Here is a 110699-nt window from a genome sequence, read left to right on the forward strand (position 1 = left end):
AACCAGGAGCTCGGCGAGCCTTTCCGCCGCGACGCGATGAAAAAACCCGTCGCCGTCGCCGGAATCTCCGCCGACGACATGAAAGCTCAGGAAGCGTAATCAAAGGACGAGGCCACAGCGCATGACAATGACACCAATTGAACTGTTGCGTCAGAGCGCCCCGGCCTCGCGCCCTGTGATTTCTTTATGCGAAGGCAGTGATCCCCGCGTTGTTGCGGGGGCGCTGGCCGCCCAACAAGCCGGACTGGCCGATGTCATTCTGGTCGGTCCACAAGCCGAGGTCGACGCCGCCCTCAAAAACCAGAACGCCACTCGCTCTGACGGCGTCATGGTTCACGACCCGGCAACCTCGGACCTGACCGAGGAATTTGCTCAAACCTATTTTGAACTGCGCCAACACAAGGGCGTCGATCCGGCCAAGGCCCGAGCCGCCGTTGAAACACCGCCAGTCTATGCCGCCATGCTGGTACGCAGCGGGCGGGCCACTGGAACCGTAGGTGGAGCCGTTCACACAACCGGAGACATTGTACGCGCGGCCATTCAGGTGATCGGCATGGCCCCCGATGCCGGAATGGTATCATCCTTTTTCCTGATGTACCCGCCGGAAGACGCTCAACCCGGAGCGCGGGCGATGCTCTATTCGGACTGCGGCCTGGTCATCGATCCCAGCCCTGACGAGTTGAGCAAAATTGCCGTCGCCTCGGCCAGATCGGCGCGCGCACTGCTGCGGGTTGACCCCAAGATCGCCATGCTCAGCTTTTCGACCAAAGGCAGCGCAAAGCATCCCGATGTCGACAAGGTGATCGAGGCCACTGAAACACTGCGTCAAAGTTCCCCGGATCTCGAGGTCGACGGCGAGCTTCAGTTCGACGCGGCCTTCGTGCCCTCGGTCGGGGATCGCAAATCGCCCGGATCTTCGGTCGCCGGTCAGGCCAACGTGATGATCTTTCCCAATCTCGACGCGGGCAATATCGGCTACAAGATCACGCAACGACTGGGGGGTTACACCGCAATCGGCCCGGTTCTGCAGGGGCTGGCCCGACCCGCCAACGATCTTTCCCGCGGATGCAGCGCCGAAGACGTGACCCAGATGATCGCCGTGACGGCACTGCAAGCTATCAGGGAATAAAACTCAGAACTCGCGTCGTCTTCAGAACGATGTTCTCAAATCGGAAGGAAAGTGAAACAATCCTCCCGACATAACCGACAGGACCCGCCAATGACCCATCAGCAGCCGATCCTTGAAACGTCTCCGAAAGTTTCGGACGAGGTCCGCAAAACCACCTGTTATATGTGCGCCTGCCGCTGCGGCATCAACGTTCACATGAAAGATGGCAAGGTAGCCTATATCGAAGGAAACCGGGACCACCCGGTCAACAAGGGTGTGTTGTGCGCCAAGGGCTCTGCCGGGGTCATGCAGGTCAACGCCCCCTCTCGCCTGCGCAAACCGCTGAAGCGTGTCGGCCCACGCGGCTCGGGTGAATTTCGCGAAATCGAGTGGGACGAGGCGCTCAGCACTGCCGTGGGCTGGCTGAACGAACTGCATGAAACCGCACCGCAGAAGCTGGCTTTCTTCACTGGCCGCGACCAGAGCCAGAGCTTCACCAGTTTCTGGGCCCAGAATTTCGGCACTCCGAACTACGCAGCCCACGGCGGCTTCTGCTCGGTCAATATGGCGGCCGGTGGCATTTACACGATGGGCGGCGCTTTTTGGGAGTTTGGGCAACCCGACTGGGATCACACCAAACTGTTCATGCTGTTCGGCGTCGCCGAGGATCATGACAGCAACCCGATAAAAATGGGGATCGGCAAGATCAAGGCGCGCGGCGCACGGGTGATCGGAGTGAATCCGATCCGGTCGGGCTATAACGCAGTTGCCGATGACTGGGTTGGCATCACACCCGGAACAGACGGGCTGTTCATTTTGTCGCTGATCCACGTCCTGATGAAAGCTGGCAAGATCGATCTGGATTACCTGAGCCGCTATACCAATGCGCCGGTTCTGGTGAACGCAAGCGAGGGTGCGGAAAAGGGCCTGTTCCTGCGCGACGAGGATGGCAAGCCGCTGGTTATTGATCGCAAGACGGGCAAGCCAACCGCATTCGACAAGCCCGGCGTGCGCCCGGACCTGTCGGCGACCTATGACAAGGACGGTGTAACGCACCGTCCCGTTTTCCACTTGATGGCCGAGAAATACCTCAGCAACGAACACGCGCCCGAGGCGGTGGCCGATCGCTGCGGCATTCCCGCCAAACGTATCCGGGCTATTGCCGCCGAAATCGCCAGGGTCGCTTTTGACGAGGCGATCCAACTGAATCAGGAATGGGTTGATTTTCGGGGTGAAAAGCACTCGAAGATGATTGGTCGTCCCGTCAGCTTCCATGCCATGCGGGGCATTTCGGCCCATGCCAACGGATTCCAGACCTGCCGCGCACTGCACGTGCTTCAGATCCTGCTGGGAACAGTCGAGGTGCCGGGCGGTTTCCGCTTCAAGCCACCCTATCCCAAGCCGGTCGAAGCGCACCCGACGCCCCATGGCGACAGGCGTCCGGGACGCCCGCTGAACGGCCCGCATCTGGGCTTTCCACGAGGTCCCGAAGACCTGCTGCTGGATGACTGCGGCACGCCGCAACGCATCGACAAAGCATTCACCTGGGAAAACCCGATGTCCGCGCACGGGTTGATGCATATGGTGATTTCGAACGCGGCTGCCGGTGATCCCTACAAGATCGACACGCTGTTCATGTATATGGCGAACATGTCGTGGAACTCCTCCATGAACACCAAAGGTGTGATGGAGATGCTGACGGCCAAGGCCGAAGACGGCAATTACATCATCCCGCGCATCATCTACTCCGATGCCTATTCTTCGGAAATGGTGGCCTATGCCGACCTGATCCTGCCCGACACCACCTATCTTGAGCGGCACGACTGTATCTCCCTGCTGGATCGCCCGATCTGCGAGGCCGACGCCGCAGCAGACGCCATTCGCTGGCCGGTGGTCAAACCCGACCGTGACGTGCGTGGTTTCCAGTCGGTTCTGATCGAGCTGGCCAACCGTATGAGCCTGCCGGGTTTCACGAATGAAGACGGCAGCCCAAAGTGGAATGACTACGCAGATTACATTGTCAACCACGAACGACGCCCTGGCATCGGCCCGCTGGCCGGCTTCCGGGGTCCAGACGGCGACAAGGAAGGCCGCGGCGAGGTCAATCCGGATCAGCTGAACCGGTATATCGAAAACGGCGGATTTTATGTGGCGCATATCCCGGAAGGCGCGGATTACTACAAACCGTGGAACACCGCCTATCAGGACTGGGCCGTCGGGATGGGCATCTATGACAGCCCTCAGCCCTATCTGTTCCAACTCTATTCCGAACCGATGCGCCGTTTCCAGCTGGCTGCCGAAGGTCACGGAGACCGCCAGCCGCCCGAGCACCTGCGCCAGCGCATCAAGGACACCATGGATCCGTTGCCGATCTGGTACGAAACCGATCAGCAGGGCAATGAAGGCTTCACCGTCAACGCCCTGACGCAGCGCCCAATGGCCATGTATCACAGTTGGGGCACACAGAACGCATGGCTGCGCCAGTTGCACGGGCAAAACCCGCTGTACGTCCCGACCAAACTGATGCGGGAACACAACCTGCAAGACGGAGACTGGGCAAAAGTCAGCTCTCCCCACGGTGAGATCACCGTGCCGGTGATGGAGATGGCCGCGCTGAACGACAACACGGTCTGGACATGGAACGCCATCGGCAAACGCAAGGGCGCCTGGGCCTTGCAGGACGACGCACCAGAAGCGACCAAAGGTTTCCTGCTCAATCACCTGATTCACGAATTGCTGCCGTCCAAAGATGATGGAATGCGCTGGGCCAATTCGGACCCAATCACTGGTCAGGCGGCATGGTTCGACCTGAAGGTCAAAATCGAAAAAGCCGACGCACCTGCCGATGCGCAAAGCCAGCCGAATTTCGACCCGATCAAATCTCCTGTCGGAACCGGCCCTGAGAACCTGGCCTGGAAGGTGGGCAAATGACCCGGATCCGCACTTCATCTGGCCAAAAATATCCCGGGGGTGAATTGAGCCGCAGGCTCAAGAGGGGGCTGGCCCCCTCACCTGCCCTCCACAGCAGAGGTTCACTGACATGACCCAGCTACCAAACTCCACTGACCGCAAGATGGGCCTGGTCATCGACCTGGATACCTGTGTCGGCTGCCACGCCTGCGTTATTTCCTGCAAAGGCTGGAACACAGAAAATTACGGCGCCCCTCTTTCGGATCAGGACGCCTATGGTGCAAACCCTTCGGGCACCTTTCTCAACCGCGTGCATTCCTACGAAGTGCAACCTGCCGACGGGCATGCCCAGCTGATCCACTTCCCGAAATCCTGCCTGCATTGCGAAGACGCGCCCTGTGTTACCGTTTGCCCCACCGGCGCCAGCTACAAGCGGGTCGAGGATGGCATCGTCCTGGTCAATGAAAGCGATTGCATCGGATGCGGCCTGTGCGCCTGGTCCTGCCCTTACGGTGCGCGGGAACTGGATGTGGCCGAAGGTGTGATGAAGAAATGCACACTTTGCGTGGACCGCATCTACAACGAAAACCTCCCCGAGGTCGACCGTATCCCCTCCTGTGTTCGCACCTGCCCTGCGGGCGCAAGGCACTTTGGTGATCTGGGCGACCCTGACAGCGATGTCAGCCAGCTGGTTGCAGAACGGGGTGGCATGGACCTGATGCCGGAAATGGGAACCAAACCCGTCAACAAATACCTGCCCCCGCGCCCCAAGGACACCGTGGAAGACCAGATCGACATACTGGCCCCCCTGCTGGCCCCCATCGCTGACGAGCCCAAAGGGTTCCTCGGCTGGCTCGACAAGACGTTGGAGAAACTCTGATGCATCCCGCACCCTCCGTCATTCTGTTCACCACCCTGTCCGGTCTGGGATTTGGACTGCTGTTCTTTCTTGGCCTGGGGTTTCCGGCTGTTTCGGGTTGGGTGGCTTTTGTGTTCTTCGCCATTGCCTATGGTCTGGCCGTCGGCGGGCTTTTGGCTTCGACCTTCCACCTGGGCCATCCGGAACGGGCCTTGAAAGCCTTCACTCAATGGAAAACCAGCTGGCTCAGCCGTGAAGGTTGGTGTGCCGTCCTCGCGCTGGTCGTCATGGGGCTCTATGCAATTGGCGTGGTGTTTCTGGACCAGCGCTGGGGTTTTCTGGGCTGGATCGGCGCAGGGTTGTCGCTGGCCACAGTGTTCACGACATCGATGATCTACACGCAGCTCAAGACCATCCCACGCTGGAACATGAACCTGACACCTGCCATGTTCCTCAGCTTCAGCCTGGCCGGTGGTGCCTTGCTGGCAGGTCAGACAAGTGCAGCTCTGCCGCTGCTGCTGATCGCGGCGCTGGTGCAGATACTGTACTGGCGCAAAGGGGATCAGGCGTTTGCATCATCGGGAACTGATCTGGGTACAGCCACCGGGCTTGGCGCACGCGGTTCCGTCCGCGCCTTTGAGCCGCCCCATACCGGCACCAATTATCTGCTGCGAGAGTTTGTTCATGTGGTCGGGCGCAAACACGCCGAAAAACTGCGGCTGATCTCGTTCGTTCTGGCATTCGTGCTGCCGGTTCTGCTGTTGTTGTTGCCGTTCAATCACGTCTTCGCCCTGCTGGCCGTGGCCTCGCATCTGGCAGGTGTTGCAACGTCGCGCTGGCTGTTCTTTGCGCAGGCCGAACATGTCGTGGGGCTGTATTACGGCAAACGCTGAGGGGGCTCTGCCCCCGCCGCGGCAAGCCGCGACTCCCCCGGGATATTTTTAGCCAGATGAAGTCTGGATATATGGAAAAGAAAGGGCGGCGCTCGAGGTTCGAGGCCGCCCTTCGTTGTATTCTGAAATACCAGTCAGATCAGGCCAGCATGGGCCATTGCGGCCTCGATTGCATCCTTGGTGCTGTTTTCCAGCTCGGTCAGGGGTGAGCGGACTTCGGTGCTGCAAAGGCCCAGTTTGCTGAGTGCATATTTGGCACCGACCAGGCCCGGCTCGATGAAGATCGCCTCATGCAGCGGCATCAGTTTGTCCTGATACTCCAGCGCTTTTGCGTAATCCCCTGCCAGTGTCGCCTGCTGGAATTCGGCGCAGAGCCTGGGGGCCACGTTTGCGGTGACCGAAATGCAGCCAACACCGCCGTGTGCGTTGAAGCCAAGTGCGGTGGCGTCTTCGCCGGACAATTGGCAGAAATCTGCGCCGCAAGTTGCACGCTGCTGGCTGACACGGGCCAGATCGCCCGTTGCATCCTTGACCCCGACGATACGGGGAAGCTTGGCCAGTTCACCCATCGTGGCAGGTGTCATGTCAATGACTGAGCGGCCCGGAATGTTGTAGATGATGATCGGGATATCCGCGGCCGCATGCAGCGCCTCGAAATGCGCGATCAGGCCACGCTGAGTCGGTTTGTTGTAATACGGCGTAACGACCAGTGCCGCATCCGCTCCGACTTTTTCCGCGAACTGAACGAAGCGGACAGCTTCGACCGTGTTGTTCGACCCGGCACCGGCAATGACCGGAACGCGGCCCGCAGCGGTTTTGACGACCTCTTCGATCACTGTTTCATGCTCTTCGTGGCTGAGCGTCGGGCTTTCGCCGGTTGTTCCCACAGGCACCAGCCCGGTCGAGCCTTCGGATATCTGCCAGTCCACCAGATGTTTGAGCGTCTTCAGGTCCAACTCGCCGTTGTTGAACGGGGTGACGAGGGCTGGCATCGAGCCTTTGAACATGACACGCTCCTTCAAGGTGCATTTTGCAGTTTTTACGCCGCGGTCCCTCACGTTTCCAGCTTTGTGAGTTGATCCCGGCGACGCACGGTTTATCCTCACAGGCTCTATCCTCGGTTGGTTAGGAAATGCAAGGGATGACACGCTTTCTGGCACTGTTGACTGCTGTGATTCTGTATTCGGTGACTGCGACGCATTCAGCACGGGCAGATGCTGCTGCTGATTTGCGCGCTGGACTTACCGAAATGCGCAAAGGCGACTGGAACGCAGCGTTGCGCGTATCCGGCCAGCGTGGTTCTGTATCGCGCGATATCATTGTCTGGCACTGGCTGCGCGAGGGCTTCGGCAGCTCTGGCGACGTGTTGGTGTTTCTCGAACGTCGCCCGGACTGGCCCGGGCTGGCATGGTTGCGCCGCAAGAGCGAGCCTGTTTTCACCGGTGCCGATCCAGACAGGGTTCTGAAATTCTATGCCGGCATGCCGCCTCAGACGGCAGAGGGCGCGTTGAACTTTGCCGTCGCTCTGAAAGCCAAGGGACGCATCGGAGAAGCGGAGGCCGACATTGTGACCGCTTGGCGCACCATGCCAATGGGTTCGGGTCTGCAAAAAAGCTATCTGGAAAACTTTGCCAAACTTCTGAAGCCGCATCACGCGGCGCGCTTGGACAGAATGCTGTGGGACGGTCATCTTGTAAGCGCCGGGCAGATGTTGCCTTTGGTCGGTTCAGACGAACGCAAACTGGCCGAAGCACGGATAGCATTGCAGAAACGCCAACCCGGTGTGGACACCAAGGTGGCAGCAGTTCCCAAGTCTCTGGCGGATGCGCCCGGGCTGGCCTTCGATCGTTTTGTCTGGCGCGACAAGAAAGAACTGGATGACAGCGCCGTCGATCTGATGCTGGCACGCTCTACCGGGCCTGACGCCCTGGGTGAGCCTGACAAATGGGCCGAGGGACGGCGCCGTCTTGCACGGCTTGAGATGCGATCGGGCCGTGCGGCGCGCGCCTATGACGTGGCCGCCAATCATCACATGACCCCCGAAATGGGTTACGGCTATGCCGATCTTGAATGGCTGGCCGGTTTTCTGGCGCTTCGCAAACTGAATGATCCTGCCACCGCCATTCGCCACTTCCAGAACTTTTCGGACGCCGTGAAATCTCCGATCTCGAAAGGCCGTGGTGGCTATTGGCTTGGGCGCGCTTACGCGGCATTGGGTGACGCGGACAAGGCGTATGACGCCTATGCGATGGGGGCCGACTACCAGACCTCATTCTACGGTCTGTTAGCCGCAGAACGGATCGGACGACCGTTTGATGCAGAACTGGCCAATCCGCGGCGCGCGCCGCATTGGCGGCAGGCGGAATTTGCCGATTCCAGCGTTTTGGAGGCCGGATTGCTGTTGCTGAAAGCCGGAGAAGCAAACCTGTCCGAACGGTTCCTGACCCATCTGGTCGAAAGCCTTGATCCAGTACAGGCCAATCAATTGGGCGATCTGGTGATCGAACTGAAACAGCCGCATCTGGCCGTGATGATCGCCAAACGGGCGGCAACTACGGGAACCGTTCTGCCCGCAGCCTATTACCCGGTCCATCCCGTTGCAGATATGCGATTGCCGATGGCCAAGGAAATGACATTGGCCATCGCGCGCCGTGAAAGCGAGTTCGACCCGGTCGTCGTCAGCGGTGCGGGTGCACGCGGCCTGATGCAGGTAATGCCCGCCACGGCCAAGCTGGTCGCGGGCGAGCTGGGCATTCTCAGCGGCCATCAGACGGGACGATTGACCACGGACTGGCAATACAACGCAAAGCTTGGGGCCAACTATCTTTCTGGTCTGGCGGCCGATTTCAACGGCAACGTTGTGATGATGGCGGCGGGGTACAATGCGGGACCAAGGCGCCCGATCTCGTGGATGGAACGCTATGGTGATCCGCGCACAGGCGAGGTCGATATCGTCGACTGGATCGAGACGATCCCGTTCAGCGAAACGCGGAACTACGTGATGCGCGTGACCGAAAGCCTGCCGGTCTACCGTGCCCGCCTGGGGCAACCCGCCCTTCCGGTTCCTTTCTCGCAGGAGCTGATCGGATCATCTCTGGCGGCGTTCGCGCCATAAGGTGAACAAACCTGCGGCCACGACGATGGTTGCGCCCGCCACGACTTCGGGGCGCAACGTTTCGCCAAAGATCGAAATACCCAGGATCGCGCTCCAGACCAGGTGAAAATATGCAAAGGGTTGAACCGCACTGGCTTCGGCCATCTCATAGCACTTGATCAACAGCCAGTGCCCGAACACCCCACTGACACAAAGCAGCGCCATCCAGAGCCAGTCGCCGCGCGCCATCGGCTCCCAGAACCACATGCCAAACACGGTCATCGCCACGGCACCGGCGACACCGGTCCAGAAAAAGCTGGTCGCCGCGCTGTCCTGACGGGCGACATATCGCGTCAAAAGTCCATAGATCGCAAACAGCAAAGCGGAAATCAAAGGTATGACAGCCCATGGGTTAAAGACCCCGGCGCCCGGTTGCAGGATGATCAGAACGCCGATGCAGCCGACACCGATCGCGGCCCATCGCCGCCATCCGACCTTTTCGCCCAGCACCGGCCCGCTCAGCGCGGCGACAAGCAAAGGATAGCAGATGAAGACGGCCATACTGTCGATCAGGCCAAGGACCGTAAAGCCGAACACCGCAATGCAGATCTCGGCCGCCAGCAACAAGCCCCGCACGATCTGCAAACCCAACTGACTTGTCTTTGTGGCCGCCTTCAGCCCACCGGGGGCCCGGGCGGCCAAAGCGATGACAAAAGCCGCAAAGAACCAATAGCGGATCATGACCACCATGTAGGTGTTGTAGGTTCCGGCCAGATGGCGCGAGATACCGTCCTGCAAGGCAAAGACAATTGTCGCGCCCACCATCAAAGCGATGCCCGCACCGACATTGTTCGTCTGGGTCATGCTTTGTGTGCCCGTGTCATGTGCCGCTTGCGACCATAGCCGGGTGTGCGGGTTACGTTGAAACCGGCGCTTTCAAGCCCCCGGCGCACAAAACCCGCGGCTGTATACGTGGCAGCTGTACCGCCTTTGACAGTGTGGCTTGCCACGTCCTGCATCAGGTCCGCGCCCCACAATTCAGGGTTCTTGGCTGGTGAAAACCCGTCGAGAAACCAGGCATCTGCCACACCGTCCCAGTTCGGCAATGTCTTGCGTGCATCGCCGATCACCACCTCAAACCGAAGCGAATCCAACATACACGTGCGCCCTGTCCAATGCGCCAGAAACCGGCTGCTCCACGGATGCAATTCGGGAAAGGCCCCAAGCGCGCGCTGCATGTCGTCCGGTGCCATAGGAAAGGCTTCGAAACTGGTAAAGCGCAATGGCCCTTTCTGACCGGATGCCTCCCATTCCGACCAGGCGGTCAGCAGGTTCAGGCCGGTGCCAAAACCCAACTCGGCAATGTGAAATCCCGGCGCAAACCGTGCAGGCAAGTCATTTCCCGCCAGAAACACATGGCGCGTCTCTTCCAGCCCGTTCTGCAACGAGTAATATGGGTCGTCGAAGCGATCCGAGACCGGTATCTGATCTTCGGTCCACGTCAATTCGGCGCGCTGGTCTGCCATTGGGGAATCCTGTAGCTAAGCGGCGCGACACTGAACAAGGAAAAGGGAATTGGCAATGGTCGATGTGACGGTTCGCGGCGCAGGAATTTTCGGCCTGTCCATCGCCTGGATTTGTTCGCGCCGCGGTGCGAAAGTGCAGGTTGTTGATCCGTCCGGTCCCGGCGCCGGGTCCAGCGGAGGTCTGGTCGGCGCATTGGCCCCGCACGTGCCGGAAAACTGGAACGCCAAGAAAGCATTTCAGTTCGACAGTCTGATCATGGCTGAACCCTTCTGGCGACAGATCGAAGACACCGGCGGGGTTTCCCCCGGCTATGGCCGGCTGGGCCGCCTTCAGCCGATCCCGGACGCGCGTGGTCTGGAACTGGCCCGCCAGCGCGAAGGCACCGCAGATGAGCTTTGGCAAGGTCGGGCGGAATGGCGTGTCATCACCACGGCCCAAGCGGGTTCTTGGTGCCCACCCAGCCCCACAGGCTTTGTCATTCGCGATACGCTGACGGCACGAATGCACCCCCGGCGGGCCTGTGCCGCGCTGGTCGCAGCCCTGGAGGTCATGGGCGTTCACATTGTCAGTGAAGCCGAGGACAAGGGGCAGGTCATCCACGCCACGGGCCTTGCAGGATTGCAGGAACTGAACGACGCCTACGGCAAGACCGTCGGAAATGGAGTCAAAGGGCAGGCCGCCCTGTTGCGCTTCGACGCAGGGGAAGTGCCGCAACTATTCGCCGACGCGATTCACATTGTGCCGCATGCAGACGGAACACTTGCGGTCGGATCGACCTCGGAACGGGATTATGAGGACCCGACCAGCACGGACGAAGCTCTGGACGACGTGATAGACCGCGCCACGCGCGTCCTGCCCCTTTTGCACGGGGCCGAGGTGATCGAACGCTGGGCTGGTGTGCGCCCGCGCAGCAAAAGCCGAGCGCCGATGTTGGGCGCCCATCCCCTGCATCAAGGGCAGTACATCGCCAATGGCGGGTTCAAAATCGGTTTCGGCATGGCCCCCAAAATCGCCGAGGTCATGGCCGATCTTATGCTGGAAGATCGGGATACGATCCCTGATGAGTTCCGGCCCGAAGCCTCATTGTGACTGCGCGACGGCTTGCATGCATTGCCGCCCGTCAGGGCCGCGCACCCACATGTTTGCACCCCTCCGACACAACTGGGCAGTTTCGAAATGCATCAATGGTGAAGTCGCGCGGAACGAAAACGAGGCGAGCGGACCGATCAGGTCAACCGCGAAGAGCATCAGAAGCTGCGCCAGAAGCGGCCCGTGCACGACCAGCCCGCCATATCCTTCCACATCGCGCGCATAGTCCAGATCATAGTGAATACGGTGGCCATTGAAGGTCAGGGCCGAGTATCGAAACAACAACGTTGAATCGAACCCGACTTCGCGGCAATCGGTCTCATCGGTGCGCGCTGTGGGCGGTTGGGGCATTTCAGCATCCGGCGCAGGATCTTCGCGATATACAAGATCCTGCCACTCTGTCATGCGCAACTGACCGTTCTGCCAGATCTCGTGCCGCAACGTGACAAAGCCCAACGGGCCGGACCGCCCCACCTTGGCGTTTTGACTTTCAAGAACCGATTTCTTTTCGGCGGTGATCCCTGCGATCAATGGCGCATGAAAGGTCAACCGCCCGCCGGCCCACATTCTGCGCGGCAACCCCATATCCGGGATCAAGCCCCCAACCTTGGGATGCCCATCCCGACCCAATGCGGCGGCCGGTTGAGGGGTCCAGAAATAAAGCTGATGGAAGAAGGGCGGCAATTCCGAACCACTGGCGATCGTTGGCACACCACCCAGCGCGACCTGAAATGCGGCCGCGCGGGCCGGATCCAAGAGATCGGTCTGTCGCTCTTGCGTCATTTGCCTGACCCGCGATCAGAAACCGGCCTCGGCCCGGAGTTTCTGCATCAAGTCATGCAAGGACTTTTCGTACCGGTCCGAACGCAGCTTTCCCTGATCGTCGAATTCGTTCGAACTGTTCGCCAGATGGATTTCGGGCCCTTGCAGGATGCGCGGCTGAAATGGAACCATACAGGCCCGCAGGATCATCTGCGCCCGTTCCCCGCCTGCACGACCAGCGGCCGCCGACATTACCGCAACCGGTTTGTCGGCCCATGGATTGCCTTGCGTTCGGCTGACCCAGTCCAGCGCGTTTTTCAGAACGCCTGATGGACCCTTGTTGTACTCTGGTGTCGAAATGATCACCGCATCGGCCTGTGCGATCTGATTGGCTAGCGTATGAACCGCCTGGGGAATCCCTTCTTTGTCTTCCAGATCACCGTCGTAGAGGGGCAGGTTCAAATCCGCTTCGACAAAGCTTGCCGGATCGAACAACCGTGCCGCCTCGCGCAGAAGCTTACGGTTGGTCGCGTTCTGGCGCAGGGACCCGGACAGGCCAAGAAGGGTCGGTTGGGACATCGGGAAAGCTCCGTTTCTGTGTTTGGCGCAAGTTAGACCGAGATCACCCCGATCCAAACCCCATTTGACGCACAGTCATTGCGCAAACCGAGCCGCCCATTGGGCGGCCCCGCTGTTCACGCCGCGCAGTGGTTACGCGTTCCCGCTGGGCAGCACGACAATCTCGACACGCCGGTTTTGCGATTTTCCTTCCGGCGTCAGGTTGGACGCGACAGGGTTGTTTTCGCCCTGCCCGATCGTGCGAATACGGTTGTAGCTGACACCGTTGGCCTGAAGGATATCGGCCACGGCATTCGCGCGGCGCTCTGACAGGCCCTGATTGTAGGTTGCGTCGCCGTCGCTGTCAGTGTGCCCGATGATCTGCACGTTCGAATTCGGGTAGTTGACCAGATTCTGGCCCACTTTCACCAGATCAGACCGCAACGCCGGGCGCACAGTCGAACTGTCGGTGTCAAAGGTGATGTCATTCGGGACCGTCACAATCAGGCGATCGCCTGCGTTGACGATTGTAATTCCGTCATTTGCCAGTTGTTGGCGCAGCTCCGCAGCCTGCTTGTCCAGTTGATTGCCGATCACGCCGCCCCCGGCAGCACCGATTGCAGCACCGGCCAACGCGCCCAGACCGGGGTTCGAATTATTGGCAATTGCCCCGATTCCAGCGCCGACCAGCCCACCCAGAACGGCGCCCTGTTTGGCGTTCTGGTTCGGGTCGTCCTGTACTTTCAGCGTGCCCGGGTCGGTACAGGCCGCCAACACAAGGGCTGAACACAAACCTGTGGCCACGAAAAACTTGGAAATCGTCATGATATCACCTTCTGCTCCAGCACCCGTTATTCGGGCGTGCTTCGTTTTCCTCAGTATATCACTGTGCAGGCTTGGCGGCTCAAGCTACAATGCGGTGAAGTCGGCGAATACCCGCCAAACACGTATTCAAACCGCTTCAACGAACGTTTCTGCATTCTGCTGTTCCTGCCAGAGCTCGCGCAATGACCTGCTTTGTCCTGAAAAGCTATCTTCGGTGCATTCACTGGACCAGATACGGTCGGTGCGGAAATGGCGAAACCCGTTGCGCAATTCGCACCAGCCTGCCAACATCGTGCATTCGATGTGATAGATCAGCGCCACAGGGCGCACGACCCGAACCGTGCGTTCGCCTTCGCTATCTTCATAGGTGATACGGATTTTCCGCTCTGCCCTGATGGCTTCGCGGTAATGCGCGATCGAAACGCAACCCTTGTTTGGATCATCCGCCGGGGCACCCCATGGGGCAACCTGCAACCAATCCGCTGGGCAATGCAATGCGTCGATCTTCTGACATATCCGGCTGGCGGCCCTTTGAAGGTGACTGTCGCCGGTACGCGCAAGAAGAGACAGGCCAACCCACAAGGCCTCAACTTCTTCTGCATCGAAATTGAGCGGCGGCAGATCATAGCCGCGCCGCATCACGTACCCGATACCGGCCTCACCTTCGATGGGCGTCCGTTGCGCCTGCAACTCGGCAATATCCCGATAAACCGTGCGCACGGACACCTCCAACCTTGCGGCCAGGGCCTCTGCCGTGACCGGAGCGCCCGCAGCCCGCAGGATCTGGATGATTTCAAACAATCGGGTCGAACGGCGCATTGCATCCTCCTGTCACCATGCTGACACCCTAGCACACCCCACTGACAAGAGGGTGTCAGGAGTGATGGGCCAGATTGAATTGGCATCGAAAGAAGGAGCACGAAAAATGCCATACCTCGACACCCATGTCATGATGACACTCAGGCTGGGGCAATGGTCTCAGGACCATACCCTGCGCGCCTTCGAGATCGAGCGCGAAATCGCCATGGCCCGGCAGTGCAAGCAGCCCGTATCAAAGAAACGATCCAGACGATTTTCGCTGGGAAATCTAAAGATGCTCTGGACCAGCACGGCCTGAGATCAGAACTCGGGCCGGGCCCGAAACTTCATCGAAACCCCACCTTCCGGGTGTTTCAGACGCAGTTCTTCCGAATGCAGCATCAATCTGGGGAAGTCCAACGCATCGCCCGTCGCATAGAATGGATCGCCCAGGATCGAGTGGCCCAGCGCCTGCATATGGACGCGAAGTTGATGAGACCGGCCCGTTTTGGGAAACAGACGCACACGCGTCGTATCGCCTTCGGTCTTCACGACACGCCAGTCCGTCACGGCAGGTTTGCCCGTCGCGTGGCAAACCATCTGTCTGGGTCGGTTGGGCCAGTCCACGATCAGAGGCAAGTCCACGGTGCCGGTCTTGGGTTCCAGCTGCCCCCAGACTCGGGCGATATAGGTTTTGCGGGTCTGACGCTGCTCGAATTGCATGCTCAGGTTGCGCTGTGCGTGCGGTGTTTGGGCAAAGACCATGACACCGGACGTGTCACGGTCCAGCCGGTGCACCAGCAGTGCTTGTGGAAATGCATCCTGCACCCGGGTCAACAGACAATCTGAAAGATGCGCGCCCCGCCCCGGAACCGAAAGCAGGCCCGAAGGTTTGTTCACCACGATCAGCTGTGCATCTTCATGCAACACATCCAGCGGGGTTTGAGGGGGATCATAGGTGTCGCTCATGCAGGGTGCCTATCCCAGCTCGTGACCTCCCGCAACGTCGTCCTTGCATGCCCGCCGATGTTCGGTGACCTTCTCTTCAAAAGCGGAGGAGATGCAATGCACCCGACAATTGAACGCATGCAAGAGGTTGTCGCAAAGGGCGATGAGACCTTGATCCATCAGCTCCTGGCCGAAGATGTGCAGTTCCTGCCGCCCACATACTACAGCACCTGGACAGGGCGCGCTCCGGTCGCTGCCGTTCTGGGGCATGTCGGGCAGGTGTTTTCAGATTTTCGTTATCGGCGCGTCATGGGCGACGGGAAAGACTGGGCATTGGAGTTTCAGTGCAAAGTCGGTGATCTGGATGGTATCGGCGTGGATCTTGTTACGTTGAACGACGACGGGTTGATCCAGGTTTTCGAGGTCGTCATGCGCCCCTACAAAACGGTAGGTGCCTTGCGCGATGCCATGATGGCGCGGGTCATGACAGACGCTCGCTTTCTGGAATTCAAAAACGCGCTGAGCTGACAATGCCTCGTTCCCTAGCTGCCGATCAGATTTTGCGGGTTCCGTTGCTTCCGGTGCTTGCCACGCAGGGGCTATCGGTGCGAAGGAACGCGCAGTTGCTGCCGGAACCGACTGGCCCGCGCGAAGGCCGCACAGGGCGCGGGCCACGTCTGCGGCTTTTGATCACCGGTGACAGCTCGGCTGCCGGAGTGGGCGCAGGCACGCAAGATCAGGCGTTATCCGGTCATCTGGTCAACCGTCTGGCCGGCCACTATGCGGTCGAATGGCGGCTGGAAGCGACAACCGGGCACACCACCCAGGACACGATCGACCGCCTGTCGCAAATGGACGGCGAGTTCGATGCTGTCGTTACGGCACTCGGAGTCAATGATGTCACCCGTGCCGTAACACGCCAGCAATTTGCGCGCCGTCAGACCCGCCTTATCCGCTTGCTTTCAGAAAACCTGGGGGCTCGTCGCATCGTCGTAACCGCTGTCCCGCAGATGAACAGGTTTCCGGCCCTACCACAGCCGCTGGCCTGGGTGCTTGGATGCCAGGCCGCGCGCCTGGATCAGGGGTTGCAAGAGGTTGCGGCTGCATTTCCGCATGTTCAACATCTGCCACTCGACCTGCCGGACGACCCGGCATTGGCTGCACCGGATGGCTACCATCCCAGTCCCCGGGCGTATGCGCTCTGGGCGGATGCAGCCGCGCGTCTGTTGCTTCAGGCCTGACCGCGCGCCTGCCGGATCATAGGGATCGAGTAAACGACCAGAGCCGCCCAGATCAGTGGGAACGCGATCATCCGGCCCGTGTCTATCTTCTCGCCGAACAGGGTTATCGCTGTAATGAAGATCATGGTCGGCGCGATGTATTGCAGGATGCCCATCGTGGACAGACGCACCAGTTTGGCGCCATTTGCATAAACCAGCAATGGCACCGCCGTCACGACCCCTGCACAGGACAACAACAAGGTGTCCGACATCGCGACACCGAAATGACCAGTGCCCCGCACACCCAGAAACGTGACATAGACCAGCGCCGGGATCAAAAGGATCAGGACCTCAAGCAGGAAACCCTGGTTCGGCCCAATCGGCAGCGAGCGCTTGAAGAACGCGTAGAATCCCCAACTGATCATCAACCCAAGAGCCGCCCAAGGCAAACGACCGGCTTCCACCACAAGTACCACCACACCCAGCGCGGCCAATCCGACCGCGAACAGTTGTGTCCTTGTCAGGGGTTCTCTCAACAGGATTGCCCCCAGCGCGATACTGAATAGGGGGTTGATGTAATACCCCAACGCCGCATCCAGTGCGTTGCCCGTGGAAATGGCCCATACGTAAATCGCCCAGTTCACGGAAATAAGCGCAGCGGTCAAAGCGGCCATACCCAACATCTTCGGATTGCCAAGCGCGGCCTTCAGATCCCGGGTTCGGCCCAGGACAACCAGCAACAACCCGGCCACAGGCACTGACCAGATAACACGGTGCGCCACAACCTCGACCGCGCCCATATGATCCAGCGCTTTCATGTACAGAGGCAAGAACCCCCACAGGACATAGGCCGTGACTGCCAGCGCAAGCCCTTTTGGTGTGTCCGTGTTCTGTGAAGGTAGAAGCGTGTCTGCCACATCGGGTCTCCGGTTGATACCGGTTCGGTTTAAGGCAGAAATGAACGGGTTGAAAACTCTGAAAACAGTGAAGTGTCACATAACAATGTTTGATGAGTTGTCAGACCACGCTTTTCAGGTGAGGTCTGAAATGCGAGGCTCTGCCTCGCGCTCCGGGATATTTGTGGCCAGATGAACAAGGGACCGGCTCTTCATCTGGCCGAAAATATCCCGGGGGAGTCGCCGAAGGCGGCGGGGGCAGCGCCCCCACCAAAACCCGTGGTCACACCTTCACCCGTTCGGATTTCGGATCATACATCGGCTTGAGCGACGCTTCGGCTTTGACCTTTACGCCACACACATCGATCTCGTAGCTCGAGGCCAGCACGTCGGCAGCCTTTTCCCCCTCGCAAGGCACATAGCCCATGCCAATCGCGCCTCCCAGCGTGTGGCCATAGTTGCCCGAGCTGAGATAGCCCACATACTCGCCATCGCGGATGATCGGTTCATTGTGGAACAGCAGCGGCTCGGGATCGGTCAGGCGGAATTGCACCAGGCGCGATTTCGGCCCGCTTTCCTTGCGAGCGATCACCGCCTCGCGACCGATGAAGTCGCAGCCCTTGTCCACCTTGACGGCAAAGCCCAGCCCGGCATCCACCACGTGATCTTCGCAGGTGATGTCATGGCCGAAATGGCGGAAACCCTTTTCGATCCGGCAGCTGTCCATCATGTGCATGCCGCAAAGCTTCAACCCCATCTCCTGCCCTGCCTCGTGCAGCGTTTCAAAGACGTGGCCCGCCATGTCGGACGAGACGTAGATCTCCCAGCCCAGCTCGCCCACATAGGTGACGCGGTGGGCGCGGGCGAGGCCCATACCGATCTCGATCTCCTGCGCGGTGCCGAAGGGGTTTGCCGCGTTCGAGAAATCGTTGGGCGAAACCTTTTCCAGCAGGGCCCGCGTATTCGGACCCATCACCGCCAGAACGCCTTCACCCGCCGTGACATCGGTGATGACCACGTTGAAGTTCCCCGAATGACGCATCATCCACGTCTGGTCCGCCAGGCGCGTCGCCGCCGGGGTGACCACCAGATAGGCGGTCTCGGAAAGGCGGGTCACGGTGACATCCGCCTCGATCCCGCCGGAACGGTTCAGAAACTGCGTGTAGACGATCTTGCCATTGGGCACCGCATAATCGCCGCCACCGATATAGTTCATGAACTTCTCGACATCGGGGCCCTCGACCCGGATCTTGCCGAAGGAGGACATGTCATACATGCCCACGTTCTCGCGCACCGCGCGGTGTTCGGCGGCCGAGTTCTCGAACCAGTTCTGACGCTTCCAGCTGTAGCTGTATTCGCGTTCCTGCCCTTCGTTGGCGAACCAGTTGGCGCGCTCCCACCCGGCCAGTTCGCCGAACACGGCACCGTGTTCATTCAGGTGGTGATGGAATGGCGTCCGGCGCACGCCCCGCGCCGTGGCTTTCTGGCGATAGGGATAGTGATCAGCGTAGAGCAATCCCAACGTTTCTTTTGAACGTTCATAAAGGTATTTCTTATTGCCCTGAAACGGCTGCATCCGACCGATATCCACATCGCCCAGGTCAAAGGGTTTTTCACCGGCATCCATCCACTCGGCCAGCGACATGCCCGCGCCACCGGCGGACTGGATACCGATCGAGTTGAACCCGGCCGCGACCCAGACATTGTCCATCTCGGGTGCCAGACCCAAGTGATAGGCGTCGTCGGGAGTAAAGGATTCGGGGCCGTTGAAGAAGGTGTGAATACCCGCCTCGGACAGCATTGGCATCCGGTTGCACGCCGCTTCGAGGATCGGTTCGAAGTGGTCGAAATCCTCGGGCAGTTGGTCGAACTCGAAGCTGTCGGGAATACCGTTCATGGCCCAGGGTTTGGCATTGGGCTCGAATGCGCCCAACATCATTTTGCCCGCATCTTCCTTGTAGTAGGCGCATTCATCTGGCACCCGCAGAACCGGCATCTGGCTCAACCCTTCAATGGGTTCAGAGACGATGTAGAAATGTTCGCAGGCGTGCAGCGGCACATTCACGCCGGCCATCTTGCCAACCTCGCGCCCCCACATTCCCGCGCAATTGACAACCATATCACAGGCGATATGCCCTTGGGATTGCCCGTCATCACTGACCCAGTCGACACCGGTCGCGCGCCGTCCGTGCCGGGAAATCCCGGTCACCTTCACCCGTTCCTTGATCACCCCACCGCGTTGACGCGCACCCTTGGCCAAAGCCAAGGCAATATTAGCAGGATCTGCCTGGCCATCGGTTGGCAACCAAACGCCACCTGCCACGCCGTCGAGGTTGATATGCTCATATCGCTCTTTGACTTCGGTCGGAGAAAGCTCTTCGACCGGCACGCCAAAGGCGCGGGCCATTGCCGCATTTCGGAGAAGCTCCTCCAACCGCTCACTGGTCAGGGCGACCGAAACGGACCCGACCTGACGTAGGCCGGTGGCGACACCGGTCTCTTCCTCAAGGCCCAGATAGAGCTCTGCGGAATAACGCGCCAGTTTGGTCATGTTGGAAGACGCGCGCAGTTGCCCGATCAGGCCCGCCGCGTGCCAGGTGGTGCCACTGGTCAGTTGCTTGCGTTCTAGCAGAACAACATCGGTCCAGCCCTTCTTGGTCAAATGATATGCAACCGAGCATCCGATGACGCCACCGCCGATGATGACCACTCGGGCCTTGCTGGGAAGATCAACCATCCTGAAATCTCCGCTGTGTCAGGTTTGGCATAGATTGCCATGAAAGATCGACGGCAAATGCATCAAAAGCGTCACAGAATCCGAAGTTTTCACCGATGTGATGCGGCTCGCTTTTGCCGGCGTACGACAAAGGGCGTGACCCCGAAGAAGCTTTTGTACACGGACGAAAACCCGTTCGGAAAACCACAGGCCAATCCAATTTCGCGCACGCTCATCGTGGTGTTCAGCAACAGGTTATTTGCCTTGGCCAGTCGCATTTCCCGGTAGAATCCGTTGGGAGTGGTTCCAAAAAAGGTTTTGAACTTACGCTCGAGAGACCGGTTCGACAGGTGCAGCGATTCGACGATCTGATTGATCGGCAGGGGGTCTTCGATATTGGCCTGCATGAGCTTTATGCACTGATCCAGCTTCGAATCGCCTGTCGCCGTCAACTTGGCGCCCGAAAATGGCTGCATCGAAGCGAAATCGCGGATGTTCTCATGCAGCATGATGTCGGCCACGGTCATCTTCGCAGGCCCCGAGATATGGCGCCCGATCACCGCCAAGGCGATATCCGTCGTGGCCTCCATCCCGGCACATGTCACAACCGCGCCCTGTTCGGTTGCGATCGACAGCTTGGCTTCGAACCGGGCACCGCGTTCCCGCAGGAACGATGCGTTTTCCCAATGGGTTGCCAAGTCGGCTGTTCCCTGCTCGTCGATATAGCGGCTGGCGGCTTCGGCCAGCAGGAACACCTTGGCGTCCCGGAAGGTATAGTCCGACACCACCCGCCCCAACGACAAATCCGGATGGTCCGGGTCTGAATTGCCGATTACGAACAGGTAATCCGCCCTTGGCTGTGACGGCACCGCTTCTGTTTGAACCACGGCGTCACTGCTGCTGGCAATCGGGCCACCTTTGAGCGAGCGATAGGTGAAGGAGAACGGAGGGCTTGGGCATACGCGGTTGGCCAGCCTCAATACCTCTACCAACGACGCCAGCTCCAACAGCACGAAACCCGGCGCGACAAGGATGTCGAAATGCCGGATGGCCTGCTTTGGAGCGTCCGAAGTAGATTTTGCCGCCATTTTTTTCAAACGATGTTATGACCGGCGGCCCGCAACCGGTTCGCCAGTTCTTCGATATGATCCGGCCCGATTTCGCAGCACCCGCCAACAATCGTTGCCCCCTGATTGATCCACCGCATCACCTGATCCGCATAAGCCCTGGGGCCAAGGTCATGCCGTTCTTGCAGGGAATCCACGGTCGGCGCATCCTGAAGGAAATCATCCGTAATATGCGTGAAGCCATTGGCGTAGGCCCCGTAAGGCCGGTTCATGCCGGACAGAACCTCGAGCGCCGCCGGGATCGCCTCGGGGCGCGAACAGTTGATTAACACGGCATCGGGCGAAAACTCCTCCATCAACGGTGCAATGTCCGCCAACGGTTCGCCGGACCTGAGAAGGCTGCCATCGTCATCATTGACCGACAGGGACAGCCAAACCGGTTTTCCGCATCCGACCGTGCCACGCAATGCGCCCTCGGCCTCTTGCACCGAGGACACGGTTTCGATCAAAAACAGATCGACCCGCGCGGCCATCATGGCCACAAGTTCAGCGAACTTTTCAGCCGCATCCGCAGGGTCCGGGTTAAGGTCGGGGCGATATGAAGCGAGCAATGGCCCCAGTGCACCCGCAATCCGCCCCCCGGTTGCCGAGCGGGCACGTTCGGCCTGCGTCAAGGCAGTGTCGATCAGGGTGGGCATCTGATCCTCCATCCCCACCCGCACCAGGCGAGAGCGATGGACGGCATAAGTATTGGTTGTCGCGACCGTCGCACCCCGGCTGAAATAGTCGCGGTGCACTTCCGCAACCAAATCGGGGTGATCGATCATCACGCGCGTCGACCACAGCGGTGTCGCCCGGTCGCCACTGCGTTTTACCAGTTCCTGCCCGATAGAGCCGTCCAAAAGAGTGATATCCGCCATGTCATTACTCCTCAGGGCACCAATACCAGTTTTCCCGGAAGAGTCTTTGACTGAAAATCAGCCTGTGCAATACCAATATCCTTCAACGGATAGGTCCGGGAAACCAGTGGCTTGATCCGTCCGGTATTCACCAGTTCGACAAGACGGGCAAAGACTTCGGGCGCCTGGTGCGTGCACCCATGTATGGTGATGTCGCGCAGATATATGTCCCGCAGATCAGCTTCGACAATCGGGCCTGCTATTGCCCCCGAAACGGCATAGTGCCCGCCGGATTTCAGGGAAAGGATCAGCGACGGCCAGGCCGGGCCACCCACAACATCGATCACCACATCGAACTTATCCTGCGGCAGCGGGTCGTTCCGGTCAAACGTATTCTCGGCCCCCTGGGATTTCACGATCTCGGCTTTCGTGCCCGCTGTTACAGCCCAAACCGACGCCCCGCGCAGGGCGGCCAGTTGCACCGCCGCCAGCCCGACGCCGCCCGAGGCGCCGGTGATCAGCACATTGTGCCCGGCAGTCACGCCTGCGCGGGTCAGCAGGTTTTCCGCCGTCCCGAAGGCGCAAGGAATGGCGGCGATTTCCACGTCCGAAAGGGGCGAGGCGCTGACGTCATAGAGATCATCGGCTTCAACCAGACAATACTGGGCAAAGGCCCCATCGATTTCGGATCCAAGCGCAATGAAGCCCTGCGGGTTTCCCGGGCGCGGACGCGGCAGGTTTATCGGACAGGTCACGCGCTGCCCGGGTTTGAAGGCAACACCCGGCCCAACCTGTTCCACGATGCCACAAAGATCTCCGCCCTGAATGCGGGGAAAGTGCAATGCACCGCCCCAACCGCCCGCTTCGACCTTCTGATCAACGGCATCCGTCGCACCGGTGACGCCCGAGGAATACCAACCGACCCGTGTGTTGATATCCGTGTTGTTCACACCTGCGGCAGCGACCCGAACAAGAACTTGCCCTGCCCCGGGTTCAGGAGCCGGAATATCATCACGCCATTCCAGAACCTCGGGTCCACCGTGATCGGTCAGGTAAACGCCCGACATGGTATTGGGAATCGTCATCTCAGACCTCATCATCCGAATGTTTCGGACTGTGGCTCGTGATCCTCAGCCCACATCAACGCGATCCACATCAACAAGGAAACCAACCCCGCCTTCCGGACAACAGAATGTCCCGGCATGGCTGTCGTGGCGATGAAGGCCAAGTGCGAAGCTGGCCTTCACGTTGTCTTCCATCAGTGTGTAGGCTCCGCCCGTGTCCTGACCGGAAACTTTCACGAAGGTATGGTCGTTTTCCCAGTCATAGTTGGGACCTTCACCAGGTCCCATCTTGGAATATCGCGGGCGCATGGGGGCCTCCTGTTTGTCAGGCGCGCAGCCGCTCGTTTGCGGGATCCCACAGCGGCTGATCCTCCTGTACCACGGCGCGGCACTTCTGGCCGTAGATTTCAACCTCGAGCTCGGTACCGGGGTTTGCAAGTTCTGACTTGATCATGCCCAGCGCGATGGATTTGCCGACGCGGTAACCCCATGCGCCGGAAGTGGTCTCGCCCACGATCTGATCGCCCTGCCAGATGCACGACATGTAAGGCGCATCGCAATCACCTGCGTCGACAGTCAGGGTGACGAACGACTTTTTCACACCCTGCTGCTTTTCGTTCAGGATTGCAGCCTTTCCGGGGAAGTCCTGTGGCTTGTCCAGTTTGACAAACCGCTCCAAACCCGCTTCCAGCAGCGAGTAGTCGGTGCTCAGATCACCCTTCCATGCGCGATAGCCCTTTTCGATGCGCAGGCTGTTCAGTGCATACATGCCGAACGGCTTGGCCCCGGCAGCAAGGAACGCGTCATAGATCGCGGGCATGTGCTCGTTCAGCGCGTGCACCTCCCAGCCCAGTTCGCCAGCAAAGGACACGCGGATCAGGTGGGCGGGTTGCCCGGCCACGGTGGCGGCCTGATGGGTCAGCCAGCCCAACGAAAGGTCGGCATCGGTCAGACCCGACAGGATCTCGCGCGATTTCGGTCCGGTCACGATCAGGGTGTCGCGGGTGGTGGTCACGTCCTCGACCGTGACGCCCGCAGGCATCGCGTTCATCAGGATGTCGCGGTCGTGCCATTGCGCGGTGGCGGCGGTGATCATCACGAACTCATCCTCGCCCAGGCGCATGCAGGACATCTCGGTCAGGATGCGGCCGCGATCGTCGGCGATGTAGACCAGGTTGATCCGCCCCACCTTGGGCAGGCCGCCGGTGACCAGCCCGCGCAGCGCCTCGCCCGCGCCTTCGCCTTTGACGACGAAGCGCGAGAAACCCGGCAGGTCGAGCACGCCGCAATGGTCGCGCACAGCTTCGCATTCTTCCTTGATCCGTTGCTCCCACGGGCCCGAGCGGCCCCAGGTGTGGGTGCTTTCCTCGGAGGTATCGTCCCCCGGCTGCGCAAACCAGTCGGCGCGCTCCCAGCCATTATAGGCCCCCATAACGCCACCCAGTTCCTTGACCTTGGCATGTACCGGCGACAGCTTCTTGTCGCGTGCGGCGGGCCATTCGTGATAGGGGAAGTGCATGGCGTATTCGTTGCCATAGACCTCCATACCCTTTTGGTTGCAGTAGTCCTGATCGGTGTAGTCGGTATAGCGGCGCGGATCGACGGCCCACATATCCCATTCGGTGGCGCCATCCACGATCCATTCGGCCAGTACCTTGCCCGCGCCGCCGCCCTGGGCGATGCCGAAGGTGAAGGTATGCGCCTCAAACGCGTTCTTGACGCCGGGCATCGGGCCGATCAGCGGCAGGCCATCGGGCGCATATGGGATCGGCCCGTTGATCACGCGCCCCACGCCCGAGGTCGCCATCAGCGGCACCCGCTCCATCGCATCGGCGACAATGTCCTCGATCCGGTCCAGATCGTCGTTCCACAGCTGGAACGAGAAATCTTCGGGCATCTGGTCGTCCTCGGTCATCCAGTGCCCCTTGCAGTTGGGCTCGTAGGGGCCGAGGTTGAAGCCGTTCTTCTCCTGCCGCAGGTAGTAGGAGATATCCACGTCGCGCAGCAGCGGCAGCTTGCCGCCGCTTTCCTTCGACCAGGCCTCGATTTCGGGGATTTCCTCGGTCAGCAGGTACTGGTGGCTCATGACCATCGCGGGTACGGTGCGACCGCCATAGGGCTTGAACCATTCACCCACACGCTGGGCATAGTAGCCCGCGGCGTTGACGACATAGTCGCAGCCTATATCGCCCTTTTCGGTATGAACGGTCCAGGTGCCGTCGCCATGCTGGGTGACGCCAGTTGCCGGACAGAAGCGGATGATCTTCTGGCCCATGTCACGCGCGCCCTTGGCCAGCGCCTGCGTCAGTTGTGCCGGGTCGATGTCACCGTCGGTCGGGTCATACAGAACACCCTCAAGATCATGAGTTTCCAGGAAAGGGTAGCGTTCCTTGGCCTGCTCCGGCGTCCACATCTCCATCGGAATTCCCTGATAGCGGCCCATCGACATGGCCCGCTGGAACTCCTGCATCCGTTCCTTGCTGTGCGCCAGACGGATCGACCCCGAAACATGGTAGTTCATCGGATAGTCGACCTCTTCGCCCAGACGCGAATACAGTTCGGTCGAATAGCGCTGCATGTTCATGATCGCCCACGAGGTCGAGAAGGTCGGAACGTTACCGGCCGCGTGCCAGGTCGAGCCTGCGGTCAGTTCGTTCTTTTCCAGCAGAACGCAGTCGGTCCAGCCTTTCTTGGCCAGATGATACAGCGAGGAAGCCCCCACCACACCGCCACCGATAATGACCACGCGTGCTTTTGTCGGAAAATCACTCATGAGTTTTGGTCCCTGTTACTGTGCCCGTTGGGGCAGATCGTCCGTGATGTCGTAATAGTCGCCCTTGTCAGCCACAAAGATGTGCCTCGAGAGCTTTTGGCCCGTGGGCGCATCGAACGCGCCCATGGCAATCGAAATCGTGTCCTCTTCGGTATGTTGCCAGAAGAGGAATGAACCGCATTTGCTGCAAAACCCGCGCCGTGCGATGTCTGATGCACGGAACCACTTCAGCGTGTCGCGGGCCGAGAAACTCAGGTTGTCCTGATGGGTCGTGGTCGAGGCCCAGACGTGGCCGGATTGCTTTCGGCACTGCCCGCAATGGCAGACCGAAGGCGGTGAAAGGTCTCCGTCGATGGTGAATGCAACTGAACCGCAAAGGCAGGACCCTCTGTACATAAGATTACCCCCTTGCCGCAGGCGCGGTGCTGATTCCCAACAACACGCCGTAGATTATGAAACAGGCCGCCATCACCCGGCGCACCCAGATGTTGAATACTGCGCCTAGTGCCGCCTTGCCCATCAAAGCGCCCAACACGGTAAAACCGGTATAGCTGAGCGTTGTGATTAATAGTGCGGTTGGCATAATCACGACCATCTGCTGCCAGATCGGCACGTCCGGCTGCACGAATTGCGAAAACGCGGCCAGATAGCCCGCGACGCTTTTTGGGTTGATCGTGGCCACTGCCAGCGCGTGCAGATAAACGTGCCGGGCCGGGCGTTCCGAGACCGGAGCGGGCTTGCCGGCATTCATCCATCCCCGCAGGCCCAACCAGATCAGAAAGCCCGCACCGACCAACTTGGCCACGAAAAACCCGGTCGGAGAAGCCGCAATCAGGGCTGTGACGCCCAGCGCGGATAGGATCAAAAACATGCTAGCCTGCGTCAGTATGGCCAATACACCCATCATGGCCTTTGGAAACGGCAGGCTCATCCCGTTCGAGATGCAGTTGACCGCGTTAGGCCCCGGTGTGGTGACGAATACCACCCAGAACAGCGCGAAAATGGACCACGCCTCGAATGACATCAGTACACCGGCGGAGCAATGACCCAGATGGCCACTGCAGGCTCTTCATAGGGGTTGGCCCATTGATAAGGTTCATGTTTGATCCGAAAACTGTCGCCCGGCCCCACCAGGAATTCACGCGACCCGATCGTCAGATTCAATCGACCTGAAATCATATAGCCCACTTCCTGAGTCGGGCGGTTGGCCGGTGTCTGCATCCGTGAATTTGGCTCGAAAGTGGAATGCACCATTTCGAAATCATCAGTCAGATCCGGCGACAGCAACTCTTCGATCAGCCCTTCTTCGCCCGACCCCATCGGGCGACGCGACCCGGCGCGCACAACGTAGCCCAATTCGTTCGCAGGGGCGGCTGAATGCGCAAACAGCATCGACATTGGCACGCCGAGGCATTCGGCAATCTGGCGCAGGTCCGAGATTGAAGGCTCGGACAAATCGCGCTCGACCTGGCTCAACCAACCGACAGAGCGATCCAGCCGAGTTGCGATCTCGGTCAGGGTCAACCCTCGGGCCTTGCGCAAGGCCCTCAGGTCAGCACCAAGGGTCGCGCTTTGGGGGGCTTGGCTGTTCACAGGCCGCTCCGAATCTTGTGAAATTCTTCCTTCGTTTTTCACGATGAAGCAAGCCGGTGAAATTTCCAAGCGTTTTTTCACGCCCGGTTAAAATGGGGTGTCGATCATCATCGTGTGCGAAAGACAGAATTGAGGAGCAGAAGGCGCACAGGCCCCTGAAACACCAGAAAAACCGCAGGGGCGCAGCAGCCGGATTTCAGTGTTTGCCGTACAAGGGCTTCATTTCAAAAAGACAGCACATATCGTTGCCCCGTCGTGCTGCGGCGACATGCGAAACCCTTCGCGACAGAAACAGATCTGGAAAAGCCTGGATCGTGCAAAGCCCGCCCGGCCTTAGAATTGAAGACCGGCAAAAACCTTCACTTCATCCAACACATGTTGAGGCCAACGACGGGTGAAACTGTCGGCGATCGTTTCGCGCTTTTCCGGCTCAAGCCCGGCAAGCAAGCTGGGAAAGCGGCGGCGATTTCTGGGCAGCGTCCACATTTCGATTCCATTTTCGAAACAGTAACGGGCAAAACGCACATCGACGAACTTCTCGCTGCCTTCCATGTATTCCAGTGTCGGGAACAGCGACCCGGACACCATGACGGTTCCGGTTCCCAGCTGGTGCACCCTGGTCGAGTAGGTCAGCCGTTGGTTCATACGCAACAACGTGCGCTGCCGTATCGACTTGGGCGTCGGGTTTGTGAACGTCGTGGCATGATAGCCGAAGACACGCTTTTCCAGTCCGACGCCCCGCGCCCGGCGTATGGTCTGACGGACATAGTTGTCCGCATATTCGATATCATCGTCGACCAGAAAAACGGTATCTGCAGGATCCGGTTGGAAGATGAACTTGCCGACATCCTTGTAATCCCGGTCGGGGATCACGGCGGTGACGTTGTCGAACTCACCCAGAAAATCGGGAACTTCCTGATATTCGTTCAGGCAGATGAAAACTCTGTCGACCTGATGCGCGATGCTTGCCACCGAATGGGGCAATACGCCGATGCGATCCGGGAATGTCGCCATATGGGCGCGTCTGATCCCTTTTCGAGGCGCTTCATCTGCGACCGTCGGATTGATGTCAGACTCTTGCATCCCTGAGAAACACCCCAAAACGAAACTTCGCTATGGATTCTGATAGGAGATCGCTTCGAAGCCTGCAAGATGAAGTCAGCCGCGCCCTTCATTCGCCCGGGAATCCCTTGGGTTGATGCACATCCGCAACGACCGCAGCGGTCAGTGCCCGGCAAACACTGCGGTCAAAATGCCTTCCAGATTTTGCGCATCCTGTTGCGTGAAAGCATCCGGCTGGTCGCTGTCAATGTCAAAAACGGCGATGACTTGTCCCGACGAATCCCGCACGGGCAGAACCAGTTCGGACCGGGTTGAGCTGGCGCAGGCGATGTGACCCGGAAACGCATCGACATCCGGCACCAGTTGCGTTTCGCCCGTTCTTGCGGCGGCACCGCAGACGCCCCGTTCGAACGGGATGACCAAACAACCATGCCCACCCTGATAAGGGCCGATCTTCAGAACGCCCGGTTCGGTGACACGATAAAACCCGGTCCAGTCAAACCGATCGTCGGAATGGTGAACCTCGCAGGCGACAGTCGCCATAAGAGCAACCTGGTCCGTTTCGCCTTCGGTCAGGGCCGCGATGGTTTTGGCAAGCGTTTCATAATCGGCAGTCATTGATTGCAACCCCTTCGGATGGTCGGGGGCACGGCCCCCGAACCCCCGGAGTATTTGGAAAAAGATGAAGGGTCAAACGCGTTCGATGGCAATGGCCGTGCCTTCCCCCCCGCCAATGCAGATCGCCGCGACGCCCCGTTTGAGGTTACGTTTTTCTAGCGCATTCAACAACGTAACGATGATGCGGGCACCCGAGGCACCGATGGGATGGCCTAGGGCGCAGGCGCCGCCATTCACATTCACCTTGTCTCGTGGCAAGCCCATTTCGTGCATGAAAGCCATCGGCACAACCGCGAAGGCCTCGTTCACTTCCCACAGGTCGACGTCATCCTTGCTCCAGCCAATGCGTGACAAGAGCTTCTGCGCCGCCGGAACCGGAGCCGTCGTGAAAAGGCCGGGGGCCTGAGCATGACTCGCATGCCCCAAAATCCGGGCCCGAACCGTCATGCCCCGCGCTTCGGCGGTTTCTGCCGACGCAAGAACCAGCGCCGCCGCGCCGTCCGAAATCGAAGACGAGTTGGCGGCCGTCACCGTACCGTCCTTGCGGAACGCAGGCTTCAGCGTCGGGATCTTCTCGGGGCGGGCGGATTTTGGCTGCTCATCTGTCTCCAGCAGAATTTCACCTTTGCGCGTCCGGACGGTAACGGGTGTGATTTCCTGATCGAATGCGCCATTTTCCTGCGCAGACAGCGCGTTGGACAAAGATTGCAGCGCGTATTCATCCTGTGCTTCACGGGTGAACTGATACGCCTCGGCACAGTCTTCGGCGAAAGTCCCCATCAGGCGGCCTTTGTCATAGGCATCTTCAAGGCCGTCGAGGAACATGTGATCAACCACCTGACCGTGGCCAATGCGGGCACCGCCGCGCATCTTGGGAAGAAGATAGGGCGCGTTGGTCATGCTTTCCATGCCGCCCGCAACCATCGTATCTGCATGACCCAATGCAATTTGGTCGAAGGACATCATAGCGGCCTTCATCCCGGAACCACACATTTTGTTCAGCGTCGTGGCGGGTACCTCTTCGCCCAATCCCGCCGCGAATCCGGCCTGCCGCGCAGGTGCCTGGCCCTGCCCCGCCGGCAAAACGCAGCCCATCAGCACTTCGTCGACCGTCTGCACCCCTGCCTGCTGCAAAGCCGCGCGGATTGCTTCGCCCCCGAGGTCAGCCGCAGCAACACCGTCAAACATGCCCTGAAACCCGCCCATCGGTGTACGGGCGGCCCCTGCTATAACAACGTCTCTCATCCGGGTTTTCCTCCTGCTTTCGGGCTCTTGAATACCGAATGGTAAGAATTGCCGTCTAGCGTATTTCTACGACTCAATTTCAGTTTGGAAGGCGGCAGGATCATGGGGCTGACCAGCAAGACAACCGGCGAAACTCAGATCATCACCGTTCATGCCGACCGGATCGATGCTGCAATGGCCATTCAGTTCAAGGAAGACATGCGCACCAATACCGAGGACAGCGCTCATCGCGTTGTGCTGGATCTGTCCGATGTCGAGTTCATTGACTCCAGCGGTCTGGGTGCAATCGTTGCTTCAATGAAACAGCTGGGAAAAGACCGGAGGCTTGATCTGGCCGGGTTGCAGCCAGTGGTCGAAAAAGTCTTTCGCCTGACACGCATGGATACGGTTTTCAGACTTTTTGAAACTCTGGATGACGCGTTGTCAGAGACAGACGCCTGACGGCAGCAGGGGATAGATGGCGTGGAGCCGATTGAAAACAAGACCTGCCTGGAATTGACCTTCCCTGCGACGGAATCAGAGGCCAGCGAGGGCATTGCAAAGCTTAGCGTCGGTCTGGCGGAACGGGGATTGCCCCCGCATAAAGCCGGCGATGTGAAGATTGCTTTGGCTGAAGCCATCAACAACGTCGTGGAACACGCTTACAATGGCATCGCCGCGGCCAAGGTTCAGGTCACCTGCCGGCTGGACAGGGATCTTCTGGACATCTTGATCTCGGATACGGGGCGCCCGCTGCCTGGATACCGACTTCCGGATGGCACCCCTGCTCCGATTGGAACGGATCTACAGGACCTCCCCGAAGGTGGGTTCGGCTGGTTCCTGATCCATCGCCTCACCAGTGATATCCGGTACGAGCGGCGCGGTGGATGCAATCGTCTGTCCCTGCGGTTTGATTTTGAACCCAACGGGTGATCGACCACAATTGGTCACAATAAGGTCATTTTCGAAACATTGTCGCGCCGCAAACAACCACCATACAGTGACTCGTAGCTCAGATAGCTTCCCTCGGCGCCACATATCACAGCCCCCACCCAGTGAATGGCGCCGAGGAACTTCCCATCCTGAAATCGCTGGACAATCGCTGATCAGTGAATAGCTTTCTCTTGTTCTAACGAGAGAGAATTCGCCATGCGTGATCTGCATAATCCGGGCCGATCCGAAGTTTTTGCCACGCAAGGCATGTGCGCGACGTCGCATCCGCTGGCGGCCAAAGTGGCCATCGATATCTTGGGCCAGGGCGGCAACGCGATGGATGCCGCGATTGCCGGGGCTGTTCTTTTGGGGATTTGCGAACCACAGATGACCGGATTGGGCGGCGATTGCTTCGTTCTGTTCAATCGTGCCGGCGAAAGCAGGATACGCGCGCTCAACGGATCGGGCCGCGCACCGGCTGCCGCGCAGTCCCAGATGTTGCGCGATCAGGGCCTGTCATCCGTACCTTTGGGCGTGCCGGATGCCGTGACCATTCCCGGAGCCGTCGATGCCTTTTGCCACCTGGCCCAGACCGAGGGTCGCCTGGGGTTGGGCGCGATTTTGAAGCCGGCGATTCATTATGCTGAAGCGGGTGTTCCGGTGGCTCCTCGGGTCGCTTTCGATTGGAAATCAGGTGCCGCAACACTTCAGGGCGCCGCCCGCGACCACTATCTGATTGACGGGCAAGCCCCGTCGATCGGGCAGGTTTTCCGTGCGCCGGGACAGGCGAAGGTATTGCGCCAGATCGCGGCCCACGGGCGCGACGCGTTCTATTCAGGTGAAATCGCCGATGATATGATCACCGCGCTTTCGGAAAGGGGTGGTGTCCATTCCGCTGAGGACTTTCATCACACAAGATGTACTGAAACGCAGCCGATACATGGGGCCTACAAAGGTGTGGATCTGGTGGAACATCCGCCGAACGGTCAGGGCGCAACCGCGATTTTGCTACTGAATATCCTCAAGCATTTTGACATGGCCTCGATGGATCCATTCGGAGCGGAGCGTATTCATATCGAAGCCGAGGCCACCAAACTGGCCTATGACGCTCGAAACCGGTTCATCGCGGATCCCGACCACATGGCAAGAGTAGAGCGCTTTCTGGATCCGGATATTTCTGCCAGACTGGCTGCTTTGATCGATCCCCAAAAGGCGATGCCTGCTGCGGCGCCTCTGACCGAAGCGGTTCACAAGGACACGGTTTACATCACCGTCGTCGACCGCGACCAAATGGCTGTTTCGTTGATCTATTCGATCTTTCACAGCTTTGGATCCGGTATCGCGTCGGGAAAATACGGTATATTGCTGCAAAACCGCGGGGCAGGATTCACATTGCAGCCCGGCCACCCCAACGAACTGGGCGGCGGCAAACGCCCGATGCACACGATCATTCCGGGAATGTTGGCGCAGAACGGTCGGGTCACGATGCCATTTGGTGTCATGGGCGGCGCCTATCAGCCAACCGGACACGCGCGCTTCGTGTCAAATCTTGTCGATTTCGGGCTTGGGTTGCAGGAAAGCATCGATGCGCCACGCGCCTTCTTTGACGGATCAGTTCTGAAACTGGAGCGTGGCTACAGCGACGAGATCGCGAAACAATTGTCCGATATCGGCCATAATATTGAGATGCCGGAAACACCACTTGGCGGAGCGCAAGCGATCCGAATCCGAAAAGACGGTGTTTTGGAGGGTGCCAGCGACCCACGCAAGGATGGCTGCGCCCTTGGATACTGATCTGCGGCAGACTTACGCCCGCCGGTTCGGCGCACTTAGTTCAGGTGGAAATGCAGGGGGTATGCACCATCTTCGAACGGTCCGAACATATTGGGAATATCCGGGTGCTCGACCGGTTCGCCTGAATAGTCTGCAACCAGATTTTGTTCTGAAACATAAGCAACATAGAAGGATTGGTCGTTCTCGGCCAGCAGATGGTAGAACGGTTGCTCTTTCCTTGGGCGGCTGTCTTCCGGAATGGCCTGATACCATTCTTCGGTATTCGAAAACTCGGGATCCACGTCAAAAATCACCCCTCGAAAAGGGTGTTTCTTGTGACGAACCACCTGGCCCAAGCCGTATTTTGCACGTGTCTTTAGCATTGTATCAGCCCCCAACGCTTTTTTTACCCGTTTCCGGGCGGAAAAGCCAATCATTGATGTGAAAATCAGGGAAACAGTCTGTGAACCTTATACTGACAGTGTTCGAAATCGTGGCGCCGGTTTTTCTATTGGCGGCTGTTGGTTTTACATGGGTTAAGCTGGGTTTCGAATACCGCCTGCAATTCGTCACCCGCTTTGCAACGATGCTGGCAATGCCCAGTCTGATCTTTGTTGCCCTGATGCAAACCGAGATCCCGGGCAATGATCTGTCGCGCTTCACAATGGCGACACTGGTCGCAAATCTGCTGCTGGCGGTGTTGTTCTGGCTGATCGTTCGAGGGCTGAGACTGGACCCGCGAACATATCTGTCGCCTTTGATCTTCGGCAATACCGGAAATCTGGGCCTGCCGCTGTGCATCTTTGCCTTTGGTCAGATTGGTCTGGGATATGCTGTTGTCTTTCTGTCAGTTACCGCATTGTTTTCTTTCACTTACGGGATTTATCTGGTCGCCGGGAAAGGGGCGTGGGGACAGGTTGCGCGCCAACCAATGGCCTGGGCGACGATCCTTGGCGCAGTGTTTTTGTGGCAGGGGTGGCAGACGCCGACATTTCTGACCAACACGCTGGAGCTTTTGGGGCAAATGGCTGTCCCGCTGATGTTGGTCACGTTGGGTGTGGCAATCGCCCGCCTGACTTCGCACAGCCTGGGGCGGGCGCTGTGGCTGTCAGCGCTGAAACTGGCGGTGTGCTTTACGCTGGGATGGGGAATCGGACGATGGTTTGATTTGGATACGATCGCATTTGGCGTTCTGGTTCTTCAAATCTGTACGCCGGTTGCAGTAACCTCTTACCTGTTGGCCGAACGGTTTGGGGCCGATTCCGACGCCGTCGCCGGCATGGTCATGGTGTCCACCGTGCTTTCCGTTGCGGCGTTACCGGCTATTCTGGCTATCATTTTATAGCGATTGTGATTTCCTAAGCGCTCAATCTGCGCTAGAATACACAAAAAAGGCACGAGGCACATGAGCAGAATTCTTTTCGTACTCCTGGGGGTGCTGCTTCTGGCATCCTGTGGGGGCGGCTCTAAACAGCCGCCCAGCAGATTAAACGATGCGTGCAGTATTGCGCGTGAAAAACCCGACTATATCAAAGCCTTCAAGAACACCGAGCGCAAATGGGGCGTTCCGGTTCACGTTCAGATGGCGACCATCTATCAGGAAAGCCGGTACAGGCATGATGCGCGCACTCCGCATAGATATGTATTGGGCGTCATCCCAATGGGCCGTCAAAGCAGCGCTTACGGCTATGGTCAGGCACTGGACGGCACGTGGGAACAATATCAGCGCGAAACAGGAAAACGTCGGGCCAAGCGCGATCGCATTCGCGACGCCTCGGATTTTATCGGCTGGTACATGAACAAAAGCTACGAGCGTAACGGTATCCACCCGGCAGATACGCGCAATCAGTACCTGGCCTATCACGAAGGCCATACAGGCTACGCCCGTGGCAGCTACAACAGCAAATCCTGGTTGTTGAACGTTGCCAATGACGTGGACGCACGCGCACAACTATATCAGGCACAGTTGGCGAACTGCCGGTATTGATACGTACAAGCGGGTCAGCGATTGCCTGACCCGCTTCTCTTTTTGTCCGAGAACAGCTTCTGATCAAGGCGACCGCCTTCATTCAGGGCGCCCAGCAATACCGTCGTCTGGCTGCCCGCATTGTCGTGAATCACCCACTTGCGCAGCTCGACTGGATTGTCCGTGAACATCAGTTCGATCCGACCCGCTTCGGGGTTCTTGGGATCCTGCGCGGTGACGACGGTGGCCGTGCCGTCAAAGCTGTGACCTACAACCATATTTGCCTGGCTCAGGTTCACGTTTCGCGCCAGCACGATGGACAGTGGTGTGCGCTTAAGCGGGTATTGCTCGGGCGGCTGGTTCGATTTCGGATCAAAGATCTGAACACTTCCGGATCTTGCCAGCACCACGGCACTGTTGGGCGGGTCATATTCAAACCGCATCTTGCCGGGGCGCTGCATCCACAGCTTGCCGGTGCTCAGCGAGCCATCGTCATTCACCTGGGTGAATGTTGTCTGAACCGTCTTCAACCCGTTCAGGTAATTGGAAATCTGCGAGAGCGGCAGCTTCTCCGCCGCCCATGCGGCGGGTGCGGCCAGTGTCAAAGCAAGGGCAAAAGCAATCTGTTTCATGCCGTACAGATAGGTCTTCTGCCCTTGTTATTAAATATCCTATTGCTCGGGGACGAGGATTTCGCGTTTCCCGACATGATTTGCTGACGAAACAACACCTTCGTCTTCCATTTGCTCAACAAGCCGTGCAGCTTTGTTGTAGCCAATGGCAAGTTTTCGCTGAATATACGAGGTCGAGCATTTGCGATCCTTGATCACGATTGCCACCGCCTGATCGTACAACGCGTCCTCTCCGTTCGTATTGCCGCCAGTGTTCAGGCCCAAAACGGCATCGATATTGTCAGCCTTTTCTTCGGCCGGACCGTCGACAACACCGCCAATGTAGTCCGGTGGACCAAACTGTTTCAGGTGGTTGACGACTTCCTCGACCTCTTCATCCGAGACAAAGGGCCCGTGGCAGCGGGTAATCTTGGCACCGCCAGCCATGTAAAGCATGTCGCCCTGCCCCAGCAGCTGTTCGGCCCCCATTTCACCCAGAATGGTGCGGCTGTCGACTTTCGACGTCACCTGGAAGGAAATCCGCGTTGGGAAGTTCGCCTTGATCGTACCGGTGATCACGTCGACCGAGGGGCGCTGTGTGGCCATGATCAGGTGAATGCCCGAGGCCCGCGCCATCTGTGCCAGACGCTGGATGCAGGCTTCGATTTCCTTTCCCGCCACCATCATCAGGTCGGCCATCTCATCGACGATGACAACGATATAGGGCATCGCTTCGGGCGCGAATTCTTCAGTCTCGAACGTTGGTTCACCGGTTTCATCGTCAAACCCGGTTTGCACCGTGCGGCTGAACATCTCGCCTTTGGCCAACGCATCCTTCACCCGGCCGTTATAGCCTGCGATGTTGCGGACGCCCATTTTGGACATCTTGCGATAGCGATCTTCCATCTCGCCCACGACCCATTTCAGGGCGACCACCGCCTTTTTCGGGTCGGTCACAACAGGCGACAGCAGATGCGGGATACCGTCGTAGACCGACAGTTCCAACATTTTCGGGTCGATCATGATCAGGCGGCATTCATCCGGTGTCAGCTTGTACAGCAGTGACAGGATCATCGTGTTGATCGCCACTGATTTACCCGAACCCGTGGTTCCCGCAATCAGCAAGTGCGGCATCTTCGCCAGGTTCGCCACGACGGACTCGCCGCCGATATCCTTGCCCAAGGCCAACGGCAGTGCCTGGTTGCCATCGCCGAAATCACGGCTGGCCAGGATTTCGCGCAGAACCACCATTTCGCGATTTTCGTTCGGTAGTTCGATACCGATAACCGAACGGCCCGGTAGGGTCGAAACCCGCGCCGACAGGGCCGACATCGAACGTGCGATGTCATCGGCCAGGCCGATCACGCGGCTTGCCTTCAGCCCCGGAGCGGGCTCCAGTTCGTACATGGTGACGACCGGGCCCGGGCGAACGCTGACGATCTCACCCTTCACGCCATAATCATCCAGCACATTTTCCAGCATCCGCGCGTTTTCTTCCAAGGCTTCATCGCTCAGATGGTGGCGCTGAATGCTGGCCGGATTCGACAAAAGGCCCAGAGGTGGCAGTTCGAAATCCGAGTGCCGCTCTTCAAAGGATAGTGCAGGCTGTGCCTCGGCCTGTGCGCGGCGAGACGGTTGCGGTGTACGGCGTACCGGTTGCGCGACCACGGGCTTGCGCGGTTCGGCTACCGGGATTTTCATCGCCGGGCGCGGTTGCAAAACAGCTTCTTCGACATCCTCGAATACCTCATCCTCCACATCCGGCTCGGGCGCATAGGGGGTCTGCATAGGCGCGGGCGCGTTTTCAACCGGCGTGGATTCTTGCCACTCTGGCTTATCACCCGCTGTTACGGGTGGCTCGGGCGGCAGTCCTGCTGCTGTCACCGGCGGTTCCGCCGGCAAGCCATCGGGCTGGCTTGTGTTCAGGATCAGCGGCCCCGGGCGGCGGCCACGGCCTTTGGTCAGCGGAAGGTTCGGGTCGGGTTCGGGCGTCAACTCACCTGTGGCCACTTTGCGATTGCGCACAGCAGCCGAGATTTTCGAACGGATGCGATCCTCGCCCGGCATTTCGTCGAAACCCGCGATTGGTTCCGGATCGACCAGCTCTGGCTCGGGCATGGGATCGGGGCGTCTGATAAGTGACGGCATGCGCGCCAACAGACCGGACTTGACCGGAGGTTCGGGACTTTCCAGTTCGGGTTCTTCAAAGATTGGATCGGCATAAGCCAGATCATCCTCGAACACGGCTTCGGCCGCTGCGGTTCGCGCAAGTTTGCGCTCTTCCCATTGCGCGCGGCGATCTCGTGCTGCCTGCGCAGCCGAGGCTGCACCACGGCCCATCAGGGTCATCAGCATGTCATATGCCATCACCAGACCCAGCAAGAAGGCGCGGAAACCCCGCTTGACATCGGTTTTGGTGAAACCCAGCACAAAAATACCCAGCGCAATCATCCCGACCGCCATGGCCAGCGACATCAGCTTCACCAGAAAATGTGACGAAATCGGCAGCAGCGTCAGCAACGCGCCCATAACCGTGTCGCCGAACAGACCGCCCAGACCATAACTGTGGGTCGCGCGCCAGTCTGCATCAGGAACGAGCGTCGCGGCATACACCGAGACAACGGCAATCCAGATCGGGGCAAAAATCAACCGGGCAATGGCGCGGTCTTCACCGAAATGACCCGCGAAACGCAAACCCCAACCAATCAGCACGAGCGCAACACCCCAGCTGCCCCAGCCCACGATCATGAAAAGGGGCGCAGCGATCGATGCGCCTATCCGCCCCATCCAGTTCTGCACCGGCGCGTCGGTCGAAACCATCCAGTTCGGATCATCGGGGGTGTAGGACCAGATCATCGCCGCCGCAGCCAAACCCAGCAGGATAAGGGCGATGCCGATCAGTTCCTTGCTGCGTCGCTCCAAGGCGGCTTGCGTGGTGCTGTCCAACAATGGATCGCGATTGCGCGCGTTATATGATGCCATTTTGCCCTCGTACCTCACGAATAGATGCAGTCGCGGAGAGTGATCAGACCACGCTGCAACTCTGTTTTTGGGGCTACCAATGCAACCCGGATAAAGCCTTTGCCCGGGTTGTTCCCCGGATCACCTTGTGAAAGATATGCGCCCGGCAGGACCCGAACCCCGGTGTCCTTCCAGACCTTCAATGCGGTGTCTTCGCCGTTGTCGACCGGCAGCCACAGAAAGAAACCGGCCTCTGGCGCCATATAGCCCTGCACGCCTGCGAATACCTCATCCGCAATGGCGTATTTTTCCTGATACAGCGCGCGGTTTTCGCGAACGTGTTCCTCATCCGCCCAAACCTTTGCTGCGGCGGCTTGCAAGGGCAGAGGCAGAGGCGACCCGGCATAGGTGCGCAGCTGCTTGACCTGTTTGATCGTCTTTGGACCACCGGCGATAAACCCCGACCGCAAACCGGCCAGATTCGAACGTTTAGAAAGTGAGTTGAACAGCGTGATCCGTTCAGGATCAGCGCCCAGTTCCTGCGCGACAGTCAGAATACCTGTCGGGGCTTCTTCACGGTAAATCTCGGAATAACACTCATCCGCAAAAATACGGAAATCGTACTGCTCGGCCAGACGGATCAGGTCGGCCCAATACTCGCGCGAGGCAACGGCCCCCTGCGGATTGGCGGGTGAACAGATATAGGCCACGGCGGTGCGGTTCAGCACGTCCGCAGGCAGGCCGGCATAGTCCGGCAGATGGCCCGTCGCGGCGGTGGCGGGCACAAAATAAGGCTGCGCGCCCACCGACAGCGAGGCGACCATGTAGACCTGATAAAACGGGTTCGGGCACAGGATGATCGGCTGCTGACCGTTCTTCTGTTCCGGGCACAAAGCCATGGCCGCGTTGTATAGCCCCTCGCGCGTGCCGTTCAGCGCCATCACGTTGGCATCAGGGTCCATCTGAACCCCATATCGCCGTTTGATCCAATCCGTGATCGCCGTGCGCAGGTCATCCGACCCTTCGTTCGGGGGATACCCTTGGAACCCGGCGGCGTTTTCCAAGATGACATCCGTCACCCAAGCCGGAAAATCATGTGTCGGCGCACCAATGGTCATGTGAACGACATCACCGCCCGGCTGGTGGTGATCCAACAGGGCGCGCAGACGCGGGAATGCATAAGCCGGTAGGTTCGAAAACCGCTCGGGGAAATCCATAATACTGCCTCAATATCGGGGTCATTGGCGCCCCGTTTTTTTGGCAGATTACAGCCCGGGTCCCTCTTCGTCCAGACAAAGAGGTTCCGAATCAGGGGATTGTGGCATTCAGGCCAGCACCGTTTCCGCTGCCGAACCCAGCCGCAACAACGCCTCTTCCGAGCCGGGATAGCCCAGCATCATCAACCCGCAGCCGGGCGTTCCGGTGGGCAGGCTCAGCGCCGCCAGCCCCATCAGATTGCCAATCCGCGTGTTCCGCAGGGCCAGAAGATTCTCGGTTACGTAATAGTCATGATCGCTGAGCAAGCGCTCCAGATTGGGCGGCAAAATCGGCGCTGTCGGCGCCAGAACCGCATCAAACCCGGCGGTTGCCGCGTCCCAGGCGCTGCGGCATGCCTTGAGTTTGGCCCAGGCCGCCACATAGTCGGGGCCCGAATAACCCATGCCAATGCGGAAGCGTTCGAGAATCTCGGGATACATTGCCTCGGGATTGGCTTCGATGACATCGCGCCACAGCCCATAGGCCTCGGTCGTGTATACGATGCTGGTCAACGTCATGGCCTCGTTCAACTCGGGCACTTCCAACGGCACGATCTCGGCCCCCGCGTCGGCAAGTTTGGCCACGGCTTCGTCATATGCTTTGCGCGGTGTGTCGCGCAGGTCGTCCTTGGCAATGTTCTGCAAATCGGCAAAACGGCGCCCTTTCAGCGAAGCACCACGCAGATCGGCAGGTGTTCCCCCCTCGAGCAGAGCCAGCACATGCGCCGCGTCCTCGACCGAACGCGCCACAGGTCCAACCGTGTCGAAACGCAGGCACAGCGGCACCACACCTTCCAGGCTGAGCCGTCCCGCAGTGGTTTTCAGCCCCACCAGATCATTCCAAGCCGCCGGGATACGCACCGAACCACCCGTGTCCGAGCCGATGCCACACGCCGCCAACCCCCACGCGACCGAGGCCGCCGCCCCCGAAGACGACCCTCCGGGCACTGCTGCCTCGTCATGAATGCAGGGCGGGGTTTCGGTGATCGGATTCAACCCGAGGCCGGAAAAGGCCAGCTCGCTCATATGTGTTTTACCCAGGCAAACGGTGCCCATCTGAGTCGCATTGCGCAGCACCAGCGCATCCGCATCCGGCACGCGATCCTTCAACAAAGCCGAACCCGCCTCGGTCACGGTGCCGGTGGTGTCGAACAGGTCTTTCCAACTGATCGGGACGCCATCCAGCAGCGACCGGCGCAGGCCCAGTTGCGCGCGTTGCCGAGCGGCTTCCGCTTCGGCCCGGGCGCGGTCGTGGGTGACGCGGGCATAGATGCGGTCCCGATGCGGATGAGCGTCAATAGCGGACAGGTAGGTTTCCGTCAGTTCGACCGGATCGATCTGCCCCATGCCAATGCCACGGCCCAAATCACACGCGGTCATTGTCAACCAATCCTGCATCTCATCCCTCCTGGTTTTTCGGCTGTGGGTGACGGTAGCGACAGGACTGCACATGGACAATCCCGAAAGGGCGCGCATATTGCAGGGCATGACACAGGCTTCTGACATTCTGATCGTGGGCGGCGGGTTGAACGGCCCTGCTTTGGCGCTGGCACTGGCACAAACCGGTCATTCGGTCACGGTGATCGATGCACTGGTCGAAAAGGTGCGCAAGAACGCGGCATTCGACGGGCGCGCCTATGCGCTGGCTCTGGCCTCACAGCGGTTGTTGGATGCCATCGGTATTTGGGACCGCGTCGCGCAGCACGCCCAACCGATGCTGGAAATCAAGGTCACAGATGGCCATGCCGGGACAGGGCCATCGCCGTTTTTCATGCATTTCGACCATGCCGAGATCGAAGAAGGCCCGATGGGGTATATGGTCGAGGATCGCCACCTGCGCCGTGCTTTTCTGGACGCGATGGCCGAAGAGCCGCGCATCACCCAGGTAAGCGGCAAATCCGTCGTTTCGCAACAGACCGACACGGCCAACGTGACCGTGACGTTGGATGACAGCAAAACCCTGGGCGGCAGCCTGCTGGTTGGCTGTGACGGTCGCAGCAGCGGAACCGCGTCACGGGCCGGCATCAAACGCACCGGTTGGGATTACGGCCAGACGGCATTGGTCTGCGCCATCGAACATGAGCTGCCACATAATGGCATTGCGCATCAGTTTTTCATGCCACCCGGTCCGCTGGCAATTCTGCCGTTAACTGGCAATCGCAGTTCCATCGTCTGGAGCGAACGCACCGACACCGCACAGCACATCAACGCCCTGCCCGAGGGGGATTACGTGCAAGTTCTGCGCCCGCGATTTGGCGATTTTCTTGGCAAAATCAGTCTGGCGGGAGATCGTTTCACTTATCCGCTGAACCTGACCATATCCAATTCCTTCATCAGCGATCGCATGGCGCTGGTCGGAGATGCCGCGCACGGAATGCACCCCATTGCCGGTCAGGGCCTGAACGCTGGCCTCCGCGATGTCGGCGCTCTGGCTGAGGTCCTGACTTTGGCGGGACGGCGCGGCGAGGATATCGGCTCGTTGATGGTTCTGGAGCGCTATCAGGAATGGCGCCGTTTCGACACGGCCTCGCTGGCGATGGCGACGGATGTCTTCAACAAGCTTTTTTCCAACGACAACCCGCTGCTGCGGCTTGGACGTGACATTGGCATGGGGGTTGTCGGCGCTTTGCCCGGCGTCCGTCGCGGTTTCGTTCGCGAAGCGGCCGGGCTGACCGGGGATCTGCCCAAGCTGTTGCAAGGGCGCCCGATTTAATCCAGCTGTCGGGCCTCGTCGACCAGCATGACCGGAATGCCGTTGCGGATGGGAAAAGCCAAACCCGCCGCTTTTGAAACAAGCTCTCGCTTTTCCGCGTCATAGTGCAGGGTCGTATGTGTCTGCGGGCAGATCATCGCCTCGAGCATGTGGCGATCAAAGGCGTGATCAGGGTCGGTCATTGCAGTTTTTCCTCGTTTGATCCGCCGCGCATGGCGAATTCAATCAGCGTCACCAACGTTTCGCGCCGGGTGCGCAGGCAGGGGGCTTCCAGCAGGGCCTGTTTGTCCTCGGGGTCGAAATCCAGAAGCATCGACAGGGAATTCACCAAAAGTTCATCCTCTGCGTCCTTAAGCGAATCCCAGTCGGTGGACAATTGACGGGATGAAAAGAAACGCTCCAACAATGTCAGGAACGCGTTGCGGTCAAACTCGTTGTCTTTCTCGGCCTTTCCCAGATCACGGTCGAACCCGTCCCACGAGACCGAGCACCTCCGGTAGGGCGTGAACGAATCCAGCTCTGACATGACCCTGAACCGGGATATACCGGTCAACGTGATCAGGTACCGGCCATCTTCGGTTTCCGAAAACTGCGTCACCCGCCCTGCGCATCCGATACGGTGCAGCTTGTCTTCGTCATTGACCGAAGGATTCGGCTGAACCATTGCGATCAACCGTTCCTTGGTTTTCAGCGCGTCGTCCAGCATCTGAAGATAGCGCGGCTCGAATATGTGAAGCGGCAAGCGCGAACGCGGGAGCAGCAGCGCCCCGGGCAATGGAAAAACAGATACCGTTTCCGGCAGGTCGGCGGGATGCATCATGTACCCGACTCTAGCTCTGATGAGAGATTAGGCAAATATCATCGAACTGAGTTTGCGACGTCCGTTCAGAACAATCGGGTCATTGGGCTTGAGCGCATCGAAGATGGTGAAAAGCTGTGTCTTGGCTGCACCTTCATTCCATTCACGATCCCGGTGGAACAGTTCCAGCAATTGTGCCACGGCTTCTTCCACATTGCCGTTCGCGTGCAGCGCCTGCGCCAGATCAAAGCGGGCTTGATGGTTGTCCGGATCCGCCTCAACCGCTGCCGTCAGCTCGGCGACGGGGCCGGCATCTGCTGCCTGCTTTGCAAGCTCCAGCTGCGCATGTGCGGCCTCCAGCTCGGCCGATGTGGAGATCTCGGCCGGAGCGCCGTTCAGGATCGCTTCTGCCTGCTCCAGATCACCGGTGGCGATATGCGCCCGCACCAGACCACCATATGCAGCGGCGTGGTTCGGATCTTCGCCCAGAATTGCGGCAAAGGTTTGAGCCGCGTCCGCAGCCGCGCCTTCGGCAAGCATTTCCTCGGCAGCCTGCACAGCATCATCCAGTTGGCCCCCGGGGCTTTCCCCCCCTGCGGCTTCGATCACGCGGTCCACGAAGGCCTTGATCTCGGATCCCGGCAACGCGCCTTGAAACCCGTCCACAGGCTGGCCCTTGAAAAAGGCATAGACGGTCGGGATCGACTGGATGCGCATTTGCGCAGCAATTGTCTGCGCCTCATCCACATTGATCTTGACCATCTTCACCGCGCCTTTCGCGGCTGTCACAGCCTCTTCCAGCATCGGTCCAAGGGTTTTGCACGGGCCACACCAAGGTGCCCAGAAATCGACGATCACAGGTGTTTCCTGCGAGGTTTCCACCACATCGGCCATGAAAGTGGCCTCGGTCCCGTCTTTGATCAGATCGGTTGCTGGGGCGTTTCCGCCGTTCAGAAGGTCCATGGCAATCACTCTTTCGTTCGAACTTGCGCCCTATATGCAGCCGCTTGTCGCGGAAACCAAGGGCTGAGTTGCGGATCAGATGTCGAAACTGGCAAAGACCGGAGCGTGATCGCTGGGTTTTTCCCATCCACGGGCGTCCCGCAGAATACGGCTGGAATGGCCCGCGTTCGAGATATCGGCAGTGGCCCAGATATGGTCCAGCCGGCGCCCCTTGTCCGCCGCATCCCAGTCCCGGGCGCGATAGGACCACCAGCTGTAAAGCTGCCCTTCCGGGATGTCCTGACGGGTGATATCAACCCAGCCACCTGCTTCCTGTGTCTCGGCCAGATGCTCGACTTCGATGGGCGTGTGCGAGACGATCTTCAGCAGTTGTTTGTGTGACCACACATCATCCTCGCGCGGGGCGATGTTCAGGTCGCCGACAAGGATGGATTTAGCCGGCTTTTCCGCACGGAACCAATCGCGCATATCAGTGAGATAGTCGAGCTTCTGGCCGAATTTCTCATTCACCTCCCGGTCCGGCACGTCGCCGCCCGCCGGGACATAGAAATTGTGGATCGTGACACCATTTTCCAACCGCCCGGCAATATGGCGGGCATGTCCGAGACCGGCGAAATCCTTGTCGCCCACCTCTTCCATCGGCAGGCGCGACAGGATGGCGACGCCGTTGTAACCCTTCTGCCCCCGCGCGATCATGTGGGTGTAGCCCAGTTCGGAAAACCCTTCGGTCGGGATCTTCTCAACCGGTGATTTGCACTCTTGCAGGCACAATACATCAGGGGCTTCTTCTTGCAGCAATTTCAGCACGATAGGCTCGCGCAGGCGAACAGAATTGATGTTCCATGTGGCAAGGGTGAAAGGCATGTCGGGGATTCCTTTGTCGCGATTGGCGCAGGTTAACGTGGCACAACGCCAGTTGCCACGAGAAAAGGCAGCCCCGATGCCAGGACCAAGGACTGGCAGTGAGGCGGGCGTCACATTCGTGCTTTCCCTTGCCCTGATATCTCGCCTGATGCAGACTTGTCTGCGAATGAGGAATGTCTGTTTCACCGCTGGGTCTGTTCGCGAACAGACCGGCCCGGCACCATGCTTTGGGAGGAGTGTGTCATGGCATCCGAGACCGCAGGTTCCACGCCACCGGAAAACCTGACGCCGCAGCAGCGGGACATGCCGCAGGTCAACAAGATCACGACGGATGACATCAGGGCGTCGCTGAAAGCCGGGTTTTCCGACTTTCTGGCCCGCCCTGTCCTGAGCGGCTTTTTCGGTCTGTTCTATGCAGTTTTCGGAATTCTGCTGGTTTGGGTCCTGATCTGGCTTGGCCAGATCTGGATGATCATTCCCGCCATTGTCGGCTTTCCGCTGGTCGCACCTTTCGCCGCCGCCGGGCTTTATGAAATGTCGCGCCGCTTGCAAAAAGGCGAAAGCTTTGGCTGGGCTGAAATCCTCAGCGTCATGGCCAATCAACGCAAACGCGAATTGGGCTGGATGGCCTTTGTCACACTTTTCATTTTCTGGGTGTGGATCTACCAGGTTCGGCTTTGGCTGGCGATCACCCTTCAGAACGCATCCTTCTCGGATTTCGACGGGTTTTTGAACACCGTTTTCTTCACGCCGCAGGGCTGGATCTTCCTTGCCATTGGCACCTGTGTCGGCGCGTTCCTGTCAGCCGTACTGTTTTCGGTGACCGTCGTCGCCATGCCCTTGCTGCTGGACCGGGAAACCAACTTCATCTCTGCCATGTTGACCTCTTTGCGCGTCGTATCCGAAAGCCCGGCGGTCATGCTCGGCTGGGCGGCGATCATCTCGGTCACCATACTGCTGTCGCTGGTTCCAGCGTTTCTGGGCCTGATCTTTACCCTTCCGATCCTTGGCCACACCACGTGGCACCTTTACCAGCGCGCCGTTGCCCCGGCGGAAGGGTGAACCGCGGCAGAGCTCACCTCCGTCATTGGGCGAATATCGGTCAGTGCTGCTGTCTGCCTTCGTGTGGAAACCGCCCCTCAGCAGCGAAAAAAGCCGGGCCATTCGGCCCGGCAGTCCAACAGGGAGGTACATGTCATAACCCGGACATGCACGGGTTGGGAGTAACCTAATTATGAGTACAGAGTATCACTTTGATCCACATCAATCCACAACCAGTTAAGACACGAGCCTATATCCACCCGATTCTGTGACCAAAAGGCGCGCATTGGACGGATCGGGCTCGATCTTCTGACGCAGACGATAGATGTGGGTTTCCAGCGTGTGGGTCGTGACCCCGGCATTGTATCCCCACACTTCGTGCAACAGCACATCACGCGCCACGACACCGTCGGTTGATCGGTACAGGAACTTGAGGATGTTGGTTTCCTTCTCGGTCAGACGGATCTTGCGGTCTTCTTCCGTGATCAGCATCTTCATCGCCGGCTTGAACGTATAGGGGCCAAGAACAAATACCGCGTCCTCGGATTGTTCGTGCTGCCGCAGCTGAGCGCGGATACGGGCCAGCAATACCGGAAATTTGAAGGGTTTGGAGACATAATCGTTCGCGCCGGCGTCCAGGCCCAAGATCGTATCGGCATCGCTGTCATGACCGGTCAGCATCAGAATCGGGCTTTTCACGCCCTGTTTACGCATCAGGCGGCACAATTCCCGCCCGTCGGTATCCGGCAGACCCACATCAAGAATGACCAGATCATAGATCGCTTCGCGTGCGCGCTCCATTGCGGACTGGCCGTCTGACGCTTCGAAAACGTCAAAGTCTTCGGTCATGACAAGTTGCTCGCTGAGCGCCTCGCGCAGATCCTCGTCATCGTCCACCAACAGGATTTTCTTGAGTTGAGCCATTTCCCGATCCTCCAAACGCTTTTCCATCACTTGCGCGCGGAATATGCAATCAACAAGATTTGCTGCAACGGTTTCACGCCTTCGTGTCAGAGTTGGCAGAAATGTTTCACATTTCCTTTCGAAAGAGCTAGGAGAAAGGCTGAGCGTTATAGGGTAACATAGATGAGCCTCATTCCCGATATCACCGAACTTCTTGCCCGGGCCCGGGCCGATCTGCGCATGGGCGTTCCAGTAGTGCTGACCGATGACAGCGGCTTTAGCGTTGTGGCGATTTCTACGGAAACGCTCAACCCGCAGCGCCTGGCTGATCTGAAAAAGCTCGGAGACCCGGTGGTGGCCATTACCGGGCGGCGGGCCGAAACACTCAAGGCGCGGGCCTATGACGGCGATCTTGCACGCGTTTCAATTCCCGCCGATGCAGACATCACTTGGGTGCAGGCGGTTGCTGATCCCTCTGACGATCTGAACGCGCCGATGAAAGGGCCGTTGATGACCGAGCGCCACGGTAACGCCAATTTGCACCGCATCGCGATTGCGTTGGCCAAGTCCGCGCGCATTCTTCCTGCCGCGGTCGTCGTGCCGGTCGAAGATGGCCGGGCCTTTGCGGTATCGCACGGCCTGACCTGCATTGACCACACGCGCGCCGCCCCGCATCTGGCGGACCGCAGCGCCCTGCACGAGGTGGTTGCCGCGCGTCTTCCGATGGAAGTATCCGAGGCCGGCCGTCTGCATGTTTTCCGCCCCGAAGATGGCGGAGAAGAACATTACGCAGTCGAAATAGGCCGCCCGGATCGGGACAAACCAGTGCTGGCCCGATTGCATTCCGCCTGTTTCACGGGCGATCTGATGGGCAGCCTGAAATGCGACTGCGGTCCGCAATTGCGGGGCGCACTGGCGCAAATGGGGGCCGAAGGGGCTGGCGTTCTTCTGTATCTGAACCAGGAAGGGCGTGGTATCGGGCTGGCCAACAAGATGCGTGCCTATTTTCTTCAAGATCAGGGTTTTGACACGGTAGAAGCAAACCACAGGCTGGGTTTCGAGGATGATGAGCGCGACTTCCGACTCGGGTCGGATATCCTGAAATCTCTGGGTTTCAACTCGGTGCGCCTGCTGACCAACAACCCTGCCAAGATCTCGATGATGGAACGCACAGGGATCGCCGTGACCGAGCGCGTTCCTTTGAAAGTGGGTGAAACCGCGCATAACCGGGGATACCTGGCCACGAAAGCCGCGAAATCCGGGCACCTGTTGTGACTCCAGGCGATCTTGTGCTCACCCCGCGTGGTGTTCGCTTTCGTGGCAGGACGTTCCCCTGCTCGATTGGCAAAGGCGGATTGAGCAACACGAAACACGAGGGCGATGGGGCGACACCTACCGGATGCCATCGAATCGTCGGCATGCTCTACCGGCCCGACCGGCTGGTCGCCCCCAACTTCTGGGCGATCCCGATTGGGCCGCAGGACTTGTGGTCTGATGACGTCGAAGACAGCCACTATAATCACTTGGTGCTTGCCCCTTATGCGTTCAGTCATGAGAAACTGCGCCGGGCTGATCCGCTTTATGATCTGGTCCTGTTGACCAACTGGAACTGGCCGAATGCCGTTCCCGGCAAGGGATCGGCGATTTTTCTGCATCAGTGGCGCAGGCCCGGCTACCCCACCGAGGGCTGCATTGCCTTCCGTCGGGACCATCTGCACTGGATTGCAGGGCGAATTTCCCTTGGAACGCGCCTGATTATTCCTGAGGCTTGACCCGCTCGCCGAAAATGGCCGACCCGATACGAACATGGGTCGCGCCCAAGGCGATGGCCTGCTCGAAATCACCGCTCATCCCCATCGACAACCCCTCAAGCCCATTGCGGGCTGCGATCTTGGCCAAGAGGGCGAAATGCAAAGTGGGTTCTTCATCGACCGGCGGGATGCACATCAGCCCGCGTACCGGTAGATCCAGCGATCGGCATTCCGCGATAAACCCGTCCGCATCCGCAGGAAGAACGCCTGCCTTCTGGGCTTCTTCCCCCGTATTGACCTGAATGAAAAGGTCGGGGCAGTATCCCACCTCTTGCGCCAGCCGCGCCAGGGTTTTGGCCAGTTTGGGGCGATCGACCGAATGGATCGCATTGCACAGTTCCATCGCCTGCCTGGCCTTGTTGGTCTGCAACGGGCCGATGAGATGCAGATCGACGGCATCGAACTGCTCTTTGAAAGCGGGCCATTTGCTGGCCGCCTCCTGTACGCGATTCTCACCAAAACACCTGTGGCCCTGCTCCAGCACCGCCTGAACTCGCTCATTCGGTTGTACTTTGGATACAGCGAGCAGTTTGACGGAACCGGCAGGGCGGTCCGATCTGGCTTCGGCATTTGCAATGCGTGCGGTGATTTCTTGCAACGACATGGGGCCCTCAATCTGTCTTTGGCGCAGAAAAACACCAAGTCGACGCAAAAGAAAAGGGCGAGTCCGAAGACCCGCCCTCAAACCTTGCGGTTCAGATCAGCTTAGAAGTTGAACTGAGCACCGAAGTCAGCAACGATTGTGTCGCTTGCGCAGCTGTCACAGTCGTTGCGGCCGATACCACCGCGCAGCGATGCACCGCCACCCAGGTCGTAGATCGCACCGATAGCAACCTGCTGAAGGTCAGCAGAGGCGTTACCGTCACCATAGGTGAACAGCAGGGTGGTTGCAGCGCCCAGGTTGTAGGCGGCCGACAGACCCCATGCAGTACCGTCGGTCGCTGCAACATTGGTTGCGTCGTCCGCGACAAACAGAGTACCCGAGAAGTCACCCCATTCGCCACCCAGGGTCAGAACGGTCAGGCTCGGATCGCTGCCTGCACCTGCGTCGGTCTGACCATAGGCCAGAGCGGCAGTGATGTTGTTGAAGGTGTAGGTTGCGCTGATGTCCCAGCGGTCTGCGTCAGCGGTGGTCGAAGTGGTACCACCAGCTGCAACAGTTGTAACCTGCGCTTGGTCATAAGATGCACCAAACGAGAAGTCACCAACCGAATACTGGAAGAACACAGCGTTCGAACCCGAACCGGTCGACGAGTAACCCAGGAAGCTGTAGTCAACGCCCGAGTACTGACCTGCGAACAGTTCCAGACCTACTTCGTTGCCGTAGTAGTTTGCCAGGTTGTCAAACGAACCTGCGACGTTACCCGCGTCAACACGCAGACCGCCGTAGATGACCGAGAAGCGTGCGCCGTTCAGGCCGGCCGAGTTTGCTTCACCGGTGCTGCTGTTTTCGTCGGCTTGCAGACGAACACGACCTTCAAAACGAACGCCGCCGTCGGTTTCTGCGATGCCGTCGATGTTCAGACGGAAGCGCGAGACCAGGATAGCGTCGTCAGACTGCGCGGTCGAAGTTGCGGAGACGTCATCGGCTGTACCCATCAGGCCGTCTGCACCAGGTCCGTTAACGGTTGTGGTTGCGGTACGGTCTTCAACGTAGCCGATACCAAAACGGCCGTAACCGCTGAAGTTAATCTCAGCTGCCGCAACGCCTGCGGTCGCGATCAGCGCCGTCGATGCGAAGAGAACTTTTTTCATCTTGTTTCCCTCGGTTTCATTCAAAAGAGTTATCTACTCGACACATGCCTCGGCATATGTCTCAGCACGGACACCGTTTCGCTCTTTTTGCCCCCATTGCGCAAGCTTGGCATAAACCCGGTCACGTCATTGGGGTCAGATTGGTGCAAGGATGCCACAGTTCGTTTTTGCCCGGATCAGGCTGACACGCTTACATTTCAGAAGAATAGGCTTGTTGCAGCGAGGGTCCTTGGCTAGGAGTATGCCCTGAATACTGCACAACAAGTGAAACAGGACCTGCTGACAATGCGCCTGCCTACGATTTTGGGATTAATCATGCTGACCACCACTATTGCGGCATGCGGGCAGAATCGAAGCACTTCGACATATTCCCCCAATCCCGCCAGCGGTAATTCCGATGAACGCGAGCTGAACGATCCTGAACGTACAACGCTGTGGGACATTTTCGATCGCAGCACGGCCGAGCAGACCACCAATGTAAACCGGTACTTGTGGGCAGCTTCGCTGGACATTTTGAACTTCTTGCCTGTGCAGGAGGTCGATCCGTTTACCGGAGTGATCGTAACAGGTTACGGCACTCCTCCGGGCGGAGGACGGTCATACAGGGCGACCGTACACATCAGTGATCCGGCGCTTGCGGCCCGGTCTTTGTCCGTCGCCCTGCAATCCAGCGGGGGCGCCCCGGTAAGCGCGGCAACAACCCGTGCGGTGGAGGATGCGATTCTGTCCCGCGCACGTCAGCTGCGCATCGCGGACAACAAGTTCTAGCACTTCGCCGAAAATCACACTAATACCACGCCGGGTTCCTACCCGGCGTTTTCATTCACGAAGGACCGCACAATGTCGCGCTATTCGGCCACCGAAATCGAAGCAAAATGGCAAGAAGCCTGGGACAAGGCAGGAATCTTCACCGCCAACCACAAGGCGGACAAGCCGAAATACTATGTGCTTGAGATGTTCCCCTACCCGTCCGGCCGAATCCATATGGGGCATGTGCGCAACTATACGATGGGCGACGTCATCGCGCGGCACAAGCTGGCCACCGGGCACAATGTTCTGCACCCCATGGGCTGGGACGCGTTCGGGATGCCGGCGGAAAACGCTGCCATGGCGATCGGCGGCCACCCCAAAGAGTGGACTTACGGCAATATCGCCGACATGCGCGCCCAGATGAAGCCACTGGGCCTGTCGATCGACTGGTCCCGTGAATTCGCCACATGTGATCCGGAATACTATGGCCAGCAGCAGGCGCTGTTCCTCGACATGCTCGAGGCCGGGCTGGTCTATCGCAAGAATGCCGTGGTGAACTGGGATCCGGTCGACATGACCGTTCTGGCCAATGAACAGGTGGAAAACGGGCGCGGCTGGCGCTCGGGTGCGCTGGTGGAACGGCGCGAGCTGACGCAGTGGTTCTTCAAGATCTCGGATTATTCCGAAGAACTGCTGAACGCTCTGGACACGCTGGAAAACTGGCCCGCCAAGGTTCGACTGATGCAGGAAAACTGGATCGGCAAGTCGCGCGGCCTGCAATTCGGGTTCGAGCGCACGGATGGTGGGGAACCGATCACTGTCTACACGACGCGCCCCGACACGCTGCTGGGCGCATCCTTCGTTGGGATCTCGCCCGATCACCCGATCGCCAAACAGCTTGAGGCCGAAAACCCGGAAGTCGCTGAATTCGTTGCCGAATGCCGCAAGGGCGGCACCACGGAAGAGGCCATCGAAACCGGCGAAAAGCTGGGTTTGGACACCGGCATCCGCGTCAAGCATCCGTTGGACCCGAACTGGGAACTGCCGGTCTGGATCGCCAATTTCATCCTGATGGATTACGGCACCGGCGCGATCTTCGCCTGCCCGGCCCATGACCAGCGCGACCTTGATTTCTGCCGCAAATACGATCTGCCGGTGATCGATACGTTCTTTGCGCTGGACGACGACACACCGGTCGACAAGATCGCCTTTGTCCCGCCAAAGACCGAGAAAGTCCGCTGGGTGAACCATTTCGCAGGCCTGACCGAAGCAACCGGAGAAGAGGCGATCAACACCACCATCGATTTCGCCGAAAAAGCCGGTTGGGGCGAAGGGGTCACGAAATATCGCCTGCGAGACTGGGGCTTGAGCCGTCAGCGCTATTGGGGTTGTCCGATTCCTGTCGTTCACTGCGAAAGCTGTGGTGTGGCCCCTGAAAAGAAAGAGAACCTTCCGGTTCGCCTGCCCGATGATGTCACCTTCGACAAACCGGGCAACCCGCTGGACCGTCACCCGACCTGGCGCGACTGCGCCTGCCCGAATTGTGGCGCCCCTGCCAAGCGCGAGACCGACACGATGGACACATTCGTGGATTCGTCGTGGTATTTCGCGCGCTTCACCGCTCCGCGCGCGGAAACGCCCACCGATCTGGCCGAGGCGGAATACTGGATGAATGTTGACCAGTATATCGGCGGGATCGAACACGCGATTCTGCATCTGCTGTATTCGCGGTTCTTCGCCCGCGCGATGAACATCACCGGGCATTTGCCGGACAAAGCCATCGAACCCTTCGACGCGCTGTTTACCCAAGGCATGGTGACGCACGAGATCTACCAGACCCGCGATGCCAACGGTCGTCCGGTCTATCACCTGCCCGAAGAGGTCACGGACGGAAAACTGGCTGACGGCACAGAGGTCGAGATCATCCCATCGGCCAAAATGTCAAAGTCCAAGAAGAACGTTGTCGACCCGGTCAGCATCATCTCGGCCTTCGGCGCCGATACTGCGCGCTGGTTCGTGCTGTCCGATTCGCCACCCGAACGGGACGTGGAATGGACGGCTGCGGGGGCCGAGGCCGCGTACAAGCATCTCAACCGTGTCTGGAATCTCTGCGACAAGATCGGCGCCATGGACCCGAACGCCACGGGTGAAGGCGATGAGGAACTACTGCGCGAGATGCACAAAACCATCCGCGATGTGACATTGGGTGTTGAAAGCTTTGGCTTCAACGCGGCCATCGCCAAGCTTTATGCCTTCACCAACACTCTGGCGAAATCCAAGGCAGGTGCTGCGGCCCAAAAGCAGGCCATCAAAACGCTGGCACAGCTGATGTCGCCGATGACACCGCATCTGGCGGAAGATATTTGGGCCCATCAGGGCGGCGAAGGCCTTGTGGCCGTTGCGCCATGGCCCGTCGCCGACGAGGCGATGCTGGTTGATGACACCGTCACCTTGCCGATCCAGATCAACGGCAAGCGTCGCGCGGAAATCAGCGTGGCCAAGGATCTGGATAAAGCCGAGGTTGAAAAAATTGCGCTCAGCACCGAAGCTGTTCAAAAGGCGCTGGAAGGGAATGCGCCGAAGAAAGTGATCGTCGTTCCGGGCCGGATTGTGAATGTTGTCGTTTGATCGCAGAACGTTTTTGCTGATGCCGCTGGCGCTGGCCGCCTGCGGCTTCGAGCCCGTCTATGCACCTGGCGGATCGGGTTCGGCCTTGTATGGCCGCGTCGAGGTGTCGGCGCCCAACACCGTGGAAAGCTATTTGCTGGTCCAAAATCTGGAACAGCAACTGGGGCGAAGCGCCGGGTCGGTCAACGACTACAAGCTGGACGTTCAGGTTTCGACCGTGACGCGTGGCGCTGCAATCACCACCACAAACGAAACGCAACGCTACACCATCGACGGAAGCGCGCAATACACGCTGCGGTCCAACGCAACCGGTCAGATCATCGCCTCGGGCTCGGTGGCGGATTTTGTGTCATATTCTGCCGCAGGATCGACCGTTTCCACCTTGGCGGATGAGCGCGATGCCAAGAGACGGCTGATGATGATTCTGTCGGGTCAGATCATGAACCGTCTTTACGCCACACCGGGTCTGGCTGCATGAAGTTGAGCCCGCGCGAGGCTGAGGGGTATTTTGCCAAGCCGGACGCGGACAAGACAGGGCTGCTTATCTATGGCGCGGATGCGATGCGGGTTGCGCTCAAGCGGCAACAGGTGCTGGCCGCTCTGCTTGGCGCCCAAGCCGAAGAAGAAATGCGCCTGACCCGCATGCCCGGTGGCGATCTGCGTGGTGATCCCGCCCTGCTGCTGGACGCGGTCAAGGCGGTCGGCTTCTTTCCCGGCCCACGTGCCGTTTTCGTGGAAGACGCAACCGAAACCGCCGCGCCGGCAATTCTGGCCGCACTCGAAGATTGGGCCCCCGGAGACGCCCAGATCATCGTGACCTCGGGGCAATTGAAACCCAGCTCGAAAATCCGCAAGGCGTTCGAAGGCCACCCTGCCGCCTACGCAGTCGGCATTTATGACGACCCGCCCTCACGCGCCGAAGTGGAACGGGTTCTTGCCGAGTCGGGTATGAAAAACGTGCCCCGAGATGTCATGTCTGCAATCAGTGAATTGGCCGTCAGCCTCAGCCCTGGTGATTTCGCCCAAACGATTGAAAAACTGTCTCTTTACAAGCGCGGTGACAGCGCTGATTTGACGATCGAAGATATTGAGGCCTGCGCCCCGCGCTCGACCGAGGCGGCGCTGGATGATGTTCTCAACGTCGTTGCCGAAGGCCGCGCCGGTGAGATCGGGCCGCTGATCCGGAGGTTGCAGGCGCAGGGCACCAACGGCGTGACTCTGTGCATCGGAGCGATGCGGCATTTTCGGACACTCTATGCCTGCGCGTCCGATCCCGGCGGTGCTGCGCAGGGCATCGGTAAGCTGCGTCCACCGGTTTACGGCAAACGGCGTGACCGTATCCTGCGGCAGGCACAAGGTTGGGGCGCGACCAAGCTGCAAACCGCGCTGACGGTTCTGACCGACACAGATTTGGCGCTGCGGTCGGCCGGTCAGACAGCCCCTGCCATGGCGCTGGTGGAACGCGCGATGATCCGATTGGCGATGTTGGCACGATCCCGCTAGGTCACTCAGCCTTTTCCAGCCAGTCGGCGGCAGACCGACCGGCCCAGCGCCCGGTCGCAAGGCAAGCCGTGAGCAGATAGCCCCCGGTCGGGGCCTCCCAGTCCAGCATTTCCCCAGCGCAGAACACACCCGGCAGGGCCGTCAGCATCAGCCCGTCATCCAGCGCTGCCTGTTTGACACCACCTGCGGTCGAAATGGCTTCGTCCATCGGGCGAAGGCCGACATGCCGGACAGGCAGCTTTTTCAACATGCTCACTTGCACGGATTGAGGGTGGCCACCGCGTTTTGCCATTTCATGAAACAGGGCGATTTTCTGAGCAGACAGGTTCAGCGATTTCCTCATCCACTGGGACAGCGTTGTTTTCGACCGTTTCGCGGACAACCGCGCCAGCAGAGCCTGTTGGTCCAGATCAGGCGTCAGATCAGCAAACAACGGTGTCCCCGCGCGCAAAGCCGGTGTCAGCTTATACAGCCCTCCGCCTTCCAGACCGGTTCTGGAAATCGCAGCCTCTCCTCGGCTCTCCAAATCGCCTACCATCCATCGGATCGATTTCAATGCGGCCCCGAAATGGGGCTGCATATGTGGGCTCCAATCAACGGAAATGGCTGAGTTTGCGGGTTCAAAGGGTGCCAAAGCCACGTCTTTTCCGGCCAATATCTGCGCCCAGTGACCGTCCGAGCCAAGGCGGGCCCAGCTTGCACCGCCCAGTGCCAGCACGGTGACATCCGTCGAAACACTGCGCCGCCCGTCCGGAGTGTCAAACACCGGCGCATCACCGTCCCAGCCTGTCCAACGCCAGCGGGTCCTGATTTCGACCCCGGCCTTGCCCAATCGTGCCAACCAGGCCCGCAATAAGGGCGAGGCCTTCATTGCTTGGGGAAACACGCGCCCCGTCGAGCCGACAAACAGCGTCTGCCCCAACCCGCGCGCCCAGTGCTGAACAGCTTCGGCATCAAAGTCAGACATGATCGGACGCAACCAATCTGCCGCTTCACCATAGGCGCGGATCAGGTCATCACGCGGCTCGTCCTTGGTCAGGTTCAGCCCCGATTTCCCGGCCATCAGGAACTTGCGCGCGACCGAAGGTTTGGCCTCGGCCACCAACACGGAATGCCCGGCTGCGGCGAGCTGTTCGGCCGCCATCAACCCGGCGGGGCCTGCTCCGATCACCACTGCCTGCGCCATTCGCACCCTCTTGCCTTCGCCCGTCACAGGCGCAAGTTTCACATCATCATGACGAACAGCGATCCAATCTGCCCGCTTTGCGACCGCCCGATCCCCGACGGGGGTGGCAGCCTGCATCATCTGATCCCAAAACTCAAAGGAGGCAAGGGCGGACCTACCGTTCTGCTGCATCAGATCTGCCACAAAGAGGTGCACGCCACCCTGACCGAAGCCGAACTGGCACGCAGTTTCAACACGGTCGAGGCCCTGCGTGCGCATCCAAGGCTCGAGAAATTTCTGACTTGGGTTCGCAAACGCCCACCCGGATTTCGTTCGAAAGTTCCGGGCAAGCGGCGCGGGCGCTGATCAACCTGGCAGGATCTGGTCCCCGACAATATCTGTAAGAGGTTCGGACAGGCCTTCGATCTCGATACCCCGAAAGTCCGGTACATGCACGAATTGTGCGCCCGCAACAAGTTGGAATTCCAACGTCGTATAGGCGCGTTTCCACAGCCATTCGCGGTTTTCAACAGCCCAAAGATCAGGATTGGGCGGGGTTTCGTCCGTAAAAGCATAAAAATGCAGGTCAAAGCCGTAAGGGGCGACCTCCTGCATCGACAACAACGACATGCCCTGGGCGCGCCAGAACGCGTCTTCGGCGGCAATATCGCCGGTTCGAAGGGTAATCTGACCGATCCGAGCCTGCGCAAAAGGCGCGTCAGGGTCCGCTGCATGCGGCGGTCGGTTGCCTTCGAAATCATGTTGCAGCAGCTCGATGACGAACCCTTCGGGATCCGCAAGATGGCACATGTAGCCGATGTCCAGAAACTGATTCGGCGTGCTCACTGGAACGTCAAACCTGCGCAGATGAGCCGCAGCAAGATCGACATCCGGCACGGTGATTCCTATCTTCCAGTAGCGCTGCCCCTTGTCATGGGTGTACCCTCCTCCACCCGGCAGCAACAAAATATCTGCGTCTGCACCGTCATAGCCGATACGGTGGCCGATTTCTGTTCGGCCAACGGACATGCCCAGAATGTCGCGATAAAACGCGGCCAGCCGATCCGGGTCAGCGACCCGCAGGCGCAGTGCAGACAACCTCATGAACACAACCTTGCGATTCCCGCCGCGATCTCGGGGTCGGCGTTCACGCTGTCGGCAACCAGATCGCGTGCGGTTTGCATCAGGTGATCGGGATCGACAATCCGGTCCACCAGGCCAAATTCATACGCCTCTTGCGCGGTGATCTTCTGACCCGCCATAAAGATCAACTTGGCCCTTGCCGGTCCGACCAGAGCCGCCAGCCGCGCGGGGTCGGACGGTTGTGGCAGAAACCCCAGCTTCATCACCGGATAGAAGAACTTGGCCGACGGCACGGCAATGCGCAGATCGCAGGCCAGTGCCATACCGTTGGCCCCGCCTGCCAAAGTGCCGTTCAGTGCGGCAACGGTCAGACAGGGCAACGCAGCAATGGCGCCGGACAGCCTTTCCCAGACATCCGATTTGGCCAGACCGGCGCGCGCTTCGTCCAGATCTGCCCCGGCGCTGAACACTTTGCCCGCGCCCGTCAGGATCAACGCCTTGGCCTCTGTCGCGGATTCGGCGATCTCGGCCAGTTCCGCCAGCATGGCCCCCGTCAGGGCGTTCGCCTTGCCGGGATTGTTGATCGTGACGGTCCACAGGCCACCTTCTTTGGTCAAATCGATCATATCAGCCCGGCCCGTTTGCGAATGTCTTCAAGCCGCAGCGAAATTTCAGTGCCAAGAAACTCATCGGCATCATCCGAGCACATCCACAACAGCGCCCGTGCGGGCCAGTCCGCAGGAATATGCACATCCCAGTCCAGCTGACTGACGGGATTAATGCCGCTGGCCTTGATCGACCGCTGCATATCGGTGGCCACCGTCCCCGGTGACAGGCCCATGGCGCGAATACCATTATGGGCTTCTTCTAGATGCAGACATTCCGTGAGCATCTTGGCCCCGGCCTTCGAGGCGCAATAATGGCTCCAGGCTTCGACCGGGTTCGACGCTGCACCGGACGAGATCGTCAGAATGCTCCCTCCTCCCGCAGCCCGCATCACCGGCAACGCCGCGCGCATCCCGTAGAAAATACCTTTCAGGTTGATGTCGATGGCCTTGCTCCACGCCGCGGTGTCAGCATTCGAGAGATGAAAGATCGGATCGATCACACCCGCGTTGCCGATCAGAACATCCAACCCACCGAACCGGTCCACGCATGTGGCCACGGCTTGTTCCACCTGCGCGAAATCGCTGACGTCACAGGCCAATGCGATGGCCTTATCGCCCAATGCGGCCGCCAGAGCGTCAATCTGATCCTGACTGCGAGCCACCAATGCGACATTGGCGCCGGCTGCGGCAAAAACGCGCCCTGCCTCGGCCCCAATTCCTCGGCTGGCCCCGGTTATGAGAACAGTTTTTCCCTGCATTTGCCCTTCCTCACGCATTGCAATCTCTGTCGGCTACAGCCGTAACGCGTAAACGGGGAAAGGGTCCAGCCCTTGCCCCCTTGACGATACCCGCCACAAAACCGACCATGCGCCACAAATTGATCAAGAAGGGTTACCTTATGTCCGTTTTCCTTCGCCGCAGCTGCGGCGCTGCCTTGGCTTATGCCGTTGCCACCCAAGGGGCGTTTGCCGATCTGTCGGCCGATGACGTCTGGTCCGATTGGCAGAGCTATTTCACCTCGATGGGTTACACCGTCACAGGAGACGAAAGCACTTCGGGCGACGTCACCACGATTTCCAACATGACACTTTCAGTGGCCCTTCCCGAAGAGGACGGACAGTTTCAGATGGTCATGCCGGAAATGACATTGACCGAAAATGGTGACGGGACCGTTACCATTGACCTGCCGGAAAGCTTTCCCATGGAAATCACCGGTCAGGCCGAAGACGAAAACTTCGCAGCCACTGTCACCTATTCCCACAGCCAACTGAACATGGTCGTGTCGGGCACACCGGACGACATGACCTATGACTACAAGGCTGACAATCTGGGCGTGAAACTGGATTCGATTGAGGTCGATGGTGAGGCGCTGCCCAATGATGTGTTTGGCATCGATGTCCAAGCAAGCGATCTGTCCGGCAGCTCGCGGATGCAGATCGGCGACAATCGGAACATCAGCCAGACGTTCAACGCAGCCACGTTAACTTATGATCTGAACTTTCAGGATCCTGAAAGCGGCGAAAACGGGTTGATCAACGGTAAACTCGATCAACTGGCATTTGAGGGCAACAACGTCGTCCCGCCGGATTTTGACTTTTCGGACCCAGAAGCCTTTTACAAGGCTGGTTTTTCGTTTGACGGCACCTTCACCTATGCCGCAGGCAGCACGGATCTGAGCGGGACCAGCGAAGGTCAGGCGTTCTCGATGAACAGCACGTCCGAAGGCGGGCGTTTTGCAGCCAGCATCGATGCAGAGCGTATCGTCTATGACATTGACCAGAACAGCACGAAGATGGCCGTTACCACGGCGGGCCTGCCGTTCCCGATCGAACTTTCGATGGCCAAGGCGGGCCTGAACTTCGAATTCCCCATCCAGCAATCGGACGAGGTTCAACCCTTCGGCTTTGGGCTGAACCTGACCGATTTCACCATGTCGGACGTATTGTGGGGCATTTTCGATCCTGCGGGCGCGCTGCCGCGTGATCCGGCGACGATTGCGCTGGATGCGACGGGAACCGCGAAAGTGCTGATGAATATCTTCGATCCTGAAATCGACGTCGAATCCGACGAAGCGCCGGGGGAACTGCACTCGCTGAAGATCAACGAACTGCTGGTTTCGCTGGTTGGCGCCAAACTGACCGGTACCGGTGATTTTGCTTTCGACAACACCAATACCGAAGAGTTTGATGGCCTGCCCAGCCCAAGCGGCGTGGCGAACCTTCGGCTGGTTGGCGCCAACCAGTTGATCGACACTCTGATCGGCATGGGAATCATCTCGGAAGAAGACGCGCTGGGTGCCCGCATGATGATGGGTCTGATGGCAGTTCCGGGCGAAGAGCCGGACACACTGAACTCGAAGATCGAGTTCACCGAAGACGGCCAGATCCTGGCGAATGGTCAGCGTATCAAGTGACAATCAACGGAAAGGGCCGCGCAACATGCGGCCCTTTCTCTGCCCTGCCAACCCTTGCCCAAACCTCTGAAACGGCACGGGTTCACCGCGATACTCAACGCACAATCTGGTCACAGGTCTTGCGAGACGGGCGGTCCAAGGCTAGGTCCTTGGCAATCAACCCGGAGGCCTCATGACCTGCTCACCAGAAGAAATCAGCCATCATTTGCTTGACGTGGCCCGCAAGGCAGGCGCGGACGCGGCGGATGCCATCGTTATCGACGGATCCTCTGTTTCCGTCGAAGTGCGGGGCGGCGCGCTGGAACATGCCGAGCGCTCGGAAGGGACTGATTTGGGATTTCGGGTGTTTCTGGGCAAACGATCCGCCATTGTGTCCAGTTCCGACAGCCGCCCTGAAACCCTGCGCGCCATGGCGGAACGAGCTGTCGCAATGGCCAGGGAGGCCCCCGAAGATCCGTTTTCCGGGCTGGCTGACAAGGACCAGCTGGTCACAGACTGGAACATAGAGTCACTGGAATTGTCAGACCCCGCCCCGGCCCCGTCTGCCGAAGCCCTGATGCAGGATGCCCTGACGGCCGAGGCCGCAGCGCTGGCCGTCGCCGGCGTCACCCAGGTGTCGGATGCGGCCGCAAGCTATGGAACCCACCATGTGCATCTGGCCGCGACAAACGGGTTCACCGGCGGGTACGCGCGCAGCAGCCGGTCGGTTTCCTGTGTTGCGATCTCGGGCGAAGGCACGGGGATGGAACGGGACTATGACGGCGACAGCCGGACGTTCCAATCCGACCTGCGCAGCGCGAAAGAAATCGGGCGCACTGCAGGCGAACGCGCCGTGCAACAGGTTGGTGCGCGCAAACCTGAGACGGGAAGTTTTCCGTTGCTCTTCGACGAACGGATCTCGTCTTCGCTCATCGGCCACCTTCTGGCCGCCAGCAATGGCGCGGCGATCGCACGGGGCGCATCTTGGATCAAGGATTGTTTGGGGCAGGACGTTCTGCCTGCGCATCTGTCCCTGATCGAAGACCCGCACCGCCCGCGCATTTCGGGCTCGCGTCCCTTTGATGCCGAGGGTCTGCCGACACGACGCCGGGCAATCGTGGAAAACGGTGTTCTGACCGGCTGGACGCTGGACCTGTCAAGCGGGCGAAAACTGGATATGGCGTCCACGGGAAATGCCGCGCGTGGGGTCTCGGGCCCGCCATCGCCCAGCAACTGGAACCTGAGCCTGACACAAGGTGACCAAAGCCGCGCCGACCTGCTGCGCGATATGGGAACCGGGTTGCTGGTCACGTCCATGATCGGTTCAACGATCAACCCCAATACCGGTGACTATTCAAGGGGTGCATCGGGCTTCTGGGTCGAGAATGGCGAGATCACGCATCCGGTCAATGAATGCACCATCGCGGGCAATCTGCGGGACATGCTGCGCCGGATCATCCCGGCGAACGATGCCCGCCCATACCTGTCGCGCGTGGTTCCGTCGCTTCTGATCGAAGGAATGACACTTGCCGGCAACTGATCTGCCCCTGCTGATCGAGGCGGCGCTGGAGGCCGGCAAGATCGCCACGCGCTATTCCGGCACGCAAGCACAGCGCTGGGACAAACCCGATGGCGCCGGCCCAGTGACCGAGGCGGACCTTGCCGTGAACACGATGCTAGAGGAGCGGTTGTGTTCGGCGCGACCGGGCTATGGCTGGCTTAGTGAAGAATCCGAGGATTCCACCGACCGGCTGGACCGCAACAGCACTTTCATCATCGACCCGATCGACGGCACCCGGAGCTTTGCAGAAGGCGCGCGCACCTGGGCACATTCCATAGCCGTCGCCGATAACGGCGTGGTGACGGCGGCGGTCATTTACCTGCCGATGCGGGATTTGCTGTACACGGCGGCCCAAGGTCAGGGCGCGTCTCTCAATGGTAAGACGATCACGACCTCGGACACCGCAGAGCTTTTGCAATCAGAAATTCTGGCCGCCAAGCCGAACCTTGACGCACGGCATTGGCGCAATGCGCAGGCGCCAGAATTCGAACGCGCGTATCGTCCGTCACTTGCCTATCGCATGGCTTTGGTTGCGCAGGGGCGGTTCGACGGCATGCTGACCCTGCGCCCCAGTTGGGAATGGGACATTGCCGCCGGCGACCTGATCATCCGAGAGGCCGGCGGCGTGTGTTCCGACCGTACGGGTCAACGGCTGATCTTCAACAACATGCATCCCAGGTTGAACGGCGTGATCGCCGCCAGCGCCTCGATTCATCAGCAACTGTCGGCACTGCTGGATCCGGCCGGGCCGGGAATTGGAACATGAGCAAACCGCGCTCACTCAGCCTGGCCGCCTACAGGGTGTTGTCATGGGGGTTGCGCAACGGGGTTGCGCCGCAATCCAACCTGCCGCGCCCCAAAGGTGAGTTGCTATGGATCCATGTTGCCACACCGGATCGGCTGCGGGCTGTGACCGACTTCTGCCGTCGGCTGTCGCAGGTCAGGGCCAAGCTGAATTTCCTGCTGACAGCCCCCCCGGATGAGGATCTGTCCAACTGGCCGGACAGCAGGTTCCCTTTGATCAACCTGCCACAGGAACAGAGTGGCGCCGCCCGCGAGTTTATCGAATACTGGCGTCCGAACATGGGGTTGTGGGTCGGTGGCGATCTGATGCCCAACATTGTCACGCGCGCTGACGAACAGGCGATCCCGCTGGTCCTGTTCGACGCCCAATTCAGCGTCACACTGTCCCGGAACGCCCGTTGGCTGCCGGACATCACACGGGTGACCTTTGACTGTTTCCGCAAGATTCTCACGCCATCCGCCGAGACGGCTCGACAGATCCGCCGCCTCGGAATCCAATCCGGAAAAGTTGCGGAATCACCGCCTTTGCGGATCAGCCCCAACCCTCGGCCCTGGCCAGAAGACGAACTTATCGAGACCACTCATACACTTGCCGGGCGCCCGGTTTGGCTGGCGGCATGGGTTCAGGACAAGGAGTTCATCTCGGTTCTGACAGCCCACCGTCAGGCACTGCGGATGCTGCATCGGCTGGTTCTGGTGTTGCACGTGGCAAACGAGCCGGAAGTCTCGCCGCTGAGACGGCGGCTGGAATCGATGGACCTGCGCTGCGTCAACTGGGATGAAGGGGACATGATTGAAGATACCACGCAGGTCGTCCTGACATCGGACCCCGAAAACCTGGGCCTGTGGCATCGCATGGCACCAGTGACCTTCATGGGCAGTTCACTGGAACGCGGCGCGGGCGGTCAGGATCCGTCCGAAGCAATCGCGCTGGGGTCTGCGATCATGTTCGGACCATATGTGCATCGCCATCAGGAATTCTATTCCAGCCTGCAACAGGTGAACGCCGCCAAAGAGGTTAAAACGGCAACCGAACTGGGCGACGCCGTTGTGCAGCTTCTGGCGCCGGATCAAGCTGCCGACATGGCGTTGGCGGGATGGCAATTGTTGACCGAAGGCGCACCGCAGGCTGACGCCCTGATCGAAATGGTGCAGGATATTCTGGATCAGCGGAGTGCGGATCATGCGGGCACCTGATTTCTGGAACACGACCCCGGACCAACCGGATCTTAGGGCGCGTATGCTGGCACCGTTGGGGCGCCTGTATGCAGCGGCAACCGCCCGTAGGATCGCCTCGGAATCCGGCGAAAAGCCGGGTGTGCCCGTGATCTGTATCGGCAACCTCAATGCTGGTGGAACCGGTAAGACACCAACGGTGATCTGGACCCTTGAACAGCTTCGAGGCGCCTGGCACGAACCACATGTCGTCACGCGGGGGCACGGAGGCTCTTTGGATGGGCCGGTGCAGGTTGATCCGGCCCGGCACACGGCTGCCGAAGTAGGAGACGAGCCGCTGCTTCTGGCGATGTTTGCCGAAGTCTGGGTTGCCAAGGACAGGGCGGCGGGCGCACGGGCCGCCGCAGCGGCGGGCGCCACGGCAATCGTGCTGGATGACGGTTTTCAAAACCCCTCGGTGGCCAAGGATTTCTCGATCATTGTTGTCGATGCTCAACGCGGGTTCGGAAACGGTTTGTGCCTGCCTGCCGGGCCACTGCGGGAACCGGTCGACATCGGATTGAAACGGGCCGACCTTGTGTTGTCTCTGGGCGATGAGGCCGCGCAAATGGCTTTCACCGGTCAGTGGGGCGACAAGTTGTCTGTTCCCCATGTCACCGGAGCAATCGAGCCCCTGCAAACCGGCATGGACTGGACCGGCACACGCGCTTTGGCATTTGCCGGTATCGGCCACCCCGAGAAGTTCTTCAAAACCCTGCGACAGCTGGGCGTAGACCTGGTCCGCGCCGAAGCCCTGGACGACCACCAGCCTCTGACTCAGGCACTGATGGCCCGTCTGGAAAACGAGGCGCGCCAACTGGGTATTCAGATGATAACGACCGAGAAAGACGCCGTACGTCTGCCCCCGGCTTTTCGGAGCAAAGTGATCACTCTGCCGGTTCGTCTGCGAGTGGGCGAAACTGACAAGGTCCGCGACATGCTATTGAATGCAGCACCTGCACCAAAATAGGCCCGGTCGGCCCCTACAGGGCCAACCGGAAAAGGGTTTTTAACCGCCCAGTTCGTCTTCGATCAGCTTTTTGAAGTCAGCGTAGGACTGGTTGTCGACTTTCTTGCCGTTCACAAGGAACGACGGGGTCGACTGAATACCATCTCGTTCGGCGTTTTCCTGATACCACGCAGCCAATGTCCGCGCCTTGGTACCGTCTTGCAGGCAAGCCTCAAGCTGGTCGCCATCGATGCCGGCCAAACGACCGATCTTGCGCAGCTCGTCCACGATCTCGGCCGGACCACCTGCGCGTGTCCATTCTGCCTGCCCTTCATAGATCAGGTCTGTGATACCGAAGAACTTTTCGGGGCCAGCGCAGCGTGCAACCATCGATGCCCAAAGGCCGTAGCGGTCAAAATACACCTCACGATAGGTAAACTTGACCTTGCCGGTGTCGATGAAGTCTTTCTTGAGCTGCTTATACGCGCCTGTGTGGAAGTTTGCGCAGTGCGGGCAGGTATATGATGCATATTCGATGATTTCGACAGGTGCATCCTCGGCGCCCTGCACCATCTCGACGATCGTCGAAGTATCCAGGTCTGCCTCCTGCGCTTCGGCGGCACTGACCAGTGGAATGGTGACATTGGTGTTCGACCCTGTCAGCCAATAGCCGCCAGCGGCCACGGCGACGGCCGCACAGATTACGGTTGCAATACGGCTCATTTTCAGCCCTTTCTCAGCGTTTCTGTTTGGATAAAACGTTGCGCCCGAGACGTTCAAGAGCCGCGCGCAAATCTACATCATGTACATCGCGTGACATTTTGTCGGCCTCGGCGGCAATGTCAGGCGTAATCTGGGGTTTGGCTTGCTTCGGCTTGTGGTCGAAACTGGCCTGCCCCTCGGCAAATCCGGTCGGAGCGGTCTGGGTGATACGGACACGGCTGATGGCGTTATAGCCATAGACCGCGTTTACCTTGCCGCGCAGCTGTTCCTTCTGCATTTCCAGCATCGGAGCCTGTGGCCCGGTCGTTAACACAGTTAGGGTGGCACCAAATCCGCCCTTGCCATAACCCACTTTGACCGGGCGCGCGATGGCGGCGGTTTCCTGGCCGACAATCTCGGCCCAGTGGGTCAAAAGCCGCGACACGGCAAACCCCCGGCTTTCCCCGGCGCGCCGGATCTGATCGTTCAGCAAGGATGCGGTGCGTTTGAACCCGCGGGTCGAAGAACGTCTGCGTTGCATCTGGTTTCCTGCTCCTACACCTCTATTGTACTGGGCAGGCCACCATGTGCCAGCGAAACCCGACCGGGAGTTGAATAAAACTTGCGTGACTCTGCTGAATTCACCGTCAGTGATGCGTTGCTGGAGTGGTACGACCGCCACGCCCGCGAAATGCCATGGCGCATCGGTCCGGCAGATCGCGCTGCCGGGATGCGCCCCGATCCCTATCGGGTCTGGTTGTCCGAAGTGATGTTGCAGCAAACAACAGTTGCCGCCGTTCGCGACTATTTCCTGCGCTTCACCACCCGCTGGCCTACGGTTCAGGCTCTGGCCGCCGCACCGGACGATCAGGTCATGGGGGAATGGGCCGGGCTTGGCTATTACGCCCGCGCCCGCAATCTTTTGAAATGCGCACGTACCGTCACGCAGAACTACGATGGCCGGTTTCCCGACAGCTTTGAAACACTGCTGAACCTACCTGGCATAGGCCCCTATACCGCCGCTGCGATCTCGGCCATTGCGTTTGATCGACCCGAAACCGTGCTGGATGGAAACGTCGAGCGTGTCATGGCCCGGCTCCATGACATTCACGATCCGCTACCCGTGTCCAAACCCCTGCTGAAGGAAAAGGCGTCGGCCCTGACACCGGCCACACGCCCCGGCGATTACGCACAGGCGGTCATGGATTTGGGGGCAACCATCTGCACGCCGAAGTCGCCGGCATGTGGCATCTGCCCCCTGCGTGACCCCTGTCAGAGCCGTATCGCAGGAACCCAGGCCGACTTGCCACGAAAAACACCCAAAAAGCCCAAATCCACGCGCTATGGGCACGTGTATGTTGCGCAAAGCGCAGACGGGGCCATGGTGCTGGAACGCCGGCCTGACAAAGGTTTGCTGGGCGGAATGCTGGGCTGGCCCGGATCAGAGTGGAACGATGCCCCGGCCGAACGGCCTCCGTTCCCGGCGAATTGGAAGATGTTGCCGGGCGAAGTCCGCCATACACTTACGCATTTCCACCTGATTTTGCGGATCTGGACCACGGATGCCGCCGATCACGACATACCCGAACATCTGACAGTTGTAGACAAACACAGCTTCAGGCCCGGCGACCTGCCAACCGTGATGCGCAAGGCCTATGATCTTTGGCGAGGACAATAAGTCCGCTGTGCAAATCTTCGGGCCATGGCTAGGATATCTCCGTAAAGTCGGAGCAGAAAAGATGATCGCAACAGGCACATTGTCCCGCTGGCAATCTGCATCCCCTTTCTGGGTGTCGCTGCTGCTGATTCCGCTGGTCTGGTTTTCAGCTGCCACCGGTGGATGGTCACTGCTGCTGGTTCCTGCCGCAACCTGGTGGGCTTTTGCAGTGCTGGACCGGATCACCGGGCTCAACACGCAAAACGCCGACCCCGAGACGCCGGACACGGCGCTGCAATGGTACATATTACTGACAAAACTCTGGGCCCCGATCCAGTTCATCACCCTTTTTGGTCTGATCTGGTACGCAACCCACGGCACCCATCTGTCAACGCTTGAGAAAATCGGCCTCTTCTTTGGCATGGGCGTCATTTCGGGCACGATTGGGATCAATTACAGCCACGAGTTGATGCACCAGAAAAGCCATATGGAACGCTGGCTGGGGGACATCCTTCTTGCCATGGTGCTGTATTCTCATTTTCGGTCCGAGCACCTGTTGGTCCATCACCGCCATGTTGGCACCCCACGCGATCCGGTAACGGCGCGCTACAACGAAGGTTTCCATCGCTTCTATCCCCGCGTTCTGTGGCAATGCTGGGTTTCGGCCTTCAACGCCGAGCGCAACAAGCTGGCCCGCATCGGCAGACCGTGGACAGATCGTTCAAACCCGTTCTGGCGGTACTGGGCGCTGCAAGGTGGGATGCTGGCACTGGCCGGCCTGATCGGAGGATGGTCCGGCGTGGCGCTGTTTCTGCTTCAGGCTGGTGTCGCGATCTGGCAGCTCGAGCTGGTCAATTACGTCGAGCATTACGGCCTGACCCGAAAACACCTGGGCGACGGACGGTACGAGCATGTCCTGCCACGCCATTCCTGGAATGCCTCGCAGAAAGCTTCGAACTGGTTGCTGATCAATCTTCAGCGCCATTCGGACCACCATTACAAACCCAATCGCCGGTTTCCGCTGCTGCAACATCACGCGTCGGACGCAGCCCCACAATTGCCCTATGGCTATCCCGTCATGACCGTGTTCGCTATGATCCCTCCGCTTTGGCGGCGGGTCATGAACCCGCGCGTTCGCGCGTGGCGACGCCACTATTATCCCGAGATCACCGACTGGCACCCCTACAACAAATCTTTGAACCCCATGCCCAAAGCGTGACCGCAGCGCGCACTGGCGCGCTGCTTGACCCAACTGTCAGCACTGCATCTGCGATCCTGTTCTGACGGGCGGGAGGCCCTCAGCTTTTCATCACCCAGACATCCATCGGCGCCTCGACCCCTCGCACGGTTTGGTCGCGGCAGGCACCAAAACCGGCCATGACCTCCGGCGCCTGCGGGTTTTCTTCCTCAACCCGCAAACGCACGGCATCGCTGACAACGATACGCGCCTTGAAATCACGCGTCAGTGCCTCAAGCTTGGCCGCCACATTGACCGCATCGCCAATCACCGCGAATTCCAACCGGTTGGCACCGATATCCCCAAGTACGACCGAGCCGTAATGCACCCCAACGCCGACATGGATTTCGGGCTCTCCCACCCTGCGACGTTCCAGATTCCAACGGTCGATCACACCCACCATCGCACGCGCGCAGTCCAGGGCATTGCTCGCGTCCAGGGGCGTTGGCACCGGAGTGCCGAAGGTCGCCATCAAACCGTCGCCCAGATACTTGTCCAAGGTCCCGTGGTGCCGGAATACCTCGGTTTCCATACGGGCATGAAACCCGCGCAGAACCTCGATCACTTCATAGGGATCCCGCCCGGCGGCGTATTTGGTGAACCCGACGATATCGATGAACAGAACGGCCACATCTTCTTTGCGGACCTGTTTCAGCGGTTCATCGTTCTGGCTCAGCTCATCCACCACATTGGGCGAGAAATACCGCGACAGGTTGGCCCGTTCACGTTCCAATCCTGCGTTGTTCATCAACAATTGATTGAGACGCCGCATCGAAATGCCCAGCGTTACCGCGACCATTATGAATACGATCACTTGCTGGATACGTTGAGGGACCATGAAACTGTTGGGGTCCAACAGCTCGGCAACATCCGGATAGCCCTGCAAGGCCTCTGCAACCTTTTCGCTGATCCCCGGAATCGGCGTTGCCACCCACGAGGCAACGATCCAACCGATCGTCCACATCAATGCCGTCCACGAACCGATGGCAATGACCGTTCGCCAGGAATAAGCTAGGGTTCCAGCCGCCAGGATGACGAAAAAGTACTGAAAATTGTCGAACCGGTATTGCATGGCCAGAGGGCGAACATCGTCACTGAACGGGTTGGGCACGATCATTCCAAGGGTCATGATCAGCAGATCCACGAAGATCAAAAGAAGCTCGACCCGCGATTGCCCCACCCGACCGGAACGGCGGATCAGCCAACCGTTGGCGCAGATCAGCAGCAGAATGAAGTGATACCAAAGCACCTCCCATTGCGGGTTCAGGAAAACCAGAAGAACCCCGGTCAGTGCCATCGCCACCCAGCGCGCGCGGACGGCCAGTTCCAACCCTTCTCGCTTGTGCCGCTCCAACGCGGCCTCGGTGTATTTGTTGTCCAGATCGAACGTGTCAGGTTCCGTGAAAAACAGACTGCGGCGGGGCTGCGCGGTTGTCTCGGTCATGGCCGTGATCTTTCTTGCAGTGTCAGGGTCAACAACATGCAATCACTGTTGATCCGAAAACAAAAGACCCCGCCGTAGGATCGGCGGGGCAAGGCGTAGTGCCTTGTGTCAGGCCACAGGCACCGGCGGTGTTCTTTGTATCAGTTCATCTCGGCCCGGATCTGCTGGCGCAGAACGTCGATCGGAACCGTTTTGCCGTCACGCTTGAAGCACCAATAGGTCCAGCCATTGCAGGACGGCGCATTTTCCAGATGGGCGCCCACCTGATGGATCGAGCCTTTGACGTTGTCACCGACCAATGTGCCATCGGCCCGGACCTTGGCTTTGTGGCGCTGGTTCATGGAATACAACTCTTCGCCCGGGCGCAGCATGCCACGTTCGACCAGTTGCCCGAAGGGCACGCGCGGTTCGGCGCGTTTGCTGGCACTAACTTCCAGAGCCTCACGATCGAACTTGCGGACCTTGGCAATACGCTTCTCGGCCACCTTGCGGTAGCTTTCCTCGCGCTCGATCCCGATGAACTCGCGACCCAGCATTTTGGCGACTGCACCGGTTGTACCTGTGCCAAAGAACGGATCCAAAATCACATCGCCCGGATTGGTCGAGCCAATCAACACGCGGTGCAGCAGCGATTCCGGCTTTTGTGTCGGGTGTGCCTTGTCGCCGTTTTCATCTTTTAGACGCTCATGCCCGGTGCAGATCGGCAGAACCCAATCGCTGCGCATCTGCACGCCTTCGTTCAGAGCCTTTAGCGCCTCATAGTTGAAGGTGTATTTCGCGCCTTCGCGTTTGCTGGCCCAGATCATCGTCTCATGCGCGTTGGTAAAGCGCTTGCCCCGGAAATTCGGCATCGGGTTCGACTTGCGCCAGACCACATCGTTGAGGATCCAATATCCTGCGTCCTGCAAAGCCGAGCCTACACGGAAAATATTGTGGTAAGAACCGATCACCCAGATAGCGCCGTTGGGCTTCAGCAGACGGTGTGCTGCCTTCAACCATTCGCGCGTGAACTGGTCATAGGCACCAAAGCTGGAAAACTGGTCCCAGTGATCATCAACCGCATCCACCTGAGAGTTATCCGGGCGGTGCAACTGGCCTTTCAGCTGCAAGTTATACGGAGGATCGGCGAAAATCAGGTCAACCGACGCCTCGGGCAGACTGTTCATCACTTCGATGCAGTCCCCGGATAGAATCGTGTTTAAAGGGAGCGCTTTTGCGCCCTTTTTGGTGGTCGTTGTCATATCACTGCCTCAAGTATCCACGGCGCTTTTGCGCTCATTTGGTTGAGACAAGGATGAGTCAAAGACGATTCGCCGTCAATTTCTTTTTTGAATCAGCGACTTACGATTTACTCTTGATACAAGATATTGTGCACTGGCTTGAACGAACGTCTATGGTGTGGGGTCACGCCAAGATTTTGCAGCGCTTCCTTGTGTTGTTTTGACGGATAACCGGCGTTGGTTTCCCATCCATATCCCGGATGCTGTTGCGCCAAATCCACCATCACCTGATCGCGCCAGTTTTTCGCAAGGATCGAGGCGGCTGCAATCGACACCGATCGGGCATCCCCCTTCACGACGGCCTGCGACGGGATTTTCAGGCCGCGTGGAATCATATTCCCGTCGATCAGCAGGAAATCGGGGGCCGGCGACAGTGCCTCAACCGCGCGCAGCATCGCCAGATGCGATGCCCTGAGGATGTTGATCTCGTCAATCTCGGCGACCGAGGCTTCGGCCACGGCAAACTCGGCGCTGTGCCGGATCTCGGCATCCAGGGCGGCCCGACGTCTGGCCGTCAGCTTCTTGGAATCATTCAACCCTTCGGGGATGGCCTGTGGGTTCAGGATCACCGCTGCCGCGACGACCGGGCCGGCCAAAGGGCCGCGCCCGACCTCATCCACGCCCGCGATGCGGCAATGGCCCCGGCCCAGCAGCGCCTGTTCAAGTTCGAAATCTGGTTTTGTCATGCCTTTGGAAAACCGTGTTTCACACAGCGCCGCAAGAAAAAAAGAGAGGGCAGCCCACACCGCCCTCTCTCACACGGCGCTTCTTTGGCGCCGCTCCTGCTCAACCGGTGTTACTGGTAAACGACACGGTATCCTTTCTGGCGCAGGCACGCGGGTTCGTATGCCCGCTTGACCTTTTGCCCATTCCAGAAACCGACTTTGCACTCTTGCGGCAGGCTATTGGCATGTTTGTAATGCTTCTTGAGGCATTTCGGCCCAAGCAGCGGATGATCCTGTGAATACCCGTTAAATGTGCGCAGGCAGCGCTGGGGCAGATCATAACGCGCCACGCGCGGCGGCAGAGGGCGCACCGGCTGCGGCGTGTAAGGTGCCGGGGTATAGGTTTGGTGGCGAGTCGCCCGATCCTTTTTCTTTTCCTTGTTGTAATAGTGAACCCCGGCCCCGATGATCGCGATGGCGGCCAGCCCGCCAAGAATGTCCTTTGCGTCCGCAGCCCGTGCCTGAGACGCAGACACCCCGGTTATTGCAACCGCGGTCGCAACGATGAATGCGATGAATTTCTTATGCATGATGCGTGTCCTTCATAGTGTTTGGGCGACCGTGTGACGGAGCGCGTCCTGATTGCCCTGACACTGGGGGCGACCGGCCCAGACAAGCAATAACGGCCCGGTGTTATCGGATATCAGAACCCGCATACCCCTTGGGTTATTGAATATCGCGGCGACTCGTGCGCAGGATGCGGCCTATGAAACAGATCCTCTCTTCTCTGACCTTTGCGGTCCTGATATCGCTTGGCTCTGCTGCGTCTGCGGCGGATTGCTATGCGGATTACAAGGCCAAGAAAGACAACCCGCTGCGTTTGCATTATGGGGTTATCCAGGTCTCGAACTGCGACAAGGGCCAGGCCCAAGCAGAAATCGCCCAGCGCCTGAGCGCGTCAGGCTGGACCTTGCTTGAAGTGCAGTCCGTTTTCGGGCCGGAAGGGTTGGATCAGAGGAAAGGCAATGCCGGACAATTCTATCTCCGTTTCTGACGCACGCCGGTCGGGGGTCCGTCTGGTTGTGCTGGGCGTCGCAGCCATTATCGCCATTCTGATCACCGCTGCCGTTTTCCTGTTCTGGACCCTGCCGGACGCGAACGCATTCAACGCGCGGGTCGAGCGATTGTTCATCGAGACCGATCTGACTTCACAGACCGAGATTCGCCTGCTTGAAATTCTGGCCCAGTCCGGCACCGCCTTCGCCGACACCCTGTCCAGCTATCGGATGGTGATCTATGTGCTTCTGGTTTTTGCCTGTGCCATGATGGCCTCGGCATTGGTCTTTCTGGTTATGCTGGTACTGCTGAACCGACGCATGGCGCAGATCGAACGCACCGGCATTCAGGTGACTTCGTTGCTGATCAGCCGCGAGGAAAACACCGTCTACCTCAACAACATGGATTTCAAACTCACGCCTGCCGCCATGGAAACCTTGTCGGTTCTGGCTGAATCGCGACTGGATGATGAGGTTTTGTCCGGCGCCCAGATCGAGGCGATGATTTCCGGCCGTAATGAAGCCGATTGCGACGAAGCCGCAGGCGCGACGCGGATCAAACGGTTGCGGGATGCGCTTGGCAATCAGATGGTCAGTGAACTTCTGGTCAAAAACATCGCCAAAAAAGGGTACATGCTGTCCATCGAAAAAGACGTCATACAAATGGTCTGAACCTTGCTGCATGACCGTATGCGTTGGCACTTTTCCCTTCTGCGCCTCTTGGAATGTGGGATGCAAAGCCCCATTCTAGAAAAAACCCAGGCAAGGGAGGTCGCATATGAACGTCCACGCCGCACCAAAAATCAATGGGTATGGAATATCGGTTGAATCGCTGAATGGCACAATTGCCATTTATCGCAATGATGTGCTTTTGGCTGAAAGCACAGATGCCAAGGTGATGTATGAAACGCGCCTGCCGCCCACGATCTATGTTCCCCGCGCGGATGTCTGTGTTGATTTGAGCGAAGAGACAGACCTGCAAACATTCTGCCCGTTCAAAGGCACTGCCACGTATCACGACATCAATCTGGGGTCCGAAAACCTGGCCAATTCTGTCTGGGCCTATGAGGAAGCCCTGCCCGAAAGCGCGGCCATTCAAGGCTGTATCGGCTTTGTGCCCGGCGCCTATACGAAGATCGATCTGGGCGACAACCGCCTTCGCGAACCTGAAGACGGCAACATCAGCGGGCCCCTGATTGATTGGTTGATGCGTGGTGCTTCGACCGCGGCAACGCCCGAAAGCTTTACCGAAGCGCTGGCCGAAAAGATGCTGGAGCATGGCATCGCAATACAAAGGCTGAGCATTCTGGCCTGGTCCCTTCACCCCCTGATCGCGGGAAAGCACTATATCTGGGAAAAAGATGAAGAAGAGATTCTGACCCGGGCTCCGACATACGAAATCTATGATCACCCAGCTTTCATCAACAGCCCCTTGCGGCATGTCTCGAACGGCCTGGGTGGCGTGCGGCAAAGGTTGAATGATGAAAACCCGCATAACAGCTTCCCGATCATGGAGGACCTGCGGGCCAAGGGCGCAACAGATTACGTGGCCATGCCCTTGCCGTTTTCCGACGGGCGCACCAATGTTCTGACGCTGACCTGCGATCACCCGGACGGGTTTACCACCGAAAATCTGGGCCTTGTCTTTGAATGTTCCTCGGTAATCGCCCGTTTCTACGAAGTGTTCATGCAGCGCGAAAACGCGCAGGTCCTGCTGGAAACCTATGTCGGCAAACGCACCGGCGCGCGCGTATTGGGCGGCGAAATCAGGCGGGGTGACGGGGATGAGATCGACGCCGCCATCATGTTCTGCGACCTCCGTAATTCAACGAGCCTGGAAGAGAAGCTGGGCCGGGGCGAGTATATCAATCTGCTGAACGAGTTCTTTGAAACGGTCTCGGGCATTGTTCATGACAACAACGGAGAAGTCCTGAAGTTCATTGGCGACGCTGTGCTTGCCGTCTTCCCGGCAACGGACGAGGATGCCAGTACGGCCCGCACCAATGCCCAGCGCTCGGCGATCAAAATCGTCGAAACTTTGGGAGAGCTGCGAAAAGTAGGTACGGACAGGCATTGCGACTGTTCGATCGGCGTCGCGTATGGGCGTGTCACCTACGGCAATGTGGGATCTCGCGAACGGCTTGATTTCACAGTTATCGGTCAGGCCGCAAACATCGCCGCACGTTTGGGCGAGTTCGGCAAGTCGCAAGGGCACCGCATTGTCGTTTCAGAAGACATCGAACCGGCCTGTTCCAATGCTGTACCGCTGGGAGACGTCAATCTGCACAATGTGTCCCGTCCCGTCAGATCATACGCTTTACGAACCGCAGCCGATGAGATTCTGAACGGTTGAGGCCTGTCGTTTGCAGTTCTGAAGAAACCCGCATTGCCTTGATCAACGTGACGCCCTTGCGATCATGCTTCACCGATCACTTCGATCCGGAGGCGTTCTGCTCAAACGGCTTCCAACAAGATCAATGCGGTCTGCGCCGGCGAGATCGTGTTCTGAAGTTGCGCAATCTGACTTCTGGCCAAATAGGTGTCGGTCAGTTTCTCAACAGACTTTGGGTTCGAAAACTGTGCCAGGTCATCCGAGCCGGTCAGTTTGAGCAACCTGGCCTTGAACTCGACCAGTTGTTTGTCAATGTCCAGCTGCGCAAAGGATGACGGCAGTCCAAGTGCCGTTTCCATCATGCTGCGCAAAGGGGGCAACCCCATAAGATCAAACCACTTTGTGTCTGCGCTTGAGGTCCTGTTGGCAAGATCCGAAAGCTCTCGTTGTGCATAGAGCGAAATTCGCATCGTTTCATCCGACTCGCCAACGGCGATTTCAAACCTGGCCGTCAAATTGGCCTGGGCGATTTGCTCCATGTCGGACGTCCGCGCGGTTTTTCGGACAGCTCCGGGACCAAACCCAAAGGCGTCAGAAAATGCCCGGTATCGCTTGTCGGCCAAACGATTGGACAACGCGTCATCCGCCTGTGTCCCATCCTCGAGGATTTTGCGTATGAAAAACCGGTTGTCCAAATCTCCTTCCAAACCGAACGCACCCAAAGCGACCTGCAACAACCTGCGATCCGAAACCAGCTCTTCAGCGGATTGGATTTTCCCGATGTTGTCCAGAAAATACTTTGTCTCTCTTTCATTTGCAGCTGACGACGAAAAACTCTGGAACTGACTTTCATAGGTACGTTGCAGGAACCGCCAGCCCACGATTCCGCCGCTTGGGATGACGGGTTGGAATGTCATTGCTGGTAAGCCATCAGCCGCTCTTCGCGCGGCAGAAGCGAGCGAAGCGATTTGAGGCACTTGTAATAATGCTCTGCAACCAGGGCATCCGTGGCTTCGGCCAAGACCCGACGGCTATCTGCATCCGTAAAAACCTGGCTCAGCTCTTCCACGCGGCGCAACAGTTGCTGACGTGCTTGGCAAGGTTCGATGTCCCCTGACAATACAAGCTGCGCGGCATAACAGACGCGGCGCACCGGCGTATTCACCTCATCCGGATGAATCGCGTCCCGCAATCGAAGTACATTTGCCTGGGGCGTCATAATCGAAAACCGGCCGCGGCGATCGCCGTTCTCAATTACGACCCCGTTGATCAGAACCCTTTCTTTCGGGGCAAGCTTTAGGACCAGACCGCTCATCAAGTTGCCCTCATTTGGCGCAACCCGCGCAGTACGGCCGTGTTGATTTCCACCAACGGCTCAACGGTTGCGCCGTCTCCCAGAACGCGGCTGCTGTGTTGTTCGGTGAATTCGGCAAGGTAGAAGATCCTGGCTCTCAGGTCGTTGGGCAGGGCATTCTCGGAATCGGCAACGCCGGTTGCGAGCACCCCCCATAGCCGCCGGTTTTCGTGCACGGCCTGAACAAAACCCGAAAAATCCGTTGCCTTTTGTGCTGTTGCTGCCTTCAGGCGCCGTGTGATCCTTGAAATCGCTTCGTATTCTGTGTCTCGAGGCGTCCGAGTCGGCGCGGTGGTTTGCGCATAAGTTTGATGGGCTAGGGTTTGCGGTGTCACTTGAAATCCTTCCAAAGGGCCGTCATCAGGCAGTCATTGATGGGGCGCGAAGAACGCGCCCCAACCGATTTCGCGAATTAGCGGAACAGCGACAGAATCGACTGCGGTGCCTGATTGGCGATCGAAAGCGACTGTGTTGCCAACTGTTGCTGAACCTGAAGCGCCTGTAGCCGCGCCGAAGTCTCTTCCATGTCCGCGTCGACCAGAGACCCGATACCTGACTTGAACGAGTCGGACAGGTTCGAGATGAACTCTTTCTGAGTTTCGATCCGGCCTTGGGAGGAACCGAAAGCAGCTGATGCATCGATCGAAGTATCGATCAGCGATTCAACGGCGGCCAGGGCAGCGGTCGCACCCGCACCGGTCGATACATCAATGCCGGCCAGCGCGGCAAGACCACCTGCGCCGGCGTTCACGAATTGAGCCGAGAATGAAATGTCAGAGCCCGTACCGTTGGTGATGGACAGGGTTCCTGCTGTACCCGAGTCATAGTCGACGGTCAGACCGGTAATCCCAAGCTCTTCAATCTTCGATTTCAATCCAACGGCAACCAGATCACCGGTTGTTGTCGCGGCGGCGTCTTCGGCAGACACGGTATAGGACACGACCTGATCGTTGATCGCGACGACAACCTTGTCGCCGGCGGCAAATGCACCGCTGGATTCGTCGGTGACCAGCGCGGTCGCAGCAGTCGCGCCGTTGTCGATGGTTGCGCCGACGCGATCGTTGCCTGCCGATGCGCCGGTCGAACCGTCAAAAACCTGCTTGGTGACATAACCGCCGGTTGACAGGTTCTGCCCTGCAACGGTGATCGACGATGCGGTCACGGCCCCGGTATTGTCACGATCCAACGACGCCAGAACCGAAGCGGAACCAGCAGAGCCGTCAACCAGGTTCAGGCCATTGAACTGCGCTGCGCTGACAACGGACGCAATCTGATCTTTCAGAGCAGTCACATCATCATTGATTTTGCCTCGATCAACGTTGTCTTCCTGCGCGGCGACGATCTTGCCTTTCATCTGGGTCAGCAGATCAGTGACGGTTTCTGCGGCATTCCGGGCAACGGCGACGGTCGATTCGCCAAGCGCGAGGCTGTCCTTGATGGCGTTGAAACCTTTGACGTCCGACTCCATCACTTTGGAAATCGCCCATACTGCCGAGTTGTCCTTGGCCGTTGCGACATCCTTGCCGGTCGAGATCGCGTTCTGGGTCATCGCCAGGTTTTTGTTGACCGACTTGAGAGTTTGCAGCGCAACCATCGCGCCATTGTTTGTCAGAATGCTGGACATAGCTTTCATCCTTTTCGTTCGGGCCATTTTGCCCATGTTCACCCCGCACTATTTGCGGGCATTGGTGTCTTTCTGACCTGTGCGACGCGCCGCGTGGCCGTTCGCGCCACCTGTTGATCTCAGGTGCAACACCACTTTTGAACTCGATCCCCTAACGGAGTGCTAAAGCGCCCGGCCCAGAAATTTCGGATTTGAATCAAAATTCTGCCTATGCCCGCTTTTCCAGCTTTGCCGTGCTGCGCACCGCGAATTCACTTCGCTGTCCGTCTGCACCATAGGTGCTGAATTCCTGCCGAACGCGCCGCAATTCAGCCATTCGGCTGGCGACCGCCCGGATGCCTTCAGCCGCGCTGTTCAGCAGCGCCTGATTGCGCTCGGCTTTCTGTTGGACGCGAATCAGTGCCTCACTTTCCAGCACCTGAAGATCATTGATTGCCCCGATCAGCTTTTCTTTTTCAGGCACCATGCTGGACAAACGGTCCAGATCCCCCTGCACAAGTGCTGCACGTTCCAAATCCAGGACTTCTTCCAAAGACTTGATCAACGCTTTATCGGCCTTAGAAGTCATCGGTTTTCTCCATCAGTGACTTGAACAGAATTTCGGAAAGGCCCACGCCACCGGACCGGGCAAGTTGCTGCGCCTGATGTTGAACAAGCATCGAAGAAAACTGATCCTCACCGGCGCCACCGCCAAAGGACTGACGGGTCTTTCCCAACCCGGCAGATTTCAGCATTTCGGCCAGAAACGCGGCCTCCAGCTCTATGGCGGCGTTTTTCAGCCGGGTCTGGGGTGACTGTAATTGAGATACGTGAGGAAGGGTGGAAACCTTCATGGCATTCTCCGAATTTGCTTCGAACTTTCTCGATCAAAGGTGAAAGCGGTTAAAATAAACGTAACTTCCTACAGGCAGTGTTCCGACCAGTCACACGGAGCCGGAGCAAAATGCCCAACCCCCTAACGCTGGCGAACGCAACGCCGACCACAACCGAGAAAGCCGTCACATCTCGTAAGGCTCCGGGCCAAAACACTGGCTCGGAGAGCTTTCAGGATATCCTCGGGCAAGAGGTTGGTGCCACCGGCCGCCCTGAAGGCGAAAACGCTGCCATCAATGCCGAGCTGAAAATTGTCGAATCAGAGCCCGAACCTGTGCCGGAGACAACGGCCGAGGCATCTGAAACGACCCATCCCACCCCGATTTCAGAACACATCGGCGAACAGCAACCCCCTTCTGCATTCCTGGAAACCCCGGACCTGGACGAGGTAAAGGTGGTGCCGGTTCAGTTGGCGGAGGTAAATCAAGCACCCTCGGAAACACTGAAACAACCACCGGTATCAGTACCAAAATGTTTGCCCACACAAAGCGACACGCCTTCCCCGGTTCCGGCGCTCTCGCAGAAGGCGCTGGGTCCGACGTCCCAACCTGTGCAAGTGACAGCCATGACCGAAATCGGCCAGATGTTTGATCAGCTTGCAAAGCCCACAGGCACGGTCGAACAAACGGGGGCCGTCCCCTTTCCGCTGGACCCTGAAAAGAAGCCGTTGCCCGAAGTGAACATTCCGACGCCCAAACCGTCAGCGCCTGACCGGGCGCCCTCGGTGGCGCAGCTTCAGCTGATGGCAACTGCCGTTGAAGCCGAACCCGTGGCACCCGTTATCGAAGCTGAGGCCCTGCCGGCCGCCAGAGAGGAACCTTTGCCGCTGACCTCGCGTGAGTCCGCGCCTCAAATTACGGTTCCGTCCACTGCTGCCCGAACGGAAATCGCCCGGTCGATTGCTGGTCAGCTGTCAGCAGCTGTCCAGACTCGTATCGGATCAGGAGCAACGGAAATAGCGCTGAATCCGGAAGAGCTTGGGCGTGTGTCGATTGTTCTGAACGGTCGGGAGGACGGCCTGCAAATCACCATTGCGACCGAGCGCCCGGAAACCCTCGAATTAATGCGGCGTCATTTGTCCGTTCTGACAGAAGAGTTTCAGAAGCTGGGTTATGGGGATCTGAGCTTTGACCTGGGAACCTCTTGGGGTTCTAGCGCACATCAAAAGGATGCAAACGACGCTGACACACAATCCCCTTCACATTCTGAAGCTGCGCCGCATGAACCGATCGATCACACAACTTCCCAAACACAGTATCTGGCCTCGGGCCAAGGCATCGACATGAGGTTTTGACCAATGATTACGCCTGTCAACACCGCGCAGCCCTTTGCGGATCAACAAAAGGCCGGGGCATCTCAGAAATCCGCGATTACGTCCGACTTTGAGACTTTCTTGCTGATGCTAACGGCGCAGGCAAAGAATCAGGATCCGCTGGAGCCGATGGATTCGACCGAATATGCGTCTCAGTTGGCGCAGTTCTCGATGGTCGAGCAACAAGTCCAGACCAATGACCTCTTGTCCAACCTGGCCAACGCATTGGGCGGCACAAAACTGAACGAGCTTGCAAGCTGGGTGGGCATGGACGTCCGTTCGACATCAGCCTTTCACTTTGCCGGCCAGCCCGTGACATTGTTTGCCCAGGCCGCCCCTGATGCGGACGCGACGAAATTGGTGATCCGCGACAGTGACGGCACGGTGATCGATAATGTCACCGTGCCCACGACAACTGAGGAGTTTGTTTGGGCCGGAGTGGATTCCTCAGGCAATCCATTGGCATCAGGCAACTACACCGCAACTCTGGAAAGCTACAAGGGCGACAAGTTGCTCTCCGAAAAACCTGTCGCCGCCTACAATCGCGTCGTCGAAGCACAGGTTGGCGACGATGCTGTTTTACTGACCTTGCAGGGCGGTCAGGTGGTTCCCGCAACTCAGGTCACCGCAGTCCGAACTGGTGCTTGATCTGTCGGGCGGGACGGGCCAAACCTTGGCAAATCGACTCGCCATAAGAAGTGATGGAACCTCTGCCCGACCTGCCTGCCCCCCCTCGTGATCTGGTTGACCATCTCCACGCGCAAGGATTGGTCAACGCGCATCCCCGGTTCGAGACCTTGTACGGCGGGCGCACCAACAGGGTGTGGAAGGTCAAGGGCCGCGACAGTGACAAAGTCCTGAAACTCTACAGCACAGCGTTGCGCAATCCTTTGTTTCGCAATGATGCAGAGTTGGAGGCCCAATGTCTGAAGGCGCTTGGCACCACGGGCTTCGTGCCAAGGCTGCGGGCCACAGGGCAATACAAAGAAGCCCGTTGGGTGTTTTACGACCACGCCCCCGGAGCCCCCTGGCGGCAGGATTCAGCCCAGGTTGGCGCCTTGCTGCGCAAGCTTCATACCCTGCCCATTGCCGTCCAGGCGCCAGCCGGATGCAATGGCAGCGCAGACTTGCGCGCTCATGGAAAAAGAATTCTGCAAGGCTGCACGTCAAACGGGCGCGACGAACTCGCTGATTTGCAACCTTCAAATTCGGTCGCACCCACGCAACAGACGTGCCTGATCCATGGCGACCCCGTGGCAGGCAATATCCTGGTGGCGACCGGTGGTCTGACCTTGATCGACTGGCAATGCCCGGCCCAGGGCGATCCCTGCGAAGACCTTGCGCTGTTTTTGTCGCCTGCTATGCAGCAGCTTTACCGAGGCTCACCGCTGTCGAAGAAAGAGGAAGACCAGTTTCTTTCGGCCTACGGCAGGCCCGAAATCGTCGCGCGCTATGAACAGCTCAGGCCATGGTATGCGTGGCGCATGGCGACGTATTGCCTCTGGCGCGCTGAAAATGGTGCGCCCGATTACGCGACAGGTTTGAACTTGGAAACCGCAATTCTGTAACGCCCCGCCTCATCGCAGGTCGGCCAGTGCCAGCATGGCGTAGGCTGGCGGCATGAGCACACGGCGCCAGCGACCCAAAGGAAACCGACCCGGTGTTTGCGTCATCACGACCGGCAGCCTGGAGTCCTGCCCCAGAACCAACCGCGCCAATGCTCGACCGCAATACGTGCCCATGGCGACGCCGTTGCCGTGATATGCAAAACCGGCGAACATCCCCGGTTGATCCGGAACGGGGCCGACAAAAGGTGTCAGGGCCCGCGACAGGCACACCAAACCGGACCAGATATGAGTGACCTCGACCGTCGACCAAGCAGGAAACATATGTTTGAAATCCTGCTGAACCTTTCGCCGAATGGCTGCTTCAGCCTCGGCCGATGACCGCAGGCCGCCCCTCATACCAAACAGAAAACGCCCGTCCGGCATCAGGCGGAAATAGTGCAACAGATTGCGCGTATCATAGCACATCTGATCCGATGTCCATCCCTGTGCCATCTGCTCGGTTTGGCCAAGGGGTCGCGTTACCATGACGGTCGACTGGGCAGGCATGTATCGTCCGCACATCCAGGCCGGGATATCCTCGCTGGAGTAGCCGTTGGTACACACCAACACCGCCTGCGCTTTGACTGGCCCGCTCTGCGTTTGCAACACAAAGCCGGACGCCGTTTTTTCAACGCTCAGAACTGGGGAATTCCGGAACAGATGCGCGCCCATTGCTTCGGCGGCTCGGGCAATCCCGAACAGGTATTTGCGGGGATTCAACCCGAAACCAACCGGCGAAGTGTATCCACCATGAAACGCGCCACCCATGCCCTTCGCGGGCAGGTCTCTGGCTTCGTGCAGGGTTCCCGCCTCGTCGGCATTGCGGCGCAGCATGTCCATCGCCCGCCTGGAATGCGCCAGCTGGGTTTCCCCGCTGGAGTGGGTATCCGCATCGATCTGATGCTGTGCCAACAGATCAGCGACCAGTCGGACCGCTTCCTGTTCCGCTGCCGCATAGTCCAAAGCAGCATCGCGGCCAAATCGGCGCTGCATGGATGCGTGGCCAAGTTTTGAGCCGCCAAGACAGCAAAACCCGCCATTTCGGCCCGAGGCACCCCACCCCGGTGCGCCGGCTTCGAAAACCGCAACCGAAGCATCTTCAGCCAAATGCAGAGCAGCCGAAACGCCTGTAAATCCACCGCCAATAATGGCCACATCCACATGCATGTCGCCCTGGAAGTTCGGCCAATCCGGGCTGGCAACAGTTTCGTCCCACCAACAGCCGTCGCGAGGTTCGCTGCCATAGGCGTAGTCTGGAAAAATCCGCTTCATTCGGTGCGCGCTGCGGCCATTTCGTCCTGCTGCTGACGTACCATCGCGCGTTTGGTCACAAGCGAGGCCGTGATTACCCCGACCGTCACCACAGCGATCATGATCGTCGACAACGCGTTGATTTCCGGGCTGACACCAAGGCGCACGGCCGAGAATATCTTGATCGGCAATGTCGTCGCCGACGGCCCCGAAGTGAAGGATGCAATCACCAGATCATCAAGTGACAAGGTGAAGGCCAGCAACCAGCCCGAGATTACCGCAGGTGCGATGATCGGCAGGGTAACAAGACGGAAGGCTTGCGCGGGCGAACACCCAAGGTCCAGCGCAGCCTCTTCCAGCGACCGGTCAAAGGTGATGAGGCGCGAGGATACGACAACGGAAACGAAACACATCGAAAAGGTCGTATGCGCCAGAACGATGGTCAGAATACCCCGATCCAGGCCGATGCCAATAAACAGCAAAAGCAGCGACAGGCCGGTGATCACTTCGGGCATGACCAGCGGTGCATAGATCATGCCGGAAAACAGTGTCCGGCCAAAGAAACGCCCGCTGCGGACCAGTACATAAGCGGCGGCCGTTCCAAGAATTGTCGCCAGCGTCGACGAAAAGACCGCGACCCGGATCGTGACCCAGGCGGCATCAAGGAACGCTTCGTTCCGCAGCAGCTCTCCGTACCATTTCGTCGAAAACCCGGCCCAGACCGTGACCAGCTTGCTTTCGTTGAAGCTGAAGACGATCAGGATGATCATCGGGATGTACAGAAACGCAAAACCCAGCGTCAGCGAAACCGTGTTGAACCAGCTCAATCTGTTCATCCCTCGGCCTCCGCCTGTTTCTGCTGGTTGCGCTGGAACAGCACGATGGGAATGACAAGGATCAGCAGCAGCACGATGGCCACCGCACTTGCCACCGGCCAGTCACGGTTCGAAAAGAACTCTTCCCACAGAACCTTGCCGATCATCAGCGTACCGGAACCACCCAGAAGGGATGGGATCACGAATTCACCGATCACAGGGATCATCACCAGGAAACACCCTGCAATGATACCGGGTTTGGATAGCGGGATGGTCACCAACCAGAAGGCCTGCAAACGGGAACACCCCAGATCCTCGGCCGCTTCGATCAATGATCCGTCCAACCGTTCCAACGCAGAATAGATCGGCAGGATCATGAAAGGCAGGTAGGTGTAGACAATGCCGATATAGACGGCAGTTGACGTGTTCAGGATCGTCAGCGGCGTCGAGATGATACCGGTCCACAGCAAGATCTGGTTGAGGTACCCTTCGTTCGACAGAATGCCCATCCAAGCGTAAACCCGGATCAGGAACGAAGTCCAGAAGGGCAGGATGACCAGCATCATCAGTGTCGGTCGCCATTCCTGAGGCGCGCGGGCCATGCCGTAGGCAATGGGATAGCCCACCAGCAGTGTCAGGAAGGTCGAAATCAAAGCGATCTTGACGCTGGACAGGTAGGCTTTCCAATACAGGTCGTCCTCGGTCAGCCAGACATAATTCTCCAGATCAAGCTGGCTGAAAAACTCCTTTATCCCCGCCCAACCGGCAGACAGGTCCAAAGTCGGAGCATAAGGGGGTATGGCAAGCGCGGTATCCGACAGCGAAATCTTCAGAACGATGAAGAACGGCACCAGAAACAGTGCCAACAGCCAGACGTAAGGAATGGCGATCAGAACGGCGCGGCGCATCAGTTGGCCAACAGAACCGCAGCCGTGGCTGTCCAGGACAGCCAGACCGGGTCTTCCCAGGTGAAAGAACGGCGCGAGATGCGGCGGGTGTTGGCCGTCTGCGCCTTGATGATTGTGCCGTTTGCCAATTCAACGTGATAGGTGGACAGATTGCCCAGATAGGCAATGTCGTGAACCTTGCCCTGCACGGCGTTGACCGCATCGACGGGCCGTTCGGCAGAGATTGTCACTTTCTCGGGGCGGATCGCCAGATGGCAGGGCTGGCCGTCTGAGAAACCGGCAGGCGAAGATGCCGTGAACGGGGCCTGACCTTCGGCCCAATCGATCTGATAGGCGTCCTCTCCGGATGGAGTCGCGCGGCCTTCAATTATGTTCACATCTCCGATGAAGTCAGCGACATAAACAGATTCAGGGTTTTCATAGATGCGATCCGGGGTGGCCACTTGCTTTAACTGGCCTTGATCCATCACCGCGACGCGGGTGGCGACTGTCATCGCCTCTTCCTGATCATGAGTGACGATGACAAAGGTGGTGCCGGTCTTTTCCTGGATATCCATCAATTCGAACTGGGTATCCTGACGCAGCTTCTTGTCCAACGCGCCCAGCGGTTCATCCAGCAGCAGAAGCTTGGGCGCTTTGGCCAACGAGCGCGCCAGCGCGACGCGCTGCCTCTGACCGCCCGAGATCTGATGCGGTTTGCGACGGGCGAACTGTTCCAGCCGGGTCAGGCGCAGCATCTCTTCGACCCGATCTTTCAGATCGTGCTTGGGCATGTTGTCTCGGCGCAGACCGAAAGCGATGTTTTCCCAGACACTCAGATGCGGGAACAGGGCATAGGACTGGAACATCATGTTCACGGCCCGTTTGTTCGGCGGGATGGGGTCAATATCCTGCCCGCCCAGCAGGATATGGCCTTCGGTCGGGGTCTCGAACCCGGCCAGCATCCGCATCATCGTTGTTTTGCCGCACCCAGAAGGGCCTAGCAGGGCAAAAAACTCACGTTCGAAAATATCCAGAGACAGGTTGTCGATCGCCGTGAACTCGCCAAAGCGCTTGGTCACGTTCTGGAACTGGATCAAGGGTTTCGCCTGTGGGTCATTCCACGGCGCAAAAACGTCAGAACTCAAAGCAGCCCCCGCATGGTCAGTTTGGACAATAGTGCGGCGGGGCGATCGCCAGACCGCCCCGCGCTTTTGACCGGATCAGGTGCCTGACTTGATCTTGGTCCAAAGACGGGTCACGACCCGCTGTGTTTTCGCGGGGTACGGAGTCGTGATGTACAGGTTCTGCATCGTGGCTTCATCCGGATAAATTGCCGGATCGCCGATCACGTCTTCCTCAAGAAACTCCTGAGACGCCTTGTTGCCGTTGGCGTAGTATACGTAGTTGGACGCAGCAGCCATGTTGTTGGCATCCAGAATGAAATTCAGGAACTTGTGCGCACCTTCCGGATTCGGCGCGTCGGCAGGAATTGCCATCTGGTCGAACCACATCAACGACCCTTCTGCGAACGGGTGGTATTCGATGTTCACACCGTTGTCGGCTTCGGCCGCGCGGTCCCGCGCCTGCAAAATATCACCGGACCAACCCACGGCTACGCAAATATCGCCATTGGCCAGCGCGTTGATGTATTCCGAACTGTGAAACTTCTGGATGTAGGGGCGAACGCTTGTCAGAACGTCTTCGACCTTCTTGATCACTTCCGGGTCATGGCTGTCGGGGTCTTCACCGATGTACTGCAAGGTCATCGGTATCATTTCGGCTGGCGCATCAAGTAAGTGAACGCCACACGAGGCCAACTTTTCCATATTTTCTGGCTTCAGAACCAAATCCATGCTGTTCAGGGCCACGTCGTCACCCAAGACTTCCCTGACCTTGTCGACGTTCACGCCGATGCCCGTCGTTCCCCACATGTAGTTGATCGAGTAGGCATTGTTCGGATCATATCCTGCGGTACGCTTCTGAATCACGTCCCACAAATTTTCCGCATTCGGCAACTTGGCCATGTCCAGTTCCTGAAACGCGCCCGCCTGAATCTGGCGTTGCAGGAATGTGCCCGACGGCACCACCACATCGTATCCCGAACCACCGGCCAGCATCTTGGTTTCCAAAACCTCATTGCTGTCGAACACATCGTAAATCAGGGTCAGACCGGTTTCTTCCTCGAATTTGCTTAGCAATTCTTCGTCGATATAGTCGGACCAGTTATAAACACGCACCTCTTCGGCGAATGCCGCCGAAGTCCCCAATGCGATGACCGCTGTCATGGTCAGCGTTTTGATTGTCATATTCTTCTCCCTGCAAGTGTACGGCTATTTTCCCGTTTTTTTGGATTTGATCAAGTTTTGCGTTTTCCCTCGATCCAGCGTATGGTTTCACGAGGTCTGTCACCTGACAAGTCAGGGTTAGTCGAAATGGGAAGAACCGATTGGATTTGATCAAAAATAAGGCATCTGCGTCGATAGTCGACAAAGGGAAACAGCCCGCGCATGAGCAGGTTTATCAAACGCTCAGATCACAGATCCTGTTCGGCGAATTGGTTCCGGGCCAGCCTGTCACGATCCAGGGCCTAACTGATTCGCTGGGTGTTGGCATGACACCGGTGCGCGAAGCCATCCGCCGGTTGATCTCGGACGGGGCATTGGTGTTCCAGGGCAATCGGCGTGTAAGTGTGCCGCTGCTGTCCCCGGGCGATATCCAGGAAATGATCTTTGCAAGAACCTCAATAGAATCAGAGCTTTCAAGGCGCGCGACGTCGAATTTGCAGGCCGAGGATATCGATCATCTTGAGCGCCTCGACACGCATTTGGACCGTATGATCGCCGACGGGGATGTGGGCGGATATCTGCGTCTGAACCAGGCGTTCCACGAAACGCTGTACTCTCATGCAAACGCACCGATTCTCAGTGATCTCGCCGAAAGGCTTTGGTTGCGGTTCGGCCCTTCGCTGCGTGTCGTGTGTGGTCGATTCGGGACTCAAAGCCTGCCGGATCGACACAAGGATATCATTTCCGCCTTGCGCGAAGGCGACGCCGAAAAAGCGGCAAAGGCAACGGCTCAGGACATCGAACAAGGCATGGAATTGATGTCGGACGCCCTGACTTCCGCTTAACTTAGCCTGATTCGATTGACAGCGATGAATTTGATCATATTGTGATCCGCAACTGCGTTCTTGTAGGAGATTCTCCGATGTCCACCATAACCAACCATATGCCGACCGCCGAATTGCAGGCGCTGGATGCGGCGCATCACATCCATCCTTTCTCGGCCAATGGTGCGCTGGGGCAGGAAGGGGCCCGCGTGATTACACGCGCCAGCGGGGTTTACCTGACCGACAGCGAAGGTGAGGAAATTCTGGACGCAATGGCAGGTCTTTGGTGCGTCAATATCGGTTATGGCCGCGATGAGCTGGCCGATGTCGCGGCGCGTCAGATGCGCGAACTGCCCTACTACAACACCTTCTTCAAGACGACCCATGTGCCCGCAATCGCACTGGCGGCCAAAATCGCCGAACTGGCACCAGGTGATCTGAACCATGTCTTTTTCGCAGCTGGCGGGTCCGAGGCAAACGACACCAACATCCGCCTCGTGCGCACATACTGGGCCGAGAAGGGGCAGCCGGACAAAAATATCATCATCAGCAGGAAAAACGCGTATCACGGGTCTTCTGTCGGGTCGGCTTCGCTGGGCGGCATGGCAGGTATGCATGCGCAGGGCGGCATTCCGATCCCGAACATTCACCACATCAACCAACCGAACTGGTGGGCCGAAGGCGGCGACATGTCGCCCGAGGAATTCGGCCTGGCCCGCGCGCGCGAGCTGGAAGAGGCCATACAGGAGCTGGGCGAGGACCGTGTCGCGGCCTTTATCGCCGAGCCGGTTCAGGGTGCAGGCGGCGTGATCGTGGCGCCCGATACCTACTGGCCGGAAATTCAGCGCATCTGCGACAAATACGATATCCTGTTGATTGCAGACGAGGTGATCTGTGGGTTCGGCCGAACCGGCAACTGGTTCGGATCGCAAACCGTGGGCATCAAACCGCATATCATGACCATCGCCAAGGGGCTCAGCTCGGGCTATGCGCCGATCGGCGGGTCCATCGTGAATGATGAGATCGCCGAAGTGATCGGCGGGACGGAATTTAACCACGGGTACACCTATTCCGGCCACCCCGTCGCCGCCGCCGTGGCGCTTGAAAACCTACGCATTTTGGAAGAAGAGAAGATCGTCGAGCATGTGCGCGACGTTGCAGCCCCCTATCTGAAACAGAAATGGGAGGCCCTGGTCGATCACCCGCTTGTGGGTGAGGCAAAGATCGTCGGAATGATGGCCTCCATCGCTCTGACACCCGACAAAGCCAGCCGCGCCAAATTCGCGTCCGAGCCCGGAACGGTCGGCTATATCTGCCGTGACCGTTGCTTTGCCAACAATCTGATCATGCGTCATGTGGGCGACCGCATGATCATCTCGCCGCCGCTGATCTTGACCCCGGCAGATATCGACGAGATGTTCGTGCGGATTTACAAATCTCTGGACGAAGCACAGGCGGAAATCACCGCTCAGGGGCTGATGAAAGCCGCATCCTGAGATCAGAAAAAGGTTCTATTAAGGGGCGGCCCGTCTGGGTCGCCTCTTATCGTTCACCGCAACCGCTCCAAAAGTGTCGCAGTTGGATAGCCGTCCGGCACCAAGCCCTGCGCCAGTTGGTAGGCGCGAACCGCATTGATGGTATTCGGCCCTGTACGCCCATCGATACCCTTTGTATCGAACCCCGCATTGGTCAGGCGGGTTTGCAGTTCTTTCTTCTCGGTGAAGCTTAGCGCCCGCTCCCCTCGGGGCCAGTCGGACTGAAACGGTGCGCCACCCGCAAGCCGGTCGGACAGGTGTCCGATACCGATCACGTAAGCGTCGGCCCCGTTATAGGCCTCGATCACGCTGAAATTGTCGAAAATCATCAGCGCCACGCCATGCCTCCCGGCGGGCAAAAGGATTGCGGCTTGCCCGTGATCCAGGACCGGTTTGCCGTCACGCCCCACCACGCCACGCGCCGCCCAATCTGACGGCAGCAGGGTGAAGTCCCGTTTGGCGGTGGCATAGTCGAACCCTTCGGGCAAGCGCACCTCGACGCCCCAGGGCTGCCCCTTTTTCCAACCGTGTCGCGCCAGATAGGACGCGGCCGAGGCCAGCGCATCCGTCGGATCATCCGACCAGATGTCTCGCCGACCATCGCCATCGAAATCAACTGCGTGATCCAGATACGAAGTTGGCATGAATTGCGTGTGCCCCATCGCACCTGCCCAGCTGCCCAGCATGTTTTTGGCGCTGACATCGCCTGCCTGCACGATCCTCAGCGCGGCGATCAACTGCGTTTCAAAGAACTGCGCCCGCCGTGCATCAAAGGCCAGCGTCGCCAAGGAACTCAGCGTCCGGTTGCTGCCACGATAAGAGCCGAATGATGTTTCCAACCCCCAGATCGCCGTGACCACTTCCTTTTCTACGCCATATACCGCCTCGATTTGCTGCAACACCTGCCGATGTCGTTGCATCGCGGCACGACCATTGGAAACGCGTGTGTCCGAGACGGCGGAATCCAGATACGCCCAGATCGGTTTCGAAAATTCGGCCTGATTGCGGTCTCGTTTCAGGATGTCCTCGTCAAAGATCATGTCCGGGAACACACTGTTCAATGTTCTTTCCGATATACCCTGCAGCTTCGCGCGCTCGTGAAACGCGCCGAGCCAGGCCTGAAACCGTGCGGTCACGGCCGCGGACACCCGCAAAGCCTCAACCGTCGGGCGCGGGACCGGACGGATCGAAACCGCCACATCCGCCGAGGCCAGCTGTATCGTTTTGCCGGACACTGCACTGTCTGGCCAAGTCGTATTTTCTGATATGTCCGCCTGCACCATGGATGCCCACAATGCGACGGTCATGACGCCGCCTACGCATTTTTGCATTCCGATTTTTCCTGATTACTGCTCGACCTCAGGGTAGCGCAAAATCGGCGAATCACAAAGTCTCAGGCGTCCTCATCGCGTTCTTGCGCGTCGCGCGCTGCGCGGATTTGCGCCAAAACTTCGCGCAGCATGGGCACCCGGTAAGGTCTAAAGCTTTGATCTGTCACGGACATGTCCTGCATGCGATCCAACCGGAAGACGCGAAAATCCTGTCTCAGGTGGCACCAGCCGAGCAACACATTTGATCGATCCATATAGACGATGCTCAGCGGGTTGACCCGTCTTTGTGTGGCACCGCCCTTTGCGTCCGTATACGAGAACTCGATCGCGCGTTCGTCCCACGTCGCCTGCCGCAAAATGGCCACGTCGATTGTTGGCGCGGGCGGGCGATTGAACCGCGTTGCCGCCAGAACCGCGTGGCTCAGCCGATGGGACTGACGCTGTGGCAATCGCCCCTGCAATTTCCGCAGGGCGGCGCTGGCTGCATCTGACAAGGCCGGGTCACCAATCACCTGAACTTCGCGCAAGCCAAGAACCAGGGCCTCAAGCTCGTCATCGGTGAAACCCAATGGCGGCAAAGTGGCATCTTCGATCAGGGTGAATCCAAACCCTGCCTCACCGTCGATAACGGCCCCCAGACCACGCAGCGCGTCAATATCCCTGTGTATCGTTCTGGCAGAAACACCCAGATCCTGCGCCAGTTGTTCAGACGTTCTGGGCGATGGGCCAGAACGCAGGGCTTGCATCAGTTGGAACAATCGGGCGGTGCGGGACATGATGAACCCTAGCCTATCCCTAATGACAAAAACTGTCATCAGCTCGGTTTACTCATCCGGCACGTCAAATATACGGAGCCACGCGATGCTGACCCTTCTCACCTATCCTTCCGCCTTCGGACTGTTCAGCGCCAGTCCGTTCTGCGTCAAGACAGCCTTGATGCTTCAGCACTCCGGTCAGGTCTGGCAGCGTTCGGACATGCTTGACCCGCGCAGGATGCCGCATCAAAAACTGCCAGTGCTGCGCACGCCAGAGCGGTTGATTCCGGACAGCGATCTGATCCGCGATTGGCTGGAACGGAAGGGGGCGGAGTTCGATCAGGGGCTTTCGGATGTGGAAAAAGCGCAATCCCGCGCGCTGGTACGAATGGCCGAAGAGCATCTGTATTTCCACATCGTTCTGGACCGCTGGGGCAATGACGAGGTCTGGCCAATCCTTCGCGAAACCTTTTTCACCGGAATTCCGGCTCTGATCCGAAAGCCGGCGTCCAATGCGATCCGAAAATCCGTTCTGAAAGGAACCAGGTCACAAGGGATCGGCCGGTTCTCGTTGCCCGAGCGCCTGGACCGGGTCGAACGCGATCTCGAGGCGATCTCGGCCCATCTGTGGCAATCCCGGTTCCTGCTGGCGGATCAACCGACATCAGCAGATATGAGCGTCGGCCCAATGCTCGCCGCCATGCGCGCAACGCCTGCCGATACCCCACTGACCCGAAGGATCAAACAAGATAATCTGTTGAACAGTTACGTAGACCGGATGGAACAGGCGATACCGATTGCATGAAACCTTTTGATGACCCCACAGTCGCCTCGGCCTTTGAAGCCCTGCCCCCGCAAGCACGCGCGGGAGCCCTGGCGCTTCGTGATCTGATACTGAATACAGCAGAGTCTCTGCCCGCCGCCACTCCATTGCGAGAAGAGCTGCGCTGGGGCCAGCCCGCCTATCTTGCCCCCAAAGGGTCAACGATCCGGCTGGGGGCTCACAAATCCGCGGATTTCGCACTGTTCGTGCACTGCCAAAGCCGATTGATCGGTGATTTCACCACGGCCTTTCCGGGCGAGGACCGAATTGACGGGAACCGGGCCATTCTGTTCGATGACCCGAGCCAGATCGATGAAACCCGCCATGGCTGGCTGATTGCCCGGGCGCTGACCTATCACCTTTGACGGCGCTTGCGTTCGACCTTGCGCTTGATCTTGTCCTTCTTGCGCTTGGTGCTGGCTGCCTTGCGTCGCGTCGACCGCTTGGCGGGCCCGCGCCCGCGAGGCAGGGCCTGATCGTCGATGGACAGCAGTTCCAGCTCCAACCCGCCGGTCACAGGTGTCGCCTCGGTCAGCCTCACTGTGACCCGCTGGCCGATGGCGATGATCAGCCCGGAATCCGAGCCCATCAGCGTTCCGGCCTCTCGATCAAAATGGAAGAATTCGCGCCCCAAAGACCGCACCGGCACCAGGCCATCCGCGCCCGTTTCGTCCATTTTCACGAAGGCCCCGAACCGGGCAATGCCACTGATCCGCCCGGTGAATTCGTTGCCCACACGTTCGCTGAGATAGGCCGCCAGATAGCGGTCGGTCGTATCGCGCTCGGCCATCATCGAGCGGCGTTCGGTATCCGAAATATGCGTGGCCGTTTCTTCGAGCCGGGCAATTTCGTCCTCGGTCAGCCCGTCCTTGCCCCAGCCATGGGCCGAGATCAGCGCCCGGTGCACGATCAGGTCTGCATAGCGCCGGATGGGCGAGGTGAAATGCGCGTAATTACGCAGCGCCAGCCCGAAATGGCCGAAGTTTTCCGGGCTGTAATAGGCCTGCGCCATCGACCGCAAGGTGCTGAGATTGATCAGCTCGGCATCCTCGGTGCCGGCGGCGGCATTCAGCAGCGCGTTCAGGTGACGGGTCTGGAGCACCTGCCCCTTGGCCAGATTCAGCCCGGCGGCCTGCGCCGTCTCGCGCAGGCTTTCCAGTTTTTCGGGCGCGGGTTCTTCGTGCACCCGGAACAGCAGCGGGCTGCGCTTGGCGATCAGCGTCTCGGCGGCGGCCACGTTGGCCAGGATCATGAATTCCTCGATCAGCCGGTGCGCGTCCAGCCGGTCACGGAAGGCCACGCTTTCGACCTCGCCCTTGTCGTTCAGAACGATCTTGCGCTCCGGCAGGTCCAGCTCCAGCGGCTGGCGATCAGCACGGGCCTTTTTCAGCGCGGCATATGCAGCATAAAGCGGTTTCAGAACGCTCTCCAGCAACGGCCCAGTGCGGTCGTTCGGATGACCGTCGATGGCCTCTTGCACCTCGGCATAGTTCAACGAGGCTGCCGAGCGCATCAGACCGCGCACGAACCGGTGACCGATCTTGTTGCCATCCGCGTCGATCTGCATCCGCACCGCGATACAGGCGCGCGGCACGCCTTCGTGCAGCGAACACAGATCACCCGACAGACGGTCGGGCAGCATCGGCACGACGCGGTCGGGGAAATAGCTGGAATTGCCGCGCTTGCGCGCCTCGCGGTCCAGCGCGGTGCCGGGCCGCACATAGGCGGCGACATCAGCAATGGCGACCCAGATCACATGACCGCCCGGGTTTTTCGGGTCGTCATCAGCATGGGCATAACAGGCGTCGTCATGATCGCGCGCGTCCGAGGGATCGATCGTCAGCAAAGGCATATCCCGCAGATCCTCGCGGCCTTTCAGGCCGACAGGTTTGGCCTTGTCGGCCTCGGCAATCACCTTGTCGGGGAAATCATCCGGGATGCCGTGCTGATGGATCGCGATCAACGAAACGGCCTTGGGCGCAGTAGGGTCGCCCAGCCGTTCCACGATGCGCGCGCGTGGCAGCCCCATGCGGTTTTTCGGCCCGGCTTGCTCGGCCTCGACCAGTTCGCCATCCCTGGCGCCCAGCGCAGCGCCTTCGGCCACCAGCCATTCGGTCGATCCGGCCTTGTCGATCGGCACGATCCGCCCGCCTTCGGCCCCTTTGCGGAAGATACCCACGATTTTCCGAGGGTTCGTTCCGATACGGCGGATCAGGCGGGCTTCGTAATTGTGATCTTCCTCATGCACCACGGTCAGACGAGCCAGAATGCGATCACCTTCGCCCAGCGCCGGGTCGCTGGCGCGAGCAATGATCAGAACGATGGGCTCGACCCCCTCGCCATGCCATTCCAGCGGCCGCGCGAACAGGTCGCCATCGGCATTCGGCGCCTTTACCTGCAACACGCTGACCGGCGGCAGGCGATCCGGGTCGCGGTAACTGCGCTTGCGCTTCTCAAGATGGCCTTCGGCCTCAAGCTCTTTGAGGATACGTTTCAGATCAATCCGATCCGCGCCCTTGATGCCAAAGGCTTTGGCGATATCGCGTTTTGAGGTCAGGGTGGGGTTCGCCGAGATCCAGTCCAGGACCTCCTGCTTGGTAGGGATGCGAGTCATACGTCCGGCCTAGCACGCGTTTGCGACCGCGTCATGACCAAAAAGCCTCAGGGGTCAAGATCGGCAACCGTATCCACATCGCGCAGTTGATCAAGCAATGACACCCGACCGCCAGAAATCGAGGCCAGCGTGTCAGCCAATGCGTGTTCTGTCGACCAGCGCACGTTTTGGAACAGACTTGCCGGCAAGGCTGCATATCGTTGCGCGCCGACCAGCCAATAGCCACCATCCGGGGCTGGCCCAAACACCATTTGAGAACACCCCAATGCGTTGAAAGCACGGGCAATATGGCGGCGCGAAATGCCCGGAATGTCCGCACCGATCAGGCAAACCGGGCCCTTGGGCATCCCGCGCAGCATCCGCCCCATACGATCCCCCAGGTCCCCACGCCCCTGCGCGGCGCGCGGCAGGTCAGCGGGCCATACCCGGCTGTTCAGACCCTGCTGATCGGGTGAGACGGCCAAAACGATTCGCCAACGGGGATCACGCAGCCGCCGGATCAGGGACCGGGTCTGGTGCCGAAACCACCACGCCGCCGCGACCATGCCGATTTCTCGTCCAAGCCGCGTTTTGACGCGGCCCGGTTGAGGTTCCTTCACCATGATCACCAATGTGCGCTGCATGGATCAGGCGAAATAATCGGTCAGGATGCGGCTATAAATCGATTTGAGTTGCTGGATCTGGGCCACCTCGACGCACTCGTCAACCTGATGCATCGTGCGACCGACCAGACCGAACTCTACAACCGGGCAATGGTTCTTGATGAAACGCGCATCCGACGTACCACCGGTCGTCGAAAGCTCGGGCGTTGCGCCTGTTTCCGCCTCTACCGCCTTGGCCACCAGATCCGACAAGGGCCCCGGCGGGGTCAGAAAGCTTTCGCCTGAAATCTTGATTGCGACATCTATTTCAACGCCGAACCGAGCGGCCACCTGATCTGCTTCCGACTTCAGCCAGTCGCTCAGGCTGGCCCCGGAATGCAGATCATTGAATCGAATATTCACCGTTCCCTTGCACTGCGCCGGGATTACGTTAGTGGCCGCATTCCCGGTGTCGATTGTCACCACTGCCAATGTCGAAGCATCGAAGTGGTCCGTGCCCTGATCCAGTTCGTGCCCCGCCAGCCGATCCATCAGCCGCGCCATGGCTGGCAACGGGTTTTTGGCACGATGCGGATAGGCCGAATGCCCCTGAACACCGGTGATCGTAAACCATGCGGTCATCGAGCCCCGACGGCCGATCTTCATCATTTCACCCATCTTGTTCGGGCAAGTGGGCTCACCCACCACACAGACAGACATATGTTCATCGGCGCCGTCCATGTAATCCAGCAAGGCGGTCGTGCCATCCAGCGCGTCGCCTTCCTCGTCGCCGGTAATCGTCAGGATGATGGCTCCGTCAGGCGGGGTGTCGCGCACGAAATCGATTGCCGCCGCCGCAAACGCCGCAACGCCGGATTTCATATCCGTTGCCCCACGCCCATACATCACACCATCGCGTATTTCGGCCCCGAAAGGCGGCATCGTCCATGCGGCTTCGTCGCCGACCGGCACAACATCAGTATGGCCGTTGAACCCGAAACTGCGCGGATGGCCTTTCTGGCCCCATCGTGCGAACAGGTTGCTGACGCCACCACGGTCGACACGCGTGCATTCAAACCCCGCATCCGCCAGCTTCGATCCCAGCAGAACGAGCGCGCCGCCCTCGGCTGGTGTGACCGATGGGCAACGGATCAGATCGGCTGTCAATTGGACGGGGTCGGTCATGCAATGGCCTCTGGAACGGTGTCTTTCGCGGGTTCGCGCACAGATTCAACGAATTGGCCGGTTTTCCAACCCCAATTCGCCAAAATATCATTTCACCCGACTGAGCAGATATCAAAGCGATACCCTGACAAATCATGGCGGTTTACCCGGCGACCATCTTGCCGCCAGCCGCGCAATCGCGTTACAGGGCCGCGAAACAGGTGAATGAAAATGAAGCGCGCATTCTACGCACTGATCTGCCTGACTTTCGCCGTCCTAGCGCAGCAGAGCATGGCACAGTCCCTCACGGTCACGACGGTGACCCGCCCCCCGTTTTCCTATGTCGAAGACGGTGCGGAAACCGGCTTTTCGATGGATCTGCTCGCCGCGCTGGCAGAAGCGCTGAACTGGGACTATTCCATCAATCGGGTGGATTCATTCTCGGATATGCTGGAGGCGGTTCAGAATGGGTCCGCCGATCTTGCAGTCGCCAATATCTCGATCACTGCGCTGCGGGAAACGCAAATGGACTTCAGCCAGCCGATCTTTGAGGCGGGCCTACAGATCATGGTGCCATCGGAAGCCGCGCGCCAGCCTTCGCTGCTGCATGCGCTGCTCTCAAAAGAGTTGTTTATCGCCATCGGCCTGGCCTTCGCCATTCTGTTGGGCGGCGGCATGTTGATGTGGAGCTTTGAGCGCAGTGCTCAACCCTATTTCGATCGCAAGCTGAACGAGGCATGGTTTCCCTCGTTCTGGTGGGCGCTGAACCTCGTCGTGAACGGCGGGTTCGAAGAGAGGATGCCGCGCACGCCTTTCGGCCGGCTTCTGGGTGTCATTCTGGTTGTTTCGTCACTGTTCATCGTGTCCGTTTTCACGGCCCGCATCACCTCGGTCATGACGGTGGATGCGATCACGGGCAGCGTGAATTCGGTGAATGACCTGTATGGCAAAAATGTCGGGACAATCTCGGACTCGACCGCGGCAAGTTTTCTGAACCGGCGTGATATTGAATTCACCGGCTATCCCGGGCTGGAGCAGATGCTGGATGCGTTCCAGTCCAAACAACTGGATGCTGTCGTATTCGACGCGCCGATCCTGTCTTATTATGCGGCCCATGAAGGCCGGCGAACGGCGTCGATGACAGGCGGCGTCTTCCTGCGCGAGAACTATGGCATCGCTTTCCCGACCGGGTCGCCTCTGGTCGAGGATGTCAACCAGGCCCTGCTTTCGTTGCGTGAAGACGGTACTTATGACGAAATCTATCGCAAGTGGTTCGGTATGCGGAACTAGGCCGGCGCCTCGTCCCCGAAGAACGGTGTCATCTGCGCGACGATCACGGCGTTTTCATCCAGGGCACGCTGCATCAGGGCACGTTCGTCAGGTTCGATGTCATGTCCCTGTGCCTCACGCTCGGCCAGGGTCCCGTAGCCGGTGACATCCAAAGGCGCGGTGTCGGCCTGCTTCAGAATAGCCACCGTCTCGCGCACGGCCTCGGCTTCGTCCACGCCGCTGGCGTAGCAGATCAGTGCCGCCCCCGTCGCACCGTCCGGCAGCCCGTCGCCGTCCTTGCGGCCGATCTGGACCAGAAGGGTATAGACTTGCTGACGAGAGGGCTTCTTTTGCTTTTCCATGGGCCCTGCATTACGCGCGGTGTTTTGGAGGGTCAACTGCTTCCATCGATCCAGGCTTTGAGCGTGGAATCTTCCGCAGCCCCCTGCCCGGCCCACAAGCCTAGAGGATTTGAAGGAATGCGACTCAGCAAAGCCCCTTCCCCATTTTCGCCCAAAAATTGAGCCGCGCTTCAACTCCATTCCTTAAGTTGAATCGGGCACATTTTTGCCACATTTTGACCTCAATTTTAGCCATTTCCTGCTGAGTTCGACGCGTTTCCTGCCTTTCACAACGGTGAAGAGAAGCCAACCCTAGGATGGTGCCACTGCGTAAGTCATTTTTTTACAGGAGAATTAAAATGAGTGTTCTGTCCAAGTTAATGATGACAACTGCAAGTGTGATTGTGCTTTCCGGAGTACCTGCTGTCGCCGTGCTGTCTTTTGTGACGCCAAGTGCAGCTTACGCCCAAGACGGCGGTGGCGATAGCGAAGACGGGGGCGATAGCGAGAGCGGTGGCGACAACGAAGGCGGCGGCGATAACGAAAGCGGCGGCGATAACGAAAGCGGCGGCGATAACGAAAGCGGCGGCGACAACGAAGGCGGCGACGATAACGAAAGCGGCGGCGACAACGAAGGCGGCGACGATAACGAAGGCGGCGGCGATAACGAAAGCGGCGGCGACAACGAAGGCGGCGGCGACAACGAAGGTGGCGACGATAACGAAGGCGGCGACGATAACGAAAGCGGCGGCGACAACGAAGGCGGCGACGATAACGAAAGCGGCGGCGACAACGAAGGCGGCGACGATAACGAAAGCGGCGGCGATAACGAAAGCGAAGGCACGGAAACCAACGCAGGAAACTCAGAAGTTGACGCTATGCAGGGTGAAAATCGCTGACCCACACAGAGCGTTCGTCTGAGCCAGGGCACAATCTCAGGACAGGCTCTGACCAAGGTGCGGTCGCATAAGTCAAACACCCCAAAAAACGGAAAGGCCGGAGCGGGTCAGCTCCGGCCTTTCTGTACAACCGGGGCGATCAGTCCCGCAGCAATTCGTTGATGCCGGTTTTCGACCGGGTCTTTTCATCCACCCGCTTCACGATCACCGCGCAATACAGGCTGATGTTGTTCTTTGACGGCATCGAACCCGCGACGACCACGGAATAGGGCGGGACTTCGCCATATGTCACTTCGCCGGTTTCCCGATCCACGATCTTGGTTGATTTGCCGATGAACACGCCCATCCCCAGAACCGAGCCTTCGCGGACGATGCAGCCCTCGACCACCTCGGAGCGCGCGCCGATAAAGCAGTTGTCCTCGATGATGGTCGGGCCGGCCTGCATCGGCTCCAGCACGCCACCGATACCTACGCCGCCCGACAGGTGGACATTTTTGCCGATCTGCGCGCATGAGCCGACGGTCGCCCAGGTGTCGACCATGGTGCCTTCATCCACATAGGCGCCAAGGTTGACAAAGGATGGCATCAGCACCACGCCCGGCGCGATATAGGCCGATTTGCGGACAACGCAGTTGGGAACCGCGCGGAACCCGGCCGAGCGCCATTGATCTTCACCCCAACCAGCGAACTTGCTGTCCACCTTGTCCCACCAGCCGCCGTCCTGCGGACCGCCTGTCTGAATTTCCATGTCCTTGATGCGAAAGCCCAGCAGAACCGCCTTTTTGGCCCACTGGTTCACGTGCCAGTCGCCGTTTTCCAGCTTTTCGGCAACACGCAGCGACCCGCTGTCCAGCGCGTTCAGCGTGTCTTCGATCGCTTCGCGTTGTTCACCTGCCGTGGCAGGTGTGATCGTGTCGCGCGCCTCCCAGGCGGCTTCGATGGCGGCTTCCAGTTGCGCGTTGGACATGGGGCGTCTCCCTACAGAATCTGTTCATGTTGGTTTGGCCTATACGCAAGCCGGGCCCATGGCGCAATGCGACGAACACGGGCCGTTTTGCGTCTGAAAGGCCCGCAATCAGCTGGCGCGGCGTATATGTCGGGTCAGAATACCTTTTGCCGTGCTCAGGTCCTTCCGCCTGAGTGCCTGAACAAGTGCGGCGTGATCCTTGTCAGTTTGCTGCACCCATTTCGACCGCCAGTGCGCAAACAAGTGGCGTGCGCTTGCGATATGCAGATCGTCGATGGTGTGCAACAGACGGGGCAGCCCGCAAGGTGTCAGGATGGCGCGATGGAATGCTCTGTTCAACGCCTCCCATTGGGGCATCGTCTGCGCCTCGTCACAGGCGATGCGTGCGCGGTCGATCTTGTCCAACGCGACCGGAGACATGTTCTGCACCGATTGCTGCAACGCCAGTGTTTCCAGCGCCACGCGCATTTCGATGACCTCTCGCACCTCTGCCGGGTCCAGCGCCGTGACCCGCATGCCCCGGCGCGGCTCGTGCCGGGCCAGTCCATGCGCCTCAAGCCGCAACAGGGCTTCCCGCACCGGAACATGGCTGGTGTCGAAGGTGCGGGCAATATGATCCTGCCGCAGCTTTTCCCCGGCGCTCAGCTCTCCGGTTATGATTTGCTGGCTGAGGTTCTGGTAAATCGTGTCCGAGATCGTAGCGGTCATAAATTATAGATAAAATCTACGACAGCTATCCTCAACCAGATAATTCACCCCGCAAGCGGGTCCGGCGCGACATTCGCACCACACACCAGAACGGCCACGCGCTCGCCCGGTTCGGGCCGATACACGCCCGAGGTCAAGGCTGCCAACGCCGTGGCGCCCGCCGGCTCCACCAGAATACGATGCGCCTGCCACAACGTCTTCTGAGCCGCCGCGATGGCATCATCCGACACCAGGACCGACGTCATCCCCTGTGCCAGGTCGAAACAGATCTGCCCAATCCGGCGCGCGCCAAGCGCATTTGCCGCGATGCCGGATACGGAAACATCCACCGGCTCACCGGCCTGCAACGCCGCATTCAATGCACAAGAGGTCTGGGGTTCGACCGCCACGACCTTGCGCGCTCCGTCAAACCAGGCCAACGCCCCGGCGATCAGCCCACCCCCGCCCACGGCGACCAACACCGTATCTGCCTGTAGGCCCTGCGCATCCCATTCCGCAAAGCAGGTCCCCTGCCCCGCCACGGTAGCCGGCGCATCATAGGCGTGAATCTGCATCGCGCCGGTCTCCGCTTCATGCGCCTGCGCCTGTGTCAGCGCATTGGCGTATTCGCCGGGCACAACGCTCAGATCCGCGCCGGTTTGCCGGATCAATGCAATCTTGGATGGCCCCGCCAGTTCGGGCACGAAAATCTTGGCCGGATAACCAAGCGCCTGCGCCGCAAAGGCCGCCGCTGCACCATGATTGCCACCGGATGCAGCCACGACACCTGCATCGGGCACGTCGAGGCTCAGCAACGTATTGAACGCACCGCGCGCCTTGAAACTGCCCGTGTGCTGCATGTGCTCCAGCTTCAGCTCAATGGGATGGCCCGGAACTCGGCTCTCGATCACCGGCGTCACCTGCGTATGCCCGGCGATACGATCCCGCGCCGCTGATATTTCGCTCTTCCAATTCATTCTTGTCTTTCCGTGACTGGCACTCTGCCCGCGAACCCTATAGCTGTTTGGAAAACACGCAAGCAGGGATCGATCACCCATGAGAGAAGACCGCCACAATCCGTTTCGCGATGCGCAGACAGATCGTTCGACCGCGAGCGAAGTGCCGGACACGCCGCAAACGCGATCGTCCGCCTATCGCCTTGCCTTTGCCGATGACGAATTCCTGTGCCGCGACGAGCTGCGCCCGGTACGTCTGCAACTGGAACTGCTGAAACCCGAGATGATCATGAGTGAGCGCGAGATCACCTCGACCATCGTGATGTTCGGCGGCGCGCGCATCCCTGAACCATCGCAGAAACACACCGCACGAACGGAAACGCTGGCTGGTCTGTCGACCTATTACGACGAGGCGCGCGAGTTCGCGCGGCTGATGACCGTGAAATCGAACGAGACCGGCTGCCGTGAAAACGTGATCGTCACGGGCGGCGGCCCCGGTGTGATGGAGGCAGGCAACCGTGGGGCACAGGACGCGGGCGGATGCTCGATCGGGTTGAATATCGTTCTGCCGCACGAGCAGGCCCCGAACCTTTATGTGACGCCGGATCTCAGCTTCAACTTCCACTATTTCGCCATCCGCAAGATGCATTTCCTGATGCGCGCCCGCGCCATCACGATTTTCCCCGGTGGTTTCGGCACATTGGACGAGCTGTTCGAATCCCTGACCCTGATTCAGACCGGCCGGATGGACCGCGTGCCCTTCCTGCTGTTTGGTCGCGAATTCTGGGAAAAGGTCATCAACTGGAAAGCGCTGGCCGATGCCGGAACCATCTCGGACGAGGATCTTGACCTGTTTCGCTTTGTGGACACGGCGCAGGAAGCGGTCGAGATCATTGAAAACTGGGAGCCCGCCCCGCCCCGCGACGAAATTCCGGGGCGCTGAACCATGGCGCCCAAGACCGGAGAGATGCTGCATCTGCGCGGAAATGCCCTGAGCAAGGGCGAACCCGTAGCGCTGCCACTGACCCAAAGCAGCATGTACCACCTGCCGGGCACCCCGGACGGGCAGGCGAGTTACGGCCGGGTGGACAACCCGACCTGGGTGCATCTGGAGCATGTTCTGTCGCATCTGGAAGACGCGCCCTGCCTCAGCTTTCCCTCGGGCATGGCAGCGATTTCCGCAGCACTGTTTGCCACAGTAAAGGCCGGATCACGCCTGCTGATCCCCTCCGACGGCTATTACGTGACGCGCCTATTGGCCGATCGTTTCCTGTCGCGGCTGGGCGTGATCGTTGAGGAACGCCCCACCACCGCCTTTGCCGACGGCGGTTTTGACGGGTTCGATGTGGTCTTTGCCGAAAGCCCCTCGAATCCGGGGTTGGACATGATCGATCTGACCGAGGTGGCGGATCGGGTGCGCGCTGCCGGGGGCATAACCATTGCCGACAATACGACGATGACTCCGCTGGGTCAGCGTCCTCTCGATCTGGGCATCGATGTGGTCGTCTCGTCCGATACCAAGGCGATGGGCGGGCATTCCGACATGCTGATGGGCCATGTGGCCAGCCGCAACGGCGACATCATGGAACGGGTCGAGGAATGGCGGAAAGTCTCCGGCTCGATTCCGGGGCCACATGAAGCATGGCTTCTTCATCGCGGACTTGAAACGCTGGACGTTCGGTTCGACCGGATGTGCAGCTCGGCCGAAGTATTGGCCGAACGCCTGACGGCACATCCCGCAGTGAAACAGGTGCGCTATCCCGGGCTGGCCAACGACCCGTCGCATAAACTGGCGCAAGAACAGACCACACGTTTCGGATTTCTGCTGTCCCTGACGCTGAACAGCGAAGACCGGGCCGAAGCCTTCATCAACAATTGCTCGCTTCTGCGCCCAGCCACGTCATTCGGAGGCGTCCACAGCTCGGCCGAGCGGCGCGCGCGCTGGGGCGACGACGTTGATCCGGCCTTCATCCGCCTGTCCGTCGGATGCGAACCCGTGGAAGAATTGTGGCAAGCTATCGAAGCCAGCCTGAACGTCGTGTGATTACTTTTTGGGCTCACGCAGTTCTTTGAACACGTAGATCGGCAGCACAACGCTGGCGATCAACGCCCCCAGCCAGACCAGCAATGTTGCCGCCAGCAGGTTCGAAACCCCGCCAACGGTCAGCCCGGCTGCAATCAGGTCGGTCACGAAAAGGCCCACGAAGGTTACGATCAGGGCGATCCCACCTTTCAGGGCGGGCGCTTTCTTTTCGCCCAGTTTCAGGATCAGGGGTTCAGCCACGACCTGTACGACGGTGAAGACAATCACCACCACGATGAACGAGATCGGCTTGATCGCAAATCCCGACAATATCAGCGCGGCAAGCAACAACCCAATGGCATTCCCGGCCATCAGGGCCAGGGCGGATTTTATTCTGCGTGACATGCGGCGGTCTCCGTCATTCGACAAGTATAAATATGCATATACTATCAGGTCTTCGGGATTTTACGAGACAATTCAATCGCCTCTTCCGTTTCAACCATTGAAATCAAATGGTAGAACACCTTCATCGTGATCAGACCCGCCCCTGACCTGTGAGAGTGAGATGAGCGACGACCCCTACACCGTTCTTGGTGTCTCGAAGGACGCCAGTGCAGCCGAGATCAAAAAAGCCTACCGGCGTATCGCCAAGGATTGCCATCCGGATCTGAAACCCGGCGATGCCACGGCCGAGGCCAAATTCAAGGCCGCCGCCGCTGCTTATGATCTGTTGAAAGATCCTGAAACACGTGCGCGTTTCGACAACGGGGAAATAGACGCCTCGGGTCAGGAACGCCCGCAACAGCAGTATTACCGGGACTATGCCGAGGCTGCTGGAAACCCCTATCGCGGGCGTCAGGCGGATCCCGACGACATGTCAGACATCTTTGCCGAGTTCATGCGTGGTCGCGGCGGTTTTGGGGGCCAGCGCGGCTACCAGTTTCACGCACCGGGTCACAATCTGAACTATTCACTGCAAATCAGCTTTCTGGATGCCGTGTTCGGCGCCAGTCAGAAATTGACCTTGCCGGATGGAGACCGGATCGAGGTCAAAATCCCGGCCGGGATCACCGACGGCCAGACCATCCGTTTGCGCGGCAAAGGCGCGCCGGGATATGGCGAAGGCCCTCCAGGTGACGCACTGGTGACGGTTTCGGTCGCCAAGCACCCGGTTTTTGAACGTCAGGGCGACGACATCCATATCACGCTGCCGATCACAATCGACGAGGCCATTCTGGGCGGAAAAGTCCCGGCCCCTACCATAGACGGCGGTGTGAATGTCAACGTCCCGGCAGGCACCAGCAGCGGCAAAACGCTTCGGTTGCGCGGAAAAGGCGTGAAAAAGCGCGGCTCGTCCGCCCGTGGTGATCAGCTGATTGAGCTGACCATTGCGACACCGGACAAGATCGATGATGAACTGAAGCAGTTCATGGAAACCTGGCGTCAAAAGCACCGCTATGATCCGCGGAAAGGAATGCAGCTATGATCCTGACCGAAAAGGAACTGATCGAAACGGTCACCCGCCTGACCTCGGACCGCCTGACCGAATACCTGGCGGCGGAAATCGTGATTCCGGAACAGTCGGATCAAGGGCTGGTTTATCAAAATATCGACGTCGCCCGTCTGGAACTGGCCTGTGAGTTGCACGAACAGTACGACATGGAGGCGGATGCGCTGTCGATGATGATCTCACTGATCGACCAGCTGCATGGGCTGCGGGCCGAACTGCGCGAAGTTCTGAACGCGATCGAGGCGCAACCCGAACCTGTGCGGCAGCAACTGGTCAAGGTCATCGGTACAGCGCGATTCCGTCGCAGATAACGGGGTTTTGGACTCGAAACATTTGGATTAGAAGGCCGGCTTGATCCTTTGACAGGTGGCGCCATGACCCAGTCCAGATCTGAATTGCTGATGCCTGCGGGCAATCTGCGCAAGCTGAAACTCGCTGTCCTTTACGGGGCGGATGCGGTGTATCTGGGCACGCCCGATATGTCGCTGCGCACGAAATCCGAGTTTTCGCTGGAAGAGGTGATCGAGGGCGTCGAGTTCTGCCACAGCCATGGCCGGCGCGCCTATCTGACGCTGAACCTGTTCTCGCACAACAAGGACATCCCGAAGCTGGACGAATATATCGACACTGTCCGCAAAGTGCAGCCGGACGGGTTGATCATCGCCGACCCCGGCGTGTTCCAGTACGTGCGCGACCGCGCGCCGGAACTGCCGCTGCACATCTCGACTCAGGCCAATATCTGTTCCTGGCTGTCGGTGAAGTTCTGGCAGGATCAGGGCGCGGAATTGGTGGTTCTGGCGCGCGAGGTTTCCTACCCCGAACTGGTGGAAATCCGCGAAAAATGCCCCGACATCAAGCTCGAGGCCTTCGTCCACGGGGCCATGTGCATGACCTATTCGGGCCGTTGCCTGCTGTCGAATTTCATGGCGGAACGTGGCGCCAACCAGGGCAACTGCGCCAACTCCTGCCGCTGGAACTATGCGCTGAAACTGCGCCTGAAGGATGGCACACATCAGGAATTGCGCATCACCGAAGAAAACGCCGACCTGTTCGAATTCCTGCTGGAAGAAGGCTGCCGCCCCGGCGATCTGATGCCGATCGAGGAAGACGACCGCGGTTCCTACATCCTCAATTCGCGCGATCTGTGCATCATGCCCAAGCTGGACGAATACCTGAAGATCGGGGTCGACAGCCTCAAGGTCGAGGGGCGCGGCAAGTCGGAATACTACGCCGCCATCGTCGCGCGCGCCTATCGCATGGCCATCGACGATTACTATGCCGACCCCCAGAACTGGGACCCGAAACCCTATATGCGCGAGTTGGAGACCGTGGGAAACCGCGGCTATACGCTGGCCTTCCACGAGGGGCGTCTGACCAACTACGCCCATGATTACGAGCACACGGCGTCCATCGCGCAATGGGAATATGCCGGGATCGTCACCGAAGTGACCCAAGATGCCTTTCTGGTCGAGGTAAAGAACAAGCTGGAACCCGGCGATGTGCTGGATTTCGTCTCGCCCATCTCGCGCGAGACGGTTCTGCTGAGGGTCTATGATTTCGAACGCGCATCCGATGGTGCGCGGATGGACGTAGTGCATGGCAGCACCAAAACAGTGATCCGCCTGCCCTTCACCCTGTTCGACCACGAGGATATCGACGATCTGCGCGCCCGGTTCCCCGCCTATTCCGTTCTGCGCAAGGAACGCGCCCTGACTGACGAACACTGGAGCCGCATCCGCTTTGACAAGCTGGTGCAGGGTTTGGAAACCTCGGGCCGTGACAACCCTGGCGCCTATGCCCGCCGTCGCGACGCCTTGGTTGAAAAGATCGGCGAAGACGGCAACGAACGCCGTTTCAAAACCAACCGCATCGGCACCGAGGGTTGCTGTGGCAAAGGTTGCAACGGCTGCTTGATTTTCTGGCAGGACGACAAATACGCGCTGGCCCGTGAAGTTTTGTCAAAGCGCAAGCAGGGCGAACAACTCAGCCGCCGTGAGGCGACGGAACTGAAGCTGCCGGGCGCACAACAAGCCTGAGCCGGCTCAGTCGCGTGTTCGATACTCTTCCGGCACGTAAAACGTATAGTCCCGATCTGCCACCTGTTCGTGGCAGACATGGCAATAGGCCACGGCACCGGCGCGGTCGCCCATAGTGTCCCCAAAGACCGAGCCGTCCGGCAAGACCATGATGTAACGCCAATCCGCCGTGTCCGGGCTGGCATCTTCTGCCAGTTTCTCCATTACGAACATGGCACCGGGATGCACGTGACCTTCATCCGTCACGGTCATGCTGTCCTTGGCAAGAACCGACCCCATGGGAAGTTCTTCACCTTCCTGCAACGTCGCGTAGTTATGCGCCATGCGATTGGCGTAGCTGTTCACATACCTTTGCCCGTGGGTTGCCGAAATATAGGGCGCATCGTTGAAAATCGGCCAGCTTTGGTAGTTGAGGATCAGGTCCAGTTGCGCCACGGCGTAGCCACGCGCCATGCGGCGATTGAGGGATCGGTAGTGTTCCAAAGCCTCTTTTTTGCTCAACTCGGCAGGGTTTTCGATTGCAATATGAGCGTCCTGGCCGTCAGCAAAGGCCAAGCTTGAACCCGAGACGATAGCGAGCGCAGCGGCACCAAAACGGATGATCGAAAAAGAACTTGCATTCATAATCGTGGCCCACCTGAAATTCAGTTCACCTGAGCGCTTTCTGCACCACTTGGAACAGTCTAGCGGAATCGCAAAAACTTGCCATCTCTGACCCGGACACCTCACCGGCTTGTGCATCGAATTGAAGAGGCAAATTCAGCGACGGGCACGAGAAATATAGCAAATCATGCATGTAGTTTCAGCATCTGAAACATTAAGTTTGAACAAAACAATTGTGACGTGCAGACAAAGCCAGAAAACACTTAAGGCGCGATCCAATCAAGCCTGGCCCAGATGGACCAAACCCTATCGGCTCAGACCCGTTTCGGCCTCGATTTGTTTGCGTGATTTGCGCGCCCGTTCGGTCGCCGACTTCAACTGACCGCAAGCCGCCATGATGTCCTCACCGCGTGTCTTGCGGATGGGCGAGGCATAGCCGGCCTGATAGATGATGTTTGCGAAGGCGCGGATGCGGTTGTTCGAGCTGCGCTTGTACGGTGCGCCGGGCCATTCGTTGAACGGGATCAGGTTGATCTTGGCCGGAATGTTGTGTCGCTTGATGTGATCGATCAAACGATGCGCATCTTCGTCACTGTCATTCACACCATCCAGCATCACATATTCAAACGTGATCCGTTCAGAGTTCGAAGCATTCGGATAGCTGGCCAAAGCGGTCAGCAGTTCCTCGATATTCCAACGTTTGTTGATGGGCACAAGAACGTCGCGAGTTTCGTCCGTAGTGGCGTGGAACGAGATCGCCAGCAGGCACCCGATTTCCTCGGCGGTGCGCGCGATCTCGGGCACCACGCCCGAGGTCGACAGAGTAATCCGCCGGCGCGACAGAGAAATGCCCTCGGGGTCCATGGCGATCTTCATCGCGTCGCGCACGTTTTCGAAATTGTAAAGCGGCTCGCCCATTCCCATCAGAACGATGTTCGACAGCAGGCGGGTTTCGTCCTTAGGTGCGCCGGGGGTTGGCCATTCTTCAAGATCGTCGCGCGCCATCATGATCTGGCCAACGATTTCGGCGGATGTCAGGTTTCGTACAAGTTTTTGAGTGCCGGTATGACAAAACGAACAGGTCAGCGTACAGCCCACCTGAGACGAGATACACAGCGTGCCGCGATCTTCCTCGGGGATGTAGACCACCTCGACCTCATGCCCGCCGGCGATACGGCACAGGTATTTGCGGGTGCCGTCCTCGGACACCTGACGTGTGACCACCTCGGGGATTTCGATCACGAAGTGCTCGGCCAGTTGAGCGCGATAAGCCTTTGCCAGATTGGTCATCTGGGCAAAGTCGCGCACGCCCCATTGGTAGATCCATTGCCAGATCTGACCGGTGCGCATCTTGGCCTGTTTCTCGGGCGTGCCGTGTTCAATCAAGGTTTCGCGCAAACGGTCGCGCGTAAGGCCGACGAGGTTGATCTTCCCGTCGGGCAGTTTGCGCGGGATGGTCATGACGTCTTGGGTGATCGGCGCTTTAGGCGACATTGGCGTATCTCAAAGGAATCGGGCTTGGGATGCGCCTCTATATAGGAACCTGTGCAAAGATCAAAAGGTTTCCTAAGCCAACAGGCCCGGCACGATGAACATACCGGGCCTTTTTGATCAGTTTACCGGCGGCGGTGTGTAGCAATCACTGGCGTCCAGGGTCTGAACCGGATCTTCCGGGCCACATTGCTCGCCCGATATCGGGTAGGTTTCAGCATTCTTCTCGCAAGCGCTCAGCACAGCGGCGGATGCGACCAGAACCAGAGTGATCCAAGTTTTCTGTTTCATCACGATGTCCTCTCTAGGTGGCTAAACCACTTAGTTCACATTGCCGAACGCGAAACTTTGATGCGGATCAAAACTGGCAGATGACCATACGTCAAAAGCCCCGCGA

114 protein-coding genes are annotated in these 110699 nt (G+C 59.0%); 47 read left to right on the forward strand and 67 right to left on the reverse strand.

The genetic code is table 11. The annotated features are described in order from the left end of the window. Positions 1–121 precede the first annotated feature (121 nt). From pta to ACR0I0_RS17640, 4 genes are all read left to right on the forward strand, one after another. Complete coding sequence (gene pta, locus ACR0I0_RS17625) at positions 122–1129, forward strand: phosphate acetyltransferase (protein WP_171724943.1); 1008 nt, start codon at positions 122–124, stop codon at positions 1127–1129. Positions 1130–1219: 90 nt separating this feature from the next. Then, positions 1220–4039 carry a molybdopterin oxidoreductase family protein gene (locus ACR0I0_RS17630; protein ID WP_480492399.1) on the forward strand — a complete coding sequence of 940 codons (2820 nt, stop codon included), beginning with the start codon at positions 1220–1222 and terminating at the stop codon, positions 4037–4039. Positions 4040–4148: 109 nt separating this feature from the next. After that, positions 4149–4898 (forward strand): 4Fe-4S dicluster domain-containing protein, encoded by a 750-nt coding sequence (locus ACR0I0_RS17635; protein WP_171172200.1) that lies wholly within the window; start codon positions 4149–4151, stop codon positions 4896–4898. Continuing rightward, positions 4898–5770 (forward strand): dimethyl sulfoxide reductase anchor subunit family protein, encoded by an 873-nt coding sequence (locus ACR0I0_RS17640; RefSeq protein ID WP_171637691.1) that lies wholly within the window; start codon positions 4898–4900, stop codon positions 5768–5770. Before ACR0I0_RS17635 ends, ACR0I0_RS17640 begins: the two co-directional genes overlap by 1 nt. A 134-nt stretch (positions 5771–5904) precedes the next feature. Here the strand turns inward: ACR0I0_RS17640 and dapA are convergent, their stop codons facing one another. Next, complete coding sequence (dapA, locus tag ACR0I0_RS17645; protein ID WP_171637693.1) at positions 5905–6777, reverse strand: 4-hydroxy-tetrahydrodipicolinate synthase; 873 nt, start codon at positions 6775–6777, stop codon at positions 5905–5907. 134 nt (positions 6778–6911) lie between these two features. Between dapA and ACR0I0_RS17650 the strand changes: the two genes are divergently transcribed. Continuing rightward, positions 6912–8885, forward strand: a complete 1974-nt coding sequence (locus ACR0I0_RS17650; protein WP_480486531.1) for a lytic transglycosylase domain-containing protein — start codon at positions 6912–6914, stop codon at positions 8883–8885. On the opposite strand, the gene ACR0I0_RS17655 is transcribed toward ACR0I0_RS17650, so the two are convergent. After that, a complete protein-coding gene (locus ACR0I0_RS17655) occupies positions 8859–9728 on the reverse strand; it encodes a DMT family transporter (protein WP_171637697.1) in 870 nt (289 codons plus the stop codon). The two genes, ACR0I0_RS17650 and ACR0I0_RS17655, sit on opposite strands and share 27 nt — an antisense overlap. After that, entirely contained in the window at positions 9725–10390 is a 666-nt protein-coding gene (gene mnmC2, locus ACR0I0_RS17660) for a tRNA (5-methylaminomethyl-2-thiouridine)(34)-methyltransferase MnmC2 (protein WP_480486529.1), read from the reverse strand. The genes ACR0I0_RS17655 and mnmC2 overlap by 4 nt, the downstream gene beginning before the upstream one ends. 55 nt (positions 10391–10445) lie before the next feature. Here mnmC2 and ACR0I0_RS17665 point away from each other — a divergent pair, with 55 nt between their 5' ends. After that, the gene (locus ACR0I0_RS17665) at positions 10446–11480 is read left to right on the forward strand and encodes an NAD(P)/FAD-dependent oxidoreductase (protein WP_480492403.1); all 1035 of its coding nucleotides are present in this window, start codon (positions 10446–10448) and stop codon (positions 11478–11480) included. On the opposite strand, the gene ACR0I0_RS17670 is transcribed toward ACR0I0_RS17665, so the two are convergent. The 4 genes from ACR0I0_RS17670 to ACR0I0_RS17685 all read right to left on the reverse strand — a co-directional run bounded on the left by ACR0I0_RS17670 (position 11472) and on the right by ACR0I0_RS17685 (position 14444). Then, positions 11472–12263, reverse strand: a complete 792-nt coding sequence (locus ACR0I0_RS17670) for an HTD2 family dehydratase (RefSeq protein ID WP_480486525.1) — start codon at positions 12261–12263, stop codon at positions 11472–11474. The two genes, ACR0I0_RS17665 and ACR0I0_RS17670, sit on opposite strands and share 9 nt — an antisense overlap. A gap of 15 nt (positions 12264–12278) precedes the next feature. Then, positions 12279–12821, reverse strand: a complete 543-nt coding sequence (locus tag ACR0I0_RS17675) for an NADPH-dependent FMN reductase (protein ID WP_171637702.1) — start codon at positions 12819–12821, stop codon at positions 12279–12281. 132 nt (positions 12822–12953) lie between these two features. Beyond that, positions 12954–13625, reverse strand: coding sequence for a YiaD family glycine zipper/OmpA-like lipoprotein (locus ACR0I0_RS17680; RefSeq protein WP_480486521.1), 672 nt, complete (start codon positions 13623–13625; stop codon positions 12954–12956). Positions 13626–13751: 126 nt separating this feature from the next. After that, entirely contained in the window at positions 13752–14444 is a 693-nt protein-coding gene (locus ACR0I0_RS17685) for a helix-turn-helix transcriptional regulator (protein ID WP_171637703.1), read from the reverse strand. Positions 14445–14550: 106 nt separating this feature from the next. On the opposite strand from ACR0I0_RS17685, the gene ACR0I0_RS17690 reads away from it, so the two are divergent. Continuing rightward, positions 14551–14742 (forward strand): hypothetical protein, encoded by a 192-nt coding sequence (locus ACR0I0_RS17690; RefSeq protein WP_170345624.1) that lies wholly within the window; start codon positions 14551–14553, stop codon positions 14740–14742. A 2-nt stretch (positions 14743–14744) separates the two neighbouring features. Here ACR0I0_RS17690 and ACR0I0_RS17695 read toward each other — a convergent pair whose 3' ends face one another. Further along, on the reverse strand, positions 14745–15392 hold the full coding sequence (locus tag ACR0I0_RS17695; RefSeq protein ID WP_171637705.1) for an RluA family pseudouridine synthase: 648 nt from the start codon (positions 15390–15392) through the stop codon (positions 14745–14747). A 96-nt stretch (positions 15393–15488) separates the two neighbouring features. Here ACR0I0_RS17695 and ACR0I0_RS17700 point away from each other — a divergent pair, with 96 nt between their 5' ends. Both ACR0I0_RS17700 and ACR0I0_RS17705 read left to right on the forward strand, forming a co-directional pair. Then, on the forward strand, positions 15489–15899 hold the full coding sequence (locus tag ACR0I0_RS17700) for a nuclear transport factor 2 family protein (protein WP_171637706.1): 411 nt from the start codon (positions 15489–15491) through the stop codon (positions 15897–15899). A 2-nt stretch (positions 15900–15901) separates the two neighbouring features. Beyond that, on the forward strand, positions 15902–16612 hold the full coding sequence (locus ACR0I0_RS17705; protein ID WP_480492407.1) for an SGNH/GDSL hydrolase family protein: 711 nt from the start codon (positions 15902–15904) through the stop codon (positions 16610–16612). On the opposite strand, the gene rarD is transcribed toward ACR0I0_RS17705, so the two are convergent. From rarD to ACR0I0_RS17770, 13 genes are all read right to left on the reverse strand, one after another. Next, positions 16603–17508, reverse strand: a complete 906-nt coding sequence (gene rarD / locus ACR0I0_RS17710; protein ID WP_171119891.1) for an EamA family transporter RarD — start codon at positions 17506–17508, stop codon at positions 16603–16605. The genes ACR0I0_RS17705 and rarD overlap by 10 nt on opposite strands. Positions 17509–17770: 262 nt before the next feature. Continuing rightward, positions 17771–20224: a GcvT family protein gene (locus ACR0I0_RS17715; RefSeq protein ID WP_480492408.1), complete on the reverse strand. Its 2454-nt coding sequence runs from the start codon at positions 20222–20224 to the stop codon at positions 17771–17773. A gap of 89 nt (positions 20225–20313) precedes the next feature. Beyond that, on the reverse strand, positions 20314–21291 hold the full coding sequence (locus tag ACR0I0_RS17720; protein WP_171724930.1) for a GlxA family transcriptional regulator: 978 nt from the start codon (positions 21289–21291) through the stop codon (positions 20314–20316). Between the two features lie 5 nt (positions 21292–21296). Next, the gene (locus tag ACR0I0_RS17725) at positions 21297–22190 is read right to left on the reverse strand and encodes a homocysteine S-methyltransferase family protein (RefSeq protein WP_171724929.1); all 894 of its coding nucleotides are present in this window, start codon (positions 22188–22190) and stop codon (positions 21297–21299) included. Between the two features lie 11 nt (positions 22191–22201). Next, positions 22202–23254, reverse strand: a complete 1053-nt coding sequence (locus ACR0I0_RS17730; RefSeq protein WP_216600251.1) for an alcohol dehydrogenase family protein — start codon at positions 23252–23254, stop codon at positions 22202–22204. Positions 23255–23299: 45 nt separating this feature from the next. Then, positions 23300–23542, reverse strand: coding sequence for a cupin domain-containing protein (locus ACR0I0_RS17735; RefSeq protein WP_171637719.1), 243 nt, complete (start codon positions 23540–23542; stop codon positions 23300–23302). A 16-nt stretch (positions 23543–23558) separates the two neighbouring features. Then, positions 23559–26006, reverse strand: coding sequence for a GcvT family protein (locus tag ACR0I0_RS17740; RefSeq protein ID WP_480492411.1), 2448 nt, complete (start codon positions 26004–26006; stop codon positions 23559–23561). A gap of 15 nt (positions 26007–26021) precedes the next feature. After that, positions 26022–26402 carry a GFA family protein gene (locus ACR0I0_RS17745; RefSeq protein ID WP_171637723.1) on the reverse strand — a complete coding sequence of 127 codons (381 nt, stop codon included), beginning with the start codon at positions 26400–26402 and terminating at the stop codon, positions 26022–26024. 4 nt (positions 26403–26406) lie between these two features. Next, positions 26407–27030, reverse strand: coding sequence for a LysE family translocator (locus tag ACR0I0_RS17750; RefSeq protein ID WP_480492413.1), 624 nt, complete (start codon positions 27028–27030; stop codon positions 26407–26409). Beyond that, entirely contained in the window at positions 27030–27599 is a 570-nt protein-coding gene (locus tag ACR0I0_RS17755; protein ID WP_171331727.1) for a helix-turn-helix domain-containing protein, read from the reverse strand. Before ACR0I0_RS17755 ends, ACR0I0_RS17750 begins: the two co-directional genes overlap by 1 nt. Positions 27600–27932: 333 nt before the next feature. Beyond that, entirely contained in the window at positions 27933–28682 is a 750-nt protein-coding gene (locus ACR0I0_RS17760; RefSeq protein WP_171637729.1) for a hypothetical protein, read from the reverse strand. A 141-nt stretch (positions 28683–28823) separates the two neighbouring features. Next, positions 28824–29279 carry a GAF domain-containing protein gene (locus tag ACR0I0_RS17765; RefSeq protein ID WP_171724925.1) on the reverse strand — a complete coding sequence of 152 codons (456 nt, stop codon included), beginning with the start codon at positions 29277–29279 and terminating at the stop codon, positions 28824–28826. Positions 29280–29351: 72 nt separating this feature from the next. After that, the gene (locus ACR0I0_RS17770) at positions 29352–30524 is read right to left on the reverse strand and encodes a thiolase family protein (RefSeq protein ID WP_171724924.1); all 1173 of its coding nucleotides are present in this window, start codon (positions 30522–30524) and stop codon (positions 29352–29354) included. A gap of 102 nt (positions 30525–30626) precedes the next feature. On the opposite strand from ACR0I0_RS17770, the gene ACR0I0_RS17775 reads away from it, so the two are divergent. The 3 genes from ACR0I0_RS17775 to ggt all read left to right on the forward strand — a co-directional run bounded on the left by ACR0I0_RS17775 (position 30627) and on the right by ggt (position 33230). Then, the gene (locus tag ACR0I0_RS17775) at positions 30627–30965 is read left to right on the forward strand and encodes an STAS domain-containing protein (protein ID WP_171637735.1); all 339 of its coding nucleotides are present in this window, start codon (positions 30627–30629) and stop codon (positions 30963–30965) included. A gap of 21 nt (positions 30966–30986) precedes the next feature. After that, a complete protein-coding gene (locus tag ACR0I0_RS17780; RefSeq protein WP_152459248.1) occupies positions 30987–31436 on the forward strand; it encodes an ATP-binding protein in 450 nt (149 codons plus the stop codon). A 216-nt stretch (positions 31437–31652) separates the two neighbouring features. Then, complete coding sequence (gene ggt, locus ACR0I0_RS17785; RefSeq protein ID WP_480492415.1) at positions 31653–33230, forward strand: gamma-glutamyltransferase; 1578 nt, start codon at positions 31653–31655, stop codon at positions 33228–33230. Positions 33231–33265: 35 nt separating this feature from the next. Here the strand turns inward: ggt and hspQ are convergent, their stop codons facing one another. Beyond that, entirely contained in the window at positions 33266–33592 is a 327-nt protein-coding gene (gene hspQ, locus ACR0I0_RS17790; protein WP_050604943.1) for a heat shock protein HspQ, read from the reverse strand. An 80-nt stretch (positions 33593–33672) separates the two neighbouring features. Between hspQ and ACR0I0_RS17795 the strand changes: the two genes are divergently transcribed. Both ACR0I0_RS17795 and ACR0I0_RS17800 read left to right on the forward strand, forming a co-directional pair. Next, positions 33673–34554 carry an AEC family transporter gene (locus tag ACR0I0_RS17795; RefSeq protein ID WP_480492417.1) on the forward strand — a complete coding sequence of 294 codons (882 nt, stop codon included), beginning with the start codon at positions 33673–33675 and terminating at the stop codon, positions 34552–34554. A 60-nt stretch (positions 34555–34614) separates the two neighbouring features. After that, positions 34615–35196, forward strand: coding sequence for a transglycosylase SLT domain-containing protein (locus tag ACR0I0_RS17800; protein ID WP_152459251.1), 582 nt, complete (start codon positions 34615–34617; stop codon positions 35194–35196). A 14-nt stretch (positions 35197–35210) separates the two neighbouring features. On the opposite strand, the gene ACR0I0_RS17805 is transcribed toward ACR0I0_RS17800, so the two are convergent. From ACR0I0_RS17805 to ACR0I0_RS17820, 4 genes are all read right to left on the reverse strand, one after another. Next, positions 35211–35807, reverse strand: a complete 597-nt coding sequence (locus ACR0I0_RS17805) for a LolA family protein (protein WP_170345603.1) — start codon at positions 35805–35807, stop codon at positions 35211–35213. Positions 35808–35846: 39 nt separating this feature from the next. Next, a complete protein-coding gene (locus ACR0I0_RS17810) occupies positions 35847–38768 on the reverse strand; it encodes a DNA translocase FtsK (RefSeq protein WP_480492419.1) in 2922 nt (973 codons plus the stop codon). A 14-nt stretch (positions 38769–38782) separates the two neighbouring features. Beyond that, complete coding sequence (locus ACR0I0_RS17815) at positions 38783–39964, reverse strand: aminotransferase class I/II-fold pyridoxal phosphate-dependent enzyme (protein WP_480492421.1); 1182 nt, start codon at positions 39962–39964, stop codon at positions 38783–38785. Positions 39965–40072: 108 nt separating this feature from the next. Continuing rightward, positions 40073–41401, reverse strand: a complete 1329-nt coding sequence (locus ACR0I0_RS17820; RefSeq protein ID WP_171724919.1) for an amidase — start codon at positions 41399–41401, stop codon at positions 40073–40075. A gap of 52 nt (positions 41402–41453) precedes the next feature. On the opposite strand from ACR0I0_RS17820, the gene ACR0I0_RS17825 reads away from it, so the two are divergent. Then, the gene (locus ACR0I0_RS17825; RefSeq protein WP_480492423.1) at positions 41454–42716 is read left to right on the forward strand and encodes an FAD-dependent monooxygenase; all 1263 of its coding nucleotides are present in this window, start codon (positions 41454–41456) and stop codon (positions 42714–42716) included. Here the strand turns inward: ACR0I0_RS17825 and ACR0I0_RS17830 are convergent. The 4 genes from ACR0I0_RS17830 to ACR0I0_RS17845 form a co-directional block, all read right to left on the reverse strand. Then, positions 42713–42898: a Trm112 family protein gene (locus tag ACR0I0_RS17830; RefSeq protein ID WP_480492425.1), complete on the reverse strand. Its 186-nt coding sequence runs from the start codon at positions 42896–42898 to the stop codon at positions 42713–42715. The genes ACR0I0_RS17825 and ACR0I0_RS17830 overlap by 4 nt on opposite strands. After that, positions 42895–43536: an LON peptidase substrate-binding domain-containing protein gene (locus ACR0I0_RS17835; RefSeq protein WP_480492427.1), complete on the reverse strand. Its 642-nt coding sequence runs from the start codon at positions 43534–43536 to the stop codon at positions 42895–42897. The genes ACR0I0_RS17830 and ACR0I0_RS17835 overlap by 4 nt, the downstream gene beginning before the upstream one ends. 27 nt (positions 43537–43563) lie before the next feature. Beyond that, complete coding sequence (gene trxA, locus ACR0I0_RS17840) at positions 43564–44478, reverse strand: thioredoxin (RefSeq protein ID WP_171637754.1); 915 nt, start codon at positions 44476–44478, stop codon at positions 43564–43566. 75 nt (positions 44479–44553) lie between these two features. Beyond that, on the reverse strand, positions 44554–45342 hold the full coding sequence (locus tag ACR0I0_RS17845; RefSeq protein ID WP_480486497.1) for an exodeoxyribonuclease III: 789 nt from the start codon (positions 45340–45342) through the stop codon (positions 44554–44556). 243 nt (positions 45343–45585) lie between these two features. Between ACR0I0_RS17845 and ACR0I0_RS17850 the strand changes: the two genes are divergently transcribed. Beyond that, complete coding sequence (locus ACR0I0_RS17850; RefSeq protein ID WP_171637758.1) at positions 45586–46404, forward strand: DUF2189 domain-containing protein; 819 nt, start codon at positions 45586–45588, stop codon at positions 46402–46404. Positions 46405–46620: 216 nt separating this feature from the next. Here ACR0I0_RS17850 and ACR0I0_RS17855 read toward each other — a convergent pair whose 3' ends face one another. Next, positions 46621–47307: a response regulator transcription factor gene (locus ACR0I0_RS17855; RefSeq protein WP_117872957.1), complete on the reverse strand. Its 687-nt coding sequence runs from the start codon at positions 47305–47307 to the stop codon at positions 46621–46623. Between the two features lie 162 nt (positions 47308–47469). On the opposite strand from ACR0I0_RS17855, the gene ribA reads away from it, so the two are divergent. Together ribA and ACR0I0_RS17865 are read left to right on the forward strand one after the other, a co-directional pair. Next, positions 47470–48561, forward strand: a complete 1092-nt coding sequence (gene ribA / locus ACR0I0_RS17860) for a GTP cyclohydrolase II (RefSeq protein ID WP_480492431.1) — start codon at positions 47470–47472, stop codon at positions 48559–48561. After that, a complete protein-coding gene (locus ACR0I0_RS17865; RefSeq protein WP_480492433.1) occupies positions 48558–49058 on the forward strand; it encodes a L,D-transpeptidase family protein in 501 nt (166 codons plus the stop codon). Before ribA ends, ACR0I0_RS17865 begins: the two co-directional genes overlap by 4 nt. Here ACR0I0_RS17865 and ACR0I0_RS17870 read toward each other — a convergent pair. After that, positions 49042–49701 (reverse strand): YggS family pyridoxal phosphate-dependent enzyme, encoded by a 660-nt coding sequence (locus ACR0I0_RS17870; protein WP_480492435.1) that lies wholly within the window; start codon positions 49699–49701, stop codon positions 49042–49044. The genes ACR0I0_RS17865 and ACR0I0_RS17870 overlap by 17 nt on opposite strands. Positions 49702–49802: 101 nt before the next feature. After that, a complete protein-coding gene (locus tag ACR0I0_RS17875) occupies positions 49803–50852 on the reverse strand; it encodes a porin (protein WP_171637765.1) in 1050 nt (349 codons plus the stop codon). 285 nt (positions 50853–51137) lie between these two features. Between ACR0I0_RS17875 and ACR0I0_RS17880 the strand changes: the two genes are divergently transcribed. From ACR0I0_RS17880 to holA, 4 genes are all read left to right on the forward strand, one after another. After that, positions 51138–51620, forward strand: coding sequence for a DUF3576 domain-containing protein (locus ACR0I0_RS17880; protein ID WP_152459265.1), 483 nt, complete (start codon positions 51138–51140; stop codon positions 51618–51620). 72 nt (positions 51621–51692) lie between these two features. Then, a complete protein-coding gene (gene leuS / locus ACR0I0_RS17885; RefSeq protein WP_480492438.1) occupies positions 51693–54230 on the forward strand; it encodes a leucine--tRNA ligase in 2538 nt (845 codons plus the stop codon). Continuing rightward, positions 54217–54708, forward strand: coding sequence for an LPS assembly lipoprotein LptE (lptE, locus tag ACR0I0_RS17890; protein ID WP_171724912.1), 492 nt, complete (start codon positions 54217–54219; stop codon positions 54706–54708). The genes leuS and lptE overlap by 14 nt, the downstream gene beginning before the upstream one ends. Continuing rightward, positions 54705–55733: a DNA polymerase III subunit delta gene (holA, locus tag ACR0I0_RS17895; protein ID WP_210093829.1), complete on the forward strand. Its 1029-nt coding sequence runs from the start codon at positions 54705–54707 to the stop codon at positions 55731–55733. The genes lptE and holA overlap by 4 nt, the downstream gene beginning before the upstream one ends. Position 55734: 1 nt before the next feature. On the opposite strand, the gene ACR0I0_RS17900 is transcribed toward holA, so the two are convergent. Next, entirely contained in the window at positions 55735–56919 is a 1185-nt protein-coding gene (locus ACR0I0_RS17900) for a TIGR03862 family flavoprotein (RefSeq protein ID WP_480492439.1), read from the reverse strand. Positions 56920–56967: 48 nt separating this feature from the next. Between ACR0I0_RS17900 and ACR0I0_RS17905 the strand changes: the two genes are divergently transcribed. Continuing rightward, positions 56968–57264, forward strand: coding sequence for an HNH endonuclease (locus tag ACR0I0_RS17905; RefSeq protein ID WP_171637775.1), 297 nt, complete (start codon positions 56968–56970; stop codon positions 57262–57264). Here the strand turns inward: ACR0I0_RS17905 and ACR0I0_RS17910 are convergent, their stop codons facing one another. The 3 genes from ACR0I0_RS17910 to ACR0I0_RS17920 are packed head-to-tail and all read right to left on the reverse strand — an operon-like array spanning position 57265 to position 59347. Then, positions 57265–58002 (reverse strand): VOC family protein, encoded by a 738-nt coding sequence (locus ACR0I0_RS17910; RefSeq protein WP_480492440.1) that lies wholly within the window; start codon positions 58000–58002, stop codon positions 57265–57267. Further along, on the reverse strand, positions 57999–58607 hold the full coding sequence (locus tag ACR0I0_RS17915) for an enoyl-CoA hydratase/isomerase family protein (protein ID WP_171637777.1): 609 nt from the start codon (positions 58605–58607) through the stop codon (positions 57999–58001). Before ACR0I0_RS17915 ends, ACR0I0_RS17910 begins: the two co-directional genes overlap by 4 nt. Continuing rightward, positions 58604–59347 carry an SDR family oxidoreductase gene (locus ACR0I0_RS17920; protein ID WP_480492441.1) on the reverse strand — a complete coding sequence of 248 codons (744 nt, stop codon included), beginning with the start codon at positions 59345–59347 and terminating at the stop codon, positions 58604–58606. The genes ACR0I0_RS17915 and ACR0I0_RS17920 overlap by 4 nt, the downstream gene beginning before the upstream one ends. 140 nt (positions 59348–59487) lie before the next feature. Between ACR0I0_RS17920 and ACR0I0_RS17925 the strand changes: the two genes are divergently transcribed. The 5 genes from ACR0I0_RS17925 (at position 59488) to lpxK (ending at position 65531) form a co-directional block, all read left to right on the forward strand. Continuing rightward, complete coding sequence (locus tag ACR0I0_RS17925) at positions 59488–61002, forward strand: DUF2125 domain-containing protein (RefSeq protein WP_480492442.1); 1515 nt, start codon at positions 59488–59490, stop codon at positions 61000–61002. 172 nt (positions 61003–61174) lie between these two features. Further along, entirely contained in the window at positions 61175–62521 is a 1347-nt protein-coding gene (locus ACR0I0_RS17930; RefSeq protein WP_480492443.1) for a TldD/PmbA family protein, read from the forward strand. Further along, on the forward strand, positions 62508–63308 hold the full coding sequence (locus tag ACR0I0_RS17935) for an inositol monophosphatase family protein (RefSeq protein WP_171724904.1): 801 nt from the start codon (positions 62508–62510) through the stop codon (positions 63306–63308). The genes ACR0I0_RS17930 and ACR0I0_RS17935 overlap by 14 nt, the downstream gene beginning before the upstream one ends. Beyond that, entirely contained in the window at positions 63305–64543 is a 1239-nt protein-coding gene (locus ACR0I0_RS17940) for a 3-deoxy-D-manno-octulosonic acid transferase (protein WP_480486480.1), read from the forward strand. Before ACR0I0_RS17935 ends, ACR0I0_RS17940 begins: the two co-directional genes overlap by 4 nt. Then, positions 64530–65531: a tetraacyldisaccharide 4'-kinase gene (gene lpxK / locus ACR0I0_RS17945; protein ID WP_171637784.1), complete on the forward strand. Its 1002-nt coding sequence runs from the start codon at positions 64530–64532 to the stop codon at positions 65529–65531. The genes ACR0I0_RS17940 and lpxK overlap by 14 nt, the downstream gene beginning before the upstream one ends. Before the next feature lie 39 nt (positions 65532–65570). Here the strand turns inward: lpxK and ACR0I0_RS17950 are convergent, their stop codons facing one another. Further along, positions 65571–66233 carry a DsbA family protein gene (locus tag ACR0I0_RS17950; RefSeq protein ID WP_171724901.1) on the reverse strand — a complete coding sequence of 221 codons (663 nt, stop codon included), beginning with the start codon at positions 66231–66233 and terminating at the stop codon, positions 65571–65573. A gap of 13 nt (positions 66234–66246) precedes the next feature. After that, positions 66247–66753 (reverse strand): DUF721 domain-containing protein, encoded by a 507-nt coding sequence (locus tag ACR0I0_RS17955; RefSeq protein WP_480492444.1) that lies wholly within the window; start codon positions 66751–66753, stop codon positions 66247–66249. A gap of 81 nt (positions 66754–66834) precedes the next feature. Between ACR0I0_RS17955 and mutY the strand changes: the two genes are divergently transcribed. Continuing rightward, a complete protein-coding gene (gene mutY / locus ACR0I0_RS17960) occupies positions 66835–67890 on the forward strand; it encodes an A/G-specific adenine glycosylase (protein WP_480492445.1) in 1056 nt (351 codons plus the stop codon). A gap of 61 nt (positions 67891–67951) precedes the next feature. Further along, entirely contained in the window at positions 67952–69088 is a 1137-nt protein-coding gene (locus tag ACR0I0_RS17965; RefSeq protein WP_480492446.1) for an alkane 1-monooxygenase, read from the forward strand. 79 nt (positions 69089–69167) lie between these two features. On the opposite strand, the gene ACR0I0_RS17970 is transcribed toward ACR0I0_RS17965, so the two are convergent. The 4 genes from ACR0I0_RS17970 to ACR0I0_RS17985 all read right to left on the reverse strand — a co-directional run bounded on the left by ACR0I0_RS17970 (position 69168) and on the right by ACR0I0_RS17985 (position 73085). Then, positions 69168–70550, reverse strand: a complete 1383-nt coding sequence (locus ACR0I0_RS17970) for an adenylate/guanylate cyclase domain-containing protein (protein ID WP_171637795.1) — start codon at positions 70548–70550, stop codon at positions 69168–69170. Positions 70551–70690: 140 nt separating this feature from the next. Beyond that, positions 70691–71791: a site-specific DNA-methyltransferase gene (locus ACR0I0_RS17975; RefSeq protein ID WP_170427508.1), complete on the reverse strand. Its 1101-nt coding sequence runs from the start codon at positions 71789–71791 to the stop codon at positions 70691–70693. Between the two features lie 107 nt (positions 71792–71898). After that, positions 71899–72516 (reverse strand): ribonuclease HII, encoded by a 618-nt coding sequence (locus ACR0I0_RS17980; RefSeq protein WP_171637799.1) that lies wholly within the window; start codon positions 72514–72516, stop codon positions 71899–71901. 110 nt (positions 72517–72626) lie between these two features. Next, positions 72627–73085 (reverse strand): hypothetical protein, encoded by a 459-nt coding sequence (locus tag ACR0I0_RS17985; RefSeq protein WP_171637801.1) that lies wholly within the window; start codon positions 73083–73085, stop codon positions 72627–72629. Positions 73086–73261: 176 nt separating this feature from the next. Here ACR0I0_RS17985 and ACR0I0_RS17990 point away from each other — a divergent pair, with 176 nt between their 5' ends. The 3 genes from ACR0I0_RS17990 (at position 73262) to ACR0I0_RS18000 (ending at position 75903) form a co-directional block, all read left to right on the forward strand. Then, on the forward strand, positions 73262–73549 hold the full coding sequence (locus ACR0I0_RS17990) for a hypothetical protein (protein WP_171637803.1): 288 nt from the start codon (positions 73262–73264) through the stop codon (positions 73547–73549). Then, positions 73521–74222 (forward strand): winged helix-turn-helix domain-containing protein, encoded by a 702-nt coding sequence (locus ACR0I0_RS17995; RefSeq protein WP_171637805.1) that lies wholly within the window; start codon positions 73521–73523, stop codon positions 74220–74222. Before ACR0I0_RS17990 ends, ACR0I0_RS17995 begins: the two co-directional genes overlap by 29 nt. A gap of 106 nt (positions 74223–74328) precedes the next feature. Then, the gene (locus ACR0I0_RS18000; protein ID WP_480492447.1) at positions 74329–75903 is read left to right on the forward strand and encodes a DUF427 domain-containing protein; all 1575 of its coding nucleotides are present in this window, start codon (positions 74329–74331) and stop codon (positions 75901–75903) included. A gap of 101 nt (positions 75904–76004) precedes the next feature. On the opposite strand, the gene ACR0I0_RS18005 is transcribed toward ACR0I0_RS18000, so the two are convergent. The 6 genes from ACR0I0_RS18005 to ACR0I0_RS18030 all read right to left on the reverse strand — a co-directional run bounded on the left by ACR0I0_RS18005 (position 76005) and on the right by ACR0I0_RS18030 (position 79693). After that, complete coding sequence (locus tag ACR0I0_RS18005; protein WP_480492448.1) at positions 76005–76799, reverse strand: DUF1217 domain-containing protein; 795 nt, start codon at positions 76797–76799, stop codon at positions 76005–76007. Then, positions 76796–77197, reverse strand: coding sequence for a flagellar biosynthesis repressor FlbT (gene flbT, locus ACR0I0_RS18010; protein ID WP_171637811.1), 402 nt, complete (start codon positions 77195–77197; stop codon positions 76796–76798). The genes ACR0I0_RS18005 and flbT overlap by 4 nt, the downstream gene beginning before the upstream one ends. Beyond that, positions 77197–77571 (reverse strand): flagellar biosynthesis regulator FlaF, encoded by a 375-nt coding sequence (gene flaF / locus ACR0I0_RS18015; protein WP_171637813.1) that lies wholly within the window; start codon positions 77569–77571, stop codon positions 77197–77199. Before flaF ends, flbT begins: the two co-directional genes overlap by 1 nt. A gap of 77 nt (positions 77572–77648) precedes the next feature. Further along, entirely contained in the window at positions 77649–78860 is a 1212-nt protein-coding gene (locus ACR0I0_RS18020; protein WP_480486462.1) for a flagellin N-terminal helical domain-containing protein, read from the reverse strand. 208 nt (positions 78861–79068) lie between these two features. After that, the gene (locus ACR0I0_RS18025) at positions 79069–79428 is read right to left on the reverse strand and encodes a flagellar biosynthesis protein FlgN (protein ID WP_152459294.1); all 360 of its coding nucleotides are present in this window, start codon (positions 79426–79428) and stop codon (positions 79069–79071) included. Then, positions 79418–79693, reverse strand: coding sequence for a rod-binding protein (locus ACR0I0_RS18030; RefSeq protein ID WP_480492449.1), 276 nt, complete (start codon positions 79691–79693; stop codon positions 79418–79420). The genes ACR0I0_RS18025 and ACR0I0_RS18030 overlap by 11 nt, the downstream gene beginning before the upstream one ends. A gap of 110 nt (positions 79694–79803) precedes the next feature. Between ACR0I0_RS18030 and ACR0I0_RS18035 the strand changes: the two genes are divergently transcribed. From ACR0I0_RS18035 to ACR0I0_RS18045, 3 genes are read left to right on the forward strand one after another with little or no spacing between them, the layout of a single operon-like run. Then, a complete protein-coding gene (locus ACR0I0_RS18035; protein ID WP_480492450.1) occupies positions 79804–81027 on the forward strand; it encodes a flagellar hook-length control protein FliK in 1224 nt (407 codons plus the stop codon). 3 nt (positions 81028–81030) lie between these two features. After that, positions 81031–81693 (forward strand): flagellar hook capping FlgD N-terminal domain-containing protein, encoded by a 663-nt coding sequence (locus ACR0I0_RS18040; RefSeq protein ID WP_480492451.1) that lies wholly within the window; start codon positions 81031–81033, stop codon positions 81691–81693. Positions 81694–81746: 53 nt separating this feature from the next. Next, positions 81747–82613: an aminoglycoside phosphotransferase family protein gene (locus ACR0I0_RS18045; RefSeq protein WP_209835432.1), complete on the forward strand. Its 867-nt coding sequence runs from the start codon at positions 81747–81749 to the stop codon at positions 82611–82613. A gap of 9 nt (positions 82614–82622) precedes the next feature. On the opposite strand, the gene ACR0I0_RS18050 is transcribed toward ACR0I0_RS18045, so the two are convergent. From ACR0I0_RS18050 to ACR0I0_RS18070, 5 genes are all read right to left on the reverse strand, one after another. Then, positions 82623–83924 (reverse strand): NAD(P)/FAD-dependent oxidoreductase, encoded by a 1302-nt coding sequence (locus ACR0I0_RS18050; protein ID WP_480492452.1) that lies wholly within the window; start codon positions 83922–83924, stop codon positions 82623–82625. Further along, positions 83921–84739 carry an ABC transporter permease gene (locus ACR0I0_RS18055; RefSeq protein ID WP_152459300.1) on the reverse strand — a complete coding sequence of 273 codons (819 nt, stop codon included), beginning with the start codon at positions 84737–84739 and terminating at the stop codon, positions 83921–83923. The genes ACR0I0_RS18050 and ACR0I0_RS18055 overlap by 4 nt, the downstream gene beginning before the upstream one ends. Continuing rightward, on the reverse strand, positions 84736–85626 hold the full coding sequence (locus tag ACR0I0_RS18060; RefSeq protein ID WP_171637827.1) for an ABC transporter permease subunit: 891 nt from the start codon (positions 85624–85626) through the stop codon (positions 84736–84738). Before ACR0I0_RS18060 ends, ACR0I0_RS18055 begins: the two co-directional genes overlap by 4 nt. Next, on the reverse strand, positions 85626–86753 hold the full coding sequence (locus tag ACR0I0_RS18065) for an ABC transporter ATP-binding protein (protein ID WP_480492453.1): 1128 nt from the start codon (positions 86751–86753) through the stop codon (positions 85626–85628). The genes ACR0I0_RS18060 and ACR0I0_RS18065 overlap by 1 nt, the downstream gene beginning before the upstream one ends. 75 nt (positions 86754–86828) lie before the next feature. Further along, entirely contained in the window at positions 86829–87914 is a 1086-nt protein-coding gene (locus ACR0I0_RS18070) for a polyamine ABC transporter substrate-binding protein (RefSeq protein ID WP_171724889.1), read from the reverse strand. Between the two features lie 140 nt (positions 87915–88054). On the opposite strand from ACR0I0_RS18070, the gene ACR0I0_RS18075 reads away from it, so the two are divergent. Both ACR0I0_RS18075 and ACR0I0_RS18080 read left to right on the forward strand, forming a co-directional pair. Beyond that, complete coding sequence (locus tag ACR0I0_RS18075) at positions 88055–88738, forward strand: GntR family transcriptional regulator (RefSeq protein ID WP_171637831.1); 684 nt, start codon at positions 88055–88057, stop codon at positions 88736–88738. A gap of 77 nt (positions 88739–88815) precedes the next feature. Further along, complete coding sequence (locus tag ACR0I0_RS18080; RefSeq protein WP_480492454.1) at positions 88816–90213, forward strand: aspartate aminotransferase family protein; 1398 nt, start codon at positions 88816–88818, stop codon at positions 90211–90213. 53 nt (positions 90214–90266) lie between these two features. Here ACR0I0_RS18080 and ACR0I0_RS18085 read toward each other — a convergent pair whose 3' ends face one another. After that, the gene (locus ACR0I0_RS18085; RefSeq protein ID WP_480492455.1) at positions 90267–91583 is read right to left on the reverse strand and encodes a lytic murein transglycosylase; all 1317 of its coding nucleotides are present in this window, start codon (positions 91581–91583) and stop codon (positions 90267–90269) included. A 62-nt stretch (positions 91584–91645) separates the two neighbouring features. Continuing rightward, complete coding sequence (locus ACR0I0_RS18090) at positions 91646–92359, reverse strand: helix-turn-helix transcriptional regulator (protein ID WP_171637837.1); 714 nt, start codon at positions 92357–92359, stop codon at positions 91646–91648. An 85-nt stretch (positions 92360–92444) separates the two neighbouring features. Here ACR0I0_RS18090 and ACR0I0_RS18095 point away from each other — a divergent pair, with 85 nt between their 5' ends. Then, positions 92445–93143 (forward strand): glutathione S-transferase family protein, encoded by a 699-nt coding sequence (locus ACR0I0_RS18095; protein WP_480492456.1) that lies wholly within the window; start codon positions 92445–92447, stop codon positions 93141–93143. Continuing rightward, complete coding sequence (locus ACR0I0_RS18100) at positions 93140–93526, forward strand: DUF1801 domain-containing protein (protein WP_480492457.1); 387 nt, start codon at positions 93140–93142, stop codon at positions 93524–93526. The genes ACR0I0_RS18095 and ACR0I0_RS18100 overlap by 4 nt, the downstream gene beginning before the upstream one ends. Here ACR0I0_RS18100 and rnr read toward each other — a convergent pair. Genes rnr through dapE form a run of 3 tightly spaced genes read right to left on the reverse strand, consistent with a single transcriptional unit; the run spans position 93517 to position 97541 of the window. Then, complete coding sequence (rnr, locus tag ACR0I0_RS18105) at positions 93517–95775, reverse strand: ribonuclease R (protein ID WP_480492458.1); 2259 nt, start codon at positions 95773–95775, stop codon at positions 93517–93519. The two genes, ACR0I0_RS18100 and rnr, sit on opposite strands and share 10 nt — an antisense overlap. Before the next feature lie 47 nt (positions 95776–95822). Continuing rightward, positions 95823–96398 carry a TIGR04282 family arsenosugar biosynthesis glycosyltransferase gene (locus ACR0I0_RS18110; protein WP_171637845.1) on the reverse strand — a complete coding sequence of 192 codons (576 nt, stop codon included), beginning with the start codon at positions 96396–96398 and terminating at the stop codon, positions 95823–95825. A gap of 3 nt (positions 96399–96401) precedes the next feature. Continuing rightward, positions 96402–97541, reverse strand: a complete 1140-nt coding sequence (dapE, locus tag ACR0I0_RS18115; RefSeq protein ID WP_171637848.1) for a succinyl-diaminopimelate desuccinylase — start codon at positions 97539–97541, stop codon at positions 96402–96404. 210 nt (positions 97542–97751) lie between these two features. On the opposite strand from dapE, the gene ACR0I0_RS18120 reads away from it, so the two are divergent. After that, entirely contained in the window at positions 97752–98810 is a 1059-nt protein-coding gene (locus tag ACR0I0_RS18120; protein ID WP_480486446.1) for a transporter substrate-binding domain-containing protein, read from the forward strand. On the opposite strand, the gene ACR0I0_RS18125 is transcribed toward ACR0I0_RS18120, so the two are convergent. Continuing rightward, positions 98807–99151, reverse strand: coding sequence for a hypothetical protein (locus ACR0I0_RS18125; RefSeq protein ID WP_171637852.1), 345 nt, complete (start codon positions 99149–99151; stop codon positions 98807–98809). The two genes, ACR0I0_RS18120 and ACR0I0_RS18125, sit on opposite strands and share 4 nt — an antisense overlap. Before the next feature lie 338 nt (positions 99152–99489). Between ACR0I0_RS18125 and ACR0I0_RS18130 the strand changes: the two genes are divergently transcribed. Continuing rightward, on the forward strand, positions 99490–100029 hold the full coding sequence (locus tag ACR0I0_RS18130) for a hypothetical protein (protein ID WP_480492459.1): 540 nt from the start codon (positions 99490–99492) through the stop codon (positions 100027–100029). Between the two features lie 139 nt (positions 100030–100168). Here the strand turns inward: ACR0I0_RS18130 and dapD are convergent, their stop codons facing one another. From dapD to ACR0I0_RS18145, 3 genes are all read right to left on the reverse strand, one after another. Then, a complete protein-coding gene (dapD, locus tag ACR0I0_RS18135) occupies positions 100169–100996 on the reverse strand; it encodes a 2,3,4,5-tetrahydropyridine-2,6-dicarboxylate N-succinyltransferase (RefSeq protein WP_171119955.1) in 828 nt (275 codons plus the stop codon). Between the two features lie 108 nt (positions 100997–101104). Further along, positions 101105–101704 carry a GntR family transcriptional regulator gene (locus ACR0I0_RS18140; protein ID WP_171119956.1) on the reverse strand — a complete coding sequence of 200 codons (600 nt, stop codon included), beginning with the start codon at positions 101702–101704 and terminating at the stop codon, positions 101105–101107. A gap of 44 nt (positions 101705–101748) precedes the next feature. Next, positions 101749–102660 (reverse strand): threonine/serine dehydratase, encoded by a 912-nt coding sequence (locus ACR0I0_RS18145; RefSeq protein WP_480486442.1) that lies wholly within the window; start codon positions 102658–102660, stop codon positions 101749–101751. 79 nt (positions 102661–102739) lie between these two features. On the opposite strand from ACR0I0_RS18145, the gene ACR0I0_RS18150 reads away from it, so the two are divergent. Beyond that, the gene (locus tag ACR0I0_RS18150; RefSeq protein ID WP_480492460.1) at positions 102740–103582 is read left to right on the forward strand and encodes an LOG family protein; all 843 of its coding nucleotides are present in this window, start codon (positions 102740–102742) and stop codon (positions 103580–103582) included. Positions 103583–103585: 3 nt separating this feature from the next. Beyond that, a complete protein-coding gene (locus ACR0I0_RS18155; RefSeq protein WP_209835422.1) occupies positions 103586–104683 on the forward strand; it encodes a cystathionine gamma-lyase in 1098 nt (365 codons plus the stop codon). Here ACR0I0_RS18155 and ACR0I0_RS18160 read toward each other — a convergent pair whose 3' ends face one another. After that, positions 104684–105067 carry a hypothetical protein gene (locus tag ACR0I0_RS18160; RefSeq protein ID WP_171638607.1) on the reverse strand — a complete coding sequence of 128 codons (384 nt, stop codon included), beginning with the start codon at positions 105065–105067 and terminating at the stop codon, positions 104684–104686. 160 nt (positions 105068–105227) lie between these two features. Here ACR0I0_RS18160 and ACR0I0_RS18165 point away from each other — a divergent pair, with 160 nt between their 5' ends. From ACR0I0_RS18165 to ACR0I0_RS18175, 3 genes are all read left to right on the forward strand, one after another. Beyond that, positions 105228–106148 (forward strand): DnaJ C-terminal domain-containing protein, encoded by a 921-nt coding sequence (locus ACR0I0_RS18165; RefSeq protein WP_480492461.1) that lies wholly within the window; start codon positions 105228–105230, stop codon positions 106146–106148. Next, on the forward strand, positions 106145–106483 hold the full coding sequence (locus tag ACR0I0_RS18170; protein ID WP_171638611.1) for a hypothetical protein: 339 nt from the start codon (positions 106145–106147) through the stop codon (positions 106481–106483). The genes ACR0I0_RS18165 and ACR0I0_RS18170 overlap by 4 nt, the downstream gene beginning before the upstream one ends. 63 nt (positions 106484–106546) lie before the next feature. After that, entirely contained in the window at positions 106547–108208 is a 1662-nt protein-coding gene (locus ACR0I0_RS18175; RefSeq protein WP_480486436.1) for a U32 family peptidase, read from the forward strand. Positions 108209–108214: 6 nt separating this feature from the next. On the opposite strand, the gene ACR0I0_RS18180 is transcribed toward ACR0I0_RS18175, so the two are convergent. The 3 genes from ACR0I0_RS18180 to ACR0I0_RS18190 all read right to left on the reverse strand — a co-directional run bounded on the left by ACR0I0_RS18180 (position 108215) and on the right by ACR0I0_RS18190 (position 110593). Further along, positions 108215–108832 carry a cytochrome P460 family protein gene (locus ACR0I0_RS18180; protein ID WP_480492462.1) on the reverse strand — a complete coding sequence of 206 codons (618 nt, stop codon included), beginning with the start codon at positions 108830–108832 and terminating at the stop codon, positions 108215–108217. Between the two features lie 285 nt (positions 108833–109117). After that, positions 109118–110305 carry a dual-specificity RNA methyltransferase RlmN gene (rlmN, locus tag ACR0I0_RS18185; protein WP_480492463.1) on the reverse strand — a complete coding sequence of 396 codons (1188 nt, stop codon included), beginning with the start codon at positions 110303–110305 and terminating at the stop codon, positions 109118–109120. Between the two features lie 117 nt (positions 110306–110422). Beyond that, positions 110423–110593 (reverse strand): hypothetical protein, encoded by a 171-nt coding sequence (locus ACR0I0_RS18190; protein ID WP_171638615.1) that lies wholly within the window; start codon positions 110591–110593, stop codon positions 110423–110425. Positions 110594–110699 lie beyond the last annotated feature (106 nt).

The sequence above is a fragment of the Ruegeria sp. AG6 genome, assembly GCF_056541565.1.

Excerpts from the sequence above, each read along its gene's own strand:
- ACR0I0_RS18175 (WP_480486436.1), top strand. The coding sequence starts at position 106,547 with ATGACCCAGTCCAGATCTGAATTGCTGATGCCTGCGGGCAATCTGCGC.
- ACR0I0_RS18055 (WP_152459300.1), bottom strand. The coding sequence starts at position 84,739 with ATGAACAGATTGAGCTGGTTCAACACGGTTTCGCTGACGCTGGGTTTT.
- ACR0I0_RS18150 (WP_480492460.1), top strand. The coding sequence starts at position 102,740 with ATGAGAGAAGACCGCCACAATCCGTTTCGCGATGCGCAGACAGATCGT.
- dapA (WP_171637693.1), bottom strand. The coding sequence starts at position 6,777 with ATGTTCAAAGGCTCGATGCCAGCCCTCGTCACCCCGTTCAACAACGGC.
- ACR0I0_RS18120 (WP_480486446.1), top strand. The coding sequence starts at position 97,752 with ATGAAGCGCGCATTCTACGCACTGATCTGCCTGACTTTCGCCGTCCTA.
- ACR0I0_RS17750 (WP_480492413.1), bottom strand. The coding sequence starts at position 27,030 with ATGTCATTCGAGGCGTGGTCCATTTTCGCGCTGTTCTGGGTGGTATTC.
- rlmN (WP_480492463.1), bottom strand. The coding sequence starts at position 110,305 with ATGTCGCCTAAAGCGCCGATCACCCAAGACGTCATGACCATCCCGCGC.
- ACR0I0_RS17925 (WP_480492442.1), top strand. The coding sequence starts at position 59,488 with ATGTCCGTTTTCCTTCGCCGCAGCTGCGGCGCTGCCTTGGCTTATGCC.
- ACR0I0_RS17950 (WP_171724901.1), bottom strand. The coding sequence starts at position 66,233 with ATGAGCCGTATTGCAACCGTAATCTGTGCGGCCGTCGCCGTGGCCGCT.
- hspQ (WP_050604943.1), bottom strand. The coding sequence starts at position 33,592 with ATGCTAAAGACACGTGCAAAATACGGCTTGGGCCAGGTGGTTCGTCAC.
- ACR0I0_RS17695 (WP_171637705.1), bottom strand. The coding sequence starts at position 15,392 with ATGAGCGACACCTATGATCCCCCTCAAACCCCGCTGGATGTGTTGCAT.
- ACR0I0_RS18110 (WP_171637845.1), bottom strand. The coding sequence starts at position 96,398 with ATGCAGCGCACATTGGTGATCATGGTGAAGGAACCTCAACCGGGCCGC.
- ACR0I0_RS18020 (WP_480486462.1), bottom strand. The coding sequence starts at position 78,860 with ATGTCCAGCATTCTGACAAACAATGGCGCGATGGTTGCGCTGCAAACT.
- ACR0I0_RS18125 (WP_171637852.1), bottom strand. The coding sequence starts at position 99,151 with ATGGAAAAGCAAAAGAAGCCCTCTCGTCAGCAAGTCTATACCCTTCTG.
- ACR0I0_RS18095 (WP_480492456.1), top strand. The coding sequence starts at position 92,445 with ATGCTGACCCTTCTCACCTATCCTTCCGCCTTCGGACTGTTCAGCGCC.
- ACR0I0_RS17690 (WP_170345624.1), top strand. The coding sequence starts at position 14,551 with ATGCCATACCTCGACACCCATGTCATGATGACACTCAGGCTGGGGCAA.
- ACR0I0_RS18050 (WP_480492452.1), bottom strand. The coding sequence starts at position 83,924 with ATGAAGCGGATTTTTCCAGACTACGCCTATGGCAGCGAACCTCGCGAC.
- ACR0I0_RS17685 (WP_171637703.1), bottom strand. The coding sequence starts at position 14,444 with ATGCGCCGTTCGACCCGATTGTTTGAAATCATCCAGATCCTGCGGGCT.
- ACR0I0_RS17770 (WP_171724924.1), bottom strand. The coding sequence starts at position 30,524 with ATGAGAGACGTTGTTATAGCAGGGGCCGCCCGTACACCGATGGGCGGG.
- ACR0I0_RS18005 (WP_480492448.1), bottom strand. The coding sequence starts at position 76,799 with ATGACATTCCAACCCGTCATCCCAAGCGGCGGAATCGTGGGCTGGCGG.
- ACR0I0_RS17920 (WP_480492441.1), bottom strand. The coding sequence starts at position 59,347 with ATGCAGGGAAAAACTGTTCTCATAACCGGGGCCAGCCGAGGAATTGGG.
- ACR0I0_RS18030 (WP_480492449.1), bottom strand. The coding sequence starts at position 79,693 with ATGAAGGTTTCCACCCTTCCTCACGTATCTCAATTACAGTCACCCCAG.
- ACR0I0_RS17815 (WP_480492421.1), bottom strand. The coding sequence starts at position 39,964 with ATGGATTTCCCCGAGCGGTTTTCGAACCTACCGGCTTATGCATTCCCG.
- ACR0I0_RS17760 (WP_171637729.1), bottom strand. The coding sequence starts at position 28,682 with ATGCAAGAGTCTGACATCAATCCGACGGTCGCAGATGAAGCGCCTCGA.
- ACR0I0_RS18045 (WP_209835432.1), top strand. The coding sequence starts at position 81,747 with ATGGAACCTCTGCCCGACCTGCCTGCCCCCCCTCGTGATCTGGTTGAC.
- ACR0I0_RS17700 (WP_171637706.1), top strand. The coding sequence starts at position 15,489 with ATGCACCCGACAATTGAACGCATGCAAGAGGTTGTCGCAAAGGGCGAT.
- ACR0I0_RS17705 (WP_480492407.1), top strand. The coding sequence starts at position 15,902 with ATGCCTCGTTCCCTAGCTGCCGATCAGATTTTGCGGGTTCCGTTGCTT.
- ACR0I0_RS18080 (WP_480492454.1), top strand. The coding sequence starts at position 88,816 with ATGTCCACCATAACCAACCATATGCCGACCGCCGAATTGCAGGCGCTG.
- ACR0I0_RS17820 (WP_171724919.1), bottom strand. The coding sequence starts at position 41,401 with ATGCAGGATTGGTTGACAATGACCGCGTGTGATTTGGGCCGTGGCATT.
- ACR0I0_RS17825 (WP_480492423.1), top strand. The coding sequence starts at position 41,454 with ATGGACAATCCCGAAAGGGCGCGCATATTGCAGGGCATGACACAGGCT.
- ACR0I0_RS17955 (WP_480492444.1), bottom strand. The coding sequence starts at position 66,753 with ATGCAACGCAGACGTTCTTCGACCCGCGGGTTCAAACGCACCGCATCC.
- ACR0I0_RS17975 (WP_170427508.1), bottom strand. The coding sequence starts at position 71,791 with ATGACAACGACCACCAAAAAGGGCGCAAAAGCGCTCCCTTTAAACACG.
- ACR0I0_RS18025 (WP_152459294.1), bottom strand. The coding sequence starts at position 79,428 with ATGACTTCTAAGGCCGATAAAGCGTTGATCAAGTCTTTGGAAGAAGTC.
- ACR0I0_RS17810 (WP_480492419.1), bottom strand. The coding sequence starts at position 38,768 with ATGGCATCATATAACGCGCGCAATCGCGATCCATTGTTGGACAGCACC.
- ACR0I0_RS17835 (WP_480492427.1), bottom strand. The coding sequence starts at position 43,536 with ATGATGCATCCCGCCGACCTGCCGGAAACGGTATCTGTTTTTCCATTG.
- ACR0I0_RS17675 (WP_171637702.1), bottom strand. The coding sequence starts at position 12,821 with ATGTCCCAACCGACCCTTCTTGGCCTGTCCGGGTCCCTGCGCCAGAAC.
- ACR0I0_RS18145 (WP_480486442.1), bottom strand. The coding sequence starts at position 102,660 with ATGAATTGGAAGAGCGAAATATCAGCGGCGCGGGATCGTATCGCCGGG.
- ACR0I0_RS17655 (WP_171637697.1), bottom strand. The coding sequence starts at position 9,728 with ATGACCCAGACGAACAATGTCGGTGCGGGCATCGCTTTGATGGTGGGC.
- leuS (WP_480492438.1), top strand. The coding sequence starts at position 51,693 with ATGTCGCGCTATTCGGCCACCGAAATCGAAGCAAAATGGCAAGAAGCC.
- ACR0I0_RS18190 (WP_171638615.1), bottom strand. The coding sequence starts at position 110,593 with ATGAAACAGAAAACTTGGATCACTCTGGTTCTGGTCGCATCCGCCGCT.
- ACR0I0_RS17870 (WP_480492435.1), bottom strand. The coding sequence starts at position 49,701 with ATGTCGTTGCAAGAAATCACCGCACGCATTGCAAATGCCGAAGCCAGA.
- ACR0I0_RS18100 (WP_480492457.1), top strand. The coding sequence starts at position 93,140 with ATGAAACCTTTTGATGACCCCACAGTCGCCTCGGCCTTTGAAGCCCTG.
- ACR0I0_RS17680 (WP_480486521.1), bottom strand. The coding sequence starts at position 13,625 with ATGACGATTTCCAAGTTTTTCGTGGCCACAGGTTTGTGTTCAGCCCTT.
- flbT (WP_171637811.1), bottom strand. The coding sequence starts at position 77,197 with ATGAGCGGTCTGGTCCTAAAGCTTGCCCCGAAAGAAAGGGTTCTGATC.
- ACR0I0_RS17765 (WP_171724925.1), bottom strand. The coding sequence starts at position 29,279 with ATGACTGCCGATTATGAAACGCTTGCCAAAACCATCGCGGCCCTGACC.
- ACR0I0_RS17985 (WP_171637801.1), bottom strand. The coding sequence starts at position 73,085 with ATGCATAAGAAATTCATCGCATTCATCGTTGCGACCGCGGTTGCAATA.
- ACR0I0_RS18090 (WP_171637837.1), bottom strand. The coding sequence starts at position 92,359 with ATGTCCCGCACCGCCCGATTGTTCCAACTGATGCAAGCCCTGCGTTCT.
- pta (WP_171724943.1), top strand. The coding sequence starts at position 122 with ATGACAATGACACCAATTGAACTGTTGCGTCAGAGCGCCCCGGCCTCG.
- ACR0I0_RS17715 (WP_480492408.1), bottom strand. The coding sequence starts at position 20,224 with ATGGTTGATCTTCCCAGCAAGGCCCGAGTGGTCATCATCGGCGGTGGC.
- ACR0I0_RS17915 (WP_171637777.1), bottom strand. The coding sequence starts at position 58,607 with ATGATCGATTTGACCAAAGAAGGTGGCCTGTGGACCGTCACGATCAAC.
- ACR0I0_RS18155 (WP_209835422.1), top strand. The coding sequence starts at position 103,586 with ATGGCGCCCAAGACCGGAGAGATGCTGCATCTGCGCGGAAATGCCCTG.
- mnmC2 (WP_480486529.1), bottom strand. The coding sequence starts at position 10,390 with ATGGCAGACCAGCGCGCCGAATTGACGTGGACCGAAGATCAGATACCG.
- ACR0I0_RS17980 (WP_171637799.1), bottom strand. The coding sequence starts at position 72,516 with ATGACAAAACCAGATTTCGAACTTGAACAGGCGCTGCTGGGCCGGGGC.
- ggt (WP_480492415.1), top strand. The coding sequence starts at position 31,653 with ATGCGTGATCTGCATAATCCGGGCCGATCCGAAGTTTTTGCCACGCAA.
- ACR0I0_RS17670 (WP_480486525.1), bottom strand. The coding sequence starts at position 12,263 with ATGACGCAAGAGCGACAGACCGATCTCTTGGATCCGGCCCGCGCGGCC.
- lptE (WP_171724912.1), top strand. The coding sequence starts at position 54,217 with ATGTTGTCGTTTGATCGCAGAACGTTTTTGCTGATGCCGCTGGCGCTG.
- ACR0I0_RS18130 (WP_480492459.1), top strand. The coding sequence starts at position 99,490 with ATGAGTGTTCTGTCCAAGTTAATGATGACAACTGCAAGTGTGATTGTG.
- holA (WP_210093829.1), top strand. The coding sequence starts at position 54,705 with ATGAAGTTGAGCCCGCGCGAGGCTGAGGGGTATTTTGCCAAGCCGGAC.
- trxA (WP_171637754.1), bottom strand. The coding sequence starts at position 44,478 with ATGGACCTTCTGAACGGCGGAAACGCCCCAGCAACCGATCTGATCAAA.
- lpxK (WP_171637784.1), top strand. The coding sequence starts at position 64,530 with ATGCGGGCACCTGATTTCTGGAACACGACCCCGGACCAACCGGATCTT.
- dapE (WP_171637848.1), bottom strand. The coding sequence starts at position 97,541 with ATGACCGACCCCGTCCAATTGACAGCCGATCTGATCCGTTGCCCATCG.
- ACR0I0_RS17995 (WP_171637805.1), top strand. The coding sequence starts at position 73,521 with ATGCCGGACAATTCTATCTCCGTTTCTGACGCACGCCGGTCGGGGGTC.
- ACR0I0_RS18000 (WP_480492447.1), top strand. The coding sequence starts at position 74,329 with ATGAACGTCCACGCCGCACCAAAAATCAATGGGTATGGAATATCGGTT.
- ACR0I0_RS18060 (WP_171637827.1), bottom strand. The coding sequence starts at position 85,626 with ATGCGCCGCGCCGTTCTGATCGCCATTCCTTACGTCTGGCTGTTGGCA.
- ACR0I0_RS17990 (WP_171637803.1), top strand. The coding sequence starts at position 73,262 with ATGAAACAGATCCTCTCTTCTCTGACCTTTGCGGTCCTGATATCGCTT.
- ACR0I0_RS17640 (WP_171637691.1), top strand. The coding sequence starts at position 4,898 with ATGCATCCCGCACCCTCCGTCATTCTGTTCACCACCCTGTCCGGTCTG.
- ACR0I0_RS18040 (WP_480492451.1), top strand. The coding sequence starts at position 81,031 with ATGATTACGCCTGTCAACACCGCGCAGCCCTTTGCGGATCAACAAAAG.
- ACR0I0_RS17965 (WP_480492446.1), top strand. The coding sequence starts at position 67,952 with ATGATCGCAACAGGCACATTGTCCCGCTGGCAATCTGCATCCCCTTTC.
- ACR0I0_RS17875 (WP_171637765.1), bottom strand. The coding sequence starts at position 50,852 with ATGAAAAAAGTTCTCTTCGCATCGACGGCGCTGATCGCGACCGCAGGC.
- ACR0I0_RS17725 (WP_171724929.1), bottom strand. The coding sequence starts at position 22,190 with ATGGCGGATATCACTCTTTTGGACGGCTCTATCGGGCAGGAACTGGTA.
- ACR0I0_RS18170 (WP_171638611.1), top strand. The coding sequence starts at position 106,145 with ATGATCCTGACCGAAAAGGAACTGATCGAAACGGTCACCCGCCTGACC.
- ACR0I0_RS17665 (WP_480492403.1), top strand. The coding sequence starts at position 10,446 with ATGGTCGATGTGACGGTTCGCGGCGCAGGAATTTTCGGCCTGTCCATC.
- ACR0I0_RS17910 (WP_480492440.1), bottom strand. The coding sequence starts at position 58,002 with ATGAGGTTGTCTGCACTGCGCCTGCGGGTCGCTGACCCGGATCGGCTG.
- ACR0I0_RS17730 (WP_216600251.1), bottom strand. The coding sequence starts at position 23,254 with ATGACGATTCCCAATACCATGTCGGGCGTTTACCTGACCGATCACGGT.
- ACR0I0_RS17855 (WP_117872957.1), bottom strand. The coding sequence starts at position 47,307 with ATGGCTCAACTCAAGAAAATCCTGTTGGTGGACGATGACGAGGATCTG.
- ACR0I0_RS17630 (WP_480492399.1), top strand. The coding sequence starts at position 1,220 with ATGACCCATCAGCAGCCGATCCTTGAAACGTCTCCGAAAGTTTCGGAC.
- ACR0I0_RS17900 (WP_480492439.1), bottom strand. The coding sequence starts at position 56,919 with ATGGCGCAGGCAGTGGTGATCGGAGCAGGCCCCGCCGGGTTGATGGCG.
- ACR0I0_RS18085 (WP_480492455.1), bottom strand. The coding sequence starts at position 91,583 with ATGCAAAAATGCGTAGGCGGCGTCATGACCGTCGCATTGTGGGCATCC.
- ACR0I0_RS17830 (WP_480492425.1), bottom strand. The coding sequence starts at position 42,898 with ATGACCGACCCTGATCACGCCTTTGATCGCCACATGCTCGAGGCGATG.
- ACR0I0_RS17880 (WP_152459265.1), top strand. The coding sequence starts at position 51,138 with ATGCGCCTGCCTACGATTTTGGGATTAATCATGCTGACCACCACTATT.
- ACR0I0_RS17775 (WP_171637735.1), top strand. The coding sequence starts at position 30,627 with ATGGGGCTGACCAGCAAGACAACCGGCGAAACTCAGATCATCACCGTT.
- ACR0I0_RS17845 (WP_480486497.1), bottom strand. The coding sequence starts at position 45,342 with ATGCCTTTCACCCTTGCCACATGGAACATCAATTCTGTTCGCCTGCGC.
- ACR0I0_RS18165 (WP_480492461.1), top strand. The coding sequence starts at position 105,228 with ATGAGCGACGACCCCTACACCGTTCTTGGTGTCTCGAAGGACGCCAGT.
- ACR0I0_RS17850 (WP_171637758.1), top strand. The coding sequence starts at position 45,586 with ATGGCATCCGAGACCGCAGGTTCCACGCCACCGGAAAACCTGACGCCG.
- ACR0I0_RS17940 (WP_480486480.1), top strand. The coding sequence starts at position 63,305 with ATGAGCAAACCGCGCTCACTCAGCCTGGCCGCCTACAGGGTGTTGTCA.
- ribA (WP_480492431.1), top strand. The coding sequence starts at position 47,470 with ATGAGCCTCATTCCCGATATCACCGAACTTCTTGCCCGGGCCCGGGCC.
- ACR0I0_RS17735 (WP_171637719.1), bottom strand. The coding sequence starts at position 23,542 with ATGCGCCCGCGATATTCCAAGATGGGACCTGGTGAAGGTCCCAACTAT.
- ACR0I0_RS17740 (WP_480492411.1), bottom strand. The coding sequence starts at position 26,006 with ATGAGTGATTTTCCGACAAAAGCACGCGTGGTCATTATCGGTGGCGGT.
- ACR0I0_RS18180 (WP_480492462.1), bottom strand. The coding sequence starts at position 108,832 with ATGAATGCAAGTTCTTTTTCGATCATCCGTTTTGGTGCCGCTGCGCTC.
- ACR0I0_RS18070 (WP_171724889.1), bottom strand. The coding sequence starts at position 87,914 with ATGACAATCAAAACGCTGACCATGACAGCGGTCATCGCATTGGGGACT.
- ACR0I0_RS18140 (WP_171119956.1), bottom strand. The coding sequence starts at position 101,704 with ATGACCGCTACGATCTCGGACACGATTTACCAGAACCTCAGCCAGCAA.
- ACR0I0_RS17970 (WP_171637795.1), bottom strand. The coding sequence starts at position 70,550 with ATGACCGAGACAACCGCGCAGCCCCGCCGCAGTCTGTTTTTCACGGAA.
- ACR0I0_RS17905 (WP_171637775.1), top strand. The coding sequence starts at position 56,968 with ATGACGAACAGCGATCCAATCTGCCCGCTTTGCGACCGCCCGATCCCC.
- ACR0I0_RS17720 (WP_171724930.1), bottom strand. The coding sequence starts at position 21,291 with ATGGCGGCAAAATCTACTTCGGACGCTCCAAAGCAGGCCATCCGGCAT.
- ACR0I0_RS17635 (WP_171172200.1), top strand. The coding sequence starts at position 4,149 with ATGACCCAGCTACCAAACTCCACTGACCGCAAGATGGGCCTGGTCATC.
- ACR0I0_RS17800 (WP_152459251.1), top strand. The coding sequence starts at position 34,615 with ATGAGCAGAATTCTTTTCGTACTCCTGGGGGTGCTGCTTCTGGCATCC.
- ACR0I0_RS17650 (WP_480486531.1), top strand. The coding sequence starts at position 6,912 with ATGACACGCTTTCTGGCACTGTTGACTGCTGTGATTCTGTATTCGGTG.
- rnr (WP_480492458.1), bottom strand. The coding sequence starts at position 95,775 with ATGACTCGCATCCCTACCAAGCAGGAGGTCCTGGACTGGATCTCGGCG.
- ACR0I0_RS17745 (WP_171637723.1), bottom strand. The coding sequence starts at position 26,402 with ATGTACAGAGGGTCCTGCCTTTGCGGTTCAGTTGCATTCACCATCGAC.
- dapD (WP_171119955.1), bottom strand. The coding sequence starts at position 100,996 with ATGTCCAACGCGCAACTGGAAGCCGCCATCGAAGCCGCCTGGGAGGCG.
- ACR0I0_RS18160 (WP_171638607.1), bottom strand. The coding sequence starts at position 105,067 with ATGTCACGCAGAATAAAATCCGCCCTGGCCCTGATGGCCGGGAATGCC.
- ACR0I0_RS17930 (WP_480492443.1), top strand. The coding sequence starts at position 61,175 with ATGACCTGCTCACCAGAAGAAATCAGCCATCATTTGCTTGACGTGGCC.
- ACR0I0_RS18035 (WP_480492450.1), top strand. The coding sequence starts at position 79,804 with ATGCCCAACCCCCTAACGCTGGCGAACGCAACGCCGACCACAACCGAG.
- ACR0I0_RS17805 (WP_170345603.1), bottom strand. The coding sequence starts at position 35,807 with ATGAAACAGATTGCTTTTGCCCTTGCTTTGACACTGGCCGCACCCGCC.